Source organism: Leptospira ognonensis (assembly GCF_004770745.1).
Lineage (GTDB): Bacteria > Spirochaetota > Leptospiria > Leptospirales > Leptospiraceae > Leptospira_A > Leptospira_A ognonensis.
This window is the reverse complement of record NZ_RQGD01000035.1, coordinates 171,974-287,316: the sequence shown is the minus strand read 5'-3', so window position 1 is coordinate 287,316 and position 115,343 is coordinate 171,974. Positions and strand designations below refer to the sequence as shown.

The 115,343-nt window shown below is 39.9% G+C and carries 113 protein-coding genes and 3 tRNA genes (2 of these 116 running past the window's edge); 25 read left to right on the top strand and 91 right to left on the bottom strand.

What is annotated here, in order from left to right; genetic code table 11:
* The 4 genes in view from gatC to EHQ58_RS14350 are tightly spaced (each overlapping or abutting the next) and all read left to right on the top strand, a layout consistent with a single transcriptional unit that may run on beyond the window.
* On the top strand, window positions 1-197 hold the 3' portion of the coding sequence (gene gatC, locus EHQ58_RS14365) for an Asp-tRNA(Asn)/Glu-tRNA(Gln) amidotransferase subunit GatC (RefSeq protein WP_210412833.1). 94 nt of this gene lie to the left of the window's left edge; the window shows 197 of its 291 coding nt (coding positions 95-291); the start codon falls outside the window, past its left edge; the stop codon is at window positions 195-197.
* Window positions 194-1,660 carry an Asp-tRNA(Asn)/Glu-tRNA(Gln) amidotransferase subunit GatA gene (gene gatA, locus EHQ58_RS14360; RefSeq protein ID WP_135624582.1) on the top strand — a complete coding sequence of 489 codons (1,467 nt, stop codon included), beginning with the start codon at window positions 194-196 and terminating at the stop codon, window positions 1,658-1,660. Before gatC ends, gatA begins: the two co-directional genes overlap by 4 nt.
* Window positions 1,657-2,433, top strand: coding sequence for an imidazole glycerol phosphate synthase subunit HisF (gene hisF / locus EHQ58_RS14355; protein ID WP_135624581.1), 777 nt, complete (start codon window positions 1,657-1,659; stop codon window positions 2,431-2,433). Before gatA ends, hisF begins: the two co-directional genes overlap by 4 nt.
* The gene (locus EHQ58_RS14350; protein ID WP_135624580.1) at window positions 2,430-4,175 is read left to right on the top strand and encodes a sodium:solute symporter family protein; all 1,746 of its coding nucleotides are present in this window, start codon (window positions 2,430-2,432) and stop codon (window positions 4,173-4,175) included. Before hisF ends, EHQ58_RS14350 begins: the two co-directional genes overlap by 4 nt.
* Here EHQ58_RS14350 and EHQ58_RS14345 read toward each other — a convergent pair.
* Genes EHQ58_RS14345 through EHQ58_RS14325 form a run of 5 tightly spaced genes read right to left on the bottom strand, consistent with a single transcriptional unit; the run spans window position 4,158 to window position 9,298 of the window.
* Window positions 4,158-5,252 (bottom strand): PGAP1-like alpha/beta domain-containing protein, encoded by a 1,095-nt coding sequence (locus tag EHQ58_RS14345; RefSeq protein WP_135624579.1) that lies wholly within the window; start codon window positions 5,250-5,252, stop codon window positions 4,158-4,160. The genes EHQ58_RS14350 and EHQ58_RS14345 overlap by 18 nt on opposite strands.
* Entirely contained in the window at window positions 5,249-6,019 is a 771-nt protein-coding gene (gene rlmB / locus EHQ58_RS14340) for a 23S rRNA (guanosine(2251)-2'-O)-methyltransferase RlmB (RefSeq protein WP_135624578.1), read from the bottom strand. The genes EHQ58_RS14345 and rlmB overlap by 4 nt, the downstream gene beginning before the upstream one ends.
* Complete coding sequence (gene cysS / locus EHQ58_RS14335) at window positions 6,001-7,455, bottom strand: cysteine--tRNA ligase (RefSeq protein WP_135624577.1); 1,455 nt, start codon at window positions 7,453-7,455, stop codon at window positions 6,001-6,003. Before cysS ends, rlmB begins: the two co-directional genes overlap by 19 nt.
* A 9-nt stretch (window positions 7,456-7,464) precedes the next feature.
* Window positions 7,465-8,433, bottom strand: coding sequence for an acetylxylan esterase (locus tag EHQ58_RS14330; protein ID WP_135624576.1), 969 nt, complete (start codon window positions 8,431-8,433; stop codon window positions 7,465-7,467).
* 1 nt (window position 8,434) lies between these two features.
* The gene (locus tag EHQ58_RS14325) at window positions 8,435-9,298 is read right to left on the bottom strand and encodes a tetrahydrofolate dehydrogenase/cyclohydrolase catalytic domain-containing protein (RefSeq protein ID WP_135624575.1); all 864 of its coding nucleotides are present in this window, start codon (window positions 9,296-9,298) and stop codon (window positions 8,435-8,437) included.
* 54 nt (window positions 9,299-9,352) lie between these two features.
* Here EHQ58_RS14325 and asnS point away from each other — a divergent pair, with 54 nt between their 5' ends.
* Both asnS and EHQ58_RS14315 read left to right on the top strand, forming a co-directional pair.
* On the top strand, window positions 9,353-10,657 hold the full coding sequence (gene asnS / locus EHQ58_RS14320; RefSeq protein WP_135624574.1) for an asparagine--tRNA ligase: 1,305 nt from the start codon (window positions 9,353-9,355) through the stop codon (window positions 10,655-10,657).
* Between the two features lie 55 nt (window positions 10,658-10,712).
* Window positions 10,713-11,516, top strand: coding sequence for a tetratricopeptide repeat protein (locus tag EHQ58_RS14315; protein ID WP_135624573.1), 804 nt, complete (start codon window positions 10,713-10,715; stop codon window positions 11,514-11,516).
* Here EHQ58_RS14315 and EHQ58_RS14310 read toward each other — a convergent pair.
* The 6 genes from EHQ58_RS14310 to EHQ58_RS14285 form a co-directional block, all read right to left on the bottom strand.
* The gene (locus tag EHQ58_RS14310; RefSeq protein ID WP_135624572.1) at window positions 11,479-12,345 is read right to left on the bottom strand and encodes a hypothetical protein; all 867 of its coding nucleotides are present in this window, start codon (window positions 12,343-12,345) and stop codon (window positions 11,479-11,481) included. The two genes, EHQ58_RS14315 and EHQ58_RS14310, sit on opposite strands and share 38 nt — an antisense overlap.
* A 5-nt stretch (window positions 12,346-12,350) precedes the next feature.
* Window positions 12,351-14,342, bottom strand: coding sequence for an ATP-dependent DNA helicase (locus EHQ58_RS14305; RefSeq protein ID WP_246047367.1), 1,992 nt, complete (start codon window positions 14,340-14,342; stop codon window positions 12,351-12,353).
* Window positions 14,343-14,461: 119 nt separating this feature from the next.
* Window positions 14,462-16,048, bottom strand: coding sequence for a sodium-dependent transporter (locus tag EHQ58_RS14300; protein WP_135624571.1), 1,587 nt, complete (start codon window positions 16,046-16,048; stop codon window positions 14,462-14,464).
* Window positions 16,049-16,151: 103 nt separating this feature from the next.
* Window positions 16,152-16,553 carry a helix-turn-helix domain-containing protein gene (locus EHQ58_RS14295; RefSeq protein WP_135624676.1) on the bottom strand — a complete coding sequence of 134 codons (402 nt, stop codon included), beginning with the start codon at window positions 16,551-16,553 and terminating at the stop codon, window positions 16,152-16,154.
* Window positions 16,554-16,641: 88 nt separating this feature from the next.
* Window positions 16,642-18,153 carry an LIC12015 family putative lipoprotein gene (locus tag EHQ58_RS14290; RefSeq protein WP_135624570.1) on the bottom strand — a complete coding sequence of 504 codons (1,512 nt, stop codon included), beginning with the start codon at window positions 18,151-18,153 and terminating at the stop codon, window positions 16,642-16,644.
* Between the two features lie 30 nt (window positions 18,154-18,183).
* Entirely contained in the window at window positions 18,184-18,495 is a 312-nt protein-coding gene (locus EHQ58_RS14285) for a hypothetical protein (RefSeq protein ID WP_135624569.1), read from the bottom strand.
* Window positions 18,496-18,569: 74 nt separating this feature from the next.
* Between EHQ58_RS14285 and EHQ58_RS14280 the strand changes: the two genes are divergently transcribed.
* The gene (locus EHQ58_RS14280) at window positions 18,570-18,926 is read left to right on the top strand and encodes an STAS domain-containing protein (protein WP_135624568.1); all 357 of its coding nucleotides are present in this window, start codon (window positions 18,570-18,572) and stop codon (window positions 18,924-18,926) included.
* 5 nt (window positions 18,927-18,931) lie between these two features.
* Window positions 18,932-19,684: a diacylglycerol/polyprenol kinase family protein gene (locus tag EHQ58_RS14275; protein WP_135624567.1), complete on the top strand. Its 753-nt coding sequence runs from the start codon at window positions 18,932-18,934 to the stop codon at window positions 19,682-19,684.
* Window positions 19,685-19,689: 5 nt separating this feature from the next.
* On the opposite strand, the gene EHQ58_RS14270 is transcribed toward EHQ58_RS14275, so the two are convergent.
* From EHQ58_RS14270 to eno, 8 genes are read right to left on the bottom strand one after another with little or no spacing between them, the layout of a single operon-like run.
* Window positions 19,690-20,274, bottom strand: a complete 585-nt coding sequence (locus EHQ58_RS14270) for a hypothetical protein (RefSeq protein WP_135624566.1) — start codon at window positions 20,272-20,274, stop codon at window positions 19,690-19,692.
* Window positions 20,249-20,803, bottom strand: a complete 555-nt coding sequence (locus tag EHQ58_RS14265; protein WP_210412824.1) for a DUF4416 family protein — start codon at window positions 20,801-20,803, stop codon at window positions 20,249-20,251. Before EHQ58_RS14265 ends, EHQ58_RS14270 begins: the two co-directional genes overlap by 26 nt.
* Window positions 20,790-22,169 carry a TldD/PmbA family protein gene (locus EHQ58_RS14260; protein WP_135624564.1) on the bottom strand — a complete coding sequence of 460 codons (1,380 nt, stop codon included), beginning with the start codon at window positions 22,167-22,169 and terminating at the stop codon, window positions 20,790-20,792. The genes EHQ58_RS14265 and EHQ58_RS14260 overlap by 14 nt, the downstream gene beginning before the upstream one ends.
* A complete protein-coding gene (locus EHQ58_RS14255; RefSeq protein ID WP_135624563.1) occupies window positions 22,169-23,554 on the bottom strand; it encodes a TldD/PmbA family protein in 1,386 nt (461 codons plus the stop codon). The genes EHQ58_RS14260 and EHQ58_RS14255 overlap by 1 nt, the downstream gene beginning before the upstream one ends.
* Window positions 23,555-23,574: 20 nt before the next feature.
* Window positions 23,575-24,621 carry a YheT family hydrolase gene (locus tag EHQ58_RS14250; protein ID WP_135624562.1) on the bottom strand — a complete coding sequence of 349 codons (1,047 nt, stop codon included), beginning with the start codon at window positions 24,619-24,621 and terminating at the stop codon, window positions 23,575-23,577.
* Entirely contained in the window at window positions 24,578-25,186 is a 609-nt protein-coding gene (locus EHQ58_RS14245) for a ClpP family protease (RefSeq protein ID WP_135624561.1), read from the bottom strand. Before EHQ58_RS14245 ends, EHQ58_RS14250 begins: the two co-directional genes overlap by 44 nt.
* A gap of 1 nt (window position 25,187) precedes the next feature.
* Window positions 25,188-25,646, bottom strand: a complete 459-nt coding sequence (locus EHQ58_RS14240; protein ID WP_135624560.1) for an FtsB family cell division protein — start codon at window positions 25,644-25,646, stop codon at window positions 25,188-25,190.
* Between the two features lies 1 nt (window position 25,647).
* Entirely contained in the window at window positions 25,648-26,952 is a 1,305-nt protein-coding gene (gene eno / locus EHQ58_RS14235) for a phosphopyruvate hydratase (RefSeq protein WP_135624559.1), read from the bottom strand.
* 127 nt (window positions 26,953-27,079) lie between these two features.
* On the opposite strand from eno, the gene lepA reads away from it, so the two are divergent.
* Genes lepA through EHQ58_RS14220 form a run of 3 tightly spaced genes read left to right on the top strand, consistent with a single transcriptional unit; the run spans window position 27,080 to window position 30,746 of the window.
* Window positions 27,080-28,885, top strand: a complete 1,806-nt coding sequence (gene lepA / locus EHQ58_RS14230; protein ID WP_135624558.1) for a translation elongation factor 4 — start codon at window positions 27,080-27,082, stop codon at window positions 28,883-28,885.
* Between the two features lie 8 nt (window positions 28,886-28,893).
* Entirely contained in the window at window positions 28,894-29,805 is a 912-nt protein-coding gene (locus tag EHQ58_RS14225) for a hypothetical protein (protein ID WP_135624557.1), read from the top strand.
* On the top strand, window positions 29,745-30,746 hold the full coding sequence (locus EHQ58_RS14220) for a glycosyltransferase family A protein (RefSeq protein WP_246047366.1): 1,002 nt from the start codon (window positions 29,745-29,747) through the stop codon (window positions 30,744-30,746). Before EHQ58_RS14225 ends, EHQ58_RS14220 begins: the two co-directional genes overlap by 61 nt.
* A 71-nt stretch (window positions 30,747-30,817) precedes the next feature.
* On the opposite strand, the gene EHQ58_RS14215 is transcribed toward EHQ58_RS14220, so the two are convergent.
* From EHQ58_RS14215 to EHQ58_RS14205, 3 genes are read right to left on the bottom strand one after another with little or no spacing between them, the layout of a single operon-like run.
* Window positions 30,818-31,549 carry a succinate dehydrogenase/fumarate reductase iron-sulfur subunit gene (locus EHQ58_RS14215; RefSeq protein WP_135624674.1) on the bottom strand — a complete coding sequence of 244 codons (732 nt, stop codon included), beginning with the start codon at window positions 31,547-31,549 and terminating at the stop codon, window positions 30,818-30,820.
* A gap of 8 nt (window positions 31,550-31,557) precedes the next feature.
* A complete protein-coding gene (locus EHQ58_RS14210; protein ID WP_135624556.1) occupies window positions 31,558-33,483 on the bottom strand; it encodes a fumarate reductase/succinate dehydrogenase flavoprotein subunit in 1,926 nt (641 codons plus the stop codon).
* A 20-nt stretch (window positions 33,484-33,503) separates the two neighbouring features.
* Window positions 33,504-34,193 (bottom strand): succinate dehydrogenase cytochrome b subunit, encoded by a 690-nt coding sequence (locus EHQ58_RS14205; RefSeq protein ID WP_135624555.1) that lies wholly within the window; start codon window positions 34,191-34,193, stop codon window positions 33,504-33,506.
* Between the two features lie 362 nt (window positions 34,194-34,555).
* On the opposite strand from EHQ58_RS14205, the gene EHQ58_RS14200 reads away from it, so the two are divergent.
* Window positions 34,556-34,957: a hypothetical protein gene (locus EHQ58_RS14200; RefSeq protein WP_135624554.1), complete on the top strand. Its 402-nt coding sequence runs from the start codon at window positions 34,556-34,558 to the stop codon at window positions 34,955-34,957.
* Window positions 34,958-35,300: 343 nt separating this feature from the next.
* Here the strand turns inward: EHQ58_RS14200 and EHQ58_RS14195 are convergent, their stop codons facing one another.
* Window positions 35,301-35,966 (bottom strand): L,D-transpeptidase family protein, encoded by a 666-nt coding sequence (locus tag EHQ58_RS14195; RefSeq protein ID WP_167883640.1) that lies wholly within the window; start codon window positions 35,964-35,966, stop codon window positions 35,301-35,303.
* 5 nt (window positions 35,967-35,971) lie between these two features.
* A tRNA-Asn gene (locus EHQ58_RS14190) sits at window positions 35,972-36,047 on the bottom strand.
* A gap of 219 nt (window positions 36,048-36,266) precedes the next feature.
* Here EHQ58_RS14190 and EHQ58_RS14185 point away from each other — a divergent pair.
* The gene (locus EHQ58_RS14185; RefSeq protein ID WP_135624553.1) at window positions 36,267-39,902 is read left to right on the top strand and encodes a vitamin B12-dependent ribonucleotide reductase; all 3,636 of its coding nucleotides are present in this window, start codon (window positions 36,267-36,269) and stop codon (window positions 39,900-39,902) included.
* A 57-nt stretch (window positions 39,903-39,959) separates the two neighbouring features.
* Here the strand turns inward: EHQ58_RS14185 and gspN are convergent, their stop codons facing one another.
* From gspN to EHQ58_RS14115, 14 genes are all read right to left on the bottom strand, one after another.
* Window positions 39,960-40,955 (bottom strand): type II secretion system protein GspN, encoded by a 996-nt coding sequence (gene gspN / locus EHQ58_RS14180; RefSeq protein ID WP_135624552.1) that lies wholly within the window; start codon window positions 40,953-40,955, stop codon window positions 39,960-39,962.
* Between the two features lie 2 nt (window positions 40,956-40,957).
* Window positions 40,958-41,482 carry a hypothetical protein gene (locus tag EHQ58_RS14175; protein ID WP_135624551.1) on the bottom strand — a complete coding sequence of 175 codons (525 nt, stop codon included), beginning with the start codon at window positions 41,480-41,482 and terminating at the stop codon, window positions 40,958-40,960.
* Window positions 41,482-43,104 (bottom strand): cell division protein FtsA, encoded by a 1,623-nt coding sequence (locus tag EHQ58_RS14170; RefSeq protein WP_135624550.1) that lies wholly within the window; start codon window positions 43,102-43,104, stop codon window positions 41,482-41,484. Before EHQ58_RS14170 ends, EHQ58_RS14175 begins: the two co-directional genes overlap by 1 nt.
* 2 nt (window positions 43,105-43,106) lie before the next feature.
* Window positions 43,107-44,207: a type II secretion system minor pseudopilin gene (locus EHQ58_RS14165; protein ID WP_246047365.1), complete on the bottom strand. Its 1,101-nt coding sequence runs from the start codon at window positions 44,205-44,207 to the stop codon at window positions 43,107-43,109.
* Window positions 44,170-44,802 carry a type II secretion system protein GspJ gene (locus EHQ58_RS14160; protein ID WP_135624549.1) on the bottom strand — a complete coding sequence of 211 codons (633 nt, stop codon included), beginning with the start codon at window positions 44,800-44,802 and terminating at the stop codon, window positions 44,170-44,172. Before EHQ58_RS14160 ends, EHQ58_RS14165 begins: the two co-directional genes overlap by 38 nt.
* Entirely contained in the window at window positions 44,802-45,347 is a 546-nt protein-coding gene (locus EHQ58_RS14155) for a type IV pilus modification PilV family protein (protein ID WP_210412823.1), read from the bottom strand. The genes EHQ58_RS14160 and EHQ58_RS14155 overlap by 1 nt, the downstream gene beginning before the upstream one ends.
* The gene (locus tag EHQ58_RS14150; RefSeq protein ID WP_342776252.1) at window positions 45,301-45,804 is read right to left on the bottom strand and encodes a type II secretion system protein; all 504 of its coding nucleotides are present in this window, start codon (window positions 45,802-45,804) and stop codon (window positions 45,301-45,303) included. Before EHQ58_RS14150 ends, EHQ58_RS14155 begins: the two co-directional genes overlap by 47 nt.
* Before the next feature lie 120 nt (window positions 45,805-45,924).
* Entirely contained in the window at window positions 45,925-46,398 is a 474-nt protein-coding gene (locus EHQ58_RS14145; RefSeq protein ID WP_135624547.1) for a type II secretion system protein GspG, read from the bottom strand.
* An 18-nt stretch (window positions 46,399-46,416) separates the two neighbouring features.
* The gene (locus EHQ58_RS14140) at window positions 46,417-47,643 is read right to left on the bottom strand and encodes a type II secretion system F family protein (RefSeq protein ID WP_135624546.1); all 1,227 of its coding nucleotides are present in this window, start codon (window positions 47,641-47,643) and stop codon (window positions 46,417-46,419) included.
* A gap of 5 nt (window positions 47,644-47,648) precedes the next feature.
* On the bottom strand, window positions 47,649-49,325 hold the full coding sequence (gene gspE, locus EHQ58_RS14135; protein WP_135624545.1) for a type II secretion system ATPase GspE: 1,677 nt from the start codon (window positions 49,323-49,325) through the stop codon (window positions 47,649-47,651).
* Entirely contained in the window at window positions 49,322-51,100 is a 1,779-nt protein-coding gene (gene gspD / locus EHQ58_RS14130; protein ID WP_135624544.1) for a type II secretion system secretin GspD, read from the bottom strand. The genes gspE and gspD overlap by 4 nt, the downstream gene beginning before the upstream one ends.
* A gap of 1 nt (window position 51,101) precedes the next feature.
* Entirely contained in the window at window positions 51,102-52,013 is a 912-nt protein-coding gene (locus tag EHQ58_RS14125; RefSeq protein WP_135624543.1) for a general secretion pathway protein GspC, read from the bottom strand.
* A gap of 31 nt (window positions 52,014-52,044) precedes the next feature.
* Window positions 52,045-52,986 carry a peptidoglycan DD-metalloendopeptidase family protein gene (locus EHQ58_RS14120; protein ID WP_135624542.1) on the bottom strand — a complete coding sequence of 314 codons (942 nt, stop codon included), beginning with the start codon at window positions 52,984-52,986 and terminating at the stop codon, window positions 52,045-52,047.
* Window positions 52,987-53,058: 72 nt separating this feature from the next.
* Entirely contained in the window at window positions 53,059-53,439 is a 381-nt protein-coding gene (locus tag EHQ58_RS14115; protein WP_281277119.1) for a type II secretion system-associated lipoprotein, read from the bottom strand.
* Window positions 53,440-53,556: 117 nt separating this feature from the next.
* Here EHQ58_RS14115 and EHQ58_RS14110 point away from each other — a divergent pair, with 117 nt between their 5' ends.
* The gene (locus EHQ58_RS14110; protein WP_135624541.1) at window positions 53,557-55,029 is read left to right on the top strand and encodes an ATP-binding protein; all 1,473 of its coding nucleotides are present in this window, start codon (window positions 53,557-53,559) and stop codon (window positions 55,027-55,029) included.
* Between the two features lie 2 nt (window positions 55,030-55,031).
* On the opposite strand, the gene EHQ58_RS14105 is transcribed toward EHQ58_RS14110, so the two are convergent.
* The 28 genes from EHQ58_RS14105 to rfaE1 all read right to left on the bottom strand — a co-directional run bounded on the left by EHQ58_RS14105 (window position 55,032) and on the right by rfaE1 (window position 78,705).
* Window positions 55,032-55,232 (bottom strand): hypothetical protein, encoded by a 201-nt coding sequence (locus EHQ58_RS14105; RefSeq protein ID WP_135624540.1) that lies wholly within the window; start codon window positions 55,230-55,232, stop codon window positions 55,032-55,034.
* A gap of 104 nt (window positions 55,233-55,336) precedes the next feature.
* A complete protein-coding gene (locus EHQ58_RS14100) occupies window positions 55,337-55,687 on the bottom strand; it encodes a YraN family protein (protein WP_135624539.1) in 351 nt (116 codons plus the stop codon).
* Between the two features lie 6 nt (window positions 55,688-55,693).
* Entirely contained in the window at window positions 55,694-56,881 is a 1,188-nt protein-coding gene (locus EHQ58_RS14095; protein WP_135624538.1) for an HD-GYP domain-containing protein, read from the bottom strand.
* Between the two features lie 46 nt (window positions 56,882-56,927).
* Window positions 56,928-57,179, bottom strand: a complete 252-nt coding sequence (locus EHQ58_RS14090) for an EscU/YscU/HrcU family type III secretion system export apparatus switch protein (protein ID WP_135624537.1) — start codon at window positions 57,177-57,179, stop codon at window positions 56,928-56,930.
* Window positions 57,176-57,820 carry a hypothetical protein gene (locus EHQ58_RS14085; RefSeq protein WP_135624536.1) on the bottom strand — a complete coding sequence of 215 codons (645 nt, stop codon included), beginning with the start codon at window positions 57,818-57,820 and terminating at the stop codon, window positions 57,176-57,178. Before EHQ58_RS14085 ends, EHQ58_RS14090 begins: the two co-directional genes overlap by 4 nt.
* The gene (locus EHQ58_RS14080; RefSeq protein WP_135624535.1) at window positions 57,804-58,424 is read right to left on the bottom strand and encodes a ribonuclease HII; all 621 of its coding nucleotides are present in this window, start codon (window positions 58,422-58,424) and stop codon (window positions 57,804-57,806) included. Before EHQ58_RS14080 ends, EHQ58_RS14085 begins: the two co-directional genes overlap by 17 nt.
* Before the next feature lie 71 nt (window positions 58,425-58,495).
* Entirely contained in the window at window positions 58,496-58,930 is a 435-nt protein-coding gene (rplS, locus tag EHQ58_RS14075; RefSeq protein WP_135624534.1) for a 50S ribosomal protein L19, read from the bottom strand.
* An 8-nt stretch (window positions 58,931-58,938) separates the two neighbouring features.
* A complete protein-coding gene (gene trmD, locus EHQ58_RS14070; protein ID WP_135624669.1) occupies window positions 58,939-59,592 on the bottom strand; it encodes a tRNA (guanosine(37)-N1)-methyltransferase TrmD in 654 nt (217 codons plus the stop codon).
* Window positions 59,582-60,124: a ribosome maturation factor RimM gene (rimM, locus tag EHQ58_RS14065; protein ID WP_246047364.1), complete on the bottom strand. Its 543-nt coding sequence runs from the start codon at window positions 60,122-60,124 to the stop codon at window positions 59,582-59,584. Before rimM ends, trmD begins: the two co-directional genes overlap by 11 nt.
* Entirely contained in the window at window positions 60,114-60,344 is a 231-nt protein-coding gene (locus EHQ58_RS14060) for a KH domain-containing protein (protein ID WP_135624533.1), read from the bottom strand. The genes rimM and EHQ58_RS14060 overlap by 11 nt, the downstream gene beginning before the upstream one ends.
* Window positions 60,345-60,356: 12 nt before the next feature.
* Window positions 60,357-60,617: a 30S ribosomal protein S16 gene (gene rpsP, locus EHQ58_RS14055; protein WP_135624532.1), complete on the bottom strand. Its 261-nt coding sequence runs from the start codon at window positions 60,615-60,617 to the stop codon at window positions 60,357-60,359.
* Window positions 60,618-60,678: 61 nt separating this feature from the next.
* Complete coding sequence (rpe, locus tag EHQ58_RS14050; protein WP_135624531.1) at window positions 60,679-61,326, bottom strand: ribulose-phosphate 3-epimerase; 648 nt, start codon at window positions 61,324-61,326, stop codon at window positions 60,679-60,681.
* Window positions 61,327-61,330: 4 nt separating this feature from the next.
* Window positions 61,331-62,350, bottom strand: coding sequence for a PASTA domain-containing protein (locus tag EHQ58_RS14045; protein WP_135624530.1), 1,020 nt, complete (start codon window positions 62,348-62,350; stop codon window positions 61,331-61,333).
* Window positions 62,347-63,297 carry a methionyl-tRNA formyltransferase gene (gene fmt, locus EHQ58_RS14040; protein ID WP_135624529.1) on the bottom strand — a complete coding sequence of 317 codons (951 nt, stop codon included), beginning with the start codon at window positions 63,295-63,297 and terminating at the stop codon, window positions 62,347-62,349. The genes EHQ58_RS14045 and fmt overlap by 4 nt, the downstream gene beginning before the upstream one ends.
* A 41-nt stretch (window positions 63,298-63,338) precedes the next feature.
* Window positions 63,339-65,300 carry a replication restart helicase PriA gene (gene priA / locus EHQ58_RS14035; RefSeq protein WP_135624528.1) on the bottom strand — a complete coding sequence of 654 codons (1,962 nt, stop codon included), beginning with the start codon at window positions 65,298-65,300 and terminating at the stop codon, window positions 63,339-63,341.
* Between the two features lie 4 nt (window positions 65,301-65,304).
* A complete protein-coding gene (locus tag EHQ58_RS14030; RefSeq protein ID WP_135624527.1) occupies window positions 65,305-66,129 on the bottom strand; it encodes a hypothetical protein in 825 nt (274 codons plus the stop codon).
* Window positions 66,130-66,131: 2 nt separating this feature from the next.
* Window positions 66,132-67,490, bottom strand: coding sequence for a sigma-54-dependent transcriptional regulator (locus EHQ58_RS14025; protein ID WP_135624526.1), 1,359 nt, complete (start codon window positions 67,488-67,490; stop codon window positions 66,132-66,134).
* A complete protein-coding gene (locus EHQ58_RS14020; RefSeq protein WP_135624525.1) occupies window positions 67,491-69,317 on the bottom strand; it encodes an LIC_11548 family sensor histidine kinase in 1,827 nt (608 codons plus the stop codon). It abuts the gene before it with no gap.
* Window positions 69,304-69,582 (bottom strand): HPr family phosphocarrier protein, encoded by a 279-nt coding sequence (locus EHQ58_RS14015; RefSeq protein ID WP_135624524.1) that lies wholly within the window; start codon window positions 69,580-69,582, stop codon window positions 69,304-69,306. Before EHQ58_RS14015 ends, EHQ58_RS14020 begins: the two co-directional genes overlap by 14 nt.
* On the bottom strand, window positions 69,554-70,519 hold the full coding sequence (hprK, locus tag EHQ58_RS14010; protein WP_135624523.1) for an HPr(Ser) kinase/phosphatase: 966 nt from the start codon (window positions 70,517-70,519) through the stop codon (window positions 69,554-69,556). The genes EHQ58_RS14015 and hprK overlap by 29 nt, the downstream gene beginning before the upstream one ends.
* 4 nt (window positions 70,520-70,523) lie before the next feature.
* Window positions 70,524-71,945 carry an RNA polymerase factor sigma-54 gene (gene rpoN / locus EHQ58_RS14005; RefSeq protein ID WP_135624667.1) on the bottom strand — a complete coding sequence of 474 codons (1,422 nt, stop codon included), beginning with the start codon at window positions 71,943-71,945 and terminating at the stop codon, window positions 70,524-70,526.
* A 1-nt stretch (window position 71,946) separates the two neighbouring features.
* Window positions 71,947-72,654 carry an LPS export ABC transporter ATP-binding protein gene (gene lptB, locus EHQ58_RS14000; protein WP_135624666.1) on the bottom strand — a complete coding sequence of 236 codons (708 nt, stop codon included), beginning with the start codon at window positions 72,652-72,654 and terminating at the stop codon, window positions 71,947-71,949.
* 46 nt (window positions 72,655-72,700) lie between these two features.
* On the bottom strand, window positions 72,701-74,110 hold the full coding sequence (locus EHQ58_RS13995; protein WP_135624522.1) for an LptA/OstA family protein: 1,410 nt from the start codon (window positions 74,108-74,110) through the stop codon (window positions 72,701-72,703).
* Window positions 74,107-74,640 (bottom strand): LPS export ABC transporter periplasmic protein LptC, encoded by a 534-nt coding sequence (lptC, locus tag EHQ58_RS13990; protein ID WP_135624521.1) that lies wholly within the window; start codon window positions 74,638-74,640, stop codon window positions 74,107-74,109. The genes EHQ58_RS13995 and lptC overlap by 4 nt, the downstream gene beginning before the upstream one ends.
* Before the next feature lie 23 nt (window positions 74,641-74,663).
* Window positions 74,664-75,512, bottom strand: a complete 849-nt coding sequence (kdsA, locus tag EHQ58_RS13985) for a 3-deoxy-8-phosphooctulonate synthase (protein ID WP_135624520.1) — start codon at window positions 75,510-75,512, stop codon at window positions 74,664-74,666.
* A 1-nt stretch (window position 75,513) separates the two neighbouring features.
* Window positions 75,514-77,136 (bottom strand): CTP synthase, encoded by a 1,623-nt coding sequence (locus EHQ58_RS13980; protein ID WP_135624519.1) that lies wholly within the window; start codon window positions 77,134-77,136, stop codon window positions 75,514-75,516.
* 66 nt (window positions 77,137-77,202) lie between these two features.
* Complete coding sequence (gene rfaE2 / locus EHQ58_RS13975; RefSeq protein WP_135624518.1) at window positions 77,203-77,691, bottom strand: D-glycero-beta-D-manno-heptose 1-phosphate adenylyltransferase; 489 nt, start codon at window positions 77,689-77,691, stop codon at window positions 77,203-77,205.
* Window positions 77,692-78,705 (bottom strand): D-glycero-beta-D-manno-heptose-7-phosphate kinase, encoded by a 1,014-nt coding sequence (rfaE1, locus tag EHQ58_RS13970; RefSeq protein WP_135624665.1) that lies wholly within the window; start codon window positions 78,703-78,705, stop codon window positions 77,692-77,694. It abuts the gene before it with no gap.
* Between the two features lie 56 nt (window positions 78,706-78,761).
* On the opposite strand from rfaE1, the gene EHQ58_RS13965 reads away from it, so the two are divergent.
* The gene (locus EHQ58_RS13965; protein WP_135624517.1) at window positions 78,762-79,370 is read left to right on the top strand and encodes an LON peptidase substrate-binding domain-containing protein; all 609 of its coding nucleotides are present in this window, start codon (window positions 78,762-78,764) and stop codon (window positions 79,368-79,370) included.
* 2 nt (window positions 79,371-79,372) lie between these two features.
* Here EHQ58_RS13965 and EHQ58_RS13960 read toward each other — a convergent pair whose 3' ends face one another.
* The 3 genes from EHQ58_RS13960 to EHQ58_RS13950 form a co-directional block, all read right to left on the bottom strand.
* Entirely contained in the window at window positions 79,373-80,041 is a 669-nt protein-coding gene (locus EHQ58_RS13960) for an LIC11631 family protein (protein ID WP_135624516.1), read from the bottom strand.
* An 82-nt stretch (window positions 80,042-80,123) separates the two neighbouring features.
* A complete protein-coding gene (locus EHQ58_RS13955) occupies window positions 80,124-82,058 on the bottom strand; it encodes an AMP-dependent synthetase/ligase (RefSeq protein WP_135624515.1) in 1,935 nt (644 codons plus the stop codon).
* A gap of 119 nt (window positions 82,059-82,177) precedes the next feature.
* Complete coding sequence (locus tag EHQ58_RS13950; protein WP_135624514.1) at window positions 82,178-82,702, bottom strand: TlpA family protein disulfide reductase; 525 nt, start codon at window positions 82,700-82,702, stop codon at window positions 82,178-82,180.
* A gap of 95 nt (window positions 82,703-82,797) precedes the next feature.
* Here EHQ58_RS13950 and EHQ58_RS13945 point away from each other — a divergent pair, with 95 nt between their 5' ends.
* Window positions 82,798-83,124: a hypothetical protein gene (locus EHQ58_RS13945; RefSeq protein ID WP_135624513.1), complete on the top strand. Its 327-nt coding sequence runs from the start codon at window positions 82,798-82,800 to the stop codon at window positions 83,122-83,124.
* Here EHQ58_RS13945 and EHQ58_RS13940 read toward each other — a convergent pair whose 3' ends face one another.
* The 8 genes from EHQ58_RS13940 to recN all read right to left on the bottom strand — a co-directional run bounded on the left by EHQ58_RS13940 (window position 83,125) and on the right by recN (window position 93,533).
* Window positions 83,125-84,264 carry a glycosyltransferase family 4 protein gene (locus EHQ58_RS13940; RefSeq protein ID WP_135624512.1) on the bottom strand — a complete coding sequence of 380 codons (1,140 nt, stop codon included), beginning with the start codon at window positions 84,262-84,264 and terminating at the stop codon, window positions 83,125-83,127.
* A complete protein-coding gene (locus EHQ58_RS13935; protein WP_135624511.1) occupies window positions 84,258-85,130 on the bottom strand; it encodes a 3'(2'),5'-bisphosphate nucleotidase CysQ in 873 nt (290 codons plus the stop codon). Before EHQ58_RS13935 ends, EHQ58_RS13940 begins: the two co-directional genes overlap by 7 nt.
* A 20-nt stretch (window positions 85,131-85,150) precedes the next feature.
* Window positions 85,151-85,588, bottom strand: a complete 438-nt coding sequence (locus tag EHQ58_RS13930; protein WP_135624510.1) for an LIC11625 family surface-exposed protein — start codon at window positions 85,586-85,588, stop codon at window positions 85,151-85,153.
* A 15-nt stretch (window positions 85,589-85,603) separates the two neighbouring features.
* Window positions 85,604-87,790: an ATP-dependent helicase gene (locus EHQ58_RS13925; RefSeq protein WP_135624509.1), complete on the bottom strand. Its 2,187-nt coding sequence runs from the start codon at window positions 87,788-87,790 to the stop codon at window positions 85,604-85,606.
* Complete coding sequence (locus EHQ58_RS13920; protein ID WP_210412831.1) at window positions 87,790-90,612, bottom strand: BamA/OMP85 family outer membrane protein; 2,823 nt, start codon at window positions 90,610-90,612, stop codon at window positions 87,790-87,792. Before EHQ58_RS13920 ends, EHQ58_RS13925 begins: the two co-directional genes overlap by 1 nt.
* A gap of 55 nt (window positions 90,613-90,667) precedes the next feature.
* Complete coding sequence (locus EHQ58_RS13915; RefSeq protein WP_135624507.1) at window positions 90,668-91,099, bottom strand: ExbD/TolR family protein; 432 nt, start codon at window positions 91,097-91,099, stop codon at window positions 90,668-90,670.
* Between the two features lie 3 nt (window positions 91,100-91,102).
* Window positions 91,103-91,723 carry a MotA/TolQ/ExbB proton channel family protein gene (locus tag EHQ58_RS13910; protein ID WP_135624506.1) on the bottom strand — a complete coding sequence of 207 codons (621 nt, stop codon included), beginning with the start codon at window positions 91,721-91,723 and terminating at the stop codon, window positions 91,103-91,105.
* Between the two features lie 76 nt (window positions 91,724-91,799).
* Window positions 91,800-93,533, bottom strand: a complete 1,734-nt coding sequence (recN, locus tag EHQ58_RS13905; RefSeq protein ID WP_246047363.1) for a DNA repair protein RecN — start codon at window positions 93,531-93,533, stop codon at window positions 91,800-91,802.
* Between the two features lie 105 nt (window positions 93,534-93,638).
* On the opposite strand from recN, the gene EHQ58_RS13900 reads away from it, so the two are divergent.
* From EHQ58_RS13900 to EHQ58_RS13875, 6 genes are all read left to right on the top strand, one after another.
* Window positions 93,639-95,363, top strand: coding sequence for a patatin-like phospholipase family protein (locus tag EHQ58_RS13900; RefSeq protein ID WP_135624504.1), 1,725 nt, complete (start codon window positions 93,639-93,641; stop codon window positions 95,361-95,363).
* A 113-nt stretch (window positions 95,364-95,476) separates the two neighbouring features.
* Window positions 95,477-95,932: an LIC11213 family lipoprotein gene (locus EHQ58_RS13895; protein WP_135624503.1), complete on the top strand. Its 456-nt coding sequence runs from the start codon at window positions 95,477-95,479 to the stop codon at window positions 95,930-95,932.
* 13 nt (window positions 95,933-95,945) lie between these two features.
* On the top strand, window positions 95,946-96,344 hold the full coding sequence (locus EHQ58_RS13890) for an LIC11213 family lipoprotein (RefSeq protein ID WP_167883639.1): 399 nt from the start codon (window positions 95,946-95,948) through the stop codon (window positions 96,342-96,344).
* Complete coding sequence (locus tag EHQ58_RS13885; protein WP_135624501.1) at window positions 96,341-96,874, top strand: YceI family protein; 534 nt, start codon at window positions 96,341-96,343, stop codon at window positions 96,872-96,874. The genes EHQ58_RS13890 and EHQ58_RS13885 overlap by 4 nt, the downstream gene beginning before the upstream one ends.
* Window positions 96,871-97,926 carry a DUF5777 family beta-barrel protein gene (locus tag EHQ58_RS13880; protein WP_135624500.1) on the top strand — a complete coding sequence of 352 codons (1,056 nt, stop codon included), beginning with the start codon at window positions 96,871-96,873 and terminating at the stop codon, window positions 97,924-97,926. Before EHQ58_RS13885 ends, EHQ58_RS13880 begins: the two co-directional genes overlap by 4 nt.
* Window positions 97,927-97,938: 12 nt before the next feature.
* Window positions 97,939-99,792, top strand: a complete 1,854-nt coding sequence (locus EHQ58_RS13875) for a SpoIIE family protein phosphatase (RefSeq protein ID WP_135624499.1) — start codon at window positions 97,939-97,941, stop codon at window positions 99,790-99,792.
* Between the two features lie 3 nt (window positions 99,793-99,795).
* Here EHQ58_RS13875 and EHQ58_RS13870 read toward each other — a convergent pair whose 3' ends face one another.
* From EHQ58_RS13870 to EHQ58_RS13825, 10 genes are all read right to left on the bottom strand, one after another.
* Window positions 99,796-100,797 (bottom strand): PLP-dependent cysteine synthase family protein, encoded by a 1,002-nt coding sequence (locus tag EHQ58_RS13870; RefSeq protein ID WP_135624498.1) that lies wholly within the window; start codon window positions 100,795-100,797, stop codon window positions 99,796-99,798.
* A 3-nt stretch (window positions 100,798-100,800) separates the two neighbouring features.
* Window positions 100,801-101,157: an FKBP-type peptidyl-prolyl cis-trans isomerase gene (locus EHQ58_RS13865; RefSeq protein WP_425460489.1), complete on the bottom strand. Its 357-nt coding sequence runs from the start codon at window positions 101,155-101,157 to the stop codon at window positions 100,801-100,803.
* 31 nt (window positions 101,158-101,188) lie between these two features.
* On the bottom strand, window positions 101,189-101,815 hold the full coding sequence (gene leuD / locus EHQ58_RS13860; RefSeq protein WP_135624496.1) for a 3-isopropylmalate dehydratase small subunit: 627 nt from the start codon (window positions 101,813-101,815) through the stop codon (window positions 101,189-101,191).
* Between the two features lie 9 nt (window positions 101,816-101,824).
* Window positions 101,825-103,219, bottom strand: a complete 1,395-nt coding sequence (gene leuC / locus EHQ58_RS13855; RefSeq protein WP_135624495.1) for a 3-isopropylmalate dehydratase large subunit — start codon at window positions 103,217-103,219, stop codon at window positions 101,825-101,827.
* 79 nt (window positions 103,220-103,298) lie between these two features.
* Window positions 103,299-104,141 (bottom strand): hypothetical protein, encoded by an 843-nt coding sequence (locus EHQ58_RS13850; protein WP_135624494.1) that lies wholly within the window; start codon window positions 104,139-104,141, stop codon window positions 103,299-103,301.
* Window positions 104,142-105,656: an FHA domain-containing protein gene (locus EHQ58_RS13845; protein WP_135624493.1), complete on the bottom strand. Its 1,515-nt coding sequence runs from the start codon at window positions 105,654-105,656 to the stop codon at window positions 104,142-104,144.
* Entirely contained in the window at window positions 105,598-106,314 is a 717-nt protein-coding gene (locus EHQ58_RS13840; RefSeq protein WP_135624492.1) for an ATP-binding cassette domain-containing protein, read from the bottom strand. Before EHQ58_RS13840 ends, EHQ58_RS13845 begins: the two co-directional genes overlap by 59 nt.
* 63 nt (window positions 106,315-106,377) lie before the next feature.
* Window positions 106,378-106,965 carry an SIS domain-containing protein gene (locus EHQ58_RS13835; protein WP_135624491.1) on the bottom strand — a complete coding sequence of 196 codons (588 nt, stop codon included), beginning with the start codon at window positions 106,963-106,965 and terminating at the stop codon, window positions 106,378-106,380.
* The gene (locus tag EHQ58_RS13830) at window positions 106,955-107,716 is read right to left on the bottom strand and encodes an LBBP_01157 family protein (protein WP_135624490.1); all 762 of its coding nucleotides are present in this window, start codon (window positions 107,714-107,716) and stop codon (window positions 106,955-106,957) included. Before EHQ58_RS13830 ends, EHQ58_RS13835 begins: the two co-directional genes overlap by 11 nt.
* Window positions 107,703-108,512, bottom strand: a complete 810-nt coding sequence (locus EHQ58_RS13825; RefSeq protein ID WP_135624489.1) for a glycosyltransferase family 2 protein — start codon at window positions 108,510-108,512, stop codon at window positions 107,703-107,705. The genes EHQ58_RS13830 and EHQ58_RS13825 overlap by 14 nt, the downstream gene beginning before the upstream one ends.
* Before the next feature lie 44 nt (window positions 108,513-108,556).
* On the opposite strand from EHQ58_RS13825, the gene EHQ58_RS13820 reads away from it, so the two are divergent.
* Window positions 108,557-110,443, top strand: coding sequence for an O-antigen ligase family protein (locus EHQ58_RS13820; RefSeq protein WP_135624488.1), 1,887 nt, complete (start codon window positions 108,557-108,559; stop codon window positions 110,441-110,443).
* Here the strand turns inward: EHQ58_RS13820 and EHQ58_RS13815 are convergent.
* The 3 genes from EHQ58_RS13815 to EHQ58_RS13805 form a co-directional block, all read right to left on the bottom strand.
* Window positions 110,382-112,232: a hypothetical protein gene (locus EHQ58_RS13815; RefSeq protein ID WP_135624487.1), complete on the bottom strand. Its 1,851-nt coding sequence runs from the start codon at window positions 112,230-112,232 to the stop codon at window positions 110,382-110,384. The two genes, EHQ58_RS13820 and EHQ58_RS13815, sit on opposite strands and share 62 nt — an antisense overlap.
* A 293-nt stretch (window positions 112,233-112,525) precedes the next feature.
* Window positions 112,526-112,609: transfer RNA gene (locus tag EHQ58_RS13810), tRNA-Leu, on the bottom strand.
* Window positions 112,610-112,670: 61 nt separating this feature from the next.
* Window positions 112,671-112,741: transfer RNA gene (locus EHQ58_RS13805), tRNA-Cys, on the bottom strand.
* 136 nt (window positions 112,742-112,877) lie between these two features.
* On the opposite strand from EHQ58_RS13805, the gene EHQ58_RS13800 reads away from it, so the two are divergent.
* A complete protein-coding gene (locus tag EHQ58_RS13800) occupies window positions 112,878-113,258 on the top strand; it encodes an LIMLP_04285 family protein (RefSeq protein WP_135624486.1) in 381 nt (126 codons plus the stop codon).
* 2 nt (window positions 113,259-113,260) lie between these two features.
* On the opposite strand, the gene guaA is transcribed toward EHQ58_RS13800, so the two are convergent.
* On the bottom strand, window positions 113,261-115,072 hold the full coding sequence (guaA, locus tag EHQ58_RS13795) for a glutamine-hydrolyzing GMP synthase (RefSeq protein ID WP_135624485.1): 1,812 nt from the start codon (window positions 115,070-115,072) through the stop codon (window positions 113,261-113,263).
* A 42-nt stretch (window positions 115,073-115,114) separates the two neighbouring features.
* Between guaA and queF the strand changes: the two genes are divergently transcribed.
* Window positions 115,115-115,343, top strand: the 5' portion of a protein-coding gene (queF, locus tag EHQ58_RS13790) for a preQ(1) synthase (protein WP_135624484.1). 176 nt of this gene lie beyond the right edge of the window; 229 of the gene's 405 nt are visible here — the first part of the coding sequence; its start codon is at window positions 115,115-115,117; its stop codon lies beyond the right edge, outside the window.

The window sequence follows — 115,343 nt, the reverse complement described above, 5'->3', positions numbered from 1 at the left end:
CACGAATCGTAAGCTATGTAGATGAGATTAAAAATCTCGACACCTCTTCAGTAGAAGATGATGAGATATATCAACTAACAATGAATTCTTTAAGACCTGACATTAAAGAGAATACTTTAAACCGAGATGCTTTATCGAAGATTGCACCATCTTATGAGAATGGATATGTTGTTGTGCCAAGAGTGATAGAAACATGAACGATTTATCAAAATTAACTTATTCTAAGATCAAAGAAGGATTGGGTAAAGGTGAGTTTACCTCCGAAGAAGTGACTTCCTCCTATATAGATAGAATTAACGCTGTAGATTCAAAAATCGGTGCCTTCCTAGAATTCAATCCTGAAAAAATACTTGCCTCTGCTAAAGAAAGTGATGCTCGTAGAAAATCAAAAGCTCTTAAATCAGAAATGGACGGAATTCCCATCGGGATTAAAGATAACATCTGCATTGAAGGAGAAATAACTTCTTGTGCCTCCAAAATTCTATCAAATTTCAGATCACCTTATGATGCCACTGTCATCACCAAGCTAAAATCAAAAGGATTTCTATTTGTCCCGAGAACGAATATGGATGAATTCGCTATGGGAAGTTCTACTGAGAATAGTGCATTTCAAACGACAAAAAATCCATTTGATGTCACAAGAATTCCTGGAGGTTCTAGCGGCGGTTCTGCGGCGGCAGTTGCCTCAGGCATGGTGTCAACTTCACTTGGATCAGATACGGGTGGATCCATTCGCCAACCAGCTGCTTTATGTGGCGTTTGGGGACTCAAACCTACGTATGGACGTGTTTCAAGATATGGTTTAGTTGCCTATGCCTCCAGTTTAGACCAAATCGGTCCTTTTGGAAATGATATCCATTCGGTGATTGATGTTTTCGATTCCATTCAAGGATACGATTCTCATGATCAAACTTCGGCGAAGGAAAAGTCTTTCAATGTAAATCATGTTAAGTTAGGTTCTTGGAAGGGTCTTCGCGTTGGAGTTATGAAAACGGAAGATACCCAGGCAAGCCCGAGTGTCGCCAAAAGATATGAAGAGTTAAAAGCCGCCCTTACGAAAGAAGGCGCCATTTTAAAAGAATTAGACTTTAGTCTTTTTAAGTATTCGATCCCTGTTTATTACTTAATTGCAACTGCTGAATGTTCTTCCAATCTATCGCGTTTTGATGGAATTCGATATGGTTTTCGGGATGAAGGCCAAGGAAAACTCGAGGATCTATACGTTGAATCCAGATCGAAGGGATTTGGCAACGAGGTAAAGCGTAGAATTTTATTGGGAACATTCTCACTAAGCTCTGGTTATTATGATGCCTATTATGGCAAGGCGCAAAAAGCTAGAGTTTTGATTAAAAAACAATACGAATCTTTTTTCAAAGATGTAGATTTTATTTTTCAGCCGACTTCACCAACTAGCGCATTTAAGGTGGGAGAAAAAACGAAAGACCCAATACAAATGTATTTAGCTGATATTTTAACAACGACCGTAAATCTTGCAGGCGTTCCCGCCATAAGCTGTCCTGCGGGCCTTGATGAGATAGGTTTACCCATCGGAATGCAACTTACCTCGAATCATTTCGAAGAGGAAAAATTATTATCCTATGCTTTGATGCTGAATGAATTTCCTGAAACTAAGATTCATCTTCCAGAAACAATAAAATGATACTCACAGACGAGCTGACCAAACGAGTCATCCCATGTTTAGATATCAAAGATGGTAGAGTCGTAAAAGGTGTAAATTTTGTTAACCTGATCGATGCTGGAGATCCAGTTTCTTGCGCTGTTGCATATGAAGAAAATCAAGCCGATGAGTTATGTTTTTTGGATATAACTGCCTCAAGTGATAAGAGAGATATTTTGCTCCATTTAGTAGAGGAGGTTGCAAATAAACTTTTTATCCCATTTACGGTTGGCGGCGGTATCCGTACTTTAGATGATGTTCGCTCCGTATTAAACAAAGGTGCGGATAAAGTTTCAATCAATACTGCGGCTTTTCAAAATCCAGAGCTCTTGACACAAGCCAGCGAAATCTACGGATCTCAATGTATTGTTTGTGCGATAGATTCTAAATTCAATCAAGAGCGAAAAAGATTCGAAGTCTATTTGAATGGAGGAAGAACTGAAACAGGTAAAGATGCTTTAGAATGGGGACGTGAAGCCTACGAGAGAGGTGCAGGCGAAATACTTTTGACCTCGATGGATAAGGATGGGACCAAAGATGGTTTTGATATCAATGTACTAAAACTTTTCACTCAAAACTTAAGTATCCCTGTCATTGCATCTGGTGGCGCAGGCAATCCCGAGCATATGTCGGAAGCCATTCTGAGGGGTGGTGCTGATGCGGTACTCGCTGCCTCAATTTTTCATTTTGGTGAGTATACGATCAAAGAAACCAAACAAGCCATGAGGGAAATGGGCATTAAAGTTAGATTATGATTGCGTTTTCTATTTTAGATCATGTTTTATTTTTTTTGCCTTTTCTCGTTATTTTCTCCATTTTATATCTAAATCGGAATCAAGAGGCTCGCACACTAGCCGGATACTTTCAAGCTGAAGGTAAATTGGGTTGGTTTGTCGCTGGTACAGCTATGGTCGCAACCACCTTTGCGGCAGATACTCCTCTTGCAGTCACAGAAATTGTCAGATCAAAGGGTATCTCGGGAAATTGGCTCTGGTGGTATATGGCGATCGGAGGACTTGTCACAGTATTTTTTTTCTCGAAACTTTGGAAGAGGTCTGGTGCCAAAACAGATCTTGAACTAATTGCTATTAGGTACTCAGGTAAAGAGGCGAGCGTCCTTCGCAGCTTTAAGGCAGTCATCATTGGAGGTGTATTAAATATTATTATACTCGGTTGGGTAAATTTAGCCATGCTCAAAATTATCCAAGTATTTTTTCCAGAATATTCAGAAATACTTATATTGCTCATTCTTATTCTCATTGGCATTATCTATACCTCCTTTGGTGGACTGAAAGGGATTTCGTTCATTGATGTATTTCAGTTTTTTTTAGCATGGGGTGGTTGTGTTGTTTATGCTTATTTCATTCTGGGTCTGCCAGGTATCGGTGGCGTTTCCGGACTTGTCGAAAAGATCGCGCCTGAGAAAGTAAATTTTTATCCAAGCTTTTCGAGCAGTATCGGACTACCCGTTGACCATTTCATCATCATGTTAACTGTTATATGGTGGTCAAGTTGGTATCCGGGTGCGGAACCTGGCGGGGGCGGCTATATTGCACAAAGAATTCTGGCTACTGAAAATGAAGATTCGGCAATCAAGAGTTCATTATGGTTCGTTTTAGCTCATTACTTTTTACGACCTTGGCCTTGGATTCTAGTTGCCTTAGCCTCCTTGGTTGCATTTCCCGATCTGACTGACAAAGAAAGTGGCAAGGGATTTCTGCTGTTCCTCAATGAAGGTCTTCCGATGGGTCTAAAAGGATTAATCTTAAGTGCGTTTCTCGCGGCATATTTGTCAACTCTAGCGACGCATCTGAACTGGGGTGCGTCCTACCTTGTCTTTGATTTTTGGAAGCCCGTTCTACAAAAGGCAAAGACAGATCGGTATTATTTGAACGTAACATATGCTTTACAATTTTTAACTGGGGCTGCCTCACTCTTACTTGCCGTTTACGGTATGGAAACTGTCAAAGGCGCATGGGTATTTCTTTTGGAGTCTTCTTCTGGTATCGGTTTTGTTTTGATAGCTCGTTGGTTTTATTGGAGGATTTCAGCTTACACAGAGATACTGGCATTGATCCTTTCGCCAGTTTGTTACATTCTTTTTGCAATCATTCTTAAACTTGAATTTCCTTATACGATCCTCGCAAACTCACTCACTTGCACAGGTTTACTGATCATTAGTACATTTATACTTCCAACTTCTAATCCTGCAATGATCAAAGAATTTTATTTTAAGGTCCGGCCTCCACACTTCTTTTGGAAAGGTCTATTTGAAGGAGATTCAAAATCATTTAAAGTGTTTCCAAATGGACTCTATCATTCTTTCTTGGGTGTCATTTCCGGATTTTTTCTCATTGTCAGCGGTTTGCAATCGATTCAAGGATTATTATGGGAAACGAAAATACTTTATGTTTCTATCCCAATTTTACTGACGAGTGTACTCCTTTTAAGATTTTCTTTAAAAAAATCCTTAAATAGTTCACCTAGCAAGCAATAAATCAGCCTGCAGGATGGCTTCTTCGAATAGTTCTTTACTTTTAGTATCATCTATATCTTTTGTTTGAAACGCCATCATAGAGTGATCATATCCGTTTTTGCTAATCGTTTTAAAAACACTTTTGCCAAGAAAGGCACTATTCTCAGGAACAATTCCATCATTTCGGACAAAACTTGGATTCGAATTTGTTAAGACAGTACAGCCCGTCGTATAATAAAAGGTCTCAGCTCCAGCACAAGAGGGAGCTGACAATAAACCAGCAAAGCTAACAAATGTTTGATTGTATGGAAAATCTTGATTGATGTAATCTAAAACGAGATTCGTTTCATTTTCAATTTGGGTTTGCCCTAGACCTTGATTTGTATGACTGAGATCTGCGCCACCTTGCGTTTCGAGTAGGAAAGCAGACAATTCACTTACAAAAGATTGTGATTTCAAATACGCCTTTGAGGCAAAAGGGGAGCCATACATCGGAGATCCCAATGTCACAACTCCATCAATCAAATTTGGTAAGTAACCTTCAGATTTCATAGCTGCTCGAGTAACCAGACCACCCATAGAGTGAGCTACTATGATCACTTTATCAGAGGTTTGGAATGTTTTTTTTAAAATTTTCAAAAAGCCATCTGCATTAAAAATGAGTCCGTTAGAGGTTCTATACGTGAAAAGAAACAAATCATATTTAGTTTTAGCTAGAGACAGATCTTCTTGGTAGTGTATGATCCCGTTCTGAAAAGTTCCATTGATATTATCAACTTTCCGGGTCCTCGACGTAAAGGGATCGGTATCTCTTTCTAAAGGATTCCAACCGTGGATAAATATAAGTTTTGGTTTAGAGGAAGGAAATGAGATAAGGGAAGCTTCTAGGTATTGCTCATACTTAAGATTTCTGCTCACTCCTGGTTGAAAAAAAAAGAGCTCTTGGTTTGGATTTTCAATGACACCGACGAGAGAAAGAAGTAGGGCATCGTCAGTATTTTTGTCGGTCGTAAATTGTTTTTTCCAGACATAGTAAGCACAGTCCCCAAAGAGGAATGAAGATAAAAATAAGATAATGGCAAATGTCGAACCTTTCAAGTCCGATTGACAATCCTATCTAATGTGATTCCGCATGCGACCACCACATTCAAAGAGGATACTGATCCTTGTAAGGCGATCCTTCCTTTGTAGTCAGCGTGTTCAAGTAATATCCTTTTCACACCTTCACCTTCATTTCCCATAATGACTGCCATATTTTCCGCATCAGGAAGATCCTCCCAAATTTCTTCAGATCCCTCTTCATCTGTAGCAAGAACCCAATACTCAAGCTCTTTCAATCGTTCCATCGCCTGACTCAAATTTGCGATTCGAAATATATTAAGATGATGTACGGCTCCCGCAGAAGACTTTTCCACCACTGGACTGATTGGGGCGGTGTCCCTGTCCGACATCACAATATGTTTCACACCCAAACATTCTGCAGTGCGCAAAATATTTCCCAAATTTCCAGGATCTTGAATCCGATCTAAAATTAAAATCGGACCTTCACCTGGCTCGATCGTCTGCTTGAACTGCTCCCACGTCTGAGATTGAAAAGACTTCTGTTTAGTTCGAATGATCACATAGCCCTGGTGGTTCTTATCTCCGGCAACTCGATCCAATTCTCTGATACTTACCAGTGAACACTTGATATTCGGAGGAAGATAGGCTTGAATTCTTTTTTTTTCTTCAGAGGGTATGGAATCTTTTAATAAGATTTCACGTATGGATTTTATTCCTTTTTCAGGAATCATCGTGTCTAAGGATTCTAAAAATTCAAAAAAATTTCGTTTACCAAATAAAATATCTACTGGTTTCTTTTCCAAGAGGTGGTTCCATCCTTATTATCTAGAAGTTGAATTCCCTGTTCTAGCAATTCCTTTCGAATGGAATCTGCCTTAGCAAAATCTTTATTCTGTTTTGCCATAATTCTCTCAGCAATCTTCTCTTCTATATTCGTTTTGTCATTCGCGTCTATAGTTTCTAATGGTTTTTCAAAACTTAACAATCCGAGAATCTGATCGAATACTTGAAAACTATAAATCATTTCCGTTAGATTGTTGTTATCCCAGGCATTTGAATCTAATCCAGAATTTACCTCTCGGACAAAATCAAAGATTGCAGCTAATGCCTTCGGAATATTTAAATCATCAGCAACTGCTGCTTCAAAATCGATTACAAAAGATCGAATGCGTTCTGTTTTGATCCTCTCACGCAATAAATCAGATTGAGAAGAATCTAGCTTATCCCAATTAAAATCCAAAACACTCATTATACGAAAAAGAGTATTTTGCAACCTTTCTAATGCCTGCTTAGATTCATCCAACTTCTTTAAAGAAAAATTTAACTTTGAACGGTAATGAGCTGAGATCAAATGGTATCTGATCTGTTTGACATCATATCCTTTCGCTAGGATATCCCGAAGAGTATAGAAATTCCCTTTACTCTTAGACATTTTTTCTCCGTCAACAAGCAAATGCTCGCAGTGTAGCCAAGTACCTACGAAAGTCTCCTCGGGAAAAGCTCCTTCCGAAAGCGCCACCTCATTTTCGTGATGCGGAAAGAGAAGGTCAATGCCTCCTGTATGTATATCAATGCCAGAATTATAAATCTTTCGTATCATCGCAGAACATTCTAAATGCCAACCAGGTCTTCCGATGCCAAGCTCACTTTCCCAAGCTTTTTCCCCTTCAGTCTTTCTGTTCTTCCATAAAACAAAATCTCTGACATCCTCTTTTTCATATTCGTCAGCATCATACCTGGCACCAGACTTCATTCCACTAACATCAATATGTGAAAGTTTTCCATATTTGGAAAATTTTTGAATGGAGTAATAAAGACTTCCATCCTTCTCGTATGCAAGTCCCTTTTCTTTCAATTTTCCAACAATAGAGATCATATCGCCAATAGACTCCGTTGCTTTTGGATAATGTTCTAGGCTTTGAATGTTTAAGGATTTCAGGTCTTCAAAAAAAGCATCTGTCCACGGTTTTGTAAACTCCTCGACAGAAACTCCGCCTGCAATGGCCTCTCGGATGATCTTATCATCAATGTCCGTGATATTCATTGTTTGATTTAAGTGAAAACCACCTAACTTAAGGGCCCTTCGTAAAACATCCACAAAAAGAAAGGATCTTATATTTCCGATATGTGCAAAATTATATACGGTGGGTCCGCAAGAGTAAATTTTTACCTCGTTTGGGTTACTAGGTATGAACTCTTCTTTTTTTGCTGTTTTTGTATTATAGAATTTGAATATCATAGGTGAAAATTATATTTGAAAAATTTCTTTTACAAATTCAAGGTTTACCGCTGGCTGTTTTTCCTTTCCTGCGCCATTCCCTTCATTTGGATAGATCTGCATTCTTTTGTCGCAGTTCATATGATTGAATAACGCAAAAATGGATTTTGGATGGGAAAGATTGTCTTCCATACCGCATGTGAAAAGGGCAGGAATCTTGATTTTTTTAGCAAACTGTATCGAATCAAAATAGGCGAGAGCTTTCTTATAATCTATCTTTTTAGTTGCTCTTTTTTCGAGAGTAGGGCTCATTTCGCGGACCCAATGGTTTGCTTTTAATGATAGTTGATCTTTGTCGATATAACAGAAAGCAGGTGTTTCAAGTATGAGTCCTTTAATTCTATCTGAATATGCTGCACCAAATACTGCCAGGGCCGAACCTAAAGATTTACCGTGCAAGATGATATTGTCTCCATCGATTCCATCACTCACTCGTAAAAATTCGATCGTACGAATGACATCAAGATAGAGTTTTCGCATATAAAAATCTTCTTTGTTGTCCAAGCCTTCTGCAAAATAATTGGGCGACCAATTGGCCAATCTTTTACCGGTATTTGGATCAACTGGCGCCTGGATCATTTCGGGACCATGTCCACGTAAATTGATATGCAACTGCGCTACACCTATGTCCGAGTAACCTTTTTGAATTTCTTCTTCTGGTTCAAGATAGTCGTGAAAAAAAACGACAACAGGACGATCGCCTCGTTTCCTTGGAATCGCCAATTTCCCATGGATTGTGTAATTCCCGATTCCTTGGAAAGAAACATCATTTAACGACTCCCAGATGAAGGAACCTTTTAAGACAGTTTTATAGGTTTCTTTGATAGGGATTTTTTTAAGAGCTTGGAAACCCTCTTTCCAGAATGCATCTAGGTCAAGAGGTGGGTCCAGCTTAGGAAAAGTCTGAAAACATTCGTCAAAACTGATCGCTTCTGACATATTAATGACTCGTTAGAACCGGAGAAAATTTTGACTGGTAAGAGTACAGTGTCTGTAAAAGTAATACTGCGATTGTCATAGGTCCAACGCCACCAGGAACGGGAGTAAAATAAGAAGCTTTCTCTTTCGCAATTGATATTTCGATATCTCCCACATTGCCCGCGTTATACCCTGCATCCAATAGAACGGCGCCTTCCTTGATCCAACTCGCTTTGATAAACTCAGGTTTTCCCACCGCACCGACCACGATGTCGGCTTGGGCAATCAATTCAGGTAGATTTTGCGTTTTGGAATGGCAAAGCGTAACGGTAGCGTCGAGATTAGTTAGCATAATTGCCATCGGTTTTCCCAGAATGGGGGACCTACCGACGACAACTGCATGTTTTCCTGCGATCGAAATTCCGAATTCCTGCAAAAGAAGGATCATTCCGTAAGGAGTGCATGGAAAAAATGCCTCCTTTCCCATTGCCAGGCGACCAAAGGAAGTAGTCGTGACTCCATCAACATCTTTCTCAGGCAAGATGGAGTCAAAACATAACCTTTCATCAATTTGGTGAGGGACTGGATGCTGTAATAAGATCCCATGTACTTTTGGATCCTGATTTAATAAATGAATTTCATTTAGCAACTGCTCTGTGGTGGTTTCCTCGGGCAGGCGAACATACTTTGAAAGCATGCCTACACTCGCGCAAGCTTTGACTTTCATATTCACATATGTTTCTGAGGCTGGATTATTTCCCACAAGGATGGTGGCAAGAGTGGGAGGGGAAGATCCCGTCGGATCCATTTTTTTTAATTCCTGAGAGATACGATTTCGAATCTGCTCAGAAATCGCTTTACCGTTAAGAAGGATAGGAGATTTCATCTAGTAAGTTCAAAATTTCAAAGAAAATCGACCTGGCAAACAGAAAAACCATCTATGTCTCAGAGTAGCACTCCCTTCGATCAAAATTCTTCACCGTCCCCTTCGCTTGTCACCTGGAAGGGATGGGTTCATGCCATTCGCGGCAACAACCATGTCCAATTTCTCCAATTGAGAACAGAAGGAAAAATCCTGCAGGTGGTCATCGAAAAAGAAAAATTGGGCGAGGATACTTTTAAGCTCCTAAAGTCACTTTCGCAGGAGACTTCCCTTTCTGTGGAAGGCTATCTGGCGGAAAATGCAAAGGCACCCGAAGGTTTGGAATTGCAATTGGTAAAATTTTCTCTTATTGGAGAATCAAAAGACTATCCGATTACCCCAAAAGAACATGGCACGGATTTTCTCCACAACCACAGACACCTTTGGCTCAGGTCAAAAAGGCAACTTGCCATTCTCAAGATCCGCTCAGAGCTTTCTTTTGCCATTCGCGAATTCTTCCACAAGGAAAATTATACCCTCATCGACACTCCGATTCTAACAGGTTCTGTTGGTGAGTCAGCGGGCACCCTGTTTTCCACAGAATACTTTGACTTGGGAAATGCCTACCTTGCACAAACTGGCCAACTGTATTTGGAAACCGCAGCCTTTTCTCATTCGAAAGTGTATTGTTTCGGACCAACGTTTCGGGCAGAAAAGAGTAAAACGCGTAGGCACCTTACTGAGTTTTGGATGGTTGAAGCCGAGACCGCTTTTTTTTCCAATGAGGACAACCTCAAACTCCAAGACCAATTTGTTAGGTCCGTGATACAAACCGTGGTTGCTAGATGCCCTTCCGAACTAAAATTGTTGGAAAGAGACCCTCAAAAAATCCTTTCTCAAACCAAAGATCCATTTCCTCACATCAACTATACTGAAGCAATAGCGTTCTTGCAATCTAAGGGTGAGAGCATTGAATGGGGAGAGGATATCAACGCCGAACGGGAGAATCTCCTTACCGCGCATTATGGAACCGCCGTTTTTGTAAAAAATTATCCAAGGTCCATCAAAGCGTTTTATATGAAACAAAATCCCGAGGATCCAAGGACGGTTTTATGTGCAGATCTTCTCGCTCCTGACGGCGTGGGAGAAATCATCGGTGGTTCTGAACGAGAAGAGAACTACGAAAATATTGTCGAGCGACTAGAGGCTGAACAGCTTCCTGTTTCTTCTTATCATTGGTATTTGGACCTGAGGAAGTATGGTTCGGTGCCCCATTCTGGTTTTGGAATGGGGCAAGAGAGGGTGCTTGCCTGGATCTGCGGGCTCGAACACGTCAGAGAATGCATACCTTTTCCTCGGATGATCTACAGACTCCATCCATAAAAATTCTCAAGGGAAAACGAGCGTAGCAACCGATCATTTTTATGAGAGGTAAACTATGGCACAGCAAGCAACAAAAGGCATACATCCTTCTTTGGAGAAAGAAGCTTGGGATCTCTTTGAAGTCGGAGCAAATGAGGAAGTTCTTCTTCTAGCAAAATCTCAGCCTGAAAATCATTATATCCAACATTTAGCTTTTCTTGCCTCTTATGAATTGAAGGGCAACATCGCAGGTATCAGCCCAAAAGGGATTTCCTCTCTCTCACCCATTGTGGAGGCAATTGTAAACTTTAATAACGGACGTTATATAGAAGCCGCGAGCCATTTGAGTTTATATTTTCAATCTGCCAACCATGCTATCTGTTATAGCATCATCAATCTAGCTCTTAAAATCTATTTTCGGTCTGAAAATTTTTCAGATGCTCTCAAGATCATCTCGATATTTAAATCCAAATCCAACGATCAATCCTTCGCCAAAGAAGAAATCATCGCTACTTACAATCTAAGAAAGTATGAAGAAGTAATTAAATTTTTTCGTGAGAATATCAAACAATTAAATGATTCTGATATCCATAAAATCGTCGGTATGTCACTTTTATTTTTGGATCGCCACAAAGAAGCAAACCTAATATTTGAAAACATTCCTGGTAAAATGAACTTACCTTCATTTGAGGAAAAAAGAGAATCTTATAAAACATTATTTTCTAATATTGGCAGTATGGAATCCAACTCTGGAAACTTAAGCATGAAAGAATTAGAAGATATGGGATTTGCCTATCTATTTCATGGTGAGTATGAGAAAGCAGAAAAAACGTTTCTATCGATTACTTCGAAACTAAAACCAACACTCTGCAACGCATAAGATTTTTCCTTGTTTCGGGGTGGCTGAGAAATTTTGCCACCTCATCTGCAGGAAGAATTAAATCTGTCTGGTTTTTACCTGACACTCCGAGCGCTACGATGAAAAAAGGATTTTTACCTGCGCGTTTTTCCCAATTTTTTGGATCTTCATCATCTCTATACGCCACATACCCTGTCTCAATCGCATAACCTTCCTTAACATAAAAAGGAGAATAAACATCAAGACCTCGATCCGATTGGATTTTTGGAAAGAGGGCTTTTTTAACTTTAAGATGACGTGCATCTACGACGAGGCCCGAGAATTCGACAGGCAAGACTTCCTCTGTAAAGGTGGGAATTTGTTCAGAGGCATATTCCACTGGTAAATAAGCTAAAAATCCCTGTTTGCCGATAAGGTTGATGGAGGCTTTTGAGATCAATTGATTCTTACCAGGTTGAAAATCAAATATCTCTTTTTCTTCGGAAATAAAAGCATTGATGCGAGATCTAACCATCTTATTCATTTGAGAGTATTCAAACACTGTATAATTAGAGTCATAAAACAAACTCTCTAAACTTTGGCTGAGACGAACGCGAAGTTTTTCTTTTGCTTTTTTACGAGCCAATAGATCCGATCTACTTTTATTTGTAGCCGTATTTGGTTTTCCAAAATCTGGATCATCCTCGTTAAATATGATCTTCGGAAGAGGTTCATTCACCTGGGCAGTAAGTGTGAGATCATACCAATTGGAAATCGTCTTATAAAAATCAATATCCTGAGCCGGACCAGCCGAAATGCCAAAAAAGGGTAAAAAGATGAGCAACGGAGTGGATTTAAAAAGAACTTTCATGCTATTTATCCTTTCGGTAAATTTTTAAATTTTCTTTCCAATTCCGAAAATTCCGTAACGACCGGCACACCCTTCGGTAGACTTTGAATCACATTTTTACCGTAAGATTTTGTATGTATGCGCGGATCTAAAATGCTGACCATTCCTGTATCTGTACCAGAACGTATGAGCCTACCAAATCCCTGACGTAATTGTAGACAGGTTTTTGGAACTTGCATTTCCCAAAATGGACTCTTTCCCTCCTTTTCCATATCTTCCATTTTCGCCTGCAGTACTGGCTCCGTTGGCACTTGGAAAGGCAGTTTTGTGATGATGACATTTCTGAGTTTGTCACCCTTGATATCCACCCCTTGCCAAAAACTGGCGACACCAAACAAGACACTCTCGGGTGTTTCAAGAAACTCCCGTTTTGCCTGTATAGCACCTAACTGAAACTGAGAAAAAATCGGAAAGTCTATGCGCCGACTCAATTCCTCATGAACTTCTTGGAGCAATTTGTTTGAAGTAAATAAAACGAAAGCATCACCCTGGGAAAGTTTGACCAGCCGTTCAATCCAATCGCAGATATCTTTTTTATTTTGGGCAGGTGCCGATGTTGGATCAGCTACATTTTTCGGAACAAAAAGCAGTGAATGTGTAGAGTAAGAAAAAGGTGAATTCAGGGTTTTCGTTTCAATCTCCTTTGTCCCGATTTCTTTTAAGAAATATTGAAAATTTCCTGGAGAAGGGGATAAGGTGGCAGAAGTCATGATGACGGATTCTAAATTCGGAAATAACGTTTTTGAAAGTATCTCTTCTGTATTCTTTGGCTGCGAATACAGTTGGTAAAATTTATCTCTAGCATTTTGATTTGGCGCCTCAATCCAAAAGACTAAATTTTTATTTGTCTTTGTTCGGAACTCTTCTAGAAACGCAGATGCCTTCTTCATATTTGTTCCCACCATCTCAAGGCCAATAGCAATCTCTTTTTCATCTTGGTCTTCACTATCTTTTTTGAAAGTCTCCAAAAAACTTAGGCAAATTTCTGAGAGATCATAAAGTGCGTCCTCTAATTTTCCATCATCCACTTTGATCCGGGGAACGTGGCGGAATGAAAATTGAAAATTTAATGGAATTTCCGAGAATAACAAGCGAAAGAAATCACCGAGATATATAAGAGACTTGTCAATGGCTTCAATTAGTTTTCCGCGTTTGACTTCGGGAAGTTTTAAAGCCAAACCAGATCTCTTTTCTGGATGGAATAGATAATGCAATTGGTTGAGAATGACTTCATACTTTACCTCGGAACCAAAGGCCTTGCCAACGATCTCAGGAAATGCATGTGCTTCATCTATCACCAAATGTTGAAAAGGCGGTAATATTCTAAAATCGCCTGCCAAATGACTAGCTAGAAGATGATGGTTTACAATGAGAATATTTGCTTTCTTCCATTTTTCTTTTTCCAGAAAATAGTAGGACGAATTAAAATTAGGACAATTCCTCGCCAAACAATTGTCTGCGTCTCTTCCGACTTGGTTCCAAAAAGAATTGGAAAGAAAGCCTTTGTATTCGGAACGAATTCCTGATTCAGTAGCACGCTCCCATTTGACGAAGGAATCAATCTCAGCTTCCATCTCAGGACCGAACTCACCTCGATCCATGACTTTCGAATACTTTCGTTTACAGAGGTAATTATTCGCTCCAAGCGCAACGTGAGCACTTAGATCCTTCCTGATCACTTCCCGAACAATATTGATGTCCTTTTCTAAGATTTGATCTTGGAGTGATTTTGTTTCTGTCGAAATGACAACCGTCGTCTCATTTTCAAGCGCAAATAAAGCTGCCGGTATTAGATATGCTAACGATTTACCGACACCTGTGCCAGCTTCAATTGCCAGATGAATGCCTTGTTGTAATGATCGCTCAATGGACTCACCCATGACAATCTGCTCATTTCTGGGTTCATAATCCTGCCAAAGTGCAGAAAGATTCTTTTCAAATATTGTGCGGGTGTCCAAATTATTCTCTATTTTTAACGAGATGGTAAATACAGTAGATACTTAAGGAAATGACGAGTAAGAGAGAAGTGGACATGATCGCGATGCCTTGCCAATTTAAATGTAGAGTTTGCTCCATATTACTTTTCCTTATTTGAGCGATCGATGGCCACATGAACTAAATAATAAATAAATAGAAATACGATTACAAGACCGAAGCCTACATACTTCGAGATATCTGCTTTTACTTGAGCTGCATACACGTCTTTGCCTGCGTTCAATGCCAGCTGACCCATCTTCTCAGCGTTCATCTTGTCTAAATATTCTGGTAAATTCATGTAACAAAAAGAAATGAACACGATAAGTAAAAACCAAGGGGTGATATATTTTAAAATAAATTGAATGATATAAGGAAAAGGGATGATAGATCCTTCTGTCGCATGTTCTGCACCTTTTTTAATACCAATTTTGAAATAAAATACAAAAATTTGAATCGTTGCTAGAACATATATCATGATAGTTCCGATATAAAAATCTGCTATATCAAGTGCAGCAAAATCTCTGTTAAAGTATACGATAGGTAGACAAAGCGTAAATGTAAACAGAAATAAGAAAAGCGATGATTTTCGCTTCCCTAGTTTAAATCCTTCTTCTAAAAATAAAATTCCTGGTTGAAGCATCGTAATGGAGGAGGTGATGGCAGCCAAAAAGAGGACAAAATACCAAAGAGCTCCGAAAATATTTCCGCCTGGCATCATGCTAAATACTGCAGGCAATGCGATAAATCCCATTCCAAAAGTTCCAAAGGATGTAACTGTCGCTCCAAGAAATAGAAAAGCGACCGGTATTGTAATCAGCCCACCAAACACAACTTCTGCGAATTCATTGAGCGACGCAGATGATAAACTAGATAATACTACATCATCCTTTCTTTTTAAAAAACTAGAAAATACCAGTGCTATTCCGAATCCGGTTGAAAGTGAGAAAAAAATTTGGCCGGCAGCGCTGATCCATACCTTTGGCTCTTTTAAAGCCGACCAATCGGGATTCCACATGATGGCAAGTCCCGATTCGATTCCGGGAATTGTAAGAACGCGTATCAATACGATCGTTGAACAGATTCCCATGAGAGGCATGGCTAATTTTGCAAATGCTTCAAGTCCGCGAGATAAACCACGGTAGACGAGTAGAAAATTAAAGAGAAAACACATAAGAAAAAAAATAATAATAGGACTTTGAAAAGAAGCACCATTTTCATTAGCACCCGTTAAATTCAAAAAAAAGGACGAGGATGTGGAAATGACTTCCCTTTGATCCGGGATATTTCCCGCACCAAGTGTCGGTTTTCCAAGCGCGCCTGTGGCAAAATAATAAACATAAGCAAGGCACCAGGATTCAATGAAAATATAATAAACATAGATCATGACAGGCACCATGACGCCTATGGTTCCGGTAATTTTGAGTGAATACCCTTTTAGATATTCTTTGAAGATGAATGGAAGGCTATGACCATGGTGACCACCCATTCTGCCCATTGTCCATTCAGCTAAACAGACAGGAATGCCTAGAAGTACGAAGCTAATGATGTAAGGTACCATAAAGGCACCGCCACCGTTTTGAGCCGCTTGCCCAGGGAAACGTAAAAAATTTCCAAGTCCTATGGCTCCACTCGCGACAGCGAGTATCAAACCAATGCGCGTTGCCCATCCATCATGTGATGTTTTCATTCCATGACTATCTGAAGAGAGGGAGAGTATGTGACAAAGTATTTTTAAGGGTTAAGAAGGAAAAAGCAAGGCAGTGTATTTGCCTTGCTCGTTTGAAATGAAATTATTTTGAACTAAGAAATAGTTCTTTTTTACTCATTTTTAAGGCTTTGGAAGCTAAAGTTTTAAATTGTTCTGGAGGTTCGAGAAGTCCTAGCTCCACTTTAGAAAGGAAGGGAGTCGAAACTTTCAATTTCTTTGCAAAGTCATATTGTTTGATTCCCAATTCTCTTCTCACGGCCCAGAGCTTATTCTTCAGACCCGTTGAAAACTCAGGGTAAATTTCTTCGACTGCACTCTCATTGAACAAACGGTCCACAGAAGTCTTTAGATATTTAGCACAAGCAACTTTAAACTTCTCTGTCGGGTCTTGAGCACCTGTTTCAATTTTCGATAAGTAGCTTGGAGATACGCTAAGTGCCCTTGCCATGTCGTACTGCTTTACGCCTCTTTTCTTTCTAAGCATGTATATATGATTATTCATTTGCGCCTCTATAAGTCAAGATATCGAAAATAGGTCTAGATTCAACAAAAAAACTTGGTTACGCTTTATGTTAAAGCGTAACTTCCTTTAGTCGACTAGGATCAATTTTTAGATTATAAGAAGATTTTAATCCAGAAATTTTTTGCTCTATGAATGTATTTCTCTGAGTTCCTTCCAATTCTGTTTTAATTCGCTCTCGCACTTGACCATAAGATTGCGGAATTCGATTATTAGGATTTTTAGGATCTTCGGAAGAGTAGGCATAAAGTTTACCCGCTTCGTAAGTGTCCTTCATTTGTTGCTCTGTTACATTAACAGGGACTGCTTTAATTTCATCCTGAAGCGCTTTCAAAGCAAGAGAAACCCGCATTTTATCTAACTGCATTCTAAACGCTGTATTTGATTCTAATTTTTGTACGACAGTGAGATTTTTAGCAATCTTGCCTTGTAAGATAGTTGATTGAAAAAGATTGATCATATCGAATATCTTTGCTTTTTCATCCTTGTATTCCTGTTTTAAAGTTGCAGGAACCAGTGTAAAATCTACTTCCAAATCTTTCCAAGTGTAAGTTGACTTATCTTTGTTCGTGAATAGAACTAAGTCAGCGGTGTATTCCTTCGGATTCACTTGTTCTGGACCGTAGACAGGCTTCATTGGATTAACAACGATCCCACTTTCTTCTTTCAAACGGTTTAGTTCATTTTGGTACAGACCTTGTTCGAACTGTTTCAACATTTGACCGGCGAATTGTTTTCCCTTTTCTTCACTACTGCCTTCCGCATAATAGGCAATCGCATTTTTACTTTGCTCGTCTGTATGTGTGATTCCGTATTCTTTTGCTTCGGAGCCGAATTTATTAAATACTTCAGTATAATATTTTGCAACCCTTGAAGGATTTACTTTTTCCGTATTTGTAATGCGCACTATGTATATCATACGCGGATCTTTACTGAATTTTACGAATTTTCCAGCCTTGTCTTTTTTTGCTTCTTCTATGATGTCTTCTAACGGATTAGAACTGCAGTTCACACAAAAAGGTTCAAGCTTGCCTGCAATCGGTTTTCGACCAACGTCGTCAGTATTTTCTGAGATTAAAGTATTGATTTCAGACCTAGAGGCATTTGATAACTTTGCGAGTAACTCATCAGCCTTCTTTTCGTTAGATGCACCGTCCTCGCCTCGAATAATGGCAATTTGTAAATCTACAAATTCGAGTGGTTTCTGTTTCATCGCCTTCTTCATATATTCTCGAAGGTAAATATTTAACTTTAAAAAATCGGAAACTAGATTTTCAATTTTCACCAAATCATTCGGATCAACTTTTTTTGATTGGATACTATCTTTTAAAAGTATTTTTTCAAGAGCAACGCCTTCTATGATTTTTACCTGAACATCTGGTGCTATCGTCTGTGGTTCGCCATTGCCTCGCTTGGATGCTTCAATGACAAAATTGAGCTCTCCACGAGAAACAGTTCCACCGTCAAAGGTAGCAAGAATTTCTGAGTCACCAGAACAATTGTTCGATGAAAAAAATCCAATGGTTAAAGCGATACTAACGTATGCTAATTTCTTACGATTCATTTTTTTTCCTTAATTTTTAATGTGAGGGATTCAATATTTGCGAATTTGTTTATCTGTTTTTTTCTTTTCCAGAGCGGGAGGTTCACTCACAGAGGGATCCATGATTTGCGTGACACTCATATCTTTAGCTTCAGATTTTTGAGGGGAAACATGGGATACAGAAACACGTAGGATATCAGATTTTTGGTCTTCTAATTTAGCCATTTCTGAAATGAAACTTTCCCGCAGGATCGGGGAGTATTCTCTATCCTCAGCAATACGATCTGCCATTTTTTTTAGTTCGGCAGAATCTCTCTCGATTTCTTCCAGTTTCTTGAAGAGATGAGCAACTTTAGCTTTCAAATCTATCTCCTTCCAAAAGTTTTTATTTACTTGCCATTGAGCGCAAGAATGAAAAATGAAAACGACAAAAAATTATGAGTTTAGACGACCTCGTCGTAGCCACTGAAAAAATAGATACAGTCTATGTGACCAAATTGCAAGGAAATCTGAATAATTTCACTGCCCAAAGGTGCATAAACTCGATTGTATCCTCGTTAAAACATGGTTCCGTCATCCTCGATCTGGAAGAGTTAACCATGGTAACGACACAAGGGATCCAAGCATTTCGCACTTTAAGCGAAGAGGCATTCTTACAAAAACATAAAATTATTTTGATCAATCTCCCTGTCTCCGTGCGGCAAGCTTTCCAGATGGCGGGGATCAAAAATCTGTTTCCAATTGCGACAAATGAAGAGGGGGCTTTTAAGATGGCCTCAAGGGGAGTCCGGTAATCCTTATGGAAAATCAGTATGGGTTTAATTTTTTAAGAAAGGTATGGCATATCTTAGGTCTCATCATTCCCATCAGCCTGTATTTTGATTTATTTTCTGGATATCTTGGCCTTCTCCATGCAACCCGGGCCATCATTGTCTCTTACCTGGGGTTCTTTTTGCTCCTATTGCTTGTTGTGGAAGCTTTCAGACTCAATTTTACTCCTTTTGAAAATTTCTTTTTTCGTTATTTCGGTTTTCTTATGAAAGAATCGGAAAGGAAACGATTCAATGGAACCGTCCCTTACTTTCTTGCCAATTTCATTGTTGTTCTTTTCTTTTCACCAGAAATTGCTGTTCTCTCGATTCTCTTTCTGGTCGTTGGAGATCCAACCGCGGCTTACATAGGTTCCAAATATGGTAAAAATCGCTTTTATAATGGTAAATCGAGAGAGGGTATCATTGGATTTTCTCTAGCTGCTTTCCTCGTCGGTATCATTGTTTTGTATTTGATTACGATCTCTCATCCAGACAGTCTATTTAGTTTAATAAAAAACAGTTCCTTCCAATTTTATCCAATCATCATTGTTGCGTTTGGTGTCGTTTCTTCTTGCCTTACGGAATTCTTTTCAGGCACCACGGCCAAAGGCCTGATCGATGATAACCTGCTGATTCCTATTGTAGGTGCCCTAACACTTTCAGTAGGAATTGCACTGATCACAGGAGTTCCCATTGATCGGGTCATTTTTAATCCTGCAGAATTGTATTTAAAATTTTAAAATTATTACTCCCATTCAAGTTTGATCTCTCTTTGCAGGGATTTTGTATCTTTGTTGGGTAAAATGATTTCGAACTGAAGCAATAGATTTCCAAACTTTTCCAGATTGGGTTTTTGGTCCTGCTCTTTGTTATGCCTTTTTACTTCTTTTAAGATCGCACCAAGATAATGGAAGGAGGCAATTTTATCTTCTCCCATTTCATAGCCTTCCATCCTTTCTCTGATTCCATCTAAAGTTATGTATGCTACATATTCAGAATTAAATACTGCCCTTTCCTCTGGGGTAAAAGGTCGTGAAAATGTAATTACGAAGCCTGGCGTTTCCCGAGCAGTAAAATAGAGAAAATTAGAAAAATGATACCAACTCGATTTTTCCCTTGCGCTTACGGTGGGCTTTAGTTTCACAATCCCCTGTTCCGGGACTGGTTCGATACAATTTACCTCTTTATCGTAATTGTCACATAACTGAATATTTACGACAGTCAGTTCAGAAGAACTATTTGGTGCACATTGCGAAAAGAATAGTAAAAGTAAAATGGGAAGGGAAAATTTCAACTGGTAACCCTCAGTCCTTGAACTTATTGTATTCATAAGACTCCCGAAGATTACTAAAAAAATATAAGGACTCTTTGTTTTTAAAAAAGGATGGAGCCGTTTCTAAGACAGAAAATTTTCCACCATGGAAGACATAGACAATTTCTCCATATACACCCGCAAAAAGATAAATTCTATGAAAATCATCCTTGGATTGTGCAATCACCACATTATGCGAGGTAAGATAGCCAGGTATGAGGCGAAAGAGTGGGTCTACTTTTCTTAGTTGGTTTTGGATTTCTACACAATCTTTTTTGATTTGAACCAATTCTTCTCGATGAACACGTCTAAGGAAAGACAAAATACGTGTTTGACGCCCAGGAATGCTTGTTAATCTCTCGACTACATCAAGTTCCCATTTCGGTAATACATTAGATTCATATAGAGTTTTAGAAAATTTTTTTTCAGTAATAGACTTTAATTCAAAATAAGCATCATCATTCTGAAACGAGCTAATGAGAAAAAAAGAGGCACCAATCGGACGCTCTAAACTTTCACTATGAGCCGATTCATTAGCCATTGGCATTTCCAGTGATTGAAAAACCATCTAGGAGCATATAAGGTACAAAATAAGATTCACCAAGGAGTTCACCCTCTTTTGAGATCGCCTCAATTTGATGCAAGGCATCGTATACATTGCCGACGACCTGGGCCTCTTTGATGGGAATCTTTTCTCCATTTTCAATTAGGAAGCCACCCTTAATCACACCTGAAAAGTCTCCTGAAGGACCATCACTTGTTCCAGATATCCGATTGATATATAAAACCTTTTCATCCATTCGAAAAAAATCATCCTTTGCGCTTGTACCAGGAGCAATTTGCAATTGCCTTGGCCCGCATCCCGGTTGGCTTTGGGCACCTCCTGTAGCAAATCCATTGGATGCGACAAGTCCCGCTTTTTTTGCCTCATACGTGTTGTAAAAATAAGTCTCAAGGATGCCATCCTTAAGTACGGATTGTTTTTTAGTAGGCTGTCCTTCTCTATCAAAGGCTGTCGTACCCGAAAACTGATCCAATGTCGGATCTTCCCAGATTGTTAGTTTTGAGTCCGCTACCTTCACTCCTAACTTTCCTTGCATTTTACTTTTTCCTTTCCGAATGCTCGTGCCATTCAGAGACCCTATAAAGGAGCCCAAAAAAAAGGAATAAACAGCATCAGGAGGGAGTAGAATTTTTCCCTTAAAACTAGAAATCGTTCTGGCTCCAAGAGCTCCCATGCATTTATCACCAAATTGTTGAAATGCGGTTGACCATCTTTTTGAAAAAGTAGTTAAATCATTTCCACTTGCAGAATCATAATCAAAGCTTCCGATGTCATCTCCATTGATCGCCATTCCCATAACTGAGGCGGAGATACCTGCACCTAATTCGGCACCATACACGCCAGTCGAGCTCATGATCAACTTAAAGCCTTTTGAGATCGACATTTCTCCGGAATCAATGCTAACAAGAGGAAATTTCTCTCGTTTCCAGTCTAACGCTTGTTTAGCAATCCGAACGAGATCAGTAAGGCCCAGAGCATCAATACTCGCATCATACTGACTTGGACGGTTTTCAAGAGGCCTGGGTTCAGGTAACACCATATCTACATCAGGAGTTGTCTGACTACGAGCAAGACTTCTAGCTTCTAAAATTGAATCCCAGAGAGTAGGAAGGTGATTGGTTGTGATAAAACCCTGTGATCCGTTTTCTATCACCCTTATCCCGAACATATTTTCTTCTGTCGCCGTACAATTATTAAGATCACTCTTTTCAAGAGTCACATCCTCAGAGTAGCCATAACTTGAGAAAATTTCAACTTGGTCTATGCCAGCTTGTTTGGCTTTTTTGAGATAACCATCTAACAAGTCTCTTTGCGAATTGATTTTATCTTCGAGGGAGGACTTATTCATTAATTTCCACCAAGCAATACTTTTGCTCGAACATAGGGGCCACCCGCGTCTACTTTTGCCGGTTGACCTTTTCCACAGTGACCAGATCCTAAATCCCATTTGAACTCTTTTGATACCATGTCTACCGATTGTAAAACATCGAAGGCTAAGCCTGAAACGGTTACGCCTTTCAATAACGAAGTGATCTTTCCATTTTGGATGCGATATGCTTTTTGAACTGCGAACATAAATTCACCTGTAGCATCAGCTTGTCCATTTTTGGGACCATCTAAAAAATATCCGTCTTTCGTGTTTGCGATCATCTCTTCCAGACTGGAATCTCCTGGAAGCAAATATGTATTTCTCATGCGGATTAACGGGACATCAGAATATTCCCAAGCTCTTGCCGAGCCCGTTGGTTTTGTCTGAAATCTTTCCGCAGTTTCTCGGTTATGAAGGTAGGATTTCAAAATTCCATTTTCTATGATCATAGTCTTCTCAGGAATTACACCTTCATCATCCACTGGAATGGTTCCACCGGCTCCGGCATAATATTCAGATGCTCCCGAGTCGCATAACGAAACTAAATCGGAACCAACTCGTGTTCCTATCTTGCCACTCGCCACACTCCCTGCCAAAACAAAATCGGCTTCAACGGTATGCCCAATCGCCTCATGTACAAGAAGTCCTACAATGGAAGGCGATAGTATGACAGTGGATAGGCCGCCGTCAGGCAAAGTGGAAGTTAAAAGGTCGATGGCAGTCTTGCAGGCTTCTTCTGAAATTTGACTAGGATTCTTATCTCTGAATAAACAATCCCATCCGCCTGTAACGCCAATGGATTCATTTCCAGACTCTAATTTACCATTCTGGTTTGCGACAGCATTGACTCTAAATTCGGGACGTACCATGCTAAAAAAACTATCTGCACCATCTGTCGTTACGATTGCTTTTTCTTCATAAATTTCGGAATAGCCGCAACCTACAGACTGAAGGAGTGGGGAGGATTTGAGAGCCTTTTCTTGAATGGATAATACGAGTTCTAGCTTTTCTTCTACAGATTTATTTTTAAAATCAGAAATTCCCTCACCGATAAAATTTCCAATGGCAAAATTCGCCTTCGGTAAATTAGGAATTTTTTCTGAACGTAGAGAAGAGGAGATATCTGCCGCTTGCATTGCAATTTTTATCGCATTTTGTATAGAGTCTTTGGTGATCTCACTTGTAGAAGCAAAGCCCCAAGTACCCTTATGAAGCACCCTCACGCCAACACCACTTCGCTTGCGAAGTGCCGTCGATTCTATGCGACCTTTTTCAGCAAAAAAAGATCGATTCTCTTTATGGTGATAGCGAAGTTCGACGAGACCGCTTTCTTCTTGTAAACATTCTTTGAGTAGATCTCGCATAACTGATATTTCCTTTTGAATTAGTATACTTTCAATTTTTTGTCAAAAAAATCCATGATGATCTTCGGTAACCATCGTCCTTCTGGATTATCGGGACTCGGGTCAGAGATAAATCCAACATGTCCACCTTGTTCCGTTAGTACGGTCTCAATCGCAGGAAAGGCATTCCAATTGATCTCACGCCAGACATGAGAAGGGACGACAGGATCATCATTAGCATGAATGATAAGACCTGGAATTTTTATATTTGAAAGATAATAGATGCTCGAGCAGGTATGATAATATTCTAATACATTTTTATAGCCAGAAAGTGGCGCTGTAAAAAATTCATCAAAATCAAAAAAAGTTCTCGCCCGCATAACTCGCTCTATCATAGATTCAGAAATTTGATAAATTCCGGATTGTACTTTCTCTTTCATTGTATTCAGAAAGTGCGTTCTATAAAATAGTCCTGCCTTTGAATCTATAAAGTCGCAGCTACGTTTTAAGTCTAAGGGCGGTGAGGTGGCAGTAAATGCAGACGCCTTGTTCCGTCTTTTCTCTCCGAAATATTTTAATACCAAATTGGCTGAGAGTGAAAACCCGCTGACAAATATATTCAGAGTTAATTTTTTACGAATGTAATCCAAGACTTGTTCTAAATCTTCAGATTGCCCAGCATTGTAGGGAGTACGGGCCAGATTTAAGCCTTTCCCACAGTTTCTTAAATTGACTCGAATCACTCCATAGCCGCGCAAAAGTGCTTCTCGGCCCACACTCACCATATAATGCGATTCGGAACTACCTTCCATGCCATGAATGAGAACGAGATAATAACCATTCCAAGGAATGGAGTTTTTTTTGATTTGTGAGATCGGAGGATTATGCTCTAGCCATAAATGGTCACCAGTAGCGTCCTTTGTAGGAAGTAAGATTCCCTCACAATAAAAATCTTCCTCCAGTGTATTGTCTGGAGGAAAGAGGACATTATAAACGGTTTGTAAGTGTTTTCCCTCGAGAAATTTTCGAGGGATGAACGGTGTGTTAGCCAACGTCGATTTTGTCGGTGAGCTTGTCCACGATACCATATGCCAATGCCTCGTCTGCATCCATATAATAATCGCGATCCGTATCTTCTACTAACTGATCGTAAGTTTTGCCACAAGCCTCGGCTAACATACGATTTAGCTTCTCTTTGGTTTTCACAATGTCATTTGCATGTATGAGTAGATCTGTCGCTGGAGCTTGTATCTGTCCTCCGATAGAGGGTTGGTGGATCATGACACGACCATTCGGCCAAATATACCTATGTCCTTTTTCCCCGCCGATGAGAAGTATCGAGCCCATAGATGCAGCCATCCCCATACAAACTGTGTAAACAGGGGAGGAAATCATTTTCATGGTATCATAGACAACGAGACCGGAGGTTACGACACCGCCTGGGCTATTGATATAAAATGTAATCGGTTTGCCCGGATCCATCAATTCCAAGTAGAGGAGTTTGTTCACCAATTCCTTGGATGATTCATCGGTCACAGGTCCCCAAAGAAAAATTTTACGTTTTTCTAAGAATTTTTTCCCAATGTTTTTATCGCTAATGAGATCCTGAAGTGTTTCTGAAATTTCTTTTTCTGGTGCTTCTGTTTCTGGCATATTAATTCAGTCTTTTAGGTTTAGACTGAGGAGGCAAGCTTTTCAGTTTGAAATAAACTCCCAGACATAAGAAAACGCTAAAAGTGAAATAAAAGAAACGAAGTAGAAATAACGGCGGCTCTTTTACGGAAAGATTGAGTCTCAAGTCAGCAGCCTTGGGGATATGATTTGAATCCACAGTTTGTGATTTTGTTTCTACAAACTTGAGAACATGAGCATTTTCAGAGAGTAGATAGTATTTTCTGGCTTCCTTCTCTAACGCATACGCATCATTTTGGAGGCGTTTTTCCCTCTCCTCCAAAACTTGATTTTCCACGGAAAGCCTTTCCACTTCATCAGACACTTGTTTAAATTCCTTTTCCAGTAGCCTTCGTTCTGCAAGACCAGAAGTAGAAAGCACCACCGAGTAAAAGATGGCGCAGACATAAGCGATGAGTAGGGAAGCTTTCAGAGGGTTCATTTTATTTTTCTAATTGGTAAAATGTATGTTTTCCAGAAAAAACAGCTGTTTTACCCAATTCCTCTTCAATCCGAAGCAGTTCATTGTATTTTGCAATCCTGTCAGTTCTACTCAAGGAACCCGTTTTGATCTGTCCTGCATTGGTCGCAACAGCAATGTGCGAAATCGTAGCATCTTCGGTTTCTCCCGATCTATGCGAGATGACAGAAGTGTATTTTGCCTTTTTTGCCATTTCTATCGCACTTAAAGTTTCTGTAAGAGATCCGATCTGGTTTACCTTGATTAGTATAGAATTTCCGATGCCTTTTTTGATCCCTTGCGAAAGTTTTGTTATGTTGGTAACGAACAAATCATCTCCCACAAGTTGAATCTTAGATCCAAGTTTTTCAGACAGCTTTTTCCAACCCGTCCAATCATTTTCATCCAAACCATCTTCTATAGTAATGATCGGATACTTTGCTACTAAATTTGAGTAGTATTCTATCAGTTCTTCCGCTGTTTTTTCAGGTTTTTTCTCAGCCTTTAAAATGTATTTTTTCTTTTTCTCATCATAAAACTCGGATGATGCGGCATCGAGACCAATCTTAATATCGATATCAGGCTTATATCCTGCTTTTTCGATGGCTTGCAAAATGACTTCAATGGCCTCACTATTGCTCGTGAGATTTGGGGCAAAACCACCTTCATCGCCGACGGCTGTGTTGAGTCCTTTCGAATGGAGGACTGATTTTAAATGATGGAATACTTCCGCTCCCATACGTAAGGCCTCACGAAAATTAGGCGCAGAAATGGGCAGAATCATAAATTCTTGAAAATCAATATTATTGTCTGCGTGAGACCCACCATTGATGATGTTCATCATGGGCACGGGAAGCTCGCGGGCAAAAGAACCACCAATATAACGATACAAAGGTAGACCCACATGATTGGCACTTGCTTTTGCTGTTGCTAAGGAAACACCAAGAATCGCATTTGCACCTAACTTTGATTTATTCGGAGTACCATCTAAAGCGATCATGGACTGGTCAATACCAATCTGGTCTAGCGCGTTTTGACCAATGAGCGTTTTTGCGATCTTCGCATTTACATTGTCTACAGCTTTTAACACACCCTTTCCGAGATATCGTTTCTTATCCCCATCACGAAGTTCAACTGCTTCGTGTTCTCCAGTAGAAGCACCAGATGGAACGGCTGCACGTCCAAACGATCCATCTTCTAAGGTAACGTCTACCTCAACCGTTGGGTTCCCTCTCGAGTCCATAATTTCTCTGGCTTTTACTGTTTTGATATTGGCATTTTGGGACATATGTGTCTTGCGATTCTCCTCTTGTTCAATCTAGATACAGTTTAGGGGATTTTTAGTCGTCTGACAATAAACTTTTTCGACAACGAGCACCCTTAAGAGAAAATGACTTAAAAAGAAGGGATTCCCAGTGAACCAGCGCCAAGAATACACTCGAAATTTTTCCATCATCGCACACGTAGACCATGGGAAATCAACTTTGGCGGACCGCTTGCTCGAGATTGGGCTCGTGACCGATCAAAGGACAAAAAAAGACCAAATCCTAGATTCCATGGATATCGAAAGGGAGCGGGGGATCACCATCAAAGCGAACAATGCGTCCTTCGATTACCTTTGTTCTGACGGAAATATTTATCATCTCAACCTCATTGATACCCCAGGCCATGTCGATTTCACATACGAGGTCTCTCGTTCCTTGGCGGCATGTGAGGGAGTCTTGCTCATCGTAGATGCAAGCCAAGGTGTTGAGGCTCAGACCTTAGCAAATCTTTACCTCGCGATGGAGCTAGACCTTCGCATCATCCCTGTTATCAATAAAATAGATCTTCCTTCTGCAGATATCGATAAGTGCAAATTAATGATCGAAGAAACACTTGGACTCGACCCAGATGAAGCGATCCCGATCTCCGCAAAAACGGGCCTGAATGTAAAAGATGTTTTAGAATCCATTTGTAAACTCATCCCGTCTCCAGTGGGAGATATTGAAAAGCCATTAAAAGCACTTATTTATGATTCCTTTTTTGATACCTATATGGGAGTGGTCGCCAAAGTCCGCTTATACGACGGCAAGCTCAAAAAAGGCGAAACCATTCATATGATGAACGTCGGAAGGCAATTTGTAGTGACGGAAGTAGGAGTCAATCGATTGACCATGGTTCCGATTGAGGAATTACAACCAGGTGACGTAGGCTATGTAGTCGCAGGGATGAAAAAAATGGGTGATGCAAAAACCGGAGACACCATCACCCTTGCCAACCACCAAACAGATTCTCCCGTCGTTGGATTTAAAGATGCCAAACCCATGGTATTTGCTGGTCTTTTCCCGATCAATGGGGAAGATTTTGATGCTCTTGTTGATGCCATTGAAAAACTGAAGCTTAATGATTCGGCTTTAACTTTTGAAAGAGAAAATTCTGTGGCACTAGGATTTGGCTTCCGAGTCGGGTACTTGGGTCTTTTACATATGGAAATTGTCCAAGAAAGACTAGAACGAGAATTTAATTTAGCACTGATTACTACCGCACCTTCCGTAAAATTTCGCATCACAAATACAAAGGGTGAAGTTTATGAAATCGACAATCCGTCCAAATGGCCAGAAACCATAACAATTGAAAAGTCGGAAGAGCCTATGGTCAAGGCAACAATCATCTCTCCTGACTCCTTTGTCGGAAATATCATGTCACTCGTCATTGAAAAGCGTGGTGTGCATATGGATACAGTGTATCTCTCGAAAGACAAGGTACAATTGACGTATGAATTACCTCTCGCAGAACTCATATTTCAGTTTTACGATAAACTCAAATCACATACCAAAGGTTATGCGTCTTTAGATTATGAAGAAGTAGGCTATCGAGATTCTAAGCTCGTCCGCATGGATATCTTAGTTAATAATGAGCCAGTTGATGCTCTTTCCTCAATTGTTCATAAGTCCAAAGCAGAAGAACGTGGTCGTGCAATCATTGAAAAACTAAAAGATCTAATTCCAAGACATCAATTTATGATCCCGATCCAGGCGGCCATTGGTGCCAAAGTAGTGGCTCGTGAAAGTATTTCGGCTCTTAGAAAAAATGTAACCGCCAAGTGTTATGGTGGAGATATTTCCAGAAAGAAAAAACTACTCGAAAAACAGAAAGAAGGTAAAAAACGTATGAAACAAATAGGGAATGTGGACATCCCTCAAGAGGCATTCCTTTCGATTCTGAAAACAGGAGACTAAGACTATCCATGTATGGGGATGTTCGGGAAGCCGTAAAAACTCTTCCCCTTCGCCTGACGAACATACAGCTAACATCGGATACAAACGAAATCGTTGTGATTAGAGATGATTTGCTTTGTTTCGGACTCGGGACAAAAATACGCAAATTACAGGGATTGCTTTTTATCCAAAAACTAACAAATCCTATACTTCTCTGGGGTTCACTGCATGGTAATTTTCTCGCAGCTTACAGTTTCCTGCTTCCTAAGTTTGGATTTGATACAAAAATTTTTGCCTACGCTAGAAATCTCCAATTCCATTCAGCAAATCGTATTTTGATCGAAAACAATACCGGTTTCATACATTATTTTTCGTCCAGAACTGAGTTGTTAGTTGCACTGGAAAATTTTAAGAGGGAGAAAAGTCATGCAAACTGGAATATCCTTCCAGAGTTTGGCTTCGATGAAAGTGCACTTCTTGGTCTAAACCAACTTTGGTCTGAATTAGAAGTTAGGATTCCAAAGAAAAAAACATTGTTTTTGGAAATCGGTTCCGGGCTTACCTTCTTATCCGCACTTTCTTATTTTTCTGGAACAGAAGTTACTGTCTGTGCCACGGCTGTCGGAGAAAGTAGAGAATCATTTTTAGGGCAAATGCCGCACCTCCAAAAAAAGATAGGACTATCGGATGCGAAATACCCAAAGCATTTCATTTTAGAACCCCTGTCTTCGAAAAAATTTGGTAGGGTAAACCAAGAAGAGGCCACTCTGGTCAGAAAGATATACAATGAAATGGGAATCTTCATTGAACCCATCTATGGAATCAAAACTTGGCAATACTTTTTAAATTCCAAAGCATTACCTGAAAATCTCCCGAAACCATGGGTGTATTTGCACCAGGGTGGGCAATTGAACCACTTGGACCTTCTTCTTACAAAATAATGGATGCATTGATTTCGGTCATCATTCCTACATATAACAGAGAAATACTAACAATCCGAGCTTTACGATCTGTTGTGTTTCAAACATACCGAAACTGGGAACTTCTTCTCATTGACGATGGATCCAGCACCGAGTCCTGGGAGAAATTATGCTCTCGGGATTCGGAATGGAAAAATGAGCTACAAAAGAAAGGTATGCAAGAGAACAAAGTGAATCTTTGGCAGATCGAACATGCGGGAGTGAGTAAAGCCAGAAACTTTGGCGTAGAAAAATCAAAAGGGGATTGGATCTGTTTTTTAGATTCAGATGATGAATGGGATCCCAGAAAACTGGAAAGGCAAATACACTTTCATTTGGCGAATCCGAAATTAAATTTTTCGCAAACAAAGGAAAGATGGAATAAAAAGGGAAATTTGATGGAACCCAAGGGGAAAAACCAAAAAATATCCGGTAGGTATCTGCAAGAATCCCTAGACCGATGTATGGTTACAAATTCTAGTTTTATGGCGAAAAAAGAGGCATGGCTCGAGTTAGGTGGTTTCCGAGAGGAGCTACTTTCTTGTGAGGATTATGATGTATGGAATCGCATCTTTTTAGCCAATGGATCGATTGGTCTTTTGGAAGAAAACTTACTGATTCGCTACGGAGGACATAAAGACCAGCTCTCCCTTCAATTTGCAGCAATGGAAAGATTTCGATTGTATTCTCTTTTACTCACAAAAGAAGAATTTCAAATTTCTGGGAATTGGGATTTGGTTTCAGAAGCAGACCAAAGACTTTGGAATGATGCGATCCTTTCCAGATTCTCGATTCTCTTGGCAGGCAGAAACAAAAGAGGCGAAAACACAACCATGCTAGAAACTTTGCGGGACTCGTTTGTGTCTGAAAAGGCAATCGATGGGTTCGCACTTAAAAATCTTTTAACTGATTCTTACAAATAAAAACACCCGAGGGAAGTAACATCCAATCGGGTGTGGCACTCAATTCTAAAAAATAAAAATGTAAATTTCGTTTAACTTACAATATACTCTTTGTTCAATCGTGTAATAAAATTAACAGAAATCTCTTTGGGACAAGCAGCCTCGCATTCATACTGGTTTGTGCAATTTCCGAAACCTTCTTTGTCCATCGCAGCTACCATTTTTTTGACTCTGTCTTTTCTTTCTACCTTTCCCTGAGGTAAAAGAGCAAGGTGAGAAACTTTTGCAGAAACAAAGAGCATGGCTGATGCATTTTTACATGCCGCGACACAGGCGCCGCAACCAATACAAGTCGCAGCATCCATTGCTAAATCTGCATCTACTTTCGGAATTGGTAGCGCGTTTCCATCAGGAGCACCACCAGTGTTGATGCCAATGTATCCACCTGCTTGGATGATTCTGTCGAACGCGGAACGATCAACAACTAGATCCTTAACCACTGGAAATGCTTTCGCTCTCCAAGGCTCTATATAAACGGTTTCGCCATCTTTGAACTTACGCATATGAAGCTGGCAAGTCGTAGTTCCTTTTTCAGGACCATGAGGAACTCCATTGATCACCATAGAGCAGGAGCCACAGATGCCTTCGCGGCAGTCGTGGTCAAAAGCAATCGGTTCTTCGCCTTTGTGAATCAAGTCTTCATTTACAACATCAAGCATCTCTAAAAAAGACATATGTTCGTTTACGTTGTTTGCTTCGTAACTTACCATCTTGCCTTTATCATTTGCGTCTTTTTGTCTCCAGACTTTTAAGTGCAATTTCATCGTCTTCATTATTTATAGCTCCTTACTGCAAGGTGTATATTCTCATATTCGAGTTTCTCTCGGTGTTCTTCTGGGGCTTTGCCTTCACCTTTGTACTCCCAAGCCGAAACGTGGCAGAATTTTTCGTCATTGCGTTTTGCCTCACCATCTTCGGTCTGGTATTCCTCCCGAAAGTGACCACCGCAAGATTCTTCCCGTTTGAGCGCGTCCATACACATAAGCTCGCCAAACTCGATAAAATCTGCGACACGACCTGCTTTTTCGATTTCTTGGTTCAGCTCTCCATTAACGCCAGTTACTTTGAGATTTTTCCAGAATTCTTCTTTGATGGAACCAATTGTCTGGATGGCTTCTTTTAATCCTTTTTCATTTCTTGCCATACCACATTTGTCCCACATAATTTTTCCAAGTTGGCGATGAAAATCATCAGGGGTGCGCTTTCCATTGATGGATAAAAACTTAGCCGTCATGTCCTTAACTCGCGCTTCCGCTTCCTTAAACTCTGGTCTGTCCGTAGAAATATTTTTGAAACCTTCTTTGGCAAAATAATCACCAATCGTATAAGGAATCACAAAATAACCATCTGCTAAACCTTGCATCAGCGCAGAGGCACCTAAACGATTCGCACCGTGATCAGAAAAGTTCGCCTCACCGAGTACGTGTAATCCTGGGATATTTGACATCAGGTTATAATCTACCCATAATCCACCCATCGTATAGTGAACTGCAGGGTAAATACGCATGGGGACTTTATAAGGATTTTCACCTGTAATGCGTTCATACATCTGGAAGAGGTTGTCATATCTGTCGGCAACTACGGGTTCTCCAAGTCGTTTGATGGAGTCCGAAAAATCCAAATACACTCCCAATCGTTTATCACCTACAATCGGTCCAACACCCAAACCATTATCACAGGCTTCTTTGGCCGAACGAGAAGAGATGTCGCGAGGTGCTAGGTTTCCGTAGGAAGGATATTTTCTTTCTAAAAAATAATCTCTTTCTGATTCAGGGATTTGGTCTGGAGATCTCGTATCACCTTTTGCTTTGGGAACCCAAACGCGTCCGTCATTTCGAAGAGATTCTGACATTAACGTTAGCTTAGATTGGTAGTCACCGGATTGAGGGATACAAGTCGGGTGAATTTGCGTATAACAAGGATTTGCAAAAGCAGCTCCTTTTTTATAAGCCCGATACGTCGCGGTGACATTGGAACCCTTAGCATTTGTGGAGAGATAAAAAACATTTCCGTATCCACCGCTCGCAAGTATCACAGCGTCCGCTGCATGGGACGAAATTTCTCCTGTGACTAAATCTCGAACAACGATTCCCTTTGCATGCCCGTCAATGAGGACGAGTTCGAGCATCTCAGTTCGCGGGTACATTTTGACTGCGCCTTTGGCAATTTGTTTTTCTAGAGCAGAGTAGGCACCTAGAAGCAATTGTTGTCCTGTCTGACCTTTTGCATAAAAAGTTCGAGAGACTTGAGCACCGCCAAAAGATCGGTTCGACAAATTTCCACCATATTCACGAGCAAAGGGAACGCCCTGAGCTACGCACTGATCAATGATATTTGTCGAGACTTGTGCCAAACGATAGACATTGGCTTCTCTAGCACGAAAGTCTCCGCCTTTCACAGTGTCGTAAAACAATCTGTAAACGGAATCCCCATCATTCTGGTAGTTTTTTGCCGCATTTATCCCACCCTGAGCTGCAATAGAATGCGCTCTTCTGGGTGAGTCTTGAAAGCAAAATACAGATACCTGGTAGCCTAACTCAGATAAGGTGGCTGCAGCCGAAGCTCCTGCGAGACCAGTTCCTACAATGATGACTTTGTATTTTCTTTTGTTCGCTGGGTTTACGAGTTTGATGTCTTGTTTGTGTTTGTCCCATTTTTGTTCGAGAGGACCTGATGGTATCTTTGCGTCTAATTTCATTTTGAATTCCTGTTACCTGGCTACTTGACTAAACCTAAAAGGATGGACAAAGGCATGGATGTATTGCCGATAAATACAATGATTGCTAGTGTTGTCGCAATCTTTTGTAGAGTGGGATGATGTTTTGGCGCTGCAATCCCTATCGTTTGCAGCATGGATCCAAGCGCATGGGAAAAGTGTAAGGCTAAAAAAAACATAAACACGATATAGGCGATTGCGATCGAAGGCTGCTGGAAGCCAAGAATTACCATAGCGTAAACATCATGGACTGAATCCCCATTTTTTAACAAATATTCATGCGAAGAGTGATCTGGATTTGTAACTCCGAGTGTGAAGTGAAGCAAATGGTAAATGAGAAATGTCAAAAGTAGGAGCCCACTATAAAACATGGTTGTGGATGCCTTTGAAGCTTGGATCGTCGATTCTTTGCTATAGCTAACAGGTCGGGCTGATGCATTCTGGCGTTTTAGTAAAATAGCGACTGCTACATGACCGAAGAAAGCTACAAAAAGTCCACCTCTTGCTACCCAGAGCAGGGGTCCAAGGTCTTTTAAAAATTTGGCATAGGCATTGAGTTTTTCTGGTCCTTGATAAATCTGAAGGTTACCTAACATATGCATGATCACAAAGCCAAACCAAATAAATCCGGTAATCGCCATTATGATCTTCTTTCCAATCGAAGAACGAAAGAAGTGAAGACTCGAGGTCATTGAAGAACTCCTGAAATAAGATTAAGTGAGATTATTTTTTGCATTACAGAGTGAAAACCAATGATCAAAAGAAAATTTGACGGGCATATCATTTGTATACACCCATAATTAGACTCGGTACGTGTTTCGTAAATGAAATATTACTTTTGTGGCATTTGCCTGCGAACGAAAACGAATTTTCCGTAAATTTTGATACTCGTTCTCAATTGTCTTCTCCAAAGGGAGGTTTCCAAGTATCGTTTAGGTTTTGACAGACATTGACACATGCTTCAATCTTTGCCGGGGTATCCTATCTGAAATCTTCTCGCTTTATCGTTTTCCTTCTGCTCTTTATTTTCACAAATTGTTTATCCCTTCAGGATATGACAAACACCAAGGAAGGGAATGCAAAATTAAATGGTTACACTTCTTTTATCAGAATGAACTTAAAACTGGAAAAAGCCCAAAGGCAGATATCCATTCGCCTAACTTTGAAAAATGTTTCAGAAAAAGAGGATATCCGGAACGCCAAAATATTATTATTTGCCTTTGATAAAAATGGAATGGTGCTGATTCCAGAAAATAGAAAAACGCCAGAACTGATATGTGTTTGGAAAAGAGATTTAACACCTGGAAAAAGTAAAACTTGCCTTATCGAAACGACTCATTATCTTCAAGATATCCAGGAAGTAAAACCGCATTCTTTTTCAGTTACTGGAGAAGACGGACAAAGGTACCTTTTGACAGACAAGGAGCTAGAGGAGATGTATGAAATAGAAAGTTAAGACACGTTTGATATTCCGTCATGCATTTCGGAGAATCGAAAAATCGATCCGACAAAATAGAAAGAATCCTCTTTACCAAGCTGCATTTTGCCCTTAGTACCCAATTGGTTACTGTTTCGAACCTCACGAAGCTAATGATTTCTGAAGGGAAAATACCTATTTAAATAAAAAAGAAAATGAGCCCTGTGTGGAATCAGCTTTGAAAAAGAAGGAACAAGACAGGAACGTGTAAAGGATGTATGGGTACTCTCAACAATTTCGCCACCCTCATGCGACATAATCTTAATTATGGGAAGTTGTAGATTGCGTCATAATTACATGTACTCGAAACTAGAATCATGCTTCAATCTGATCTTTGGAACTCTCTCAAGATCATTAGAGTTGGTAATTTCTCGGGATCGAGCCATCGCATCAGCCATTCTAAATCTTCCATCTTTAGTCCCAAACAGCCAAATGTTGGCTTTTCTAGATCGGACCAGGAATGGATAAAAAGCATGCTCCCGTGGCCAGGAATGGTGGTTTTTGTATTATGTTCGATGACAAGAAACAGGCGATAGATTTCGGGATTGCTGAAGACACTTTTTCCCTTTATTTTTCCTCGTTTTCTGGGTAGAAACTGGTTGTAGTATTTGGAGTTTGGATCATCAACCCAAATGTCTTTTCGAGTCAGTTTTCGATAAGAAATCTTGTACGAAGGATCCTCTCTATACCCAAAGGAACGTTCCAAAGGATACGTTCCATCCGGGGTTCCGCCGTCTCCTTCGCGTTTGTCCGTCTGGGAAAGAATGCCTGCACTGCCAAGAGACACGGGAATATCTGCCGCTGCCTGCCGCCAAAACCCGTCTTTAACTTCGAATACTTTCAAAATGCCCCTAGAGGGATTTTCTAGAGGAAAGACAAAGAGAACTTGTTCGGTTTCCGCAGGAAATGAAGTCGAATGTAAAAGCGTGGAATGGGAAATGAAGAGAAGTAAGACAAAAAAAAGGTTTCGAAGAGGATTTCTGGACAAAGTATTGGCTCCCCCTGCTGGGCTCGAACCAGCGACCCAATGATTAACAGTCATTTGCTCTACCGACTGAGCTAAAGGGGAATAACCAAACTCTCTGGACAGTGTAGAAAAATGACCTCCTGGGTCAAGACAAAATTATGTTGCTTAACCTATTTCTAAAATGAAAAAAAATGGAAACAGAAGAGTTTCTAGATGAAAAAATGAATGTTTCAATCTTTCATTTTCCATATTGTGACATAATCCATATCGGTTCCGGTATGGCGAAATATATAAAATTGAAGTTGTTGCGATGGGGTTTGCATGAAAATTGAGAGGCATTTTACTAAGGAAAGTACGAGTCTTTATCCAAATATCGTTTGGGTAAAGCGGGATTCAAAAATTACGAATCCAGATGGATCAGTTGTGTTTGCTGCGCCAGATATTGAAGTTCCAGAATTTTGGTCTCAGGTAGCAACCGACATCATCGCGCAAAAATATTTCCGAAGAAAAGGTGTACCTAAATATCTCAAAAAAGTATCTGAAAAAGGCATCCCAGAATGGCTCCAAAGATCGGTACCGGATGAAGAGAAACTGAGTGCTCTCAAGCCAGAAGACCAATTTATTGGTGAATCAGATTCAAAACAGGTGTTCCACCGCCTAGCAGGATGCTGGACGTATTGGGGATTCAAACATGGTTATTTCTCAGATGAGGAAAGTGCTCGCGTATTCTATGAAGAGACAGCATTTATGCTTGCCAGTCAAATGGCAGCACCTAACTCGCCGCAGTGGTTCAATACGGGCCTGCACTGGGCTTATGGAATTGATGGAAAATCTCAAGGTCATTATTATGTAGATCCAAAATCCGCAAAACTCGTTCGATCAAACTCCTCTTACGAACATCCGCAACCCCACGCCTGTTTCATTCAATCTGTAGATGACGACCTAGTCAATGAAGGTGGTATCATGGATCTTTGGGTCCGTGAAGCAAGACTCTTTAAGTATGGATCAGGTACGGGAACTAATTTTTCGAACATCCGAGCTGGAAACGAATCCCTGTCCGGTGGAGGAAAAAGTTCAGGCTTAATGTCCTTTCTAAAAATCGGGGACCGAGCTGCTGGAGCAATCAAGTCTGGTGGAACGACTCGCCGTGCCGCGAAAATGGTCTGTTTAGATATGGATCATCCTGATATTGAAGAGTTTATCGATTGGAAAGTTCAAGAAGAGAAAAAGGTAGCATCTCTTGTCACAGGTTCTATTCTAAACAACCGATTGTTAAATGAGATTATGGCTGCGTGTAACCAAGCAAAACAAACGCTAGGTGATGAAAAATCATACGATCCATTGGCAAATCCTGCCCTAAAAGCGGCGATCCAAAAAGCAAGAAAGTCCTTTATCCCTGACAATTATATCAAACGTGTTCTTGATCTCTCAAGACAAGGATACAAAGACATTCTTTTTGAAGAACTGACAACAGATTGGCAATCCGAAGCCTATAATACTGTATCAGGTCAGAACTCGAATAACTCCGTTCGTATTACGAATGATTTTATGGAAGCCGTCGAGAAAGACCTCCCCTTCCACCTCTATAATCGAACAGAAAAAGAAAAAGCAACTCGTGAATCGAGAGAACCTAAACCTGCAAAAACATTACGCGCGCGAGATCTTTGGGAAAAGATTTCCAATGCAGCTTGGAGCTCCGCAGATCCAGGAACGCAGTACCATACAACGATCAACGAATGGCATACATGTCCAGAAGATGGATCCATCAATGCCTCGAATCCTTGTTCGGAATATATGTTCTTGGACAATACTGCATGTAATTTGGCTTCCGCGAATCTTGTTAAATTCTTTAAAGAAGATGGCAGTTTTGATGTTCAGGGTTATCGTTATCTCAATAAGATCTGGACCATCATCCTGGAAATCTCTGTTCTGATGGCTCAGTTTCCATCAAAAGAGATTGCAGAGTTATCATATAAATTCCGCACCCTTGGTCTCGGTTATGCCAATCTCGGATCCCTACTCATGGTCATGGGAATCCCTTATGATAGCCCGGAGGCCATGGCAGTTACAGGTGCGATTTCTAGCATTATGCATATGACCGCTTATGCGACTTCCGCAGAAATGGCCAAGGAGCTTGGAACTTTTGATGGTTACGAACGTAACAAAGAGCATATGCTTCGCGTCATTCGCAACCACAGAAAGGCTGCCTACAATGCACCAAAAGAAGAATATGAAGGTCTTACCATCACTCCGATTGGAATCAATCCATCCTATCTTCCAAGCTACCTACTTGACGCAGCCAAAGAGGATTCCGACAGAGCACTCGAGTTAGGAAATCTTTATGGATATCGTAATGCCCAAGTAACGGTCATTGCTCCAACTGGAACAATTGGACTCGTGATGGATTGTGACACCACCGGAATTGAACCTGACTTTGCACTTGTTAAGTATAAAAAATTAGCAGGCGGTGGATATTTTAAAATCATCAACCAATCAGTTCCTCTCGCACTCAAAAAGCTTGGTTATTCTCAAACAGAACAGGATGCCATCGTAAATTATTGTAAAGGACATGCTACATTCAACGGTGCGCCTGGTGTCAATACTGCTCGCCTCAAAGAAAAAGGATTTACAGAAGAGATTTTAGAGAAACTAGAAAAACAGCTTCCATTCGTCTTTGATGTGCAGTTTGCTTTCAACAAATACACTTTAGGCGAGGATTTCTTTTCCAAAACTTTAGGGATTGAAGGCGCAGTTTATAACAGTGCCAATTTCAATCTCCTGGAATATCTCGGATTTACAGCTGAAGACATTGCGTTAGCAAATGATTATGTTTGCGGGACCATGACGATTGAAAATGCTCCTTACATCAAAGAAAAAGACTTACCCGTTTTCGATTGCGCCAACAAATGCGGGAAGTATGGAAAAAGATTTTTATCTTACCAGTCCCACATCCGAATCATGGCGGCAGCGCAACCTTTCATTTCTGGGGCAATATCTAAGACTATCAATCTACCAGAAGAAGCAACCATTGATGATGTGAAAAATGCATATTTGATGTCCTGGAAGGTCATGATCAAGGCAAATGCTCTATATCGCGATGGATCAAAACTTTCACAACCTCTAAATTCAGTTTACCAATTGCTCAGCTCAATCGGTGAAGATGAAGAAGAAGATAAACCACTTGCGGCGAGTATGCCGAAATCAGTCACGGAAGTGGCTGAAAAATTGGTGTATAAGTATATTTCCGAAAGAAGAAAACTACCACACCGCCGCGCAGGTTATACGCAAAAGGCGATGGTTGGTGGCCATAAGGTCTATTTACGAACAGGGGAATATGAAGATGGCCAGTTAGGTGAAATCTTTATTGATATGCACAAAGAAGGAGCTGCCTTTCGCTCTCTGATGAATGCATTTGCAATCGCAATTTCATTGGGTTTACAACATGGCGTGCCATTAGAAGAATTCGTTGAGGCATTTACATTCTTTAAATTTGAACCTAATGGAATGGTATCTGGTAATCCTCACATCAAGATGTCGACTTCTGTGATCGATTATATTTTCCGAGAATTAGCCATTACCTATCTTGGACGCTACGATCTTGCACAGGTTTCCCCGGAAGATCTTCGAACCGATGAAGTTGGTAGAAAAGCAGAAACGCCAAAAGAGGATACTTTGGGAAAGTCGGAGGGCAACGGTCATAAAGCTCCAGTGCCGATCACAACGCTCTCTATGAAGAGTGCGCTGACGGAAAAGGTTTCAGAACCAGCACTTGTGAGCGTGGGTGCAGGATCGCCAAGCGCCGCTGCCACGGCAGCAGAGACTTTAAGGAATATTGCGGAGGCGAGAATCAAGGGCTATACTGGTGATTCTTGTACAGAGTGCGGATCGTTTCAAATGGTTAGGAATGGTGCCTGCTTGAAATGTATCTCTTGCGGTGCGACGACCGGTTGCTCATAAGAAGCGGGAGCTAAAGAAAAGACCAAAAAGCCTGCCGAATTTCGGTGGGCTTTTTTTTTAATTTGCAGGTGTAACGCTTGTTGGATTGCCGCTATCGGTTCCCGGTGTAGTCGCTTCTGTCTGTATCCCCGTCGGACTTCCAAACTGATTTAAGTTTGGAATGTCGACTTTTGGAGAGGAAATAGATCCTCTAATCGGAACACATATTTTCCCATTTTCCTGGGGTAATAGAGTGGCGAGTCCCGCGATATCCTGTCTTTCAAGCGCAAATTTTTCATTCAATGTGGCACAGACCTTTAAATCCAATTGGGATAAGTTCATGACATCGGATAATCGAATCACTCCCTGAAATTGAATTTTAGCAATCGAGGATTCAATGTTTCCTTTCTCTATCAGAACTTTTCCAGAGCGTATTTTAAAATGAATGGATCCTTTTCGAATCTCTTGACCTTTTAAACTGCCAAGCATAGGGATTTCCACAGAATCAAAAAATTTCCCACCTGAAAACTCAATCTCGCCTTCCCCATTCCACTTTGTGATTTTCTCTTCTATAGATGCGATTCTGAGAGGAAAAGAAATCGATTTGATTTGAAATGAAGTATCACCGCCATCATATTTAAAAAAACCAATCTCTGCATCTCCATCGACTCTTTGGTTTAATAAACCAGGTAGAGAAACAGATACACTTAATTCTTCTGCTTTCATTACAGTTCCATTCGAAAATTGAACAGAAAAGGAATCAAAAGACTTTCTCCCAAAGATAGGAAAATGTATTTCTTTCGATTCGATAATGATTCCCGAATCACGTGATGTTTCAACCAAAACGGATCGAACCATTTCATCTAAAGGGAATGTAAAAAGTAAAAAAATAACAAAGGAAACGAAACCAAGGCCAATCAGTGTTAGAATTTTTTTGGAATTTAATCTTGACTCTTCTTCTAATTCTTCTGATTCTTCCTCGTTTTCAGAATCGCCTTCTAATAAAGATTCTAAAACTTCTTCATCGGGATCATATTCTTCCAATTCTTCTTCTATAATTTTTTCTTTTGCCACAATTACTTTCCTTTTGAAATTCGGCTATAGGATGATACTTTTAAATTGATATCATAAACTTCTTTTTCTGCAAAAGGTTTACGAAATGTAAGGTAATCGACTTTGGCTTGCACTTGTTTGTTCTTTTCAATGTCATAAATCATTTTTATCACATCTTGAAGCAATACAGATCGAAAGGAAACGTCAATTTGAATCTTGCTATAATCCTTTCTGATGGTTGTCGTTGAGTCCTTCATTGTTTGAACCTTATCTTTTAGATTATATCGAACTAAAATTTGGTCTAACTTTGAATACATGACACTCACATCTTCTTCACTTCCCCCAGACTGTAGACTTCTCAGATAGTTGTATTCTCGAATGATTCGGTCTAATTGTGTGGCTTGCGATCTTGTCTCATAAATCTCTTCCGTTAATTTATTTCTGAGATCGACAAATAAAGATAAAATAGTGTAAATTCCCAGCAAAGCAACAAAAGCTCCTGAGCCGAAAACCAGCAATCTTTCTCTATCATTAAGTCGATCTAACATTACATATCTTCCTTTGGAACAACTAAGTCCATTTTGATCTGAAAGCTAACTTTCAATTTATTAACACCAGTGATGAGTCTTTTGTTCAATACTTGTACATTCGTGAATTTTTCTGATTTTTCTAAGGCAGCTTGAATCGTACCTATTTCACCAAATTCGTTCACTCGACCGAAGATTTTAATTTCATTCTCTTCAAAGTTGAATTGATCCAAAACGAAAGGCAGTGCTTCGGTACTTGGAAATTGTTCTGAAAGATCATTCATTAAGTCTAGGATGCTTTCTTTCGAAAGGAATAATCTATAGATTTCTGTCTTTTTTTTCTCGGCTTTCAATCGCGATGCCGCAACAGTTAATACATCTTCCTCTTCGGATATCTCACCACCGATACCTGATTTAAATTTTTCAGCGAGTATCTTTCGATTGGCGCTGATTTTTCTGTTGTCAAGTATGATGCCGATTATAAAAACACCTAACAGTAATATAAGTGAAATGCCAACTAAAATTAAATGAGGTTTAAAAGCACTGATACGAAAGCGATTTGCATTTATTCTTTTTGCGAATCCGGTTCCCAAAAAATTAACTTGGTTACGAGATTCAAAATGGATGCCGGTTCCAATAGCAGTTACTAGGGTAGGATCACTAATGCCTAAAAAATCATACCGACTCACTGGTAGGTTTAAACGATTCTGTACATGTTCAAGCAGACCTTGAAATAAACTGCCGCCCCCTGAGAGTAATATTAAAGAAGGTCGTTCTTGTTCACTCAGCGAAAAAATACTATTTTCCATTTCGTGTATGACGGCTTCAATTTTGGTCTGTATGAGTTTCTTTATACTTTTTAATTGTAGCGAAGATATAGCAAATCGAGATAAAAATTTTTGTTCTGCCTCAAGATTCTCTTCCTGGGAAAAGATTGGAAATTGAATGGAACTTTTTATTTCTTCGGCCTGTGTTGTATCTACTTTTAATACTTTTGCGATTTCTTCGGTAATCTCCTGACCGCCGAGATAGATTTGTCGTGTATGTCTTAATTTTCCATCCTGAACTATATTTAAGATAGAATATTTTCCGCCTATATCCAATTGCAGAACTGTCTTCTCATGGATCAGAAGGTTATGATGTTTTGAGATGATAGATGAAATGACAAAAGAATCAAGTGACAAACAGGAAAGTTGGAGATCACCTTTTGCAAATGGTTTTAAGGCTCTATTTAATTCTGAATGATGGACATTAAAACATATGAGCTCGGAAGATTCTTTTCCAATCTTCCACGTTTTTCCTATCACCTCTAGCTCTTCCATCGGATAGGGGACTAAATTTTCAATTTCAAACGGCAGAACCTCAAGAATCGCTTTTTCCGAGGTCAGTGGTATCGTTAAATCTCGAACAAATAGATTGTGAATTCCTAAATTCAAAAGGAACCTGTCTTCCTCCGGGAAAAATGACTGTATGAATCTGACTATATTGTATTCGTAAGGGTCACCTTCATTTTCGTCCAGCCTAACCACAGGTAAACTCTCTGTACGAAGAATCGTAACCTTTCCTAAAACTTTTTTAAAAAGTACTCCCTTAAGTAGCGTACTTCCATAGTCGATTGCAAGATATTGATCGAATGAGAACATACTTAATCTTCCGTATAGTATAACATCTGATTATTGGTAAGGTCAAATAAACCAGTCACTTTACGAGTAACTTTGTCTTTGATGATTCCGACACCAGTAATCTTATATACTTCTCCTTTTGTTTTAATGCGACCACCAGACACTTCAGTACCTTCGCCCGCGAGTTCCTTATACAAGGTCAATTCTCCTGAAGTCTTTACTTGGAATTCAGGTTCCGTTTCAAGGTCTTTTAATTCTTTTATATATCCGCCTTTCTGTAATTTCAATTTTAGAATTTTCATGACTGCTTGTTTCGTCATAAAATCAGAAAGCGACATGAGAACAAAATAAGGTGCGGTATTAATATTGATTCGATCATCGTAGGAATCACCAGCGGGCAAATAAGCGGTAATATTGTTCGAAAGCACATAGTCTTTATCGGACCTTAAAGCTCTTTCTTCCTCGGTTAAAAAGGCCTTAGAATTATTTTTATCGTAATCCTTCGGCTTCAGCGATTCATAGACAGTGGCCCTATCGTATCCCTTAATATTTAATATTTCTGATAAACTATAGAGAGGTGCGTTCTTAATTTTTCTTGGTGGTTTCAATCGAGAGTAATAGTATTGTTCTGCTCCCCCGCCGGTTTCTGTATGATTTTCGTCCACCCAATCTAAAATGGGAAAAATCAATTCCCTTTTCAGACCGAATTGATTGAACAACCTTGTCATCATTTCGATGGACCGTTGGTTTGGCTGGTCATCATAAATTTTTATGAGAGAATTTACATTGATTTTCCCATCTTCTGGACTCATCGTGTAATAGATCACTCCACCCCCTAGCGGAATGGGAGGTGGGTCAAGTGCCAGTCCGGACTGGTAAAGGACTTCCTCTGGGATCTTCTTCAGAGCTCCAACGGCGCCCATAAATCCCGCTTTGGCTAGCATGTGTGCCCGAAAGCCATCTGCTTGCGTTTTGGCAATTTGGTATTCCGTCGCCGCGTCTTGAAAGAATTTACTCGCAGTAAATAAAGAAGCTGAGCCAAGTGCCATGATGAGAACTAGCACCATAAACCCGCCTCGTTTGCGCCTATTTAAATAGTATGACCGGATGGGCGAGTGATTCATATTTTAAAAATGCATTTCCAACAAGTGAGATGATTTCGATTCGTACGAGTCTCGGGATCTTTTTGGTCGTTCTGGAATTCCAGTCTTCTGCCCATTTGTCACCCCGTTCCGAGTATTTTAATTGAAAACTCTTCACGTTTTCAAGAAGTATATGTTCGATTCCACCTTGGGTGGGAAAATTGTCCACCATCTCATCTTCCCTTCGGATCAGATAGTATAGATCGGGACGTTTCGGTTTTTCCATTTTTCGTAGAAAAAACGATACCTCTCGGACAGAAGCACTATCCTCTTCTTCCGCATTGGGATTGGCAGAACAAAAAACAATCCGATCATTTCTTTCACCTGTCACACCCTCAGATTTGCCGACAAATAGAACCCTTCGCTGGTTATCTATAAAATAAGTACGAGCGATGCTTGACCTAATGTTTTCGATGGCATAAAGAATATCCTTTCTGTTTGCTCCTTTTTCAGAAGCACCTTTTCTGGCAATTTTGTTGGAAGTATAAAACACCATAAAGATGCCTGTAAAAATGCTTCCAAGAACCATAACGACTATGGAAATCTCTATAAGTGTGAATCCTTTCCGTTTGTTCATTAGTATTTTGTTGACCTGAAGGTTTCAACAGTATACTCCTTCTTTTTGTTCCCATCGGGATATGTAATCGTAACTTTCACTCGAAAAACTTTTAGTATCCCCCCAGTTTCAAACGTTTTACTTTTTCCTGTCTTCTTCATCAGATCATTTAAGCCCACATCTTTATCGCCTAACAGGTCCTTGGGTGCTTTTTTTCTTAAGGCATCGGCTCCGGGACCACCTGCCAATTTGAGTAGATCCATTTCTTCTTCTTTGATTTCTGTGACAAATTCATATCCAGGAAAACCTGGAACAGGACCTTTTGTGGTATCCGAAGTCATTGTTGTCGATGAATCCACCTGTGCCATTTTGATTTTTGCTAAGTGAACTGCATTGGCAAGCTGAACACCCTGCTTTTGGTATTTCATCCCATCGGCGATCATAGAATAAGTATATACCATGGCTACCGCTGCCATTGCCATTCCAATGGTGACCTCAATCAAAGTAAAACCACGTCTTTTACCTAGGTGTTTTTTGTGATGGCGCATTTGTGTCCACTTGTTCATCACGTTCATCCAAACCGTAAGATATCTTATCTCGATCGGATCTCTGTTCTTCAAGAATGTACTCACCTGGAAAAATTTTAATCTTTCCAGAGTATCGAAAGATCTGCATTGTTTTTTTAATCTCAGAATCGCTCCCAAGATAAATAAATAAGTCCGTTGTATTTCCTTGGGGAGAGAATTGAATTTTAAACTGACCTTGGTAATTTACTTTTCCAGAAAAATCCCTAGTCTTTAGAATTTTAGAATAAAACGGAAGTTTGGTTTTTTTGAGAATTGATTCCTCGACGATGCCGTCCTCCTCCCTTTTAAGACTAAAAAATTGATATTCTGCCTTATCAAAATCATACCGAAAAACAACGGTTTGATTTGTTAGTTGTGCCTTGTCCGCCCCGAATTTGAAAGCTTCTGAGAGTTTTGCAGAAACATCTTCCGTTGTCGGTATTAATAAATTACGCAAAATCCCTCCTACGAAAACCATGAGGAATCCTACGATCATGATGACTATTACAAGTTCAACCAGGGTTAATCCTGATCGAACTCTTTTTCGGCTGGCAAATCGCCTGCCAGTAGTTAGCATTTACTTCAGAGCGGTAGGGTAATCTTCTGAATCTAAAATATTGAAATCCTTATTTCTACCCTCTCCACCTTCTTTTTTGTCAGCCCCTAATGTAAGAATCTGGTAGGTATTATTTTCATCATATTTCAATTGATAAGGAGTTCCCCACGGATCCTTTAGAACGGATTTGTCTCGGATGAGCGGCTCATAATCTGCAGCAACTTCTTCATCGTCTGGCCTTTCAATCAAAGCACGTAACCCTTGTTCTTCTGTTGGATATTTTGAAAATTTATCAAAGTATTCCCTAAGCTTGATTTCTAAAATTCTGCTATCATTTTGAACTTTCAACTTTGCCTGGCTATCATTGCCACTTCCAAAGTTTTTAAATCCAGCATACAAAATTCCCATGAGCGACCCAATGATTAGGATGACGACCGTTAGTTCGATCAGAGTCAAACCTTCTTTTAATTTTCTATTTCTTCCGAATTTTTTCATTCCCCATTCCTCTTAAAATTACATATTTTGGATTTCTTGCGTGAGCTTGTACATGGGTGTCATGATTGCCGCCATGATTGTAAAAATGATCCCACCCATTACTAAAATCATAATCGGTTCTAGAGACTGGGTCAAAGATTTTATTGCGGTATCCACTTCACTTTCATAAATTTCTGATAATTTTGTCATCATTTCTGGCACTTTATCGGAGGCCTCACCTGCATTGAGCATCCCAAGCACCATTTGTGAAAGGATTTGAGAGCCCTGCAAGGAATCAGAGAGTTTCCCCCCCTCTTTGATCTTGATGATGGCTGCTGAAATCTCTTCTCGAAAGACCGTATGATTGACAACATCTGAGACAATATTGAGTGAAACGATGAGTGGAACGCGATTCATGAGTAAAATAGACAGGTTTCTCGCAAAGTTAGAAACTAATACTTTTTTGAGTAAGGAGCCTACAACGGGAACCTTCAGTAAGAAACGATCCCATGCTTTCATACCGTTTTCAGTACCTTTCCATTTGGCAAAACCAAGAGAACCAGCAACGAGGGATATGATGATGAGCCACCAATAGTTTGTTAAAAAATAGGATAGCCCTATGACGATCCTAGTGATGAGAGGGAGGGTTGCATTAAAAGAAGCAAAAAGTTGTTCAATTTGAGGAATTACAACAATGAGTAAAAAAACGGAAACGGCGAGTGATAGAGCACCCATGATGACGGGATAAATCATCGCCACTTGGACTTTTGATTTAAGTTCCGCAGATTTCTCCTCTAGCTCAGCTAACCTATGCAAAGTGTCTTCGTAATTTCCAGTTGATTCGCCAACAGCAATCAAAGACGGATATTGATCTGGAAAAACAGTCGGATGCTTTTTCATAGACTCAGAAAGGGATAATCCTTCCGTAATGTCTGCACGCATCTCGATGATGACTTTCTTTAAATAGACATTTTCTATCTGATCAATGATAGACATTAAACATCTGTCTAGTGGGATTCCTGCACCAAGCAGCGTGCCGAGCATCTTTGAAAATAGACCCACTTCCTTTCTTGGAATCCTGTATAAAAGTTTCGTTAAAAAGGGGAAGAGATCCCTTTCTTCTTTCTCTCTATCTTCTAAGATGGAGCGTACATAAAGCCCTTTGTTCTTTAATTTAGTTCGTGCTGCTTGGATATTATTGGCATCAACGATACCTTTTTCTTCCTTGCCTTTTTTATTGAACGCTACATAGGTAAATAGAGGCATGCTTGTTATGCTACCCGAACAACTTCATCCGTCGTAGTGACGCCTTCTATGACCTTAATTTTTCCGTAATCTCGAAGCGTCGCCAAACCGTTTTTAAGTGCAATTTCTTTAATTCGATTGGCATCTGCGCCTTGCAAAACGGCCTTTTTAACATCATCGTCCATAACAAGTAACTCATAAATGCCTGTTCTTCCTTTATATCCTGAATTTAAACAGGCAGAACACCCTTTTCCTCGATACAAAACTCCGTTTTTGAGTTCTTTACGGGTAATGCCAAGGCCGAGCAAGTCTTTGTCAGTTGGCTTGTAGGATTCTTTGCAAGATTTACAAATGACTCTGACTAGCCTTTGCGCCATAAATCCTAGGACAGTTGAGGTGATCAGATAAGGTTCAATTCCCATATCTACAAGACGAGTAACAGCCGAAGCAGCATCGTTTGTGTGAAGAGTAGAAAATACTAAGTGTCCCGTAAGGGATGCCTGGATAGAAATTCGCGCCGTCTCTTCATCCCGGATCTCCCCTACCATCACTACGTCAGGGTCTTGACGGAGGATGGATCTGAGCCCCGCGGCAAATGTAAGACCGATTTTATCGCTCATCTGCATTTGAGAGATGCCGTCGATTTGGTATTCCACGGGATCTTCACAAGTGATGATATTTCGTTCTTCTGTATTGATTTCCTGCAAGGCTGAATATAAAGTCGTTGATTTTCCAGATCCTGTTGGCCCGGTTACAAGTATGATTCCATACGGTTTATAAATTAATTCTTTGAAATTATTTAAAATGTCATCGGTAAATCCCATACCATAAATGGAATATTTTTGATCGGTTTTATTGAGAAGTCGCATCACGATTCTTTCGCCAAATTGGCAAGGGATGATCGAAACCCTCACATCTACATCTTTTCCCGCCAACCTGAGTTTGATTCGACCGTCTTGCGGTAGTCGGTTTTCCGCGATATTCAAATTTGACATAATTTTGATACGGGTAGATATACCCGCTAAATAAGACTTAGGTGGTGAAAGCACTTTTTGCAATATGCCGTCTACTCGGTATCGAACAATTAATGTTTTTTCAAAAGGTTCGATGTGAATATCAGAGGCTCTCTCGGAGACGGCCTGTGAAAGAATCACGTTGACCATCTTGATGATGGGAGCTTCATTGGAAAGATCTAGGGCATCACTTTCGAAGGCATCCGTAAGATCCCCAAAGGAGCCATCCATCTCATCCATCATCTCTTTAGCTTCTGCAGTCGATTTGTCGAACTGAGAATGGATGATGCGCATGATTTCTTGTTCAGGTGTTAAAACAAATTCAATATCAAAACCATTTAAAAACGCTCGGATATCATCCATCGGGTGTAAATCTGCTGGATCACTCGTCGCAACACGGATGACATTCCCTTTTGTAGAAAATGGGATGATTTTGGATCTTTGGATTAATTTTAAAGGGATTTTAGAGTAAACAGGATCATTTGCCTGGAATTCAATTTTCTCAACAAATTCCAATCTATGCAATTTGGAAAGTGCCTTTAAAATATCGATTTCGGAGGCAAGACCTTTCTTCTGTATGATATGCGTTAGGGGAAGATTCGTCTTCTCTTGTTGTTTAGCAATATCTTCTAAATCTTTTGCAGTAAGAATCCCATCCTCAAGAAGGATCTGCCCTAAACTCTTTCTCATCTGAGTCTCTTTTCTCTCTCTTCTGACATGCGTTCTTGTTCATTTTTCTTTTGGATCGTCATTCGATCTGATTTTTCTCTGTCTTCCAAAATATGAGGAGTTAAAAAAACCATTAGATTTGTTTTGCGAAGCTGGTTGGTGGACCTTCTAAATAAATTTCCGATCAATGGAATTTCGCCAAGCAGAGGAATTTTTTGCACTTTCTTTTGCTTATCATTGGAAAGGAGTCCCCCGATTACAATCGTTTGGATGTTATCAACAACAATGGTAGTTTTAATATCACGTTTGTTAAATGTTGGGTTTCCGCCTGTAGCCTCGGAGGAAATACCCGCTACGTTTTTGATTTCTTGAAAAAGATCAAGAGTGATGCGATTGTTTTTATTGATATGAGGAGTAAATTTGAGTTTAATGCCTGTTGGGCGATATTCAAAATTCGCAACGGTGACAGCATTATCACCACCCGTTCCTGCGTTTCTGTTTTGTGTTCGAACAGGAACGTCCTGACCCACATTGATTTCCGCTTCCTGGTTGTCTAGAGTCAAAATTTGAGGTGCTGAAAGTACGTTAAAGTTTTCATTCGTTGAATTTGCATTTAGGATACCGATAATTTGTTCACCACCACGTTTGATGAACCCAAGGGAGAAACCAGAGAGCGTGTTTACATTCGTTGGTCGTCCGTTTTTATCGAGCACACCACCTTGGGCTGCAAGCCCTGTATTGAACTGTCCGTAGGGACCTTGCGGTTGGTATCGCCAGTCAATACCAAAATCATTTAGATCGGTCGATGTTAATTCTACAATCAAAACTTCGAGTAACACTTGTTTTCTAGCAGAATCTAAAATCTTAATGATTTTTTTAATCTCTTCCCATTCTTGTGGTAGAGCAGTGATGATAAGTGAATTCGATTCTTTATGGGCAACCGCTTTAATCTTTTCTTGTTTTCCACCTGGTCTCTGACCAGGATTGTTTACTTGCGTGGCAGCCGGAGCAATTTTCTGCTCGGTACCATCAGCGTTAGGTTGCGCTGGCGGAGCGGCTGGCGGTTCTGGCATGTCCAATTTCACAAGGATTGCAGCCAATTTCTCTGCTTCATTGTATTCTAATGTATAGATATGAATATCCCCAGCCGAGGATATGGCACCGGGACCTTCAAGTTTTACATCCAGATTGTCTATGAGTTTCAAAAGTTTATTGATATCTGCAGAAGAACCTGATAGTAAAAGTGTGTTCTGATTTTTCGGTATGATGATATCGGTATCGGGCGATGTAACACGTTTTAGTATCGGTTCTAGTTCATTGGCATTTGCGAACTCTAAAGGAACAATCTGAGTGATCGTTTTACTGAGTCCAATGTCTCCGTCGGAAATTGGTTCCTTTCCGATTCTAACCAATGGAGATTTGGCCAGCGCATCTTTGATTTTTACAACTTTAATCAAATCATTTTCTTCAATCAGACCAAAACCTTGGGATTCCAAAACGGATTTCATAAATGCAAATGCATCTTCTACTTTAATACGACGTTGCGAAATGATGGTAACTTTTTTACCTTTCACAGAATCATCAATGAGGATGTTTCTTTTGATGATGGCGCTCATCCCCATGAGAAAATCTTTTAACTCCGTATCTCGCCAATCAGCAGTAAAGGAGGAAGATTCAGAACCGGAAGAGGATTTAGTCTTCGATTTTATTTTATCTACTTTATCCTCTGAATGGGTTGGAGTTACAAAAAGATAGAAGAAAGCAAGTAATACTAAAATTGCAAAGTTTCGGTTCATTTTAGTTCCGGATGATAAATTCATATGTGATAATCTTGCCCTGTCTTTCTAAATCTACTGTAATTTTTGGTGCTTGCTTCACAGACGCCCATATTTCTAACATTTTTTCGGTCTCATTCAGAGGCATTCCATTGACTCTTCTGATCAGATCCCCACTTCTTGCCCCAAGCGCATAAAATACATGGTCTTTTGCTACCTGATACAATTTATAGCCCTCTATTTTTCCATCCACTAAATGAGGACCGAAACGAGCGTTTTTATAAATTGTATTCGGATCTTTAAGTTTCCGATTCAGATCCTCCCTGGAAAGGACTTTTTGAACCGTCTGGCTGGAAGTGAGCGCAGGAAGACTTTCTTCACCCTTCGGCCGCAAGCGCTCTTTCGCTTGCGCCGGTGTCTCTCCTATATACACTCTTAAGCTGAGTCCTCCTTTTTTGAGGACGACATAATGAGGCTCAATATCCTGCACTTTATACCCACCAACCATCTCACCGATTGCAAATTCCTCAGAGTCAGTGGCAGACTTTTCCCGGATGGTGACCCTGGCAAAGGACCAATGGCCAGAGAGTGTTCCTGTGATGAGCATTTGGTCCGCATCCCCGTTGTCGGATGCGATTTCTGGATCGAGATTGCTTCCATCCAGGGACTTTGAATCTGCTTTCGAGGGATCATAAAAAATCCCGCGAATGAGATTTCCAGTTACAATTTCTTCATATGTGGATACCGCAAGTACGACTTCTTGTTTGGCTAGTTTTGGTTTTGGCTGAGTGGACATGGTGGTTCCAGATTCCGTGCTAAAAAACAAAAGTAATAAGAGTCGAGATAAATATGCTAAAGAAAATGAAAATAATATGACAGCAGGTGTCAGGGTGACAAACTTATTGCTCTGAATGCGATTTAAAATAGAATTCATAAGATTTGTTCCTCAAAGGAACATCCCCTAACTAAATCCCTGCGATTTCCGATTTTGGAAGTTTGGTTATAAATTTTTCAGTGATGTTCAAGGCTGATTCTGGGTTCATTAGTTTTCCATTTAGAAAAACTTCAAAATGTAAATGAGCTCCTGTCGCCGTTCCCGTACGACCTACGGCAGCAATCACTCTTCCCATCTTAACCGTTTCCCCTACTTCTACTAAAATCTGTGAACAATGGGCGTAAACTGTTTTATATCCATTTTTGTGTTGGATGGTGACAGAATTCCCATAGCCACCGTTTCGTCCTGTGAAAATCACTTCGCCATCTGCAGCAGATACTACTGGTGTTCCTACTTTCGCAGCGAGGTCAAGACCGGTATGGTAAACCCGATTGTATTTATTGAACGGATCAACCCTGCGCCCAAACCGAGAAGTCACTCGACTTTGTGGCACTGGTAGGACAAATAATTTTTTTCGTATCACGCGAGAAGAAGATGCATTTTTAATTTGGACGGGAATTTCGAGAACTTGCCCTAATTTTAAGGAACTTGAAGTCAATGCATTTTGTTTTTTAATTTTTGCCATATCGACAAGGAAGGACTTTGCGATCTTTGTCAGAGTGTCTTTTTTTTGAACAAGATACTTCTTTAAAACAACTCCAGATTCATGAACGACGGTATTGCTTACAACTGGGGAAACATCTAAGTATTTTGGAAGATCGAGTGCAGCAACTTGGGAATCTTCCTCTTCCACTTGTGTATTGATCCCTTGGGAAAATAATTTTTGCATCTCGGATTCTTGGTTTCCAAAAATCTTGAATACAGAGCTCGGATTTGGCGCAAGCGTCTTGTCTATCTCTTCATTGAATCGTAGGAAGGGATTGGCGCTAATATCAAAGCTGAGCCCAATGAATACGGAGACTATGACGAAACATTTCTTTCCCACGTTTCCATTATCGGAGCGTGAAATCATATATCTTGAATTTCGTAGCAAGAAAGTCGCTACTCCAGAAAAACGAAACAATCGAGACATCCCAAACCTAACTTATTTCTTTGTTTTTTTATTTTTTTGTTCGGAAACTTGTAATTTGGTCGCGACCCAAACTTCAATGTCTTCGAGCTCATATTTCTTTTTTTTCACATCATCGTTTATAATGTAGGATGCAAGTTTTCCCGTCGAACTTTCTCGCGATTCAGAAGCGGGGTATACTTTTAACTTCAGCAAGGAAGGAGTAGATTCGATGTAAATGCGAACCAGAGTTCCCTTCTTCATCATTTCCTGTGCGGAAATCTTTAAATCATCCTTCAAAACATAGACTTTTTCATCATAATATTCATTGAATTCACGCAATTTTCCTTTCTCAATGAGCCTTTGAGAGCAATTGCACATAACAAGAATTATAACGATGCTGAAAAAGCGAAACAACCTACCAACCTAAACGAATTCTATGAAAAGAGAACATAAGTTCAAAAAAAAGGAAAGCTTATTTTTTTTTTGGTCCCAAAAGATGCAGTTTTTCCTCTTAGAAATCGGAGCTAACTTATGTTTCCCAATTTATCAGAAACCCTAAGTGTATCGCGAATTGGAAGAGAAATCTTACTGATACGCGTGGAAATTGGAATCCGAAAAGGCCTCCCTAACTTTCAAATTTTGGGCCTTGCTTCCCAGAATACGAAGGAATCCAGAGATAGACTTCGGCTGGCAATAGAATCCGCAGGCTTTATCTTTCCCTTTGCTACCATCATTGTGAATCTCTATCCGAATCATAAACCTAAGAAAGTTTCCTTTTTCGATTTGGCGATCACACTAGGTATCTTAGAAGCCTCTGGACAGTGGCAAAACCCCTTTCCCCAGCGAATCCTTGCCCTTGGGTCAGTGAGTCTCTCCGGTCGCATCCACGCATCCGAGGAGCTACTCGAGCTTCTCTGGGCTTCTCCCAAAACGAGAGAGACGATTTTTCTCATTCCCAGTGAATTGCGGGAGAGACACCTGCCTGAGGCAAACTATATCTATCTATCCTCGCTCGAGGAGATCAAAGAGATCGATTGGTTGCCAGAAATCATCACCTTTCCTCCTCTCGAAGAGACAGAGCCAGAATCGACTTGGGATAAAGAGATTTTGAACCCATCCCAGATGCTCGCCTTTTCTGGTCTCTGTTACAGCCTTTTAGGGAGACATCATGCACTTATGGTAGGAAATCCTGGTACGGGAAAAACCAAACTGGCACAACTTGTTTCTCAGATGCAACCGAGCTGGCAGCCATCAGACTTAAATTTAGATGAGGGAATTCCTCTGAGCGCCCGCTACTGCTTGAATGGTAAAGTTAAGCCGAGGCCTTTTCGGCAGCCTCATCATACCACCACGGAACAAGCGCTTGTTGGAGGTGGAAGTTCGCTGACTCTTGGTGAAGTTTCGCTAGCCCATGGAGGGATCCTCTTTTTAGATGAATTGACTTTGTTTCGCGAAAAAGCCATCGAATCGTTACGCGAGCCGATGGAGGCAGGAAAGATTGAACATGCTCGAGTATTGACGAGAGAAACCTTACCAGCGGATTGCACAGTGATCGCCGCACTCAACCCCTGCCCTTGCGGCAATTATTTAGGTATAAAAACCTGCCACTGCTCCAAAAAACAAATTAGAGATTATTTACGTAAAATCAGTGGACCTTTTTTAGATAGAATCTCCATTCACATCCATCTCTTCAACCAAAATGAATCTAGGACTGTTGAGGTTGTAAGGGAAGATTACCGAAGGAAATTGAATGAAGCCATGGATTTTCGCATGGCGCGATTAGTAGAGGAAAGGAAACGGGAGGTTTTCTCCTCACCCGCAGAAAGAATGAACGGGGGATTTGAAAAATCTCTATTGAGGTTTTCTTACAGGCAAAAACAAAATACCATGCAACTAGCAAGGACGATAGCGGATTTCAATCTTTCCTCTACGGTCAAAGAACAACACTTACTGGAAGCATACGAATTCGTACAAAATTCGCTTTTTTTTGAAGATCTCAATTGAACTTATTTGGAAATAAAATGCGAGATTTCCATAGCAATCTTATTAATTGCATAATCCATATAAGCAGGATCATCAACCTTCTTTTTATAATTGGTGAATTTCTTCTGAATGGTAGCCGACATTCCCCGTTTTCGGAGAAGAACTGGATCGGGGCCAAATTCTTCGGTTTCGGCTAGATTTCCTAGAACACTGATTTGTCTCATGAGTTACTTCCTTGTAACGATACACTCTCATCCTTGAGAGCGTTCCCATCTTCTTGGGATACACAAGACATCGGACACATAGAAAAATCCCTTGATGAAGTATTTTAAAAGAGATGCGAATAAAAGTATACTTCCCTTTTTTCGTTTAAATGTGCCAGAGAAAAGGATACTGTTAGGTGTGAAAGAGGAGGATGTTCCTTTATCAAATAATAATAAAGCTTCCTGAGTCTCCTTTGTTTTGTCTCATTGAAGACTTCTAGAGGGTGAAAGTGAATCGTATGTGTTCTGTATTTTACTTCGATACAAAATAAGACATCATCGCAAAGACTGATTATGTCAATTTCTCCAAACTGGTTTCTATAGTTCTGAAATAAGATCGTATGTCCTTGGTTTTGTAGATAATCGACTGCTAATGACTCACCTAACTTACCTAATTCGATGTTTTTCCGAGGCATGTTTTTTCAATAAATCTGACTGAATGGCACCGCTTTTTGAATATAAATATTTAAATCACGCATCAAATCGACAAACTCAAGTAGCTTCATCCTTCTACCTTCTGCATCCTTTGTGATTCGAATAATCGGCCTGAGAGGCTTATCTCTATTGGAATCAATCACGATTCCAACTCGTTGGTCACTCAGTGCAACACCAGAGCCTATTGGAAACATAGATAACTTATTCAAAAAAAGTCTGACCATTTTCAAATCATATCTGCTAACATTCTCACTGATCATAATTTTCATGGCATCATATGGTAAAATTGCCTGCCTATAGGGACGGGGCATGATCATAGCAATGAATTGGTCTGCGATCATAAAAACTTTTGTAATCTCTTCGATTTGGTTGGCGAGAATTTTTTGAGGATAACCACTTCCATCTAACGCTTCATGATGCTGTAAAGAAACGATAGCCAGTGAATTTTTTAATTTCAGCTTCTGAGTTAAAATTTGATATCCAGTTACGGGATGTCTCTTGATGGTTTTTAAATCTAATTCAGTGAGTGCACCTTTTTTCTCAGAAACTTCCTCTGGGACTGTTACCATGCCGATATCGGCAAATAGGGATGCGAGTGCTAAATCGATCAGTTTTGGCCTTGAAAACTCGAGAAAACTTCCGATTAAAACTGCCATGAATGTCGAATAACAAATGTGAGTATAAAGATAGTAGCCTGAATGAGAATGCGATAGAAGGATGATGGGTAGTTGGGGATTTGCCTTTACATGGTCTGCAATTCGTTCCGCCACTTCACGAAATTCGCGAATTTCTGTATAACGACCTTCCGATGCGGATCGATACGTTTTTTGAACCAATTCAAAGGCATCTTTAAAAACAGCACTGAACTCTACTTTGCTGTTATTGGCTTTTTCTAAGATGTATTTACAGCGAGCAGAATACTCGTCATCTTGAAACAAAGGTAGATTTGTATCAAAGAAGCCAGGGCCAGCACCGCCACCAGATTTTTCATCTTCAATGCCTGTGATTACTTCTCCGTCAGTTAAGACGAAAGAAATACCAAACTGCTTGAGTCGGTCTAAGTCTTGTTGGGTGATCGGCTGTTTCGAACCAACAAGTACGGTATCTTTATCTAGATACACTGATTTTGTAAACTTTGTCCCCGGTAGGAGATCATAAACTGGAATTTTTCGCATCGGCATGTAAATACTACTACATAGACACCAGCAATCAATTGTTTTTCTATTTCCCTGCCGAAAGTAAGTAACGAAAGATGACAGCTACGGAATCATAGAGTTCTCTCGGAATTTCTGCTCCGACGGGAACATTAACAAGCGAGTCGACGAGAAGAGGATCAGCAATGAATTCAATCTCGTGCCTTTGGGCCACAAGACAAATTTGTTCTGCTAAAAGACCTTGTCCCGATGCAATTACCTTCGGGGCTTTCTGACCAGATAGCGCTGAGTAACTCAATGCGACGGCTTTTTGTTTCATACCAGTATCCCCCGTTGTATTTGTGTCATTTTCACCAAATTATCGTTATTCGTTTCCACAGAAATTCGGATATTACCTAGGTTTTTCAATTCCTTCTGGAGGAGAGACTTGTCTTGTTCGATTTTTCTTTTCATAAAGTCTTTTTCTGTCTGGAAAATGATCGCGCATGAACTCTCCGGTCGTACCGAATGCTCTATATAAATCCAGACCTTTCCGGTGCGTAGCGAATCAAAAAGCAAGCAGAGACAGAAAGTATCCTGATTTTTACCGAGGGTTCCGAAAAATTGAGATTTAGACTTCTCATCACGCCAGTAGATTCGCTCACTCGACCAAGGAATTTCGGGAAAAAGGAAGTTCCAGTGAGGCTTGGTGTCCTCAGAGGTCGTAGATTTCGTATCTTTTAGAATTTCAAGCCAACGTTCCGTCTTCCATGGGGAGAAAAAGGATGCCTTTACACCTACGTTCCCGATCGGAAGATCCGCGGTTCCTTCTTGCTTTGAGGCTGAGGTTATTTTCGAGAAAAGTTTAGTATCGGGAATCCTCACCTGATCAGCATGCCTCTCTTCCGTTTTGGCAGTTGCCAAAGAAACTTGGTGTTTCCTTAGAAGGGAGATTAGGAAAGGTTCAAATAGGTTCACCATCGCTAAATAGAGTCTCTTCCTTTTCCTTTCGGAGAAATTTAAGAAAACTCAACCTGTGGATGGGAGAAATTCCAAGACTCTCGATCTGTTTACGGTGCATCTCCGTGCCATAACCTTTGTGTTTTGAAAATCCATAGCCTGGATACTTAGCATCCATTTTTTCCATGTATCTGTCTCTATAAGTCTTAGCTAATACGGATGCTGCGGAGATGCTCGGGACTAGATCATCCCCTTTAGGAAGCGAAAAATAGCCTACCACTTGTTTGGAGAACTTTACTTTGTAATTTCCGTCGATGAAGAGGAAAGGTTTTTCTATGATATTGCTGTCGGGAATGGCTCTATTGATTCCGTAGAAGATTGCTTGATTGATGTTGAACTTGTCGATAAAGCGCTGTGAAACGAAAACGACCTTCCAATAGAGAGCGTGTTTTTTCACTTCCTCAGCAAAGAATTCTCGCTTAGCTAAAGTTAAAATTTTCGAATCACGAATTCCGATCAGAATTTCAGAATTTGCCATCCTTCGGAGAGTGGTTTCGGAGAAATGAACAACGCCGATCGCAACGGGACCCGCGAGGCATCCCCGCCCGGCTTCATCAACTGAAATCGATTTTAAATGGGGAGGTAAAAGAAACTCCGGAAAGTAAGGCCTTTTCGGAGTTTTTTCGAAGGAATACGTTATGCCGGTGTGGCCTCTGCCGCTGGAGCCGAAGCCGCTTTTTTTGCCGCCTCATCCTGACGTTTTTTGTCCTTAGCAACAATCGCCTGACCGCCCTTTCTTTCTTTGATCCGTCCAGACTTACCTTTTTTCTCACGAAGATAGAAAAGTTTAGCTCGTCTAACGCTACCTTTACGAACAAGTTCAATTTTGGCAATTCTCGGGCTGTGTAATGGAAAAATTCTCTCCACTCCGATATCGTAGGAAATACGTCTTACCGTAAAAGTCTTGCTGTGTGATTTATTTGCGATTGAAATGACAATCCCTTCATAAACCTGAATCCGTTCTTTTCCAGATTCTACAATTTTATAGTGAACCTTAACAGTATCACCAATTTCAAAATTTAACTCGTTTTTTGGCTCGCTGGCAAGTGCCTGTTCTAAGATTTGATTCATGGCTTCCTCTAAGGATGATTTCTAGTTTTGCGGTTCTTCTGCCGCCATTTTCGAATTTCTTCGTGATTACCGTTCACTAAGATCTCCGGAACAGTCCAACCCATAAATTCAAAAGGTTTGGTGTACTGCGGGTATTCTAATTCTTCTTCCGCATTATGCGATTCTTCCGCTAGGCTTGCTTCTTTGCCAAGAAATCCCGGCACAAGTCTAGAAATCGAATCAGCAACTACAAGAGAGGCCAAATCACCCGATGAAATTACATAATTTCCAATGGCCACTTCCCTGTCAATTAAATGCTCTGTGACGCGGTGGTCCACTCCCTCGTAATACCCAGAGATAAAGGTAATCGAATCACTCGCGCAGGCAAGTTCCATGGCAAGCTGCTGGTCAAAAAGTTCACCCGAGGGACTGAGAAGTATGACAAGCCCCTTCTTATCGCCAAGTGACTCGAGTGCGCGGTAAACAGGCCCAACTTGGATGAGCATGCCTGGACCACCTCCATAGATGGTGTCATCCACCTTATTGTGTTTGTTTCCGGCAAAGTCTCTGAGCTGGATGGTGTTGACTTCTATGACTTGGTTGGTTCTCGCTTTGCCAGGAATACCCGTCGAAAAATAAGACTCGATCTTGTCTGGAAATAATGTGATGAAATTAAACCTCAAACCAAAGCTCCCATGATCTAACTTCAATTTGTTTTTTTCCTTTGTCCCAATCGCCAACATAAAGATGTAAGAAAGGAACTAAAATTTCCTTTGGCTCCCTGTTCTCCTCTATCGGGTGGAAACAGAGGATAGGATGGGCAGGATTGTCCATGACCTGAGCGATTTGATAACCAAGCGACTCTCCCCCTAATTTTGTAACCGCATACAGTCCAATGAGATCAATCACATAGACTTCGTCCTCTGGTATTTCGGGAAGGAGGTCTTTGGGAAGGAGGATGACAGCGTTACGAAGTGGAGCTAAACTTTCTGGCGTGTCAAAGCCGGCAATTTTCGCAAGGAGTGTGTTTCCATTCGGGGTAATGGACTGGATGGAAATTGTTTTTAGACTCCCATCTTGCAATTTAATTTCGCACGTGAGTGGCAAAGAAACGCTCGCAAGAGCATCTCCCGTCGTATGAATTTTGATGTTTCCTTTGATGCCGTGAGTGGAGCCGAAGGACCCCACCTTGATCAATGGTTTTTCAGTCGACAATTTCTAGAGTGAAGTTTTTGCCTTGTTTGGTGCCAGCTGCTTGGAGAACGGTTCGCAATGACTTGGCAATCCTGCCATTTTTGCCGATGACCTTTCCCAAATCTTTTTGAGCTACTCTGAGCTCAATCACTGATTCCTCTTCGCCAGGTATCTGTGTCACAGAAACCTGGTCAGGCTGATCCACTAGGGAGTGAACAATGTATTTAACGAGTGATTCCATGTGGAGAAAGGATTAACCTTTGTGTTTTGCCCAGATGCCATCTTTCTTAAGAAGGGCGAGCACAGTATCGGTAGGTTGCGCACCTTTTTTTAACCAAGAAAGTGTCTTCTCTTCATTGAAAATGGATTTTTGGCTGGCAACGTGTGCACTTGGGTGAAAATGACCTACTGCCTCGATAAAACGACCATCACGTGGTGCACGGATGTCTGCGGCAACGATTCTATAGTGCGGGTCTGCTTTCGTTCCAGTTCTTTGTAATCTTAACTTAACCAAGAAAAAATACCTCTTCTGCAACAACTTTTAGAAACTAACCCTCTCTGTCAAGAGCGAGTTCCTAGCTTTTTGCGAGTTCCTTTAATTTTTTACCTTGTGCATTCGGATCGCCGGTCTTGTAAAGTCCCGAACCCACTACACATAAATCCACACCGAGGCCTGCCAGGTCTTTGATATTTGATTCATTCACTCCCCCATCCACCTCAAGCTCGATACCATAATCCTTTGTCATTTTCCGAATCTTTTCAATCTTCTCAAATCCCGATTTAATGAAACTTTGGCCGTAAAATCCAGGATCAACAGTCATGAGCAAAACCAAATCTAGATACGGTAGGAGGGTCGAAATCGCTTCCGGTGGAGTTTGTGGGTTGAGAGAAACACCAACTTTGCTCCCCGACTTTCTAATTTCCTCTGCCAGCCTCACTGCGAAGTGAGTCGTCTCTATATGAAAGGTAATGCAATACGGCTGAAACTGAAAGTATTTGCTTACATGATCTTCCGGTTTTGAGACCATGAGATGAACATCCAAAGGAATCTTGGTGAGCTCTTTCACTTCCTTTGTAAATGCTTCGCCAAAAGAAATTTGGGGAACAAAATTTCCATCCATCACATCCATATGAATGAAATCGATACTCTCTTGTTTGTAGGTTGGGAGCTCATTTGTCAGATTGGTTAATTTGGCTGCGAGAATGGAGGCTGAAATTTTCATGATCTTAATATTTCCCTTTAAATTTCCAAGACTTTGCTTCCCCAGTATTTGTCCCGACAAGAGTGAGAGTTACATCCTCGCCGCGGAAAAACAGCAAATTGATTTTCGCATCCTCTTTGAACAACTGAGACGATAGGATTTCTTTCTTAAGTTCATTGCCAGAAGCCTTATCTATATAAGATAGGATAGCCGTATAACTATCATCATCGTCAATGGTATAGGTCACCGACTCATAAATATAATTAAGCTTTTCTTCTGCCTTATGCAAATAGGAAACTATTTGTGCACCCGTTCCCGTCATTTTGACAGACTCTGTTAATCCTGAATTTTCTCGGATCTCAGCTTTTTTGATTTCAGTGATCGAGTAAGGAATTTTTTTTCTCTGCAGATGATCGATAGCAAATGGTGTCGGAATGCCGGTGAGATACGTTTCTATGTTCTTATCTCCCTCGAGAAGACTCGATTTTTTTTCAGATGTTCCTTCCGTAACGAGAAGATAAATTTTTTCACCCGAATGAGTTTCTTTTCCAGGAAGAGGAATTTGATCGATGACTGTGTCTGGTGGTTCATCGCCAACTGACGGAACATATGTGACGCCGCCAAGCGTTAATGGAACGTAAACTTCTCCTGAAAGGACTTTTTCCAAAATGGCTTTTGCTCGCTTCAAATCCTGCCCTTTTAAATCAGGTATAGTCACTCGATCAAAACCAATATTCACAGTTAAATAGATTTTGGAACCTGCCTCAACTTCCTTACCAGGATCTATGGACTGGGCAAGGACGATACCATCTGTTTTTTCCGGGATGCGAAGGGTTTCTAAACGAACCTTTAACTGGAGTCGTTGGAGCTCATTATGAACTTCAATGTAGTTCTTGCCAATTACTGATGGCATGGTGAGTTTTTGCTCATCTTTTGTTCGAACAACAACGACAAGAAAGGCTGCAACAAAAAATAATAACAATCCTAGACTCAAGAAAAGAACATAACCGCTGTAAGGTAATATTTTTAGAAATTTTTCTTTCACAAAAAAGTTTCCTCAGGCTGGGCCCGAGCTCCATTAAAAAAATCAAATCCAGACATTGGCTTTTTACCCTCTGGCTGAACCTGCTCTATACCTAGCAGGTTTCCGTCTCCGCAAACACAGAAAAGCCTTTTTTTCTCCCCTAGGAAAAAGCTACCAGCTTTCTTATCTGACTTCCCCGTGGTTCCTTCCGCAAGAGAGCTTCTCAGGAGAATGATTCTCTTTTCACGAAAGGTTGTATAAGCAAGTGGGTCTGGAAATAACGCTCTGATTTGATTGTGGATGGAAAATGCACTTGCCACCCAATCAATTGGACGGTTCTCGGATGTGATCTTTCTGCAGTGAGTGGCCTCTTCGTGCTTTTGGGGGATACGCGAAAAAGAAACTTCTGGTATGGATTTGATAAGGGAAATGATTTTTTTGCTACCTTTCTCCGTTATTTCAGCTAACAATGATTCGGTCGTATCTTGGATTGAGCTTTCCCATTTTTCTGAATATATGATGTCTCCTGAATCAACCTCGCGAGCCAAGTATTGGATTGTGAAGCCCGTCTCTGTTTCCCCACTCAAAAGAAAGGATTGTACAGGTGAGGCTCCACGAAACTTAGGCAGCAAGCTACCGTGGAGGTTGATGCTTCCGTATTTTGGAGCGGTGAAAACATTTTCAGGGATTATGGAACCATACGCAAAGACGACATGCAGATCCGATGGAAAGGAAAGTATCTTATTTTGTATCTCAGCATCCAGGCGGAGGCGTTCCGATTGCAAAACTGGAATATTATATTTTTGAGCGATCTGTTTTACAGGCGTTCCTGTAAGTTCTTTTTTTCTGCCGACCGGTTTGTCAATATTGGTAACTACAAAATCAACTTTGATCCCAGCAGTAAGCATATCTTCCAGAACTTTCGCGGAGAAATGTGGAGAACCAAAGTATCCGATGGAGATGGACATAGTATTAGAATTTTTTTTCCCATGAATCTGGCAAGATTGTTTCAAACCATTTCCGTTGGATCTAGATCATATTCCACATAACAACGTGAATTGACTTTTACTTTCTCCTTAATTGTTTTTAAGATATCTCGAAGCGTACTGATTTTGGAAGCCTTGAGAAGTATGTGATAACGATAATTATTATCTATTTTTTGAAAGGGACAGGGAGAAGGCCCAAGTATTTGGATGGACATCTCATCTGTTATGAGGGCAGATAAATTTTCCCTGTATTCAATGCTTACCTTGGCACAAAGATCATCATCGTGAGAGCGAAATACAAGTCTTGCCAATCGAGAAAAAGGCGGATAACGAAGTGATCTCCGGAACTCAATTTCCCATTTATAAAATTCATGAAAATCTTGTTTGAGTGCCAGTTGAATCACTGGATGCGTAGGATCACTTGATTGGATATAAACTTCACCAGGGATTTTTCCGCGCCCAGCCCTGCCTGCAACTTGAGAGATCAGAGAAAAAGTACGTTCTGAACTTCGAAAATCGGGCACTCCAAGTCCATGATTGGCATTAATGATTCCGACAAGGGTAACATTCGGATAGTCCAAACCTTTCGCCACCATTTGGGTGCCAGTCAAAATATCCAACTGACCCGTTTCGAGCCTTTCTAACACCTCTTCAATGATTTCCTTATTTCGAGTCGAATCCTGGTCGAGACGTTCTACACGTGCCTTCGGGAAAAGAGATAGTAAATTTTCTTCTAATTTCTGTGTCCCCGAACCTACAAGCTCAATCTCACCATTTTCCCTGTGACTGATTTGTTGCATCGATTCTTTAAATCCGCAAAGATGACATCGAGCATTTCCATCCTTATGATAACATAATGTTGAGGAGCATTTCGGGCAGAGGATATACTCTTTTGTATTCTTTGAAAAGATAAAGGGACTGTAGCCGCGTCGATTCAATAGAATGAGTGTTTGTTCCTGTTTTTTTAAACGATCCTGGATTCGGAATTGCAGATCACCTGAAACTAATTTTTTATCATCAACCGTTTGATTTACTTCTATTTTTGCAAGTGTCGCATCTAGATTGGCACGTTTAGTGAGGCGATGAAACCCAATTTTCCCGAGCATTGCTTGGTGGTAAATTTCAATGGATGGAGTGGCACTACCGAGAACGAGTTTGCCATTTGTTTGTGAAATTCTTTGGTGGGCAATTTGCCTCGCATGATACCTAGGGTTTGCATTCTCTTTATAAGAAGTATCATGCTCTTCATCTATGATGACTAACTTTAGATCGGAAAAGGGAGCAAATACAGCGGAGCGTGTACCGATTACGATTCGTTTTTTATTTAATAAAACATCTGAATAGTTCTGAAACTTTTCTTTAGTACGTAAATAAGAATGTAGGATCGCAATCTGATTTGGGAAAATGGCTTCGATTCGTTTTACTGTCGGATAGGTTAAGCTGATTTCTGGTACCAATAACAGAACCTGACCAGTAGTCGTTTCAAGTATCTCCTTCATCAAATGCAGATAGACTTCCGTTTTTCCACTGCCCGTAATTCCAAAGAGTAGATGTACCTTTTCGTCGACGGTTGAAGTTAGAATGTTTTTCTTTACAAACTCCTGCTCCTCATTTAACGCAAATAAAAGCTCTTTATTTATCTGATAAGGAATCATATGGGAACTTTTTTTTCTTTTACCTTTAGGAACCATTTTAAACAATGCTTCCCCTAATGAGGAGAGATACATCTCAGACATCCAAAGTCCGAGTTCAATTTGTTCGCTGGTTATGACTGGGTCGCGATCAATGATTTTGATAATCCTTCGCGTTTCATAGTTCGGTTCATTATGATGACTGCTTAGAACGACACCCTCAATTTCTTTCCCATTTAATTCGACTAAGACTCTAATGCCTGGGGAAATTTCTGCAATTTTTTCAGGATATTGGTAAGTTAATGAATTTTGCGTCCAACTGACATTCAAAGCAACCTCTGCATACAAGATCATAGTTTTAGCGTTTCACTTCATTTAAAAGAATAGACAGTTGCTCCTTATAAGCTAGTTCCAAAGCATTTTTTTCCTCCGCATAATGAAATAAGCTTTTCTCTTCCGATTTTTGTTTACTTTTTTCATCTAAAAATACGAGGGCCTCTGGAGATCTTAATGTCATAACAGGTATTTCTTTTCCACTGAATTGCCAAGTTGTAAGTTTTCCAACCATTTGTTTCGCTAACTCAGCTCCAAACACGTGCTTTGCTGAAGAACCTAATAATATGATTCCTTTCAAATCAAACTCCCTCACGTTATCTTCAACGAATGATTTACAATTTTCGGTCCGAACTTTCCAATCTTCATCTTTTACGGAAACAGCACTGAAGTTACACGCTGGATATTCCTGGTAGAATAACTCTTCTGAAGAAAAATGATATACACTCTTAATTAAATCATTCCATACCTTCCCGGTCAGTTCTTCCTTAAATACTTGTTTCGGATTTTTTTTTACAAAAGGCTTTTCCTTACTAGAACTTGCTCCTGAATAGTGTAAAACAAGGATAGGAAATCGACCTGGGTAAAAATAATTTTTTATTCCTGTGGTCTTATTTGAACATAAACTACATGGAAAGTTTGCAAGTTCCCTATTTGTCCTTTGTTTTTCCTGTGTTTCTTTCTGTTTTTGTTCCTTAGTTTTTTTTGTCAGTGCTTTCCAGCTAAATGCAATATCATGCGGATCCGCTTCAGATCTTAAGTGAAAAATCGGAAGAGAATTTTTCTTAATAAAATATTGCGCATCATCGAAAATGTCCACGAGAGACTCGAATATTTTTTTCTTGTCCATAACTAACCTTCGTTCACTTGATCCACTTGGATATTTAATGATTTTAGTTTGCGATAGAGATGGGTACGTTCGATCCCAAGAGCTTTGGAAGCTCGACTTACATTGCCATCGAAGTTTTGTAAGGTTTTTATGATATACTGTCTTTCAAATTCATCCTTTGCATGCTTGAGGTCCCCCCTTTCTGCCATTTCATTCGCTTTCTTGAAACCCTGAAGTGTATCTTTAACATCCTTTCCGCGGATCACGTCTCCATGAACAAGAATCGAAAGCCTTTCCAAAATATTTCGTAATTCTCTAATATTTCCAGGCCAGAAGTGACTTGTTAAAAGATCTAAGGCATCCCTTTCAATTGTCTTCGTAGTAAGTTCATTATCGAGTATAGATTTTTTTAAGTAATGTTCTACAAGAATAGGAATGTCTTGCTTTCTCTCACGTAATGGAGGTAATTCTATAGGAATGACATTCAATCGGTAATACAAATCTTCCCTAAACTTGCCTTCTTTAATCGCATCCTCGACGCTGATATTGGTCGCCGCAATGACACGAACATCCACAGTAATCGATTCATTTCCGCCAATACGTTCGAACCTTTGTTCTTGCAATACCCTCAATACCTTTGCCTGCGTAGACAAAGACATATCACAAATTTCATCCAAGAATAGTGTTCCTGCGTGAGCTTGTTCAAATTTACCTATTTTACGTTCAGCTGCACCAGTAAAGGCTCCTTTTTCATATCCAAACAATTCCGATTCAATCAAATCTTCTGGTATGGCAGCACAGTTAATTTCTACATATGGGAACTCTCTGCGTTTTGAATTTTGGAAGATGGCCTTTGCTACTAACTCTTTTCCCGTTCCATTCTCACCATAAATAAACACTCGGGCATTCGTTTGTGCTGCTTGGTATATAGAGAATTTTACTTTTTTGATTCCTTGTGATACCCCAAGAATATCATCATATTCTAATTTAAAAGGAGGTATTTCTTCAGAGTTATCGATGCTTTTTTGTAATGCCGATTCGATAGTCTCAATTACTTTAGAAATAGAAAGGGGTTTTTCTAAAAAATCTATGGCACCTTTTTTAGTCGCGTTCACCGCCAATTCAATGGTTGCATGTCCACTAATCATGACTAACGGTAATGTAGGATAGATTTTTTTACATTCATCAAGGATTACCAATCCGTCCTCTTTTCCCACCCAAACATCCAGTAGAATTAAGGCAGGTCTATCCTTGCTCAAAGCTTTGAGTAGGGATTTTCCGTTGCTAAAATCTTCTACCTCATAATTTTCATCTTCGAGAATAGCACGTAAAGATTTTCGAATCTCTTTCTCATCATCTAATATATATATCAGTTTTTTCATCTAGGATTGTCCCAAAGGAAGTTCGATCTTAAATTTACATCCACCCAACCTTGATGGTTCCACGGAAATATGCCCATGATGGTCAATTATTGTTTTTTGAACCACAGCAAGACCAATCCCAGAACCATGATTTTCCTTTGTAGAAAAATAAGGTTCAAATATTTTCTCTCTAAATTCTGGCTTCAATCCAGGCCCGGTATCTTCGATATCGATAATGATAAATCTTCTTAGAGCCTTTCTCTGTAATTTACTCGAAATCCGAATCTTCTTTTTTCTCATTTTCCAAATATCTACGTCATCAGAATTGCTCTCTTCTGAGAGAATGGCTTCAACAGCATTTTTTAATAGATTATTGATAACGCCGAGAAACAGCCGCTTATCGACAAATACCTCTGGTAACTGATCTGTTAGCTTAAGTTCAAATTCAATATCTGTAGATTCCTTGAAAAGCAAGGTTGCCTCTTCCAAAATCGGATTAAGCTTTTGATTGATCAGTACGGCTACAGGCATTCTAGCAAATTCGCTAAATTCCTTCACTAGGTGTTCCAGAACCCTGACCTGACCAATGATAGTTTCCGTTGCGTCCTTGATCACAATTTCCAAGTTTTCTGTCTTCGGATTTTGAAATTTTCTTTGGATTCGTTCAGCAGAGAGCTGAATGGGAGTCAGTGGATTTTTGATTTCGTGTGCCATTCTTTGCGCAACTTCTTTCCATGCGGCGATCCTCTGGGTATGCATGAGTTCTTCTGATTTTGACTTTAGGTCAGAAACCATCTGATTAAATGATTCAATCAAAATTCCCATCTCTCCATCTTCCGACATTTCAATTTTAACATCGGATTCACCAAGGGACACTTTTTTGGTCGCGTTAGCAAGATTGATGATTGGTCGCGAGATTTTGCGGGCAAAAATAAAAGAAAATAAGATCGCCACAAGAAACATGGAAAAAGAAAAAATACCAATGGTTAATCGAATGCTATAAGGAATCTTTTCCTTCCATAGTCTTACTGTATCATAAGTGGAAGTGGCACTCTCAATGTTAAAAACATCTTTCTCGAAACCCAAATGAGTACGAGCGCCAATCATTATGGTGATCACATCATCCAAAGGATATTTTAAAACATAGTAAGCAGAATCAGTCTGATATAGACTAAATTCTGCTCCCTTAAAAATCGATTCTTCAATGGGCTGAAACTCAACGTTTTCAAGATATTTGAATAATCCTTTCGATTCATACTTTACCTTGTTATTTTCTACGAAGGCAAGGTAATAGAGATCCTTTTCCAGTAAGCCCACTTCCACAGCCTTCTTAAAGATAGAATAGTTGTCATACTGGTTGATTTTTAAGGAACCGATAAATCTTTCTGATTTTGTAAGTAAAGATTGTTTGATAGGTTTTTCAGATTCTTGAATCAGACTAAGAGATGATTTTAATGCATTTGATATGTCGACGCGATAAAATCCTTCTATCAGTTTTCCCGTAAGATTCGAAGACAAAAGAAAAATCGGAATCGAAGGCAATAAGGCTACGAAAAGAAAAGCAAGAGTGAGTCGGTAACGGATGGAGCTTCTAATTTTTCCCGTTTCTAGATTTCTTTTATTTCTATAAACATAACTTAAAATAAGAGAGATGATGAAAAATGGAATGAGTAGTAAAAGATAAGTTTCAAACTTAGTAGGAAATGGAATTTCTTCTTCGGAAGGAAATATAAACAACTCTGCAAGGGTTACGGAAACTGAAATCGTCATTAAGAAAATAAATACATCTCTCAAGTAATAACGTGTTTCTTCTGAAACGCGAGGAAGATGAAATTTATTTTTTAACATCGATATCGAAATTATTTTTAACTAGTCTCTCCAGTGTTTCGAGTGCCTCGTCTTCCTTTTTTCCATCGGCTTTCACAAAAAATTCAACTCCTGCACCTAATGCTAACATCATTAAGCCCATAATGGATTTACCATTCACTTCTATATCATCTTTTATTACAAAGATATCACATGGAAAAGTAGCTGCCACCTTTACGAACATAGATGCAGGCCGGGCATGAAGTCCAGTGCTATCTTCATTGATCTTTAATTGTATTTTTTTCAATTTTACTCTGTTGAATATAACTTGTTAATTTATTCGAAAATTCTTTGGCACTGTTTTTGCCCATTTTTCTCAATCTTTGGTTCATAGCCGCCGTCTCCACAATGATTGGAATATTTCTTCCTGGTTTGACGGGTATTTCTATCAAAGGTACAGAAACACCTAATATCTCTTCCGTGCCTTGCTCAATGCCTGTGCGTTCATAATCCCCTTCTTCTTCCCATTCTCTAAGGTTAATAATCAATTCAATCAGCTTGTGATCTCGAACCGAACCGACTCCGAAAAGATCCTTAATATTCAAAATGCCCAAACCTCGAATTTCCATATGATGCCTAAGCAAATCGGAACAGGAACCGATAAGATAACTTTCACTCAACCTTCGGATCTCGACCATGTCATCTGCAACTAACCGATGTCCACGTTCAATCAATTCCAAAGCAGTTTCACTCTTCCCGACTCCCGATCTACCCGTAAGCAAAGTTCCAATACCAAAAACCTCAATCAAAACACCATGCCTCATTGTACGCGGAGCAAGGGCTCGATCAAGAATTTGTGAAATTAAAGTAATAAATCTGTGAGTTGAGATAGGAGTCACAAAAAGTGGGATTCCTTTTTTTGCGGCCATTTCTACAAACTGATTTTGGGGATGGTTGCCATGAGTATATATAATGCAGTTTAGATGAAATTGAAAAAATTTATCAGTAATCTCTGTTAACTCATCCATCTTCAAGGAATTTAGATACGCCCATTCCCCTTTACCAAATATTTGAATTCTATCATTCGCAAAAAAATCGAAAAATCCAGTTAAGGAAAGACCTGGTCTATTAATTTCTGCATTGTTGATACGATTGGTGAGGCCTTCTTCTCCTGTAACCAGAACAAGTTTTAGGTCTTCGTGGTCTTTTAGGATGGTCTCAACCGTAATTCCAGGAACAGGCATTCGTTTACCCTTTTAGTGAACTGATTCTTTTTCTTTGGTTAGAAGGTAAAATCCTGAGCACTTTCCTATATTTTGCAACGGTCCTTCGAGCAATTTCAATTCCTTTTTTCTCCATTAAATCTACTATATCTTGGTCCGAGAGAGGATTTAATTCATCTTCTTCTTTTACCAGATTTCTGATAATCTCATGGATTTTTTTAGAACTCTCTTTGCCTCCTTCGGTAGACTTCACGCCAGATGAAAAAAACCACTTTAATTCAAAAATGCCCCAAGTGGTTTGAATGTATTTATTCGTTGTTATCCTCGATATCGTTGATTCATGAAGATTTAATTTTTCGGCGATTTCTTTTAAGGTTAAAGGTCGGATATTAGTAATTCCACCTCTAAAAAAATCTACCTGAAAGTCAATAATAGAACTAACAACTCTTTGTAGTGTCTGTCTTCTTTGTTGTATCGATCGAATCAGCCATTGAGCAGAACTAAATTTTGTTTGAAAATATTCCTTCTCGGAAGCGGGAAGCTTTGTGTGCAATAGCTCTTTATATTCTTCTTGAATCGAAAGTTTTGGCAGCCACTCATCATTTATGAATATATTGAATTCACTTCCAATTTGTTTTACGACAACATCAGGAACAACATAATCAACTTTTTTTCCTTGGTGTAATGTAGCTGGATATGGTTCTAATTTCTTTATAAGTCTAGCGAGTTGAGAGACATCTTCTTCTGCCACTCCCAAATTCCGGGCTATTTTTTTATATTCTACTTTTTCCAAATCACTTAAGAACTCCCTAATCAACTTGTGTAAGACAACATTCTCGGGATATAAGATATGCGCCTGAACGAGGAGTGTTTCTTGAATATCTTTCGCCCCGATCCCTATGGGGTCGAGTTCTTGGATAATCTTTAATACTTTTAAAATCTTTGCTTTCGCACACTTCATTTCAATTGAAAGTTCATTTAAATCTTGTTTGATAAAACCTTGGTCATCAATCATAGAAACCAATACTTCGCCAATTTCATATTCTTTTGCAGAAATTCGGATCAAACGAAGCTGGGATAGAAGATGTTCTTCTAAAGATATACCTCGCGTTGTAGACTCAATATATTTCTGATTTCGATCGCTCGCCTCCTGATTGTAACTCTTTGGCCCTTCTAATGAATACGATTCTTGCCAATTAACATCTGTACTTTTTTCATGATTGAGTTTCTCTATTCGTTTGACTTCTTCGAAGGAAAATAACTCAGGCATCTTTTGTTTTTCGTCTAATCCGACCTCGTCAAGCATCGGATTTTCCAATAGTTCATTTTGTATTTTATCAGATAGCTCTAAGGTGGACAGAGACAGGAGTTCAATGGATTGACGTAAATCATGCGTCATTACCAACTTCTGCGTTTGTCTTTGTGATAGAGTATTTCCTAGCTTCATATCAAAGTTTAAAATCTTCCCCAAGATAGATTCTTCTGGTCTCGGGATCGTTGATCAAATCATCTGCGGTACCTGAAATCAAAATGCGGCCACTATACATGATGTAGGCTCTGTCTGTAATCTTAAGTGTCTCACGAACGTTATGATCGGTAATTAAAATTCCTAAGCCCCTTGTCTTTAAAGCTTGAATCACATTTTGAATATCTTTCACCGCGATTGGATCTACTCCCGCAAAAGGTTCATCCAACAAGATAAAGTCTGGGTTCGTTACAAGGGCACGTGCAATTTCACACCTTCGACGTTCACCACCTGATAAGGTATATCCTTTCTGGTTAGCTACTCTCATAATTTGCAGTTCCATGAGTAGCTCATCTCTTCTTCTAATGATCTCGTCGCCTGGCAGATTCATGGTTTCTAAGATAGCTTCTAAATTTTCTGCAACCGTCAGTTTCCGAAAAATAGAAGCTTCCTGTGCCAAATACCCGACACCCCTTTGCGCACGAATATGCATAGGCGCCTTCGTCAGGTCCTCATCGTCTATAAAAACCGTTCCTTCATCCGGTGTCACAAATCCGACACTCATATAGAAAGACGTAGTTTTACCGGCACCATTTGGACCTAATAACCCAACAATTTCACCTTTTTTGATATAAAAACTGACACCATCAACAACCTTTCGTTTGTTATAGATTTTTACAAGATTGTCCATCTTGAAAGTTTTGGTCGGTAAGCTAACGGTAACAGGATTCTCTTTTTTAATTTTTTTGGTCATTTCCTATCACCTTAAGTCCGTCAGAGAGAATTGCTTTGTCTTCGTTCGGATATATAATAATTTTTCCAGCTGAAACCTTCGTATTGTCTCTTGTTAACGTAGGATTTCCTTCGAGTATAAGTTTATCTTCCTCTTCGTAAAAAGTAGCAAACTCACCACTCGCCTTAGAGCTCTGTGTTTGTATCTGCACATTTCCGCGTGCCACTGCTTCTTTTTTTTCATCAAATCTTTCAATATAAACAGCCGCTAAATTCCCTTTTTCTTCTAAAGTTTTTTCATCTAAGAAAAAAATTTGAGGATTTTCGGTTAAATAGGAATACCCTTTCTCTTTACTATACTCGAGAAATCCACCTTCCATCCTGTAAAAATTCACTTTATCGAGAAAGGTTACGTTCCCGCGAGAAATCACGAGTTTGTTATTTTGTTTGCTTTCTATCTCGCTTGCTTTGAATTCTGAATCTGATCTATACATAAAGGCATTTCCATTCATGGCAGTCGAGGATTCGGTATTCCCCGATTTATTTTTATGAGTCAAAGTATCACCACTAAAAATCGTAAGGATTCTAACTTTCGTGTTTTTTTCTGAAGAAGATTTATCTTCAGAAATCACTTCTGTTTCCTTTGGTTTCTTTTTTTTAGATTCATCTAGTTTCTTTTTTTCCGATTCATAACCAACTTGATAAATTGTTGAATCGCCTTCGAGTTTGATGCTTCCTTGTTTGACAAAATAGGATAGTGTTTTGCCTTGCAGAAATCGATTTTCACTAAATAGAAATGGCTCGTTCGTTAGATCAATACGATCCTCTTTTTCCAAATAAACTGCGTCTTCTCCAAATACTCGAAAATCAAGAGAGGTAACTATCACCTTACCTGTTAAAACGGTTCGTGCCTCTTCCAGATATCTGACAATGCTCTCACAATGGATCTTTACCGTCTTTCCATCTTTTTTATGCAAAAGCATGGGTTTATGATCCAGAGTCACGGTTCCTGCCATCTTATCGTAGACACCTTTGCTTGCGATCAATGTGGCTCCGTTTTCTTTATCCTCAACGATCACTTGACCTTTTAAATTTCCGATCAAGGCATCATCCCCAATCACTTCGATTTCTCTTGCAGTAAGTTGAATTTTTTTGTGTGTGATGTAGGCCCCACCACCAAGGATAAATGCTTTCATTTGAAAACCGTTTACCAAGCGTTCTTCTTGAGTCAGAGTATTGCCACCCCAGATTACCGGTGTTTTATCTACCTTCTTTTTATCTTTCTTTAAGTCCGAGGGAATGAGATTGAATGATTTCATCAAATCATTGGAACCGCGAAGGAGTTCTGGTTCCAAGGAGATGCCAAGAACGGGAGTTAAAAAACCTAGTAGAATGAAATAGACCAGATAATTCATTTTTCTTTCAACGGGCTTGTGCCACCAACAGTGATAGCCGTTGGTCTTAGAACTGTATATTTATTTAGGCCTTTATCGGCTCTTAAGCCTTTTCCACGTATCGTAGTACCATCAGAATAGATGACGACTTCCGAATCCGTTGATAATGTTTTTTCGTCTAAATTATAATTTAGATTTTCCGATTTCAGTATTTTCCCATCTTCTGTTTTTAGGTTCACCTCTCCTTCTAAAAGGACGGATTTAGTGCTATGATTGATCTCTCCCCGTTTACCAGTTAGATAGGATTTATATTTTCCACCATCATACTGATAGAATTCAAAACCATAAACAACCGTACGATTGTCTGTAGGGTAAATATAAGATTCTTTTCCCAAAAGTTTCCATTCTAAAACTCCATCTTTAGTATAGGATAGCCTTGAAAAGTCCCTCATGGAAATCATAGACCCTGATTCTTTTTCATCATCGATACGAAGGTACTTCTTATCCTTACAATTCAAAAAAACAAGAATCAAAATAAGAACAAGTCTCATACAATTTTACGATGATTCAAAAATCAATCTATGCCTAAAACTTTTGTTTTTACAAACCGATCAATTTCAAGTAAATCCTTCAGCAGCCGATGAGCTTTTGCCAATGGATATTGAGTTGTCGCATCGGAGAGTGCTTTCTCAGGATCAGGATGAACCTCCATAAACAATCCTTCAACACCGACAGAAACAGCACCCCGCATCATATGTGGTATAAATTCACGAACACCACCTGTAATATTTCCTGCCGCACCAGGTAGCTGAGCTGAGTGCGTTCCGTCATAGACTAAAGGTATATCATACTTATGAATCATCGGAATGGCTCGGAGATCAAAAACGAGATTGCCATAACCAAAACTGGCACCTCTTTCTGTAACCATATACTTTTCTGAACCAGATTCTTGGATTTTCGTTTTGATATGACGGGTGTCATCTGGAGCCATAAATTGTCCCTTCTTCACATTGACCCATTTTCCGGTCTCTGCAGCCTTCGCAATTAAATCCGTTTGCCTTGAGAGGAAAGCAGGTATCTGGAACATATCTACTACGTCTTTTAAGGGATCGATTTGAATCGTTTCATGAACATCTGTTAATACGGGAATATTATACTTATTTTTAATAAATTCTAAATGTTTACGGCCCTCTTCAATACCAGGTCCGCGGTAAGAATTAATTGAAGATCGATTGGCCTTGTCAAAGGAGGACTTAAAAATGTAGGTGATTCCAAGATCCTCACAAATGCCCTTCATTTCCCCACAAACTCGATCAAGTAGTTCTCTGTTTTCCATTACACAAGGACCAGAGATGAGAAAAAAAGGATGCCGACCTCCAATTTTTTTACCAAAAAAATCTCGCTCTTCTATTAAATCGCTCATCTTAATCCTCTACTTTTTTTGCGTATTTACTTGCTGCCTTAATAAAACCCGCAAATAACGGATGCGGCTCTGTTGGTCTTGATTGAAATTCAGGATGGAATTGAACACCAACAAACCATGGATGATTCGGTACTTCAACAATTTCCACCAAACTCTCATCAGGCGAAAATCCCGTTAAATTCATGCCTTTTTTCTCATATTCCTCTTTATAACGAAGAGTAAATTCAAATCTGTGGCGATGTCTTTCCGAAATTTTTTCAGTCTTATACTCTGAGAACGCAAGAGATCCTTTTTTGACCATACAAGGATAAGCACCTAGTCTCATGGTACCACCCATTCTTTCAATTTCCATTTGCTCTTCAATCATCGAAATCACAGGATGCCCAGATTGAGGCTGAAACTCTGTAGAATTTGCATCCTTATAACCTAATACATTTCTGGCGAACTCAATGACAGCACATTGCATTCCAAGACAAATTCCAAAAAAAGGAATATTCTTTACTCGGGCAAAGTGAATGGAAGCAATCTTACCTTCAATTCCTCGCTCTCCAAAACCACCGGGCACTAAGATCCCATGCACACCCTTTAGTAATTCCTTAACATTTTTTGAATCAATATCTTCTGGATTTAATTTTACGATTTGTACTTCCACATCGTTTGCAATCCCACCATGGGCTAAGGATTCATAAACAGAACGGTATGCATCTTGAAGTGAAATGTATTTACCTATAAGAGCAATTCTCACACTCTTCTTTGTATTTAAAATTCGTTTTACTAAATTTTCCCAATGCGAGAAACTCAATTTTCTTAGATCCATACCAAGAGCGTTCAACACGACTTCATCGAGCTTTTCTTCTCTATACATCATCGGAATCTCATAGATGGAAGTGGTGATATCAACTGCCGAAATCACATTTTGATCTTTTACGTTACAAAAAAGAGATATTTTGCTCTTCATCTCTTTCGTCATTGGTTTGTTGATTCTACAGATCAGGATATCTGGTTGGATTCCTAAGGCGAGCAACTCCTTAACCGAATGTTGTGTTGGCTTTGTTTTTGCTTCACCGGCCGCAGTAATTGTCGGAACAAGTGTTAAGTGCAAAAATAACACTTGGCTCGCACCGTGTTCATATCTCATTTGCCGTATCGCTTCTAAAAAAGGAACAGATTCAATATCGCCAACTGTTCCTCCAATTTCAACTATGACAAAATCTGTCTCATTATCTCGAGAAAGAGTATAAATGCGATTTCGTATCTCATTTGTAATATGGGGTACAACTTGAACGGTTCTTCCTAAATAATCTCCCTTCCTCTCTCTTTCAATAACGGCATGATAGATTTGACCTGTTGAGACAGAATTTTTTCGTGAAAGTTTGCTATGAGTAAATCTCTCATAGTATCCTAAATCAAGATCGGTCTCGGCACCATCTTCGGTGACATAGACTTCCCCATGTTGGTATGGGCTCATTGTCCCTGGATCAATGTTGATATAGGGATCCATCTTTTGAAGAGATACTGTATAACCTCGGGCCTCGAGCAAACAACCGAGAGCGGCAACGGTCACACCCTTGCCGAGTGAGGAGGAAACTCCACCTGTAATGAATATATACTTGGTCTTGGACAAAAGAAACCCCTACGAAAAGAATTGTTTTTTACAGATTGGGAGAGTTTACCCCAAAATCAATACCGTTTAGATGGATGTTTTCGCTTTTTCCAAAATTGATGTAGTCGATTTTCCTTCCAAGAAGGGCAAAATGACCACTTCCCCGCCCATAGAAAGGATGAGTGGATATTCCGGAAGTGTTTCTTTGGTATAATCTCCACCCTTGGTATGGATGTTGGGTTTTACTTTAGAAAGCAGGAGTAAAGGCGTGTCCTCAGAAAAAGTCGTCACTCCATCTACACAAGCAAGCCCCGCAAGAACTTTTGCTCGGTCCTCTGCCTTATTGATAGGTCGACCTGGGCCCTTTAATCGTGAAACCGATTCATCAGAATTAACTCCAATCCATAAAAAATCTCCAAGATCCCGTGCCCTTGCTAAGTATTCAACATGACCCGGATGTAGAAGATCAAAACATCCGTTGGTAAAAACAACCTTCTTGCCTAGCAATTGCTTTCGGAACGATTCAACTTCCTCGGTCTGGATGATCTTTGATAGCAAGCGAGAATAAAAACTCATCTAAGATTCCTCCAAGATGCCCAGAACACCTAAGTTCTGCTCAATTTCCGACGGAGTAACCGTTGCAGTTCCCAATTTACCGACCACAACGCCAGCACTTGCGTTGGCAACAAGACTCGATTCTAATATGCTGAGACCTGCGGCAAGAAATGCGGTATACATACTAATGACCGTATCACCTGCTCCCGTTACATCAAATACTTCTTTTGCCACCGTCGGGATATGATAGAATTTTCTAAGTTTGGTCTCATAAATCGACATACCCTTTTCGCCTCTTGTGATCATCATTGCCCGTGGTCTTATTATTTCACAGATTTCCAGACAAGCATCCTCAATATCTTTTTCTGTTACCAATTTTCTACCCAATGCCTTTCCGGCCTCGTGATGATTTGGCGTCATTATATCTATATTCTTGTATTGAAAGAAATGGCTAACTTGCGGATCGACAGTCACGATGACATCATGCTTTCTAGCGAGATCAATGCACTCGAGTATGACACGCTCTGTCAAATACCCTTTATCGTAATCAGAAATGATGATCGCAGAACATTGTTTGATCTTGGATTTAAATCCTTCGATCACTTGATTTTCCTCTGCCGATGTCAAAGGGAGGACTTCTTCACGATCCACTCGACAGATTTGCTGATTCGATGCAATGATTCTAGTCTTAAGAATTGTTGGTAGTGTATCGGAGGAAAGTAAGGAAAAATCTTCTTCGGCTACGTTTTGTTCGGCGAGCAGTTGTCTCAATGTTTGAAACGCATTGTCTTTACCCACCCGTCCCATAACAATAGAGTTTACCCCGATGGAAGCCAAATTTTGTATTACGTTTCCAGAACCCCCGAGTGCATGTTTTTCTTTTCTCACCCAGACAACAGGAACGGGGGCTTCTGGAGAAATCCTCTCTACGCTCCCAAATAAATACTCATCTAAGATCAAATCTCCGATCACTAAAACTTTTAAAGATGGTAATTTGGCAAATGCTTCTCGTAACCGAGACCGATTAATTTTCAAATTCATTTATACCTTTTTGGATTTACAAGTTTCCAATGAAACTGTTTTATTAATAGGTGTCAACCTTCACGTTGCCCTTATTTCCTTTACCTGAGGTATTTCTTTTCCCAGGTACCTTTTTGCCCCTTCATATTTTTGAACCCAGATATCGTTCCATGCTTACGTATTGTTTAGAAAACGGAAACGAAATGGGCATCGTTCCCTATCCCAGAAACTGGTCGGGATCAGGGCCTTTGCCTATTGAAAGAATATTCGGCTGGGGTCATGTTATCCAGTGTGAGAGATTAGAGGATGGAAGATCCAATATATTACTCGAGGGACTGGGAACAGCCGAAATCATAAACTACGAATCCATGGAGCCTTTCCGAATTTCGAATGTTAGAAAAATCGAACAGGACAAAGCGAATAGAGGCAATTCAGAATTTAAAAATACGTTAGCCGAATTACTGCTCTTGACAAAAAGGATTTTACTTGCAGAAGGTGCTGAAGAGTTGATCATCCTAAAAATCAATCACATTGCGAATCATTTATTTCCGATCGATTTTATAGCAAGCATTCTGAATTTTGAATATGTATTGAAACAGGAAATATTAGAAACCGTCAATCTTTTAGACAAAAGTAAAAAATTGTTAGATATACTTCGTGATATGAATCTTCGCGAGTAGAACTACTTGATAGGGATAAGCTCTGCAATAAACAATAAAAATTCAGGAAATTGTGTAGCATCATCTTTAAAAAACACACGAGGATGGATTTGCTCTTCCGATTGAATGTAAAGATAAGAGGAAGATTCCTTTCGAATATAGGCTCGCGTCAATCGATCGTTACGTTGTGATTCTACTAAAAATTGAGATAACATTTCGGAAAGATTTTTAGCTGCCACCCCTTCCACTTTTGAGGAAGCTACGTAAAACAAAGTTTTTTTCCCTCTCTCTGAAAATTCTAATCGAAGACTATTTTTCCAATCCTGTGATTTGAGGATATCATTTCCTTCAGAAATAGTATCCTCGGCTTTTACAATTTCAGGTATAAAATCTTGCGTAAAAAGATTTGTATTCTTTTGTAGATAGGAGCTTCTTGCAAGGTAGGTTTTCCAATTGCGACTAAGTCCCGTTAACTCGATTTTTTGCCCATGCATCGAAGAGGTCAAATAACTACGCAAAGTCAAAAATGCTAGGAGTCCCGGTGAGACGGAAGGAACGTTCAGTAAATTCCAAACTTCGCCAAATTTCAGTGGGGAAAGGAATAAAGAGTCCCATCCGTAATAATCCTGGTGTTGGTAGGGATGAAAGATGGAACTTTCAAGCGATTTTTGGATCTCATCCGTTGGACTCACATACAATCCATCGGCAAATCCTCTGTATCAGGGCAAAAAAAAACCGCCCATAAGGCGGCTCTCTTCCCGGAAAATTTGGATTTTAAAGGTCTCCGGCATAAAGTGCCGTGATCTTTGCTTTGTATTTTTCGGTAATCAAATGTCTTTTCATCTTGTGTAAGTTCGTCAATTCGTCGCCCACTTCGAACTGTTTGGTAATGAGAAAGAAGGGAGTGACTTGTTCAAACGATTTAAAACCTGTTTTTGTATTGTTTAATGCCTTGATCTCTTTCTTGTAAAAATCAATCACCTTTGGATTTTCAATCAACTTGTTTGGATCCTTTTCTGTGATCCCATTCTCCGCTGTCCATTCTCCCAAAGTTTCAAAATTTGGGACAATAATGGCTCCCAGATTTTTTTGGTCCTGTCCCACAACCATCACCTGAAAGATATAAGGAGACTCAGAAAGCTTATTTTCAATCGGAACTGGCTCAACGTTCTCACCACCAAGTAACACCACTGTATCCTTGGCTCTCCCTGTGATCGTAAGTGTCTTTTTGAAATTGAACATACCGATATCACCAGTATCCATCCAATTGTCTTTGATCACTTTAGCAGTTGTTTCTGGATTTTTATAATAACCCTTCATCACCTGCGGTCCTCGCACATGGATTACCCCTCTTTGGCCCAATTTTCCCTCGATGAGTTTTTGGTTCGCATCCATATGTGTAAGAACCTTGCCATGGTCATCGCGGATTTGAACTTCCGACATTGGGGCAATAGATCCAACCGATCCTTGGATCAGTTGCTTGAATGTTCGAACCGAGATAACAGGTGATGTTTCGGTCATTCCATAACCTTCGAGTACGTTGATCCCAATATCATTGAAAAAAGAATCTACATGCTTTTGTAAGGCACCACCACCAGAAACCGATGCTTTCAACTCGCCACCGGTTGCCTCTCGAATTTTCGAAAGAACAAGGATGTCGAGTAGTGCATTAAAAGGTGCCGTTAAGATAAGCACTATTAGGCTAAGGATTCCTCGAAAGAGGGATACAAATGGATTTCTTCCAGTATAATCAACTTCATTTCCCTTAAGAAATCTGAGTGCAGCATGAAAATGTTTAGAGAAAAAATAAGCCAATCGGAAAAGCCCTCTTCGTATTGCGGGCGTTTGTCTAGGATCACTAATTCTTGTATAAATTCCAGTATAGATACTTTCCCAGAGTCGAGGAGCAGAAGCCATAAAAGTTGGCTTTGCCTTTTTCATATCATCTCGTAGATCTCTTACATTTGTATAATACGTAGAACATCCGGCTGCGATCGCAAGGTATTCAAACACTCTCTCAAAGACGTGCCAAACAGGAAGGATGGATAACATGCGCTCTTCTTGTTTGATGACGATCATTTTTAGAATTTCGGTAGTTTGGTGGAGCATATTCGAGTGCATAAGCATCACACCCTTCGGCATCCCTGTAGTACCTGAAGTGTAAATAATGGTAAAGAGATCATCTGGTTTAATCCCTTTTGTTCTCTCTTCTGCCTTTCTGCCACCCTTAGCACGAAGGTCTTTACCCTTTTCTAAAAGGTCATGCAATTTCAAAACTCCTGTCGCTGTGGATTTTTTATCCATTACAATGATGGTTTTTGCATGTTCGAATTGGGATCTGTTTTTTTGAAACTTTTCCAGCATCTTGTCGTTTTCTACAAAGATGACTTTCGCTTCACAGTGATTGAGAATGTAAACGATTTCTGAATCGGTAATATCCGTGCCACGAGGTACATCACAGGCACCAGCAATGAGAATTCCATAATCGGCAATGATCCACTCTAAACGGTTATCTGCAAGAAGTGCAACATTCTCTCTGGCTTGCACACCTAAGTCTACGAGCGCTTCAGCAAGATTTAGACCGTGCTCATATAATTCTTTGAAGGTTGTTGGTTTAAAACTTTTGGATTCGTCTTTGCTGACAAAGGCTGGGCGATTCCCAAATTTTTCAGCACTCTGCTGGAAGAGTTCGGGCAAATTCGATGGCATTTTGGACTCCTTTATGGATCACAAGCGTAAAATGGTAAGTTTAGATGACAAGAAAGTTCTTAGCAGGTCAAGACATTTTCAGAATTGATTTTGAAATAGAATCTCTATTTAACACTCGTTTATTTTTGCATTGCACAATCATCACACAGCATCCAAACCTTGGAGCGTAAGAGAAGACCTGGAAGATCCGACGCAATCAGTCCAGACTGCCGGTAAACTAGCTCCCCTTTTCTGTTAAAAACGAGTAAGGTTGGAATTCCATCGACATCATAATTTTCTGACAACTTCCAATCAGGGTCGAGAATTGTCGGGTAATTCATTTTTAAGATCTTGAGATCTTCCTTTATTTTTGCGAGTTCGGTTCCCTCATCCGTATTGATACCGAGAAAAACAAATTCATCGGCGGAAAGAGATGCCTTCCACTGATTTAGGACAGGCACGGCCTTCACACATGGCTCACACCAAGTCGCCCAAAAATCTAAAACAACGACTTTATTTTTGAAGTCGGTGAGTCGCACTGTATTACCATCAATTGTCTTCATGGGTAAAGAGATCAGATTGGTTTTTGGATTTACTTTGGAGTCACAAAAAGAGAGGGTAAATGAAATCACAAATAGATAAATGAAAACAAGAAAAAGTCTCATGAGGAAAGGATCCCCTGAATCTTATACAATACAACTACTTCTCTAACGAAACAGAATGGAAAAAATATTCAGACGGATTATGGGAAGGTTATGGTTTGTCCATGATCATCTCAAAAACCGAGCCCTATGAAAGAAACATACAAACTTTCGTTAAGTGGAAAATGTCAAAAAATCTTCTTTCTGCTAAATTCAAAAGAGATGGCAAAACGGAAAATATTCGATGGGCAGAGACCCAGGAGATCAAAGCTGACAAGATCTGTCTTTTAGATCTTACGAATGAATGGAATGCAGAAGTGCAAGCGATGACAAAATATAAATTTCATCTGCAAGTAAATTCGAACACAGGAAGTTCTGTGATTCTTTACTCTGGGTTAGTGGAAAAGGTAAATCCAATGTTGCGGATATTTGACATCTTTCTCTGACTAATGCTTTTCTTGGAGGATCTTAGAAAAAATGCCTTCCGTGACTTTAGCGGCATTTTCCCAGGTAAATTTAGATATGTCCGATGTGGGAGCAATCGGGTGTTTACAAAATTTAAAAATCTCCGATGCCCATTCTTTGGCATCCTCCTTGGTTTTATAGGGAAGGTAGGTGACACCATCTCCTCCGATTTCCCTGAATGTGGGAATATCAGAAACCATACAATATTTTTTATGATATAACGCTTCGAGCATCGGGATACCAAAACCCTCATAATGCGAGGCGAATAAAAAAAGACCCGCATTTCGATAGAGATGTTGCAGATCTGAATCTCCGACCGAGTCTAAGATATGAAGGTCACCAAACAACGATTGTTCGGTTCGGATTTCTTCAATGAATTCCCGACTCTCCCAACCAATCTTTCCAATGATCACCCACTCTCTATGATCTTTTGGGTTCATTTTACGATATTCTCTGAAGACTTCGAGTAGGAATGGATAGTTCTTTCTTGGTTCTAAAGTAGAAACTGACAGAAGATATCCATCGCCTAAATCAGAAAATCGCTTTGACATTTGTTTCGATAATAATTTCGAAATTTCGGAATGATTCACTCCAGGATAGGCAACACCTGCATTCGCCTTTTCATAGCCGAAAAACTTACACATATCATCACTCGTTTGTTTTGAGATCGATAAGATATAAGAAGATCGCTTTACGGAATACTTTTGAAAAAGTCTCTGCTGCCATCTCGCAATTGGTCTCATGGTTTCGGGGTATAAATACAGGACCAGATCACAATACGTCAACACAGCCTTTAGTTTTCCAGGTAACAGTGGAGGTAAAACCTGCTGGGAACCCCAAAAAAGATCCAATTTCTTAAATCTTAAATACAGAGGTAAAAAAAGGTTATAATATAAACCGCCCTTCCAACGAAAGACATTACCATTTGGAACTACCGTGACATTTGTTAACGTTAGAATCTCTTTATGATCAGAATGAATCGGTAGATGCGAAAATAAATAAAAATGGTATTTCTCCGCATTTGGGAAGGCTTTAATCGTCTCGCCTATCAATCTACCCACACCAGACATACGAGTCGAAAGCGGTCGCGCATCTAACCCAACTTTAAACTCTTCTACCATGAATTCTTTACCTGCTTTGATAAATCTTCACGTGAAATGATATTCTCGAGAAAAGATACGGCATTTGTTTTACCCGCTACGAGTCCGTAACTTTTGGTATCTTTTTGGTTAAAAGCATAGTTCGTTTCTTGGGCGAGTGGATATGCTTTGAATTGATTCTCGTCAAGCAGTGCGATGCCACCACAAATATCCCATTCGCTTTTGGGTTTTAAAGAAACGATCAGATCAAAATGTCCTGCAGAGAGAAGACCTAATTTATAAGCAATGCTGCCCATGGCTTGGATTTTGAAATTTTCATTCCAGAAGGGAGCATCAAATAATCCTTCTTTCTTCTCGGAAGCAGACACGATTAGAACTGGCTTATCTTCTCTACTATAAGATTGGTTAGATATTTCGGAGGGTATTTTGGAACCCTGTAAGAGAAGCTCCCTATTCTTGTCCGAAGCAAATGGCGGAGATAATTTCACATTAAATGTAAATTGACTCTTCGAAAAAAATTCTCCAGTAGCTGGATTGAATACAATGCCCCAAATAGGCACGCCTGACCTACTGAGTCCCAGGCTAAGAGCAAATTGATCATTCTTCTTTACAAATTCCCTCGTACCATCGATGGGATCGAGAATCCAAACCCACTCTTTTTCTAAACGAAGGTTATCATCTTTTTTTTCCTCGGAAAGAAAGCCGTGGCTCGGGAAGTGAGCTTCAATTTTTTGGTTTAAGAATTCACTGGCTCGGAGGTCGGCTTCCGTAACTGGATCATTACCTCCCTTATCCGTAACCAGGAAATCCGATTTATAGATCCCGAGTATCTCATCTCCGATCTCTAATATCCAACTCCAAACACGTTCAAAATCTTCATTTACCATCTATCAGCTAATATGGAAAATTACTTACTAAGAGATGTCTGTTTTTCATCTGTATGTGCGGCACTCAGATCTGCACCCGCTGGTTTTTCCAAAACAGATTCTTCGACAGGGGATGTGAGGTATTTTTCTGGGTCGGCTACAAATGAATAAGAAATATAATAATTTTTATATTTTACGAAAAGATTGTTCGTTCCCTCCGGACGCTCCGTTTGCATATCCTGAATCTTAATCTCCTTTAATTCTTTCCGTGGATTTGCAAATTTGTGGGCAAGCGTATTTCGAACCGAATTCATCACGTTCGTTTCCAAAATTTTCTTTTTTTCTTCTGCTGTTTGTTTTGGATTTTTTAGATATTCATTTAGCTTGGCAAATTCTTCTGCCAAACTCGTACTACTTTGTGCATGGAGGAATGGCATACTGAAGAACAAGGAAAAAGCAAATGTGATGAATCGTTTCATAAAACCCCGTTATCGTTAAGAGATTATGTCGAGTGGTGTGTACGCCAATAAAAATTTTTTCTCAATATGGGCTCCGAAACGGACCTCAACTTTCGTATTATCCCCAGTACCACTCATGGAGATGATTTTGCCTTCTCCGTAAACCTTATGCCTAACCCTCTTTCCAACGGCAAAATCTTGATTCCCCTTCTTTCCAGAAACCGATTCTTCCTTATGTGCTTTCGGATAGGCATCCTTTGCCTGAGGAGATTTGTCAGGCCTACGCACCCCGTATGCGGATTCTATAAAATCCCCGATCAAATTTTCTCTTGGTATCTCTTCCAAAAATCGAGAAGAAATGCGAGCCTCTACTTCTCCAAATTTACGAGTATAGCGAGACAGGCTGATATCCAATTTTTCCCTTGCACGTGTAACTGCCACATAACAAAGCCTTCTCTCTTCCTCAAGCCCCTCTTTGGTATCACTGGCTAGAAAGTGTGGAAATGTTCCCTCTTCCATGCCTGCCATAAAAACATTTTTGAACTCTAATCCTTTCGCATTATGCACCGTCATAAGGATCACATAGTCTGCTAATTCTTTGGAATCTTCCTCACTCGTGATGAGTGAAATATTTCCGAGGTATTCTTCGAGAGAGGGATCCTGACTTGTCTCTTCATACTCTTTCAGCGCATTTACAAATTCATTTAAATTTTCTAATCGAGAGAAGGATTCTTCTGTCCCCTCGTTTTCCAAAAACTCGCGATATCCTGATCTTTCTAAAACTTCATATGTTAATTCTGAAGGTGATCGTTTTTTTTCATGTTCTCCAATAAAATTTTCAAACATTCGATGTAGGTCTGCTAGTTTCTTTGCAGTTCCTTTTTTGATTTCAGGGATTTGTTTTCCCAAACATTCAAGTAAAGAGATTCCCTGTTCGATGGAAAAATTGGCAAGACGAGTGATAGTTGTCTCACCCAGTCCTCTCGGTGGAGAATTGATGATTCTTAGCAGGGAAGTAGAATCCACGGGATTCACTATGACCGATAAGTAGGCAATGAGATCTTTAACCTCTTTTCGATCAAAGAATCTAAAGCCACCAAAAATTTTATACGGGATTCCTTTTTTACGAAAGGCTTCTTCAAAATATCGCGATTGGCTATTCGTTCTGTAAAAGATGGCATTGTCTGCGTAACGATTTTTGGCATTTTTTAATTTAATGATTTTTTGCAATATCCCGTTCGCTTCTTCCGTTTCGTTCTGATACGTCGTGAGTCGAATCTTCTCCCCTTCCGGATTATTTGTAAAAAGAGTTTTTTCCGTCCGTTTCGAGTTATGCGAAATAATCTTCGCAGCAGTATCAATAATTGTTTTTGTAGATCGGTAATTTTCTTCTAATTTTACAACAAGGGAATCCGGATAATCCTTGTTGAAATTTAAAATATTAGAAATATCAGCACCACGCCAGGAATAAATTGACTGGTCATCATCTCCGACGACACAAATGTTTTTATGTTTGCTCGCCAATGCCTTTACAAGATGGTACTGGATTTTATTTGTATCCTGATACTCATCCACCATAATGTATTGCCAATATGCTTGGTATTTCTCAAGAATCATCGGAAAATCGCGAAACAGAATGACACAGGATAAAATTAAATCTCCAAAATCTAAGGCATTCCTTTGGAATTTTTCCTTTTCGTATGCTAAAAATATTTTTGCGACTGTTTTTCCATAATGATCATCCGCGGCTTGTTTTGAAAAGTCTTCAGCTGTTTGAAATGAATCTTTTGCTTTGGAGAACAAATTTGCCAATTGTCCTGGTCTAAATTCCTTCGTATCTAGATCATTCTTCTTCAACAGCTCTTTAATGAGGGATTCTTGCATATCGCTATCATAAACGGTAAAATTATTTCCAAGTCCTAAATGTTTTCCATCTCTTCGTAAAATATAAAGACAGAGAGAATGAAATGTTTTTATGAATGGATCACCCTTTGATTTTCCAAGAATTTGTGTACATCTCTCTCGCATTTCTTGAGCGGCTTTGTTTGTAAAAGTAACCGCCAAGATGCGATTTGGAAAAATGTCATACTCGTTGATTAATCGTGCGATACGATATGTAATAACACGCGTTTTACCAGAACCAGCTCCAGCAAGAATCAATACTGGTCCATCTACGGTTGTGACTGCAAGATTTTGTTCTGAGTTTAGCCCGTCGGCAGTCATTAAAAACGCAAATCTCCGATACCAAACACAAACTGAAAGGCATTTGTATCTGGATAGACAGAGAATGGATGTTCCGAGTCTCCCGTATAACGAATCTTTTGTGCAAAGTAAATCCTGAGCGGAAGAACAGGAATTTGAATTCTGAGTCCAAACCCCCATGAGTATTTAAAGTTCTGTAAGGAAATATTTCGACCAGATAAAACGAGCCGATCAGGATCATTCAACTCATAAGGAGATATTGGAATTTTTTGACCATTGCTATTAAAATTCTCAAAAATGTAAGCGCCACTTGGATCTGAATAACGTTGGTTCGTTACGATACTATCATAGTTTTTAAAGCTCTCTTTTCTTTCACCAATGGCTTTATTAACTTCTTCATACATGGCTCCCGCATCAAAGAAAATAACAAACCAAAGTAAAGAGGGTTCGATTGGGAATCTCAATTCAGAAGTAAATAGGATTCTGGAAGCAGCTCCATTTTTCCATTCGTCAGGATAATACTTATCATCAAAAAACCAACCGCGGAGAGATTCATAGCCACCTAAAAACAGTCGATCCTGAACTTGAATATAAGGAATTTTCTCTTTGTCTTGATTTCGGTATTTAGGAGCCCTTTCAAAGGTAAACACAGATGAAGTACGAAATTGTTGTACGACTCTCCATCTGCGAAGAGCATTTTTACGAATCAAACCAAAAAATGTATAATCAAACCAATTTTGATAGTATTCAAGTATAGGACTAAACTGATCAAAATGACTTTCTCCGCCCAAATATTGCCCAACATTATCCACTGAAAAAATTAAATTAAACCCTTGTGTGGAATTAAAAACATTATCTCTGTTATCATACGCAATACCGTTTGTCATTTGCGAACGGAATTGCCATCCCCGATTTACTTCTGCAAGAACTTGGTCAGAAACAAGAGAGGATGGCCTAGTTGAAGCAAAAAAGGAAGGGGAATAACGATGAAAATGTGTCCAGTTGATTAAAAATCTATGACCAATACCAGCACTAACACCTACCCCAGCTCTCTCATAGGAGGCAGCTTCTTTAATCCCTTGGTTATTATTTTCAGTAATGGAAGTCGCACCAACGAATAAGGTTCGAGAAGAATAAAAGGCAGAAAGCGTCAAGGACCAAGGTTTATCATTAAACCATGGTTCGGTCCAAGATAATTGAAGAAATCTACGTATCGGACCAAATTCAATTCTTCCATTAATCTGTTGGCCACTACCATTAAGGTTGTTTTCACCTAATTGTGTAAAAATCGAAAATCCTGTGATTGTTCCATATCCCCCGCCCATGGAAACAGTGCCCGTAGGCTGTTCCACAAGTTCTATGATCAGGTTCATTTTCGTCTCGTCGGAACCTGGTCGCATATTGAAGTTTACTTCTTTAAAATAACCGAGGTTAAATATTCGTTCACGAGATCTATTTACTAGTGTTGAATTGAATAAATCCCCCGGTTTAAAAAGTAACTCTCTTCGAATAACCCGATCAAGCGTCTTTTTATTGCCCTTAATGATGATATTTTCGACGAAGGCTAAATTGTTTTCTCGAATCGTAAAATCTACATGTATAAACTTTTTACCATGGAGGTTTTTATTGCTTTCATAAAGTTTTCTTAATTTAGGAATATTTAATCTTTGAAATTCCTCTTCGCAGTCTTTGACCGACTCAGGAGAAGATCGTTTTTGACAATTTTCATATCGACCGATCGATTCTTCACTCAATTCTATGATTTTTCTTCTCGGAATTACCTGAGCAAACAGATACCCCTTTGCGGAATAGGATTCATTAATCGAACCTCTATCCTTTTGAAATTTTGATTCATCAAATACTTCGCCAATATCATTATCAGTAAATTCAAACTGATTTTTAAGATATTTTAGCTCATATACTGGCTTCCATTCTTCAGGTGGAGTACCCACTGGATTACTCTCTTTATTTAAATACAAAGGCATGTTATTTGGCGCCAATGTCATATCATGAGAGGTCGTATAACCGTTATAAAAGTATTGCTCACCTTCAACTATTTTATAATTAACGATGACAACGCGCTTATCTTTTTTCTTTGAATTTTCCCACTTAATTTCCCAGTTAGTTCCGTCATTGCTGATCTCAGCATCAACATATCCTCGTGATTTCAAATATCCGACAATCTTCTGTTTATCGGTCTCGAACGCAGATTCTTTAAAAACACCAGACTCGATAATGCCACTTTCTTTGAGATCTAGAATTCCTTGAATTTCAAACGTATCGATTTCATTATTACCAAAAATATTAATCTTTGAGACAGGAATCTCCTCTCCCTCATCGATAATGAATTTTACTTTTACCGTATTCGTATCAGGATCAACCGGATCCAATTCAAAACGAACATAGGCAAGAAAGAAGCCCTCATCCCTGTATTTTTTTAAGATTACTTCTTTCGATAGTTGTACTTTTTTTGGAGTGATGATCTCGTTTTCTTTCAGAGGGATTTTTTCTCTCAAATCGGATGGGAAAACTTCATCTGCACCTATAAAGTCAATATCCTTAACGCGCGGTCTTTCCTTAACAACGATCCTAACCTTTACGCCATCCCCATCGTTTTCACCCTGAATATCAATTTGAAAGAAGTATCCTGACTGAAAGAGAGTTTTCATGTCTGCATCAAGAAGCTCTTGAGTCAGTACCATGTCCTTTTTCATATCAATCATATCTAGAATATCAGAGCTTGCTGTGTTGATATTTCCTACAAATTCTACGCTTGTTATACGACGATCTAAATATGATGTACGATTTGAGTATAAAGAATGCCACTGCGCGACTCCGAGCATAGCAAAACATATTACGAATAATAATAGGAGATGTGATTTTTTGAGTTTCAAAAATCTATTTTGATGTGCCTTTTACCATTGCTAAGTTAAATCTGCTAACGCCAGCTGCATTTACGGCATCGATAACTTTAACAACAACTTGGTATGAGGCTCCGCCATCTCCACGTATGATTACTTTATTCTTTTTCGGATCCCTTTCTTTCTCAGGTCCGAGAAATCCGTTGATTCGATCGGTTAGGGAATCTAACGCAACAGCGTCCGTACTCTGATCTAAAAAGATCTTTCCTTGTTTGTCAACAGTGATGATGAGTTCATCTTTTTGCTTTTCTTTGGCGACACTTGAAGATCGAGGAAGCTCCACTTTTAAAGCGGTATTTTTCTCAAGCGTGGCATTCATTAAAAAATAAATTACGATAAAGGAAATAACATCGATTAGAGGTGCTAACTCGATTTTATTAAAAGATTCTTGCTTCTTACGAAACTTCATTCGCTACTTTTGTTTCACCAAGTGCGGTAACACTAGGTCCGTTACATTTTCCATCTCAATGGTGCGTTCTTCTTTCGATCTGGAAAAATAATTATAGAAAACATAGGCAGGAATGGCAACGCCGAGTCCCATCGCAGTGGTAACAAGTGCCTCAGAAATTCCCACTTCTGCTCCCTTCGTCCCTGCTCCTTCAGCAAAGGATCTCACAATCCCGATAACGGTTCCCAATACTCCAAGGAGAGGAGCAATCGTGGCAATCGTACCAAGACTTGTGAGGTATTTTTCCATAAGTCCAATCTGTCTGAAACCTTCTTGCCGGACATCATCTTCGAAATACTCAACGTTCCTTCTTTTGAGTTCAAAAGCTAACTGCAGAATCACAGAAGCCGGAGAAAGAGAGGCCTTCCCTAGAATGTCTTTCGCCTCATCCCATTTCTTTTCCCTAGCTAGATCTCGAATTTTTTTCAGATCATCGCCGGGGATCGGCTTCAATTTCCAGAAGTAGACTAACCTTTCAATGATGATGGTAAATCCCACAATGGATACAAAAATGATAACGATAGGAATCGTTTCTGGAGGTACGGATGAAATGATCGAGTCTGATTTAGCAAAAGGAAAAAACATGAAGTGGCCCCAATTCAGGATTACAGAATAAGGATTTCAATCTTCCCTTTTTCGCCAAATACAATTTTAAGTAAATTCAGACTGCCTTTTTCTGCAAAAGCTCCGTGGCTGCTTTCATGACACCTTGGGTGACCTGTTTTCCGCCAATCATTCGTGCAAGTTCTCGTTTTCGCTCTTCGAAGGTCAATCCCTTCGAAATTGCATACGTTCTGCCATTTTCCGCATACTTTTCGATACGAATGTGTTCATCTGCTACCGCTGCAATCTGTTGGGTATGGGTAATGAGTAGGATTTGAGAAGATTTGGAAAGTTTTTTCAGTTTTGACGCAAGCGATGTGGCAGCCTCCCCACCAAGACCCGTATCAATTTCATCTAAAATCAAAATTTGAGGAGCCGGTGAAAATTTGCCGAGAGCACTTCTCAATCCAAGCATGATGCGCGATAATTCGCCTCCAGAAGCAACTTTTCTGAGGGGCCTTGGTTTCTCTCCCACATTGGCACTAAAATAGAATTCCACCTGATCCAAACCAGTTTCTGAAATAAAATATAGTTTCGATCCTTCATCCACTTCCCCTTCCGGATTTTCTTCCCATCTTAGGACGACTTGCAGTTTGGCACCCTCCATCCCTAAATCATTCAGCTCTTTTTGTACCTCTTCCTCAAAAGAGGAAAGAGCATTTCTGCGAGCTCGGGAAAGCTGAAAGACCAATTCTTTCAATTCGAGAAGTGCCTGATCATACTTTTGCGATAAAAAATCTCTATCACTGGCTGAAAGAGTCCATTTTTCCAATTCCACTTTCTTTTGTTCCAACTGATTTAGAATTTCTGGGATCGAGGAACCAAACTTTTTCTTTAGCTTATTCAGAATCTGAAGTCGTGTCTGTACCATATCTAGACGATCGGGGCTAAAAAATAATTCCTCTTCCTCTTCACGAATGGTTGATTTTAAATTTTTGAGACGATCATATACATCTTCCCATTCCTCCCTGAGAGGCATTTTTTCTGGCAATAGTTGGGATATCTTTTCCACTGCGTGAAGCATGCTAGGAAAAACTTTTAATATGGCATTCTCCTTGTCCGTTAATTCTTCTAAAAGATAACGATAGTTTTCTGCCAACTTTTCCCCATTCGCAAGAAAGCGTTCTTCTTGCATCAGAGATTCGTCTTCTCCGTCCTTCGGCGATACGTTTTCGATTTCCTCTATTTCAAAATTTAAGATTTCTAATTTCTTTTTCGACTCCGCCAAGGTATCATCAAAATGATTTAACTTCTCCTTCCAATGGCGAAAATTTTGTAAGGAAAGCTTAACCTTTGCTTTGAGGGATTCAAGGTGAGCGAAACGATCTAGAAATTCCAGTTGATGGGATTTTTCGAGAAGGAAGAGCTGCTCGTTTTGGCTATGGACTTCCGCAATGTGCTTTCCAAATTCTCGTAAATGAGAGGTGGAAGCAAGAGAATCACCAATTTTCACTCGTGCCTTACCGTCCTTAAATAATTCCTTGGTCAGTATGATTTCATCGCCTTCATATTGAAAGCCTTGGTTCTGCAAATATTCTTTTGCCATAGGATGCTCTTTTAAGTTGACGATGGCCTGGAGAGAGTATTTATCTTTGCCAGTTCGAATGTTTGCCGTCGAGCACCTACCCCCAAAAAGAGAGGCAATCGAATCAAATACGAGCGATTTACCAGATCCAGATTCTCCTGTAAAAACGGCAAGGCCTGACTTTAAGTCTAAGTCCAAAGATTCAAGAAGTGCAAAGTCCCTAATTTTTAAGTGGCTGATCATACAAAACTCCTGTTTGCTATACATACGATAACTACTACACATACAATTAGTCAAGAAAAATAAATGAAAAAATAAAAACAAAATTTCAATCGCGAGGCATTTGCATTTTTGGTCTGTAAGGACATCGCAATGAAAGACCTTGATGGCAAGATTCACCTCGTTTCTGGACTCCCTTTATTTCGAAGTTTGCAGAAAAAAGAACTTGTTTGGATCGCAGAAATGGTTCAGATCGTGGAGTCAAAGAGAGATGAGGTATTGTATCGGAAAGGCGGGAGTGACCATAGCCTTTACCTGATTCTATCGGGGTCTGTCTCCGTCTATCTCCCAGCCAAAGGAGAAACCAAAGAAGAAGTACTGCAGATCCTCAAGAAAGGAGAGTATTTCGGCATTCACTCCCTCTTAACAGAAGAGGAACATTCTCATAGCGTTCGAACCCTTTCCGAATCCCGCTTTCTCGTGCTTCGACAGAAAGAATTCCAAGACCTTCTGCGAAAAATTCCATTTTTATCCATCACCTTCTCGAGGATGCTTACGAAAACACTCAGAAATGAACTTCTCGGAAGCAAAGAATATTTCAAAAATTCTGTGATATGTTTTGTACATACCGCTGACTCGGCTGCAGACTTTTATACGATCAAATTGGCCGAAGCAATCGAAAGAGAATCTGGTAAGAAGTCGATCATACTCAGATTCAACCAACGGAATGTACCAGATGAATACAAATCGGATTTGCTCAAGACCTACAGATATCGGGATGTCGATAAAATCAAGGAGACACTTGGCAGGCATTATGCGACTCATTTCTTTATCTTTTTGGAAATCTTTCCAGAAGACCCGCCAGAACTCAAAGATGCTCTGCTAGAGGAATCAGACAATATTGATCAACTGGTAGGGCTCAGTAGCGAAGGCAGTGCCAAACAGGAATCATCTTCTGTGATCAGTGAGGAAGCAAAATCCAATGAGGCTCTCTACCATGAAACGCCGATCGAAACAATTCTTACGCAGGGCCAATTCGAAACGCATATCAACCGCAAGGCGAGAGAGCTTTCGGGAGTGGAAGTTGGCATTGCTCTTGGTGGAGGGGCGGCTCTTGGTTTGGCACAAATCGGTATCATGAAAGTTTTCGAGGAAGAAAATCTAAAAGTCGACATCATTTCCGGTACAAGTATAGGCGCTGTGATCGGTGCATTTTGGGCAAGTGGCCTCGGTTACAAAGGAATCCTACCCTTATTACAAGAGATAGATTCCATTTTTAAAATGTTTAAGTTGATAGACCTATCCTTTCCTGGCCAAGGTTTGCTTCATGGTAAACATGTTCGCAATTTACTTGAGAAATATCTCGGAGATCTGACTTTTGAGGAACTTCCGATCAAATTGCGACTCATTTCCTGTGAAATCTCTACGCGCCGAGAAGTCATTCTTTCGGAGGGAAAAGTACTGGATGCCCTGATGGCCAGTATTTCCATACCTGGTGTATTTGCCCCGCAAGCACAGGAAAACGGTAAAACTTATGTAGATGGCGGGATCGTGAACCCACTTCCTGTTTCTCCCCTAACACACGAAGGTGTCGAAAAAATCATCGCTGTCAACTCTATGCCTTCTTCCAAAGTGCAGATGAATACAAATAAGTTAGCAAACTTAAATGTTTTGGATATCATTGTGAATAGCCTTTATTCCTTACAATACCGGATTGGAAAGTATTCAGCGCAAGATGCCGATGTCTATTTAAATCCAATCTTACCCAACTCCAACTGGTTTGAATTTTGGAGGAGTGCTGAATTCATAAAGCTTGGAGAACAGGTAGCGCACGATTCCTTACCTGAGATCAAAAAATTATTCGAAAAAGCCAATTGATTGGGCGAGTCTAAAACAATCCATCTTCCTTCTGCAAAAGAAATTGATCTATCCTATTGCTATTTCTCTTTGGAAGGAGTCTAACATCTAATCTATTTTTTAAAAAGGTAACTATGAAGTATTCCTATATCTATTTATTTCTCCTAATGCTAACTCTGCATTTAGCTTGCTCGGTTTTGGACCCAGAAAATGGGAACGATCAGGAAAAGGAACAAAATTCCCTCCTCGGTCTACTCGCTTTGTCGAGAACATCTACGGCGACTAGCACACAAACAAATCAAAAATTCCCGACACCAACCTGCGAAGTGAGTGCACCAGCATTTTCAACCTTAAAAGAGGCAGGCTTTGAAACAACTTGTGGACAATCAGGATGCCATGTAACAGGCGGCAGTGGAGCCAGCAGATACCGAACAAACGTCTATTCGGAAGTATTAGCGTATGCAAATACTGGGGTTCCGAGCACCTCGGCATTATATAGAGAACAATCTTCAGGATCCATGGCAATCTATACAACTCAGGCAATCGATAAGGCAATTTATTGCTGGATTTCAGGAGGAGCAAAGCCATAGACTGTCCTGAACTATGCGTTATTTGCTCCCACTCCTAGGCTTTTATATTCTATCTTGTAGTTATGTTTCCTCTACTGATAAAGAAAGGGAAATCGCTACAAATGCGATCTTATTTTCTGCGCTTACGACGAGTACTCCGACGGTGACATCCACTGAATGTAACGTCAGTGCTCCCACGTTTTCGACTCTAAGCACCGCAGGATTTAATACCTCCTGCGGCAGATCCGGCTGCCACGACGGGACCACTCGATACAATGCGACAAATTATGCGCAGGTGAAGGCTCTGACAAACCCAGGCAATGCCTCTACATCTTCACTCTACATCCAAGTGAAAGGATCCATGGCCATTTATTCAAACGCGACTCTGGACAGAGCTATCTATTGTTGGATTCAAGGCGGTTCCAACCCATGAGAATCATCTGCCTTGTGTTAGGTCTGTTTCTTGTCTCAAATACCTTGGTTGCAGAACCCACAGAGTGGAAGGTAGCCAAAGGAAAAGTTTTTTTCAAATCCGAAACGGATCTCGAGACGATTCTGGGTGAAGGGGATTCTGTAACAGGAAGTTTAGATGTAAAAACGAAAAAGATAAAAATCGAAATAGGACTGAGTAGCATAAAAACGGATAACAAATTGCAAACCTCTCATCTTCATGATAATTATTTTGAAGTAGAAAAGTTTCCCATTTCTACTTTCGAAGGTGAAGTGAACCAAATAAAAGAGTCAGGTGACGTGGAGGCCGTTGGCGTTTTACAGCTGCATGGTGTCAAAAAAGAAAATGTAAAGCTACTTGGAAAAACATCGAAAGCTCCAAATGGTGTAGAGCAGATATCCTATTTTACGATCAACCTGTCAGACTATAAAATCGAAATTCCAAAACTTGTTTTTTTAAAAGTAAATCCCGTCATCCAAGTCAAAGTAAAAATCCAATGGGAAACACCATGAAATTCTTATCCTTTATCATCGCAGCCTTTACTCTCTTCTATTTTCCATTGTTTAGCCAAACTAAATCTAACACACATTTCATGGGATCGAGTAATCTATTTATGCCATCCACAGAAGATGTAGGTGAGAAAAATTTAGTCTTTCGTTTCAACCATAGGTTCGGAAACGCAAAAGCTGGGTTTGAAGACTTTTATGGTCTGGACCAAGGAGCCAACACACAGTTGGCCTTGGACTATGGTTTGACAGACAAATGGATGGTAGGGATTGCAAGAACCTCACAACAAAAAACTTGGGAACTACGATCAAAGTATAGATTGATCAGCCAAGACGCCTTTCCCTTTACCGTCAGCCTATTTGGAGTTGTCGGACAAGAAACATCAGACCAGAGTTATACCTACGCGTATTTTAACCGACCCTGGACGGGAGTTTCTGCCGTTGATACCAAGTTAAACCGAGATTTAAATACATATGAACTAACAGATCATGATAAAAAATCTATGCTCGGATCCGTTCTTATTTCTCGGAAATTTACGGATTCTATTTCTTTGCAAGTTTCACCCATGATCGTTCATAGAAATTTTACACCTGCAAACACAAACAATGAAAGAACTGGTGTTGATGTTGGTGGGCGGTTTAAGATATCGACTCGCATTGATTTGAGCTTCAATGCCATCTTTACTTCGAAAAGAGATTTTGTCGGAGATAGTTATGCGACGGAATCCCAAAAAACATCCGTTAATGGTGTGACACAATTATCAAGCGATCAAATCAATTCTGGTCTTGCCAATGGAACCGTAACACCTTCGGAAATTTTAATTAGGAATGTACTTCTGGATGAGCCCGTGAAACATAAATTTGTGCCCTTTGGCATTGGCTTAGACATCGAAACAGGTGGGCACGTATTCCAAGTCTTTGTTTCCAATAATCGTACCCTCGCGCAAACCCAGCTCCTTCGAGGTGCCGACTATGATTTTATGAAAAAGGAATTTTGTCTGGGATTTAATATCATGCGCCAGTTTAGCCTTGCTTCCTCAGAAAAAGAAGCCTGGTGACCAGAACAAAACATGAAATGGCTCCTCCTCTGTCTGCTTTTCTGTATCCATTGTGCCAATGATATCGATCGCCCAGAATTAGAGCTCCTCGACAAAGACGTTACCTTTAGTGAACTGCCTTTGTATGAAAAAAATTGGAATCCGGTAGGTCGTCGGATCCAAAATTTTGGAACAGGCCGGTCACCACTTTGGCTCCGTAGTCAGTTAAAAAATGATACGACAGAAATCCGTGAAATCAGCTTAGAGGTGGGCGTTGCGTATCTCGATGAGATTGATTTTTATCTCGTGAAAAGAGATCAAATATCCTATATGAAATCGGGTGTGTTTTCAAAAACTGTTCCCGGGCAACTCCATCATCGAAATCCAAATTTCCATTTCAGTCTGCAAGTGGGAGAAGTAGCGACAGCATATTTTAAATTGAAGAATTCAGGCCTTCTCGCCTTCCCTTTGCGAATTTGGGAACAAAGAGACTTTATGAATAAAGCACAAGCGGAATATATCATTCACGGCTTGTATTTCGGTGCGTTACTTTCCATGTTATTTTATAATTTACTCATATATTTAACGATACGTGAAAAAAGTTTTCTATTCTACTGCCTTTATATATCTTCTGTCCTCTATGTTTACCTCGTACTTGGCGGTTTTCATAAACAGTTTTTTGCACAGGAAAATTCGTTCTTTCTCAAACCGGGCTTATTTATTGCCTCCTATCTGGCGGTTGCCTTCGTTCTCTTATTCACGAGTGAATTTCTAAATTTAGCAAAAATACAAAAAACTTTTAACTCTGCCCTTACTTATTTTGCCGTCAGCTGTATCTTCATCGGAGGCCTCGCCACTTTTCTGCCTTTCACTCTTATGGTAAAATCGATGAATTATTTGCTCCCCTTCGGGTCGATCCTAATGATCATCAGCGCCTACTTGGGATTTCGAAAGGGAGTCAGCCAATCCGCTTTTTTTCTCGGTGCCTGGATCATTGTCACCATCGGCATAGTTCTTGAGACACTCACGAATCTAGGCGTCTTCCCTCTGGAATTTTGGATAGGCCGTTATGGAACGCAACTTTCCTCGTTACTCGAAGGCATTTTATTTTCTATCGCTATTGGAAGAAGGATTAGAACATTAACAAGAGAAAAAGAAATCGTCAATGCGAAGCTACTTCTCATCGAAAAGGATTTAGAGGTGGCACGAAAAATCCAAACTCACATCCTTCCTCTTCATACTCCCGTTTTCCCAGACGCGAAAATTCATGTGACCTATCTCCCCTTACGCGCGGTTGGTGGTGATTTCTATGACTTTCATGAATGCGGTGATACAGAATTTGGTGTGATTGTTGCTGATGTGACGGGTCATGGAGTGAGTGCGGCCATGGACTCCTCAACCGTCAAAATCTCCTTTAAAAACGAAAAACACTGGTCAAAGAATCCAGAAAAACTTCTCGAACGAATGAATGATTTTTTAGGCGAAGTTTTAAACCAGAGGTTCGTGAGTGCCGTTTATGCATATATAAATTTGGAGGCATTAGAATTGCAATATGCAACCGCAGGCCATCCACCTATGATTTTACTTCGAAAAAAGGAAATCATCGAATTGGAATCGGAGGGATTTCTACTCGGTTTTGAAAAAAATTGCGAATACAAACTCTTTGCAAGAAAATTAGAAAAAGGAGATAAGTTACTCCTTTATACGGATGGCCTGAGTGATGATATCAGCATAGAAAAAACATCAACGGAAGTTTTGAAGGAGACCATTGCCATCACTCACTATTTAGAAGCCGAACAATTTACCAAAGACTTGATCGCCTCACTCAATCAAAAACGAATCCAAGATTCAGATGATATCACCGTTTTACTGATAGAAATTCTGTAACTACTAGTCTCTATCCGGAGAAAGGATGACAATGTTAAATGGATCTCTTTCATTGGCAAGAGTGTCTTTGATGGTTTCAGAAAAACGAAGTGCGCCGGTAATTACTGTTCCCGTAGTGAGTCCCGCAAAAATACCCTCTTTATCATAAAGATCCGCTTGAAGGTGTAATGCTTCTTCAGGACTCACTGGGAAGGCTCCATCAATCAATCTAGAATCATAAACGGATGGAAGAGAAATTTCATCCTGTTCTTTTTTAGTTTTTGCTTTCACATAACGCAAAAATGGTGAAGATTGCTTTCCTGCCAGAATCACTTTCACTTTAGAATTTTGTGATTTTAAATATCGTCCAATTCCTGTGATGGCACCACCAGTACCAGGTGCAGAAACCACTGCTCCCACCTTACCTTGGAGGTCTCGCCAAATCTCAGGACCTGTCGTTTTAAAATGAAAATTCGGATTGGCCGGATTCGCTGCTTCATCGGGAATCCAACCATTTACTTTTTGAGCCTTTGCAATGGCCAAATCAAAAAGCACACTCGTATCTGAAACACTTGTTACCGTAACTTCCGCACCATAACTTCTTAACAGCTGTATCCGTTCGGGAGGAGTCGAAAGCGGCACCAAACAATAGACGGGGTATTGCCTGATTTTGCCGATCCATGAAAAGCTGATCGAAGAAGACCCAGCTCCGTATAAAACGACGGACATTCCTTTCCGAACTTTTCCTCTGCGTTCCGCATCAATAAACATTGCAAGAGCCGTTCTGTCTTTAGCCGAACCCGTAGGATTCAAAAACTCAGCCTTAAGATAAAAATGAATGCCAGAATACTCAGATCCGATTCGATTTAGGCGTATGAGAGGTGTGTTTCCAATCAGTTGAAGGATATTGTCCTTGATTGGGTTAACAACAGAAAGCTCCTTTCCAAACAAACCTTGTACGTTGTTCAAAGCTTGCAATAAGCTATTCCCAAAATCATCAATACCCTTCGAGATTGGATCAAACATTTATTATTTTACTTTTAGTAACTCTACGTCAAAAATCAAAGTAGAATTTGCAGGAATGGGTCCAACAGCCCTAGCACCATAACCCATCTGAGGAGGAATAGTGAGTTTTCTCTTTCCACCTTCTTTCATTCCCACGATGCCTTTTTCCCATCCTTGGATCACTTGTCCTGCACCTAAATTGAAAACAAAGGGCTCACCACGATCTACAGAGGAGTCGAAAACTTTTCCATTTGTGAGTTTACCAGTGTAATGAACTGTAACTACCGTTCCACGTAAGGCCTCTTTGCCCAAGCCTACTTTTGTATCTTGGATCTGAAGCTCGTCCGCTGCAATTAGAGAAGCAAAACTGAATACTATCATTAAATAAGGGATCATGTGTTTCATGTTTTGATTATACTACCTTTGGATACAACCAGGGAACTTCTTTTTGATTTTTCTCTTCAAATTTTTGAATTTTCTCTGCCTTTTTCATCGTAAGTCCAATATCGTCGAGCCCATTCAGTAAACAGTACTTTCGAAAATGATCGACCTCAAAGGAATACTCTTTCCCTTCGTCGGTGTGTATGGTTTGTTTTTCTAAATCGATCGTTAGATTGGCACCAGGCTTTGCATCAATGGTTTTAAAAATCTCATCCACCTTGTCTTCTCCCAGTGCGATTGGGAGCATACCATTTTTGAAACAGTTATTATAGAAAATATCAGCAAACGAAGGTGCAATGATGCAACGAAAGCCGTAGTCTTCTAGTGCCCAAGGGGCATGCTCTCTAGAAGAACCACAACCAAAATTATCGCGAGTGACAAGTACTGTGGCATTCTCGTATCGGGGAGCATTTAGGATAAAATCGGGATTCGGAACCTTTCCTGCATCATCCAAAAATCTCCAATCATGAAAGAGATGCTGGCCAAAACCAGAACGTTCTATTTTTCGTAGAAACTGCTTCGGGATGATTTGGTCTGTATCCACGTTAGCTTTATCGAGCAGTCCTGCGATGCCTTTGAGAGTTGTAAATGCTTTCATAATTCGTACCTATTTCCAGTCCCTAATGTCTACAAAATGACCTTCGATGGCAGTTGCTGCTGCCATGGCAGGTCCGACGAGATGCGTGCGACCTCCCTTTCCTTGTCTTCCTTCAAAGTTTCGGTTTGAAGTAGAGGCGCATCGATCCCCAGGCGAAAGGACATCATCATTCATTGCCAAGCACATCGAGCATCCTGGATTTCTCCATTGGAATCCTGCAGAGAGAAAAATCTGATCCAAACCTTCTTCTTCTGCCTGGCGTTTCACCCGGCCTGAGCCAGGAACGATGATTGCTTCTACTGCCGAGTGGACTTTCTTGCCTTTCACTGTAGCAGCAACAACCCGTAGGTCTTCAATTCGTGAATTCGTACAGGAACCGATGAATACTTTATTTACCTTGATATCCGATATCTTTTGCCCTGCTTGCAAATCCATATAAGCAAGTGCAGATTCCGCAGATTTTTTTTGGATTGGATCTGAGAAATCGGCAGGTCCAGGAACGGTTGCTGTCACGGGTACAACTTGTCCGGGAGATGTTCCCCAACTCACCATTGGTGCAATCTCACTTGCATTTAAAATAACTGTTTTATCAAACTGAGCACCCGCATCGGATGCGTAAGATCTCCATTTTTTTTCTGCAAGATCCCAGTCCTTGCCTTTCGGAGCGTAATCACGTCCTTTGATATAGGCGATGGTTGTATCATCAGGGGAGATGAGTCCCGCTCTGGCACCGGCTTCAATCGCCATGTTGCAAATGGTCATCCGTCCTTCCATAGATAGGGAACGGATCGCCTCGCCTGTAAATTCAATCACATAACCAGTCGCACCGTCTGTGCCGATCTTTCCGATGATTGCGAGTACGATGTCTTTTGCGGAAACGAGAGGTGATAACTTTCCATCGACTCGGATTTCAAGTGTTTTTGGTTTTTTCTGAACCAAGGTTTGGGTTGCTAGTACGTGTTCGACTTCCGATGTACCGATACCGAAAGCAAGTGCCCCGAATGCGCCATGCGTCGCTGTATGAGAATCCCCACAAACAATTGTCATACCTGGATGAGTGATTCCTAATTCAGGTGCGACAACGTGAACAATGCCGTTGTCTGGATGATTGATGTCAAATAAATTGATGTGATTTTCCCTGCAATTGTCTTCCAGAGTCTTCATCTGTAAAACAGCAATCGGATCGATCTTACTTAGGTCCTTCGTTCGCGTGGAAACGTTATGGTCCATAGTCGCAAAAGTTGCGTCTGGTCGTCTCACGCTTCTGCCTGTCAGTTTTAAACTTTCAAAGGCTTGTGGACTGGTTACTTCGTGGACGAGATGCCTATCGATGTAGATGATACAAGTACCGTCCTCTTCATCTACCAAATGATCATTCCAAATTTTCTCAAACATTGTTTTCATTCGGACACTCTCCCTTCATAAGTCATACCTCGTACTAGGGGTAGAGCGTCCAGAGAATTTGAATGAAAAAAGTTAGGAATTAAGGGGTTTGGACGGTCGTCCCACTTTGGTATGTGCCGGAAGTGCAGAGAGATTGGGCTGATGTTGAACTTGTAATGATGGGCGACGTGTAAACCGTTACAATGGTTCCGATGCTTGAAGACGTATATTTACAGGAACCGAGAACATTGGTTTCCGTGCATTTGGTCGTTTGTTTCGTCCCCCCAGAGAGACAGTCTGTAAAGGCTCCATAGTAATTCTGGCAAATGCCTGTAGAGGAGCTATTATCGCATGAGAATTTAAAAGTGGTCGATGAAGAACCGTTCAGCAAATCCGTTAAGGCGGAATCCGATACGGTCGAAAGAGCCGTACCTGCTGTAATGACTGTCAGCCCCGCGGTTTGGTAATTGGTTCGACTGTACATATAAATGAGATAACTGCTCGCTTGCAAAAAACTAATGGTTGTTGTACTTCCAACTGTCGAGATCGAATAGGCAGTCCCGACCACTGCCAAAGCATCTGAATCTAAATTTAATGGACAACTTGTAGAAACATAAATATTTGGGGAAACGGCTTGGTTGAAGATAACAGTTGTTCCGATCTGAGCGCCTTTCACCTGCACGATGGCATAGAATGTGTCTTGTACTTGGCGCGTCTGGACACTTTGAGAGGTTGTGGAAACGTTCGTATATCCAGCCTTGATCTGATTGGAGATCCCAGCAATCGTACAGCCATCCGCGCCAGTCTCTGCTGCAAGAAGTGAGGCAGTTGTTGTAGCCGTATCTGAGTCTTCATTTTTACAAAATAAAACGAAAACGAGAATCAATTGAAGTAGAAGATGAAAAAACAGTTTTTTTTTGCCTTTCGAAATTGAACCGAGCATTTATCTACCTCTAAAAGAGAACAGCGTCTTTCCTATTCGAATCTCATCCAAATCATGAAGAGCCTTTGGTCTCAAAAGCTTTCTATTATTTAATAGCACACCCGCGGAGGAAGCGCAATCAAAAAGAAGATGTCGACCTCTCACCTTTTTGATTTTAGCGTGTATCATTTCCGCATAGGGATCTTCCAAAATGAAATCGCACTGCTCCCCGCGACCGATGAGGGTTTCCTCGTCTTTGATGTGAAATTGTTCTCCTTGTGACCTTCCTTCTTTTAAGATCAAAACACAAGTATGGTACAATTCTCCAGCAACTTCATCTCTTTCCAGATATTGTGTTACGATTTCATTTTCTCTAGTTCTCTCGGCGAATTCACCGTAAACTCTTTCATAAACTTCTAATTCATTTCGATTCCTCGTTTGATCCGGCGAGTCAGTAGCTTTTTTTATTTTGCTTTCTATCTCTAATGACGGGATACTGGAAGGTTTGCCCTTGGACACCTCATATCCCCGAAGGTAGTAAAGAATAGAAAAACAAAGGATGATGAAAAAGAAAAGTACAGGATAAAAAACAAAAGGATCTATAAATTTCTGATATATGGTTCTGAATGCTGAAATTTCATAATTGAATTCCAGAGATTTTTCCTCGCCAAAAACAATGTTTACAAGTAGATGATTGTAAGCCCAGTTTGAAAAATTCCAAGGTGAATGATAAACCAACTTCACTTTCGGTGCCGTCGCAAATGTAAGCTCTTTGTAAAGATTTGAGAGTCCTTCTTCGCTTGAAATGGGGAAAAACTTTCCGTTTACATAACTCGCGAGTTTCGTTGTTTCTAAACTATTTGGTGCAACGACAAAAAAACTAATCTTTTCTGAAATCACTTTCTTAGAAAACTCGGCAATTCGAAATTTATCTTCCCAATCAGAGTGCAAACTAACAGTTATCAGGATTTTATTTGGATGATCATCCGCCCTCATTTTTTGAATCACCTTTTCCCATGATCGCATGGGAAATTTTGGCTGTCTTTCTTTAGGAAGAGAGAAGGATGGACTTAACTTGTTAGATGGGATACCTTCATAGAAAATAAACTGATCATCTGACTGGACATTTAGATAAAATTTTCCCTTAGATTTTTCAACAATACTTGCCATGTTATGCGAAAATTGTAATAGCCATGTTTTTTCCTCCCAATCCGTGTAACTGGGAATGGAGAGGTAGATATGCACAGGATAAGGTTCTGAATGCACGGAGAGATTATAATCTGTAGCTACTTTCTTTGCAGTACCCGTATCTTCTGTAATTAATACTTCCGTCTCTCTGCCGAATAGATTTTCGCGCGCTTTCATTTCTACTGTGACTTGTGGATAAAGGCTCGTATCAAAGTCCAATATTTCATATCTGGATTCTGCGGCATTTTCGAGAGAAAGGAATAAGGTAAGGAATATGAAAATTGTTCTTTTAAACGAACATCCGGCGCGCTTTTTCCAAAGCTTTTCCATATTCTGATCTGGGTTCAAATTTTCTTTCCTTAATGGAGATCGTTTCCACGATACTCCCTTCTTTCATTATCGTAATCTCAGAGGCCAGACTTTCGACGATTCGTAAATCATGAGTAATAAAAAACACAGCACAACCCGTTGCACCTGCCATGCGTTTGATTTGGTGGAGGACCCATTTTTCCGTTGCGGCATCTAGGCCTGTCGTCGGTTCGTCCAATACGAGAATTTTGGGATTGGCAAGGATGGCAAGTGATACGCAAATTCTCTGTTTTTCACCTCCCGAGAAAGAATCGGGAAGGCGATTCAGAATATTTTTGTCCGTTTTGATCCCCATCTCTGCCCAAAGACCTAAAACCTTAGTTTTATCAAATGTTTCTCCTAAGGTATAACGGAAAAAATCTTGGAGCTGCTCGCCCAGCTTTCGGTATGGATGGAATGCCAGATTTGGATTTTGGGGAACCAAAAAGATCGACCGAGCGTTTCCCTGTTTCTTGATTCTTTCGGCCATCGCAGGGAGAGAATTTCCGAGGACCGACCATTCCTCATAACTACATTTCCAACCCTCGGGAAGAATGCCAAAAAGAGAGTAGGCAAGAGTCGTTTTTCCAGAACCAGACTCGCCGATCAGACAGTGAATCTGGTTCGGTTCTAACCGAAAGGATAAATCATTCCAAATCTGTATTTTGTTATGCGAAAAAAGATTCGCATGACGGATGGATACGAGAGTCTCCAGAGTCCTTCAATCCAATCCGAAAAGGTCTTTTTCGATGATGCTACAAAGGATATGCCCGATCAAAATATGAGATTCTTGGATTCGAGCGGTAACTCCGGACGGAACAATGATTTCACAGGTTGCCTTTCCTTTGATTTTGCCACCATCTCCACCAAGTAACAGTATTGATTTCATTCCAATACGATTTGCTTCTTCAAGTGCTAAAATGATATTTTCAGAATTTCCTGAGGTGGTAATCCCTACGAAAAGGTCTTCCTTTCTTCCAAAAGCTTCTAATTGTCTTTTAAATAACTGATTGTACCCATAATCATTGGAACATGCGGTGAGCACCGCCTGATCGGAATTAAGTGCAAGTGCAGGAATGGCCCTGCGCTCATTTCCTCCCTTATATCTAACCACGAGTTCTGCGGCGATATGGGAAGCATCGCAGCTTGAGCCTCCATTCCCGCAAAAATATAATATGCCTTTTTCATTTAATGCGTTTACACATAACGCACCTGCTTCTTCGATTGCAGGGAGGAGAGTCTCAAGAACTTTAGATTTAACGTCTATCGATTCCTTGATCGTTTGTTCGATCATTTCTTTATGTTTCATGCTCTTTCTCTCTTTTGTTTGAAATGAATTCTATTTTTTCAGAAAATTCGGTCATCGCTTTTCCAAATTCGAAAATATTCTTATTTTTGCCATGAGGAGAATAAGACCTCCCTGTCTTACCATGATTCACATAGAAAAACTCATCTCGAACGAGGGAAATCTGCCTTTCTGTTGCATTAGACTCAAAAAATTGTTTTAATTCTTCGCCTATCGAGAGGATGGCTAATGCCATTGTATTTGCTGAGAGTTGTAGGATCAGTTGCTCTTTCCAAAATTTCTCCCATTCTAAAATCACTCGCCAATCATTTGTAGTTTCCATCTTCCACTGAAACTCCATATCTGCTTTAGGCAGGTCCAAACGAGAAAGAAAACTTTCTAATTTGTTGTGATCTGATTGTATTGCTAAATTTAAGTTGCCTTCGTCCACAAAAAGAATGCCCGAAATTTTTCCATCTTTCCCAGGATAAAGTGTGTTTCCGGTGGCAAGTAAAATTGAAAAATCAGCACCTTCCAAACGAAAAAGTTTCTCATTTGTTTTATGAAGCTTGTATCCAGAACGCTCCACGACGAGTCCTTGAGTCACCTGTTTAGTTAATAGAAATTGACTCCATTTCGCTGAGGCATTTTTCCATTCGATGTGAAAATTTTGAGGAACTTTTTTTCTGGCACTATTCTCTACTTGACTCTGTTTTTTAGAAAACAATGAAGAGGTGATTCGTTTCCAAAAGGATTTCTTTTTATTTTTTGCCATAGTCTTTTCTGATATTAGATGGTCTCTCGATCACACCCTTTTCTAATTCATAAATCTTCGCATATTTTAAAAATGTAGAAAAACTAGAAGAGAGTGCGATGTATAAACCAGGGATTCCATCCAAAAAACCAAATTTAAAAACATATATCTCCACAAATTTCCCAAGAGGTTTTAGTATTGATTTAATCAAAGAAAAGCGTTGCCCTTTAGAAAACCGAGAAAACGCAACAATTGAAGAAAATTGATTAATTGTCGTTAGTTGGTGCGAAAAATCCGAAAAACTATAATGAAGTATATTTCCCTTCATCGTTTTCCCAAATTTTGAATCAGTGATTTCTATAAAATCGTGAGGGTTCTCACCTACCCACTTTGCTGATTGTTTTTTGAATAGGCGATATCTTCTTTGTGGATACCAGCCACTATGGCGGATCCATCGTCCAAGGTGGTAGGTCAAGCGTGCGATCTGAAATCCTTGGGTTGATTCATCCTCAGAATTAGAAAGAAAATTAATAATTTCAGTTTGTAAAACGTTATCTGCTCTCTCGTCAGCATCTAAAGAAAGGATCCATTCATTTTTGCAATGTGAGATCGCTAAATTTTTCTGCTCTACATGACCATAAAAAGGATTTTCAAAAAACTTAACTTTGCTTATGCTAGATGCTAATTCTTTTGTTTTGTCGGTGCTAAAAGAATCAAGTATGATGATTTCATCCGCAAACGATTCTACGGAATGGATGCAATCAAGGATGTTCTTTTCCTCATTAAAGGTTATGATGGCAACTGATAGTTTTCTCATTGGTTTAGTAGACACGAAGACATATCCTGTTTTCACTTGCTCTCATGAAGATAAAAATATTTAACCAATTAGATTTTATCTTTTTTTGCATTTTCTTACTTTCCGTACCATTTTCAGTAACGGTTTCTCAAGGATTTGCGATCTTTTCTATCCTAAGCTACTTTAGCTTGCGAGTCCCAAAATTCAAGGATTTTCCCTTTATTTTTTGGTTCTTCTTGGCCATGTATGCCTCCCTTCTCCTTCCCCTCTGTTTTGGTTACCTTACAAGCGATACTGGTTGGATGAAGTTACTTACTCATTCCGAATTTAGTGATATTTGGATGACGCTACTGATTCTTCCTGCTCAAGGATTTAGTAGATATCAAAAAATGAGAGTCAAACAATTGCTCGTTGTCTCAGCTCTGCTATTTATTTTTACTGGCATCCTTTCTACCTTATTTCCATACAGACTCTCTAGTTTCGTCATGGATGGCTTTAGATACCTTGAAGGCAAAAGACTGCCTCATCAAATTTTTTTATGGAAGGATCTGGACCTTTCCTTATTTTTACCGATCGGTTTTCAAAATACCCATCTAACTTACGGTGCACTTCTAATCTTATTCTTTCCTTCTTTATTTTATAAAACCTTTCGCCTCTTGCGGATTCGTAAACCGAGTTCTCGGTTGTTAAAAGCAAGATTGACTTACTCCTTTCTTTCCTTGATTGCAATCGTATTGCTTTTATTAAACCAAAGCCGTTCGATATGGCTTGGATTCCTTCTTGCTTTACTTTTTGTTTCAAATTTTAAAGAAAAATTATCTTATCTGCGGAAATATTTATTTAAGACCATCATGGTATTTACTTTCTTATTTGGTCTCATCGCCATTCTCTATCAGCACAATTGGCTATTCCAAAGAAGCATCACCCAACTCTTTGCAAAACAGACGCTCGAGAATCAAAGAATTTGGATTCACAAAGCAAATTTGAGAATGATAGAAATCCATCCTTTGACTGGAATCGGTGCAGGAAATTATAAAAATGGCTTCGAGGCTTCATATGTTCCGCTGATAAAAGAAAATCCTTATTTGTATTATGAAATTTTCATCACACCTAAGTCACATGCACATCATGATTTTTTACATTTTTCAATTTTAGGAGGTCTGATTTCGGCCGTTGCATTTATAATTCTTTGGATTGCCATCGTAGATAAACTCATACGAACTGGAAAGGATCAAACAATCTATTTAGGGATTTATGCGATCTTTATCGGTGGGATGTTTCAATGTTTCGTTCTGGATGATGAAACCTTTTTACCTTTACTTGCTATTACCTCCTTATTCGATTTTAAAATATTTACTCTATCAAAAAAATCGATATCGCTCGTTTTGATACCGCTCTTCCTATCTATTTCTTCCATTCTCTATTTCACTCGCTTCCATGAAAAATCGATGTTTGTGCATAGAACCAGAACCTCAGAAAACTTTCTCGATCCCTTGGCTCAGACTACGATCAACGGATCCAATCAAAATCTAAATTCTCTAGAAAGTAAGGATTACTATTTTAAACTAGAGGGATGTTTAAGTCATAAAACAAATTTTGATCAGAATCCAATCAGAAGAGAGGAACCTTTGTCTCTCATCATTGAGATTCCGAAACAAAGAACCGACGCAGAGCATCCTATTCGCTACGAAATCGAAGTGAGATTCAGAGACGCTTTTGACCAGGACAAAGCCTTTAAAGCACATAGTGAACATGTGCTAAAGAAATTCACTGGAACTTTCGTTAGTGGAAAGAATCAGATTACGATTCCTCTTTTGAATTTAAAGAAAAATGATGAATTGCATTTTTATGATTTCGGAATTCGATACATCTATCAGTCTTCTAAGAACATTAAGATTCTACCAATTTTACGTTTGAAAGAAAACTGCGAATCTCAATCAATTTTGCCTTAATGGGTTCATTTGTTTCACTGTCTTCTCTCAGACGAGCATTGGTCTCATCCATTAACCGCTTATATCTCTTTCCAAATTCCGGCGAATTCGGAAAAAGCAAGATAGTATCATCAGATATACCTTTATTTGGATATTTTAAGAATGCAAAATCCTGGATGATCTTTTCGATCAACTGAGGTGAAAATATCGGATAGTTACCTAGAATCCATTCTAATGTGGGAATTGTATTTTTAGTAAAAAAAGCTTCTTCAATCGCCTGAATTAATATTCTTTTATGTTGGACTCGTTTTTCTTTCTCGATACGTTCCTGTTTCTCTCTTAATTTTCTTTTAAAATAATTTTCACGTCTTGCTTTATATTTTATTTCTCTTTCCATTTGGCCATAAGAGATAATTGACTTCGCTTTCGAGTAACCGATGTTTGTAATTGGATCTATATTCAGGTAGTAAAATATTCTATAATACCATGGGATATAGTGAAAATATACAGCCTCTAAATTTTTGCCGTAAGTTTTTAGGAAATCCTCATCTTTAAAAATGGCTTTAATGTCAGGTTCGTTGAATTCGATAAGGGCTTTAAAATAAAGTATGAATTTAGTTGTGAAGCGATAGTGATTATAAATTTGGTTGTTGATTTCGATGAGTTTTTGGATGTTTTTTAGTGCGAAAATAGCCACCTTATTATCCTCATCATGCCAAACGGCAGAAAGGACATCACGGTTCTTACGTAAAAGGTCAATGACTTCAATTTCATTTCTATCTTCTCTTTCGATGTTCAATCGAAGAAAACTGGAATCAAAATCTAAAGTACTCTCAAGCATGGTCAAGTAGCCGCGAAGAAGTTTCTCTAGGTCGACTTTTCTTGCAGCCTCTACCTCTTTCTCCGCAAGTCCACACAACTGGTTCATAATGGATATGTATTGGAAGTATCCCTTTTCTCGAAGCATTGGTTCGTAGGCAAGATACAGATTAATTCTTGTTTTGATTTGTAAGATTTCGTCTAAAGGTCCGGCAATTAAGTTTTCTGCATCCTCTCTTCCAATTTCTTCTAAGCGATCTTGCAATCCCAGATCAAAATTGCGTACTAACGGTTCGATTTTAGCAATAAACAATTCATAGGCGATCACGAGTAAGTTACTAATTTGAGAATTTACTAAGGAATAAAAGCCTATTTTGGGAATCACAAGTAATTGTGTTTCCCTTGAGAGACCATCTAAGATTAATTCTCTTGCCTCTACAAGCATCGCCTTTGAAGGACTAAACGGGAATTTTTTTGTATCAGTCCAATGAAAAAGATCATCACCTTCGCTAAAATTTTTAATGTATTCCGGATCTGAAATTTTTACTAAAATGAGTCTCCATAAATCCTCAGTTAATGATTTTTTTTCTAGCACATAGTTCTTGATTTGACTGACGCTTCGATTGAGCAATCTGTGAAATGCATCTTCTAAAGAAGGCAAATCTTCAGGAATCGAGACAACGTAAGGTACAAGCTCCATTGCCTCCGATGTTTTGTTCAATCTGATTTCGAACATTTGCGTAACGATCCCAAAATCGATCAATTCCCAGAGCTGATCATAAGCCAGTTCCGTTGCAATTTTCAATTTATCAAACGAGGCTTCTGTTGCTTGGAAGAGAGAACCAGAATCAAAGTTTGATTTCCGACTCTGAGCCTCAATCGCCTTCATAATGGTGAGCCCTTCTTTTTGAAGGATGATGCCCGCCGATCGACTCAAAAGTTCTTTAGAAGTGATCTGCAAAAATGAATCAGTAGGTGGATTCGTTCTCATAATTGTTTTCTCAAGGAAAGGTGATCTCGGTTTGACAGACCTATCTGACTTGTCTTTACAACGATTAGATGATTAATGGAGGAGTCTGTCACTAAGATTTGAGAGAAAACACATTGCTATACAATTTGGATTGCTCCTATTCTCTGATGCGGGAATCGCTTCAAGCTTCGGCCTTTCTGGCTTTTCGATTTCAGCCCGGCCAGCTCGTCACCTCGGACTTCGTGTCCTCGGAAAAATGATTTAAGCACCTTACGGGTCGCGATCATTTTTTAGTCTGGCATTCGTTCGATTCTTACCTGGAGCGGGAATCGAACCCGCACGGGATTACTCCCACAGGATTTTAAGTCCTGTGTGTCTACCAATTCCACCATCCAGGCAAAATACAATAGTTATGATTTTTACCCTACTTTGTGGGTCAAGGGAAATCAGATCCAATCGAGGCGTCGGCCGGATTCGAACCGGCGGTCAAGCTTTTGCAGAGCCATGCCTTACCACTTGGCCACGACGCCTTATAGGACTTTGGATAGGCTAAAATGGGAGACCTCACTGTCAAATGGAATTAGCGAGCGAAGATTTTAACGAGATTGTAATAATTCTGCACAGTTTTTCATTTTAGAATCCGGGCTTTGGGATTCTTTGTACAATATGAAAAAAGCTAATTACTTATTATTATTGATACTCATGTCTGTGGGAAGCTTACAGGCAGATAAAGTTACAGTCATAAAAACAAATGAGATTTTTGACAACGTGAAAACGACACCTAACGGAAGATTAGAGACCATTATCGAATCAAAAAATGGCACCAAGCAGATGTTAAAAACCAAAGATATTTCGATTGTTACCTCGCCTGTCGTTTGGGAAGAAACACAAGCTGAAAAACCTAGTATCTGGAAACGAATGTTTTCGAAATCTGAACCAGAGACAAACAAGGAAAATCCGAACGAAGAACCAAAGAGTTTTTTCGATCGAAGGTTTCCTGAAATGGCCATCGGCACAATGGCTCTTCTTTTTTTTCTATTACCGTAAAACTATTCCCATTCGATTGTACCTGGCGGTTTGTGCGTGAGATCATAAAACACAGCGGTGATTGCTTCTAACTTTAAGATCTCCGCTGAAATCTCAGAAAGGATGGAGATGTCCATTTCATAGAAATTGGCTGTCATCGCTTCTCTTGATTCGACAGGTCGCAAAACGATTCCGTATGTTCCTTCTTTTAAACTAGCAGGTATGAGAACCACAGGCATCTGCCAAATTTCCTTATGGATTTTTTTCTCAAAGATGATCCGATTTACGATCGCATCCGCTTCCCGCAAGAGATCGGCATGAGCTTGATCCATTTTCAATTCGGTATATGCAAATCTTGATGGTAACTGGGATACACCTGGCATAAAAACAACTCGGTTTAGTTCTTTGATGCTATTGGTGATCAAAATTGATATCTCATCCAACTCCTTCCAGCTTTTTCCAGGATCACTCAGCACTGCCGCGTGTGCATAACTTCTTTGGTCCCCTTGGACACCTACTGACTGAATGGGCAACACGCCCGCACCCACTGGCTTGTTTCTCGAAGTTAACAGAGCCTCTAGTCTAGGTAAAATCTTCTCCCCTCGATTCTCTTTGGAAGCAATCATCCTTACGACAAGTCCTGGACCAGGAAAAGGATGTCTCTCGATCCAGAAGTCTGGGAGACCCAACATTTTCCCAAGCTCTCTTACTTCATCCTTATAAAGATCTGCTATAGGTTCCACAATTTTGCCTGCTTCGATCAAATCTTGAATGGCAGGCACTCGATTGTGATGGGTTTTGATTTTATGGGAATGTTTCGTGCCACCAGACTCGATGGTATCTGGATAGATTGTACCTTGCCCGAGGATCCAATTATCGCTATCAAGTTTCATGGATTCTACCGCTTTTGCTTGCACGGATAAAAACAAATCTCCCACAATACGCCTTTTTTCTTCTGGCTCGGATTTATCTTTCAGGCCGGAGTAAAATGCTTCACTCGCATCCCAAACGGTCAAATCAAACCCCATAGAATTTAGATTTGCTTTTAAATCTGAAACCTCATTTTTTCTCATAAAACCAGTGTCCACGAGCAGTCCCTTCACTCTTTCTTTGCCGAGAGCTTTGGCAAGCAAGAGATAGGCGACAGAGGAATCAACGCCACCAGAGACAAGTAAAAAGACATTCTTCCCAACTGGAACTTTCGTTTGCAATACTGCGATTTCTTGGTCGAGGAAGGATTTTAGATTCCAGGTATTTGCGACACCACAGATCTCGATAAAATTGGATAAGATTTTTCCACCTTCAATCGAATGGGTCACCTCTGGATGGAATTGAATCCCATATTTTTTTTCTGTTTCATTGGAAACAAAGGCATAACGGCAATGTTCAGATTCTCCTTTCACAGAAAATCCCGGTGGTAACTTCGTCACCTCGTCCCCATGACTCATCCAAACGATTGTTTGGTCGTTGACACCAGCAGTCAAAAGCGAAGATTCATTTCTTAACAGATGTAAGGATGCTGGCCCATATTCCTTGCTATTGGAAGAAATAACTTCACCACCTAACTTCTGCATCAATAATTGATGCCCATAACAGATTCCTAAAATCGGTTTATTTAACTCGAAAAAAGCATCAGGAAGCAAGGGTGCGTCAGGTTCATAAACACTCGAAGGCCCCCCTGATAAAATGATCCCAGAATACTCTTTATACTTTTCTATCGATTCTTCATTCGAAACGATCTCCGTATAGGCACCGAGCCTGCGGACTCGGGAGGCGATGAGATGGGCGTATTGCCCTCCGAAATCGATAACAGCAATTTTTTTATCACTTTTCATGGGATGGTTCCAAAATAATTTTGCAATTACTACGGTAAACAAATGTCGGAAAAAAAATCTGCCTCCCTTTATGAGGACAAACAAGACCATATACCAGAATGGAAGACTCCCCAAATCGAATGGTTCGAAAATGTCTATTCAGGCAGAGAGTATACCATTGAGTTCACCATTCCCGAATTTACAGCGGTCTGTCCCAAAACAGGTCTCCCTGATTTTGGACAAATTTTTATCGAGTATTCCCCGAGAGAGAAATGCCTGGAGCTAAAATCCC

Coding starts and splice junctions, on each gene's coding strand:
- EHQ58_RS14290 (WP_135624570.1), bottom strand. CDS start 18,153: ATGAATCGTAAGAAATTAGCATACGTTAGTATCGCTTTAACCATTGGA.
- cysS (WP_135624577.1), bottom strand. CDS start 7,455: ATGATATTCAAATTCTATAATACAAAAACAGCAAAAAAAGAAGAGTTC.
- EHQ58_RS13885 (WP_135624501.1), top strand. CDS start 96,341: ATGAGAATCATCTGCCTTGTGTTAGGTCTGTTTCTTGTCTCAAATACC.
- guaA (WP_135624485.1), bottom strand. CDS start 115,072: ATGAAAAGTGATAAAAAAATTGCTGTTATCGATTTCGGAGGGCAATAC.
- priA (WP_135624528.1), bottom strand. CDS start 65,300: ATGATCTTGTATGCAGAGGTTGCTTTGAATGTCAGTTGGACGCAAAAT.
- EHQ58_RS14260 (WP_135624564.1), bottom strand. CDS start 22,169: ATGAATAAGTCCTCCCTCGAAGATAAAATCAATTCGCAAAGAGACTTG.
- EHQ58_RS14270 (WP_135624566.1), bottom strand. CDS start 20,274: ATGAATACAATAAGTTCAAGGACTGAGGGTTACCAGTTGAAATTTTCC.
- EHQ58_RS13895 (WP_135624503.1), top strand. CDS start 95,477: ATGAAGTATTCCTATATCTATTTATTTCTCCTAATGCTAACTCTGCAT.
- EHQ58_RS14160 (WP_135624549.1), bottom strand. CDS start 44,802: ATGAACAAACGGAAAGGATTCACACTTATAGAGATTTCCATAGTCGTT.
- EHQ58_RS14155 (WP_210412823.1), bottom strand. CDS start 45,347: ATGAACAAGTGGACACAAATGCGCCATCACAAAAAACACCTAGGTAAA.
- EHQ58_RS14185 (WP_135624553.1), top strand. CDS start 36,267: ATGAAAATTGAGAGGCATTTTACTAAGGAAAGTACGAGTCTTTATCCA.
- EHQ58_RS14325 (WP_135624575.1), bottom strand. CDS start 9,298: ATGAAATCTCCTATCCTTCTTAACGGTAAAGCGATTTCTGAGCAGATT.
- EHQ58_RS14245 (WP_135624561.1), bottom strand. CDS start 25,186: ATGCCAGAAACAGAAGCACCAGAAAAAGAAATTTCAGAAACACTTCAG.
- EHQ58_RS14120 (WP_135624542.1), bottom strand. CDS start 52,986: ATGATTTCACGCTCCGATAATGGAAACGTGGGAAAGAAATGTTTCGTC.
- rfaE2 (WP_135624518.1), bottom strand. CDS start 77,691: ATGAGTTTTTATTCTCGCTTGCTATCAAAGATCATCCAGACCGAGGAA.
- EHQ58_RS14200 (WP_135624554.1), top strand. CDS start 34,556: ATGACAAACACCAAGGAAGGGAATGCAAAATTAAATGGTTACACTTCT.
- kdsA (WP_135624520.1), bottom strand. CDS start 75,512: ATGAGCGATTTAATAGAAGAGCGAGATTTTTTTGGTAAAAAAATTGGA.
- EHQ58_RS13800 (WP_135624486.1), top strand. CDS start 112,878: ATGAAAAAAGCTAATTACTTATTATTATTGATACTCATGTCTGTGGGA.
- EHQ58_RS13995 (WP_135624522.1), bottom strand. CDS start 74,110: ATGAATTATCTGGTCTATTTCATTCTACTAGGTTTTTTAACTCCCGTT.
- EHQ58_RS13925 (WP_135624509.1), bottom strand. CDS start 87,790: ATGACTGCCGACGGGCTAAACTCAGAACAAAATCTTGCAGTCACAACC.
- rplS (WP_135624534.1), bottom strand. CDS start 58,930: ATGAATCAAATCTTAGAACAGGCACTTGCCAGCGAGCCAAAAAACGAG.
- EHQ58_RS14300 (WP_135624571.1), bottom strand. CDS start 16,048: ATGAAAACATCACATGATGGATGGGCAACGCGCATTGGTTTGATACTC.
- gspE (WP_135624545.1), bottom strand. CDS start 49,325: ATGAGAAAGAGTTTAGGGCAGATCCTTCTTGAGGATGGGATTCTTACT.
- EHQ58_RS13865 (WP_425460489.1), bottom strand. CDS start 101,157: ATGATAGTATTCAGTTTTGCTTCTCTAATTGCAGCGGACGAGCTTCAG.
- EHQ58_RS14225 (WP_135624557.1), top strand. CDS start 28,894: ATGTATGGGGATGTTCGGGAAGCCGTAAAAACTCTTCCCCTTCGCCTG.
- EHQ58_RS14330 (WP_135624576.1), bottom strand. CDS start 8,433: ATGTCAGAAGCGATCAGTTTTGACGAATGTTTTCAGACTTTTCCTAAG.
- EHQ58_RS14220 (WP_246047366.1), top strand. CDS start 29,745: ATGGGTGTATTTGCACCAGGGTGGGCAATTGAACCACTTGGACCTTCT.
- EHQ58_RS14165 (WP_246047365.1), bottom strand. CDS start 44,207: ATGAATCACTCGCCCATCCGGTCATACTATTTAAATAGGCGCAAACGA.
- EHQ58_RS13880 (WP_135624500.1), top strand. CDS start 96,871: ATGAAATTCTTATCCTTTATCATCGCAGCCTTTACTCTCTTCTATTTT.
- EHQ58_RS14275 (WP_135624567.1), top strand. CDS start 18,932: ATGGAAAATCAGTATGGGTTTAATTTTTTAAGAAAGGTATGGCATATC.
- EHQ58_RS14250 (WP_135624562.1), bottom strand. CDS start 24,621: ATGGTATCGTGGACAAGCTCACCGACAAAATCGACGTTGGCTAACACA.
- EHQ58_RS14295 (WP_135624676.1), bottom strand. CDS start 16,553: ATGCTTAGAAAGAAAAGAGGCGTAAAGCAGTACGACATGGCAAGGGCA.
- EHQ58_RS13815 (WP_135624487.1), bottom strand. CDS start 112,232: ATGAGAACGAATCCACCTACTGATTCATTTTTGCAGATCACTTCTAAA.
- EHQ58_RS14110 (WP_135624541.1), top strand. CDS start 53,557: ATGTTTCCCAATTTATCAGAAACCCTAAGTGTATCGCGAATTGGAAGA.
- EHQ58_RS14060 (WP_135624533.1), bottom strand. CDS start 60,344: ATGGAATCACTCGTTAAATACATTGTTCACTCCCTAGTGGATCAGCCT.
- eno (WP_135624559.1), bottom strand. CDS start 26,952: ATGTCCCAAAATGCCAATATCAAAACAGTAAAAGCCAGAGAAATTATG.
- EHQ58_RS14090 (WP_135624537.1), bottom strand. CDS start 57,179: ATGAAACAAAAAGCCGTCGCATTGAGTTACTCAGCGCTATCTGGTCAG.
- EHQ58_RS14255 (WP_135624563.1), bottom strand. CDS start 23,554: ATGCGAGATCTACTCAAAGAATGTTTACAAGAAGAAAGCGGTCTCGTC.
- EHQ58_RS14215 (WP_135624674.1), bottom strand. CDS start 31,549: ATGAAATTGCACTTAAAAGTCTGGAGACAAAAAGACGCAAATGATAAA.
- EHQ58_RS14350 (WP_135624580.1), top strand. CDS start 2,430: ATGATTGCGTTTTCTATTTTAGATCATGTTTTATTTTTTTTGCCTTTT.
- EHQ58_RS14085 (WP_135624536.1), bottom strand. CDS start 57,820: ATGGTGAACCTATTTGAACCTTTCCTAATCTCCCTTCTAAGGAAACAC.
- gatA (WP_135624582.1), top strand. CDS start 194: ATGAACGATTTATCAAAATTAACTTATTCTAAGATCAAAGAAGGATTG.
- fmt (WP_135624529.1), bottom strand. CDS start 63,297: ATGTCCATCTCCATCGGATACTTTGGTTCTCCACATTTCTCCGCGAAA.
- EHQ58_RS14105 (WP_135624540.1), bottom strand. CDS start 55,232: ATGAGACAAATCAGTGTTCTAGGAAATCTAGCCGAAACCGAAGAATTT.
- EHQ58_RS13830 (WP_135624490.1), bottom strand. CDS start 107,716: ATGGCAAAAAATAAAAAGAAATCCTTTTGGAAACGAATCACCTCTTCA.
- hisF (WP_135624581.1), top strand. CDS start 1,657: ATGATACTCACAGACGAGCTGACCAAACGAGTCATCCCATGTTTAGAT.
- EHQ58_RS14265 (WP_210412824.1), bottom strand. CDS start 20,803: ATGCCAATGGCTAATGAATCGGCTCATAGTGAAAGTTTAGAGCGTCCG.
- EHQ58_RS14310 (WP_135624572.1), bottom strand. CDS start 12,345: ATGAAAGTTCTTTTTAAATCCACTCCGTTGCTCATCTTTTTACCCTTT.
- EHQ58_RS14205 (WP_135624555.1), bottom strand. CDS start 34,193: ATGACCTCGAGTCTTCACTTCTTTCGTTCTTCGATTGGAAAGAAGATC.
- EHQ58_RS13920 (WP_210412831.1), bottom strand. CDS start 90,612: ATGCTCGGAGTCGCGCAGTGGCATTCTTTATACTCAAATCGTACATCA.
- EHQ58_RS14025 (WP_135624526.1), bottom strand. CDS start 67,490: ATGAAAAAACTGATATATATATTAGATGATGAGAAAGAGATTCGAAAA.
- asnS (WP_135624574.1), top strand. CDS start 9,353: ATGTCTCAGAGTAGCACTCCCTTCGATCAAAATTCTTCACCGTCCCCT.
- EHQ58_RS13835 (WP_135624491.1), bottom strand. CDS start 106,965: ATGAAACATAAAGAAATGATCGAACAAACGATCAAGGAATCGATAGAC.
- EHQ58_RS13825 (WP_135624489.1), bottom strand. CDS start 108,512: ATGAGAAAACTATCAGTTGCCATCATAACCTTTAATGAGGAAAAGAAC.
- rpoN (WP_135624667.1), bottom strand. CDS start 71,945: ATGAAGCTAGGAAATACTCTATCACAAAGACAAACGCAGAAGTTGGTA.
- lptC (WP_135624521.1), bottom strand. CDS start 74,640: ATGAGACTTGTTCTTATTTTGATTCTTGTTTTTTTGAATTGTAAGGAT.
- leuD (WP_135624496.1), bottom strand. CDS start 101,815: ATGAAAGCATTTACAACTCTCAAAGGCATCGCAGGACTGCTCGATAAA.
- recN (WP_246047363.1), bottom strand. CDS start 93,533: ATGTATAGCAAACAGGAGTTTTGTATGATCAGCCACTTAAAAATTAGG.
- EHQ58_RS14240 (WP_135624560.1), bottom strand. CDS start 25,646: ATGAACCCTCTGAAAGCTTCCCTACTCATCGCTTATGTCTGCGCCATC.
- EHQ58_RS13850 (WP_135624494.1), bottom strand. CDS start 104,141: ATGCTCGGTTCAATTTCGAAAGGCAAAAAAAAACTGTTTTTTCATCTT.
- EHQ58_RS14210 (WP_135624556.1), bottom strand. CDS start 33,483: ATGAAATTAGACGCAAAGATACCATCAGGTCCTCTCGAACAAAAATGG.
- EHQ58_RS14100 (WP_135624539.1), bottom strand. CDS start 55,687: ATGCCTCGGAAAAACATCGAATTAGGTAAGTTAGGTGAGTCATTAGCA.
- EHQ58_RS13870 (WP_135624498.1), bottom strand. CDS start 100,797: ATGTTTGATCCAATCTCGAAGGGTATTGATGATTTTGGGAATAGCTTA.
- EHQ58_RS14145 (WP_135624547.1), bottom strand. CDS start 46,398: ATGAAAAAATTCGGAAGAAATAGAAAATTAAAAGAAGGTTTGACTCTG.
- EHQ58_RS14315 (WP_135624573.1), top strand. CDS start 10,713: ATGGCACAGCAAGCAACAAAAGGCATACATCCTTCTTTGGAGAAAGAA.
- rpe (WP_135624531.1), bottom strand. CDS start 61,326: ATGAAAATTTCAGCCTCCATTCTCGCAGCCAAATTAACCAATCTGACA.
- EHQ58_RS14095 (WP_135624538.1), bottom strand. CDS start 56,881: ATGCGAAAAATTCCAGTTTATGATCTCCTACCGGGGACAAAGTTTACA.
- gspD (WP_135624544.1), bottom strand. CDS start 51,100: ATGAACCGAAACTTTGCAATTTTAGTATTACTTGCTTTCTTCTATCTT.
- EHQ58_RS13955 (WP_135624515.1), bottom strand. CDS start 82,058: ATGCCATCGAATTTGCCCGAACTCTTCCAGCAGAGTGCTGAAAAATTT.
- EHQ58_RS13935 (WP_135624511.1), bottom strand. CDS start 85,130: ATGGTAAATGAAGATTTTGAACGTGTTTGGAGTTGGATATTAGAGATC.
- EHQ58_RS13900 (WP_135624504.1), top strand. CDS start 93,639: ATGAAAGACCTTGATGGCAAGATTCACCTCGTTTCTGGACTCCCTTTA.
- EHQ58_RS14020 (WP_135624525.1), bottom strand. CDS start 69,317: ATGTTAAAAAATAAATTTCATCTTCCTCGCGTTTCAGAAGAAACACGT.
- leuC (WP_135624495.1), bottom strand. CDS start 103,219: ATGAAAACAATGTTTGAGAAAATTTGGAATGATCATTTGGTAGATGAA.
- EHQ58_RS14030 (WP_135624527.1), bottom strand. CDS start 66,129: ATGGACAAGAAAAAAATATTCGAGTCTCTCGTGGACATTTTCGATGAT.
- EHQ58_RS13910 (WP_135624506.1), bottom strand. CDS start 91,723: ATGTTTTTTCCTTTTGCTAAATCAGACTCGATCATTTCATCCGTACCT.
- EHQ58_RS14125 (WP_135624543.1), bottom strand. CDS start 52,013: ATGAATTCTATTTTAAATCGCATTCAGAGCAATAAGTTTGTCACCCTG.
- EHQ58_RS14280 (WP_135624568.1), top strand. CDS start 18,570: ATGAGTTTAGACGACCTCGTCGTAGCCACTGAAAAAATAGATACAGTC.
- EHQ58_RS13820 (WP_135624488.1), top strand. CDS start 108,557: ATGAAGATAAAAATATTTAACCAATTAGATTTTATCTTTTTTTGCATT.
- lptB (WP_135624666.1), bottom strand. CDS start 72,654: ATGGACAATCTTGTAAAAATCTATAACAAACGAAAGGTTGTTGATGGT.
- EHQ58_RS13950 (WP_135624514.1), bottom strand. CDS start 82,702: ATGAGACTTTTTCTTGTTTTCATTTATCTATTTGTGATTTCATTTACC.
- EHQ58_RS14140 (WP_135624546.1), bottom strand. CDS start 47,643: ATGCCTCTATTTACCTATGTAGCGTTCAATAAAAAAGGCAAGGAAGAA.
- EHQ58_RS14175 (WP_135624551.1), bottom strand. CDS start 41,482: ATGTTAGATCGACTTAATGATAGAGAAAGATTGCTGGTTTTCGGCTCA.
- hprK (WP_135624523.1), bottom strand. CDS start 70,519: ATGCCTGTTCCTGGAATTACGGTTGAGACCATCCTAAAAGACCACGAA.
- EHQ58_RS13875 (WP_135624499.1), top strand. CDS start 97,939: ATGAAATGGCTCCTCCTCTGTCTGCTTTTCTGTATCCATTGTGCCAAT.
- EHQ58_RS13915 (WP_135624507.1), bottom strand. CDS start 91,099: ATGAAGTTTCGTAAGAAGCAAGAATCTTTTAATAAAATCGAGTTAGCA.
- EHQ58_RS13930 (WP_135624510.1), bottom strand. CDS start 85,588: ATGAAACGATTCATCACATTTGCTTTTTCCTTGTTCTTCAGTATGCCA.
- EHQ58_RS13890 (WP_167883639.1), top strand. CDS start 95,946: ATGCGTTATTTGCTCCCACTCCTAGGCTTTTATATTCTATCTTGTAGT.
- EHQ58_RS13940 (WP_135624512.1), bottom strand. CDS start 84,264: ATGGTAGAAGAGTTTAAAGTTGGGTTAGATGCGCGACCGCTTTCGACT.
- EHQ58_RS14170 (WP_135624550.1), bottom strand. CDS start 43,104: ATGTTCTCATTCGATCAATATCTTGCAATCGACTATGGAAGTACGCTA.